Annotated in this window: 114 protein-coding genes and 1 tRNA gene (2 of these 115 cut by a window edge); 52 read left to right on the top strand and 63 right to left on the bottom strand. The window is 68.4% G+C overall.

Features of this window, described 5'->3' with window-relative positions:
• From K8P63_RS00805 to hslV, 4 genes are all read right to left on the bottom strand, one after another.
• Positions 1-414, bottom strand: partial view of a PIN domain-containing protein gene (locus K8P63_RS00805; protein WP_223798001.1) — the 5' portion only. Its footprint begins 21 nt before the window's first position; only the first 414 of its 435 coding nucleotides appear in the window; it begins with the start codon at positions 412-414; its stop codon lies beyond the left edge, outside the window.
• Positions 407-637 (bottom strand): hypothetical protein, encoded by a 231-nt coding sequence (locus K8P63_RS00800; protein WP_223798000.1) that lies wholly within the window; start codon positions 635-637, stop codon positions 407-409. Before K8P63_RS00800 ends, K8P63_RS00805 begins: the two co-directional genes overlap by 8 nt.
• Positions 638-717: 80 nt before the next feature.
• Positions 718-2,016, bottom strand: coding sequence for an ATP-dependent protease ATPase subunit HslU (gene hslU / locus K8P63_RS00795; RefSeq protein ID WP_223797999.1), 1,299 nt, complete (start codon positions 2,014-2,016; stop codon positions 718-720).
• Positions 2,017-2,063: 47 nt separating this feature from the next.
• On the bottom strand, positions 2,064-2,618 hold the full coding sequence (gene hslV / locus K8P63_RS00790; protein ID WP_223797998.1) for an ATP-dependent protease subunit HslV: 555 nt from the start codon (positions 2,616-2,618) through the stop codon (positions 2,064-2,066).
• Between the two features lie 203 nt (positions 2,619-2,821).
• Here hslV and K8P63_RS00785 point away from each other — a divergent pair, with 203 nt between their 5' ends.
• Both K8P63_RS00785 and K8P63_RS00780 read left to right on the top strand, forming a co-directional pair.
• Complete coding sequence (locus K8P63_RS00785) at positions 2,822-3,292, top strand: MucR family transcriptional regulator (protein WP_223797997.1); 471 nt, start codon at positions 2,822-2,824, stop codon at positions 3,290-3,292.
• A gap of 104 nt (positions 3,293-3,396) precedes the next feature.
• Positions 3,397-4,650, top strand: coding sequence for a multidrug effflux MFS transporter (locus K8P63_RS00780; RefSeq protein ID WP_223797996.1), 1,254 nt, complete (start codon positions 3,397-3,399; stop codon positions 4,648-4,650).
• 160 nt (positions 4,651-4,810) lie between these two features.
• On the opposite strand, the gene K8P63_RS00775 is transcribed toward K8P63_RS00780, so the two are convergent.
• Complete coding sequence (locus K8P63_RS00775) at positions 4,811-5,485, bottom strand: HAD family hydrolase (RefSeq protein WP_223797995.1); 675 nt, start codon at positions 5,483-5,485, stop codon at positions 4,811-4,813.
• A 116-nt stretch (positions 5,486-5,601) separates the two neighbouring features.
• Here K8P63_RS00775 and K8P63_RS00770 point away from each other — a divergent pair, with 116 nt between their 5' ends.
• Genes K8P63_RS00770 through K8P63_RS00755 form a run of 4 tightly spaced genes read left to right on the top strand, consistent with a single transcriptional unit; the run spans position 5,602 to position 9,131 of the window.
• Positions 5,602-6,699, top strand: coding sequence for an ABC transporter permease (locus K8P63_RS00770; protein WP_223797994.1), 1,098 nt, complete (start codon positions 5,602-5,604; stop codon positions 6,697-6,699).
• The gene (locus K8P63_RS00765; protein ID WP_223797993.1) at positions 6,696-7,574 is read left to right on the top strand and encodes an ABC transporter ATP-binding protein; all 879 of its coding nucleotides are present in this window, start codon (positions 6,696-6,698) and stop codon (positions 7,572-7,574) included. Before K8P63_RS00770 ends, K8P63_RS00765 begins: the two co-directional genes overlap by 4 nt.
• A gap of 28 nt (positions 7,575-7,602) precedes the next feature.
• Positions 7,603-8,541 (top strand): MlaD family protein, encoded by a 939-nt coding sequence (locus K8P63_RS00760; protein ID WP_223797992.1) that lies wholly within the window; start codon positions 7,603-7,605, stop codon positions 8,539-8,541.
• On the top strand, positions 8,538-9,131 hold the full coding sequence (locus K8P63_RS00755) for an ABC-type transport auxiliary lipoprotein family protein (protein ID WP_223797991.1): 594 nt from the start codon (positions 8,538-8,540) through the stop codon (positions 9,129-9,131). Before K8P63_RS00760 ends, K8P63_RS00755 begins: the two co-directional genes overlap by 4 nt.
• A gap of 51 nt (positions 9,132-9,182) precedes the next feature.
• On the opposite strand, the gene K8P63_RS00750 is transcribed toward K8P63_RS00755, so the two are convergent.
• The 4 genes from K8P63_RS00750 to K8P63_RS00735 form a co-directional block, all read right to left on the bottom strand.
• Entirely contained in the window at positions 9,183-10,364 is a 1,182-nt protein-coding gene (locus K8P63_RS00750) for an MFS transporter (protein ID WP_223797990.1), read from the bottom strand.
• A 162-nt stretch (positions 10,365-10,526) separates the two neighbouring features.
• Positions 10,527-11,288 carry a cupin domain-containing protein gene (locus K8P63_RS00745; protein WP_223797989.1) on the bottom strand — a complete coding sequence of 254 codons (762 nt, stop codon included), beginning with the start codon at positions 11,286-11,288 and terminating at the stop codon, positions 10,527-10,529.
• 20 nt (positions 11,289-11,308) lie between these two features.
• Complete coding sequence (locus K8P63_RS00740) at positions 11,309-11,986, bottom strand: RlmE family RNA methyltransferase (protein WP_223797988.1); 678 nt, start codon at positions 11,984-11,986, stop codon at positions 11,309-11,311.
• Positions 11,983-13,041: a Ppx/GppA phosphatase family protein gene (locus K8P63_RS00735; protein ID WP_223797987.1), complete on the bottom strand. Its 1,059-nt coding sequence runs from the start codon at positions 13,039-13,041 to the stop codon at positions 11,983-11,985. Before K8P63_RS00735 ends, K8P63_RS00740 begins: the two co-directional genes overlap by 4 nt.
• A gap of 143 nt (positions 13,042-13,184) precedes the next feature.
• Between K8P63_RS00735 and K8P63_RS00730 the strand changes: the two genes are divergently transcribed.
• The 4 genes from K8P63_RS00730 to K8P63_RS00715 all read left to right on the top strand — a co-directional run bounded on the left by K8P63_RS00730 (position 13,185) and on the right by K8P63_RS00715 (position 17,211).
• Positions 13,185-13,258, top strand: a tRNA-Gln gene (locus tag K8P63_RS00730).
• A gap of 477 nt (positions 13,259-13,735) precedes the next feature.
• The gene (locus tag K8P63_RS00725; protein ID WP_223797986.1) at positions 13,736-14,437 is read left to right on the top strand and encodes an HAD-IA family hydrolase; all 702 of its coding nucleotides are present in this window, start codon (positions 13,736-13,738) and stop codon (positions 14,435-14,437) included.
• A 111-nt stretch (positions 14,438-14,548) separates the two neighbouring features.
• A complete protein-coding gene (locus K8P63_RS00720) occupies positions 14,549-16,081 on the top strand; it encodes a PQQ-dependent sugar dehydrogenase (protein WP_223797985.1) in 1,533 nt (510 codons plus the stop codon).
• Positions 16,078-17,211 (top strand): aldose epimerase family protein, encoded by a 1,134-nt coding sequence (locus tag K8P63_RS00715; protein WP_223797984.1) that lies wholly within the window; start codon positions 16,078-16,080, stop codon positions 17,209-17,211. Before K8P63_RS00720 ends, K8P63_RS00715 begins: the two co-directional genes overlap by 4 nt.
• Positions 17,212-17,223: 12 nt before the next feature.
• Here K8P63_RS00715 and K8P63_RS00710 read toward each other — a convergent pair whose 3' ends face one another.
• From K8P63_RS00710 to K8P63_RS00680, 7 genes are all read right to left on the bottom strand, one after another.
• Positions 17,224-18,657: a Dyp-type peroxidase gene (locus K8P63_RS00710; protein ID WP_223797983.1), complete on the bottom strand. Its 1,434-nt coding sequence runs from the start codon at positions 18,655-18,657 to the stop codon at positions 17,224-17,226.
• Between the two features lie 101 nt (positions 18,658-18,758).
• Positions 18,759-19,076, bottom strand: coding sequence for a c-type cytochrome (locus tag K8P63_RS00705; RefSeq protein WP_223797982.1), 318 nt, complete (start codon positions 19,074-19,076; stop codon positions 18,759-18,761).
• A 91-nt stretch (positions 19,077-19,167) separates the two neighbouring features.
• A complete protein-coding gene (locus K8P63_RS00700) occupies positions 19,168-21,066 on the bottom strand; it encodes an outer membrane protein assembly factor BamB family protein (protein ID WP_223797981.1) in 1,899 nt (632 codons plus the stop codon).
• 41 nt (positions 21,067-21,107) lie between these two features.
• Positions 21,108-21,596, bottom strand: coding sequence for an SRPBCC family protein (locus tag K8P63_RS00695; protein WP_223797980.1), 489 nt, complete (start codon positions 21,594-21,596; stop codon positions 21,108-21,110).
• The gene (locus tag K8P63_RS00690; protein WP_223797979.1) at positions 21,589-22,479 is read right to left on the bottom strand and encodes a ThuA domain-containing protein; all 891 of its coding nucleotides are present in this window, start codon (positions 22,477-22,479) and stop codon (positions 21,589-21,591) included. Before K8P63_RS00690 ends, K8P63_RS00695 begins: the two co-directional genes overlap by 8 nt.
• A 47-nt stretch (positions 22,480-22,526) precedes the next feature.
• Positions 22,527-23,282, bottom strand: a complete 756-nt coding sequence (locus K8P63_RS00685; RefSeq protein WP_223797978.1) for an SDR family NAD(P)-dependent oxidoreductase — start codon at positions 23,280-23,282, stop codon at positions 22,527-22,529.
• Positions 23,283-23,299: 17 nt separating this feature from the next.
• Positions 23,300-24,553: an MFS transporter gene (locus K8P63_RS00680; RefSeq protein ID WP_223797977.1), complete on the bottom strand. Its 1,254-nt coding sequence runs from the start codon at positions 24,551-24,553 to the stop codon at positions 23,300-23,302.
• 214 nt (positions 24,554-24,767) lie between these two features.
• On the opposite strand from K8P63_RS00680, the gene K8P63_RS00675 reads away from it, so the two are divergent.
• The gene (locus tag K8P63_RS00675) at positions 24,768-25,604 is read left to right on the top strand and encodes an SDR family NAD(P)-dependent oxidoreductase (RefSeq protein ID WP_223797976.1); all 837 of its coding nucleotides are present in this window, start codon (positions 24,768-24,770) and stop codon (positions 25,602-25,604) included.
• Between the two features lie 10 nt (positions 25,605-25,614).
• Positions 25,615-26,355, top strand: coding sequence for an SDR family oxidoreductase (locus tag K8P63_RS00670; RefSeq protein WP_223797975.1), 741 nt, complete (start codon positions 25,615-25,617; stop codon positions 26,353-26,355).
• 139 nt (positions 26,356-26,494) lie between these two features.
• Here K8P63_RS00670 and K8P63_RS00665 read toward each other — a convergent pair whose 3' ends face one another.
• Positions 26,495-27,340, bottom strand: coding sequence for a fumarylacetoacetate hydrolase family protein (locus K8P63_RS00665; RefSeq protein WP_223797974.1), 846 nt, complete (start codon positions 27,338-27,340; stop codon positions 26,495-26,497).
• Positions 27,341-27,404: 64 nt separating this feature from the next.
• Positions 27,405-28,103 carry a GntR family transcriptional regulator gene (locus K8P63_RS00660; RefSeq protein ID WP_223797973.1) on the bottom strand — a complete coding sequence of 233 codons (699 nt, stop codon included), beginning with the start codon at positions 28,101-28,103 and terminating at the stop codon, positions 27,405-27,407.
• Positions 28,104-28,451: 348 nt separating this feature from the next.
• Here K8P63_RS00660 and K8P63_RS00655 point away from each other — a divergent pair, with 348 nt between their 5' ends.
• A complete protein-coding gene (locus K8P63_RS00655) occupies positions 28,452-31,487 on the top strand; it encodes a TonB-dependent receptor plug domain-containing protein (protein ID WP_223797972.1) in 3,036 nt (1,011 codons plus the stop codon).
• 57 nt (positions 31,488-31,544) lie between these two features.
• On the opposite strand, the gene dld is transcribed toward K8P63_RS00655, so the two are convergent.
• Together dld and K8P63_RS00645 are read right to left on the bottom strand one after the other, a co-directional pair.
• The gene (gene dld / locus K8P63_RS00650; protein ID WP_223797971.1) at positions 31,545-33,242 is read right to left on the bottom strand and encodes a D-lactate dehydrogenase; all 1,698 of its coding nucleotides are present in this window, start codon (positions 33,240-33,242) and stop codon (positions 31,545-31,547) included.
• A gap of 61 nt (positions 33,243-33,303) precedes the next feature.
• Complete coding sequence (locus K8P63_RS00645; RefSeq protein WP_223797970.1) at positions 33,304-33,702, bottom strand: VOC family protein; 399 nt, start codon at positions 33,700-33,702, stop codon at positions 33,304-33,306.
• Positions 33,703-33,825: 123 nt separating this feature from the next.
• Here K8P63_RS00645 and K8P63_RS00640 point away from each other — a divergent pair, with 123 nt between their 5' ends.
• On the top strand, positions 33,826-35,580 hold the full coding sequence (locus tag K8P63_RS00640) for a hypothetical protein (protein ID WP_223797969.1): 1,755 nt from the start codon (positions 33,826-33,828) through the stop codon (positions 35,578-35,580).
• Between the two features lie 136 nt (positions 35,581-35,716).
• Positions 35,717-36,625 (top strand): iron-containing redox enzyme family protein, encoded by a 909-nt coding sequence (locus K8P63_RS00635; protein WP_223797968.1) that lies wholly within the window; start codon positions 35,717-35,719, stop codon positions 36,623-36,625.
• Between the two features lie 108 nt (positions 36,626-36,733).
• Here the strand turns inward: K8P63_RS00635 and K8P63_RS00630 are convergent, their stop codons facing one another.
• From K8P63_RS00630 to K8P63_RS00620, 3 genes are read right to left on the bottom strand one after another with little or no spacing between them, the layout of a single operon-like run.
• Positions 36,734-37,741 carry a glycosyltransferase family 4 protein gene (locus tag K8P63_RS00630; RefSeq protein ID WP_223797967.1) on the bottom strand — a complete coding sequence of 336 codons (1,008 nt, stop codon included), beginning with the start codon at positions 37,739-37,741 and terminating at the stop codon, positions 36,734-36,736.
• A gap of 8 nt (positions 37,742-37,749) precedes the next feature.
• Complete coding sequence (locus K8P63_RS00625; RefSeq protein WP_223797966.1) at positions 37,750-39,396, bottom strand: alpha-amylase family glycosyl hydrolase; 1,647 nt, start codon at positions 39,394-39,396, stop codon at positions 37,750-37,752.
• Positions 39,393-40,514, bottom strand: a complete 1,122-nt coding sequence (locus tag K8P63_RS00620) for a glycoside hydrolase family 130 protein (RefSeq protein WP_223797965.1) — start codon at positions 40,512-40,514, stop codon at positions 39,393-39,395. The genes K8P63_RS00625 and K8P63_RS00620 overlap by 4 nt, the downstream gene beginning before the upstream one ends.
• An 81-nt stretch (positions 40,515-40,595) precedes the next feature.
• Between K8P63_RS00620 and K8P63_RS00615 the strand changes: the two genes are divergently transcribed.
• From K8P63_RS00615 to K8P63_RS00590, 6 genes are all read left to right on the top strand, one after another.
• The gene (locus tag K8P63_RS00615) at positions 40,596-40,799 is read left to right on the top strand and encodes a hypervirulence associated TUDOR domain-containing protein (RefSeq protein ID WP_223797964.1); all 204 of its coding nucleotides are present in this window, start codon (positions 40,596-40,598) and stop codon (positions 40,797-40,799) included.
• Between the two features lie 90 nt (positions 40,800-40,889).
• Entirely contained in the window at positions 40,890-41,159 is a 270-nt protein-coding gene (locus K8P63_RS00610; protein ID WP_223797963.1) for an SWIB/MDM2 domain-containing protein, read from the top strand.
• Positions 41,160-41,406: 247 nt separating this feature from the next.
• Positions 41,407-44,586, top strand: a complete 3,180-nt coding sequence (locus tag K8P63_RS00605; RefSeq protein ID WP_223797962.1) for an efflux RND transporter permease subunit — start codon at positions 41,407-41,409, stop codon at positions 44,584-44,586.
• The gene (locus K8P63_RS00600) at positions 44,579-45,739 is read left to right on the top strand and encodes an efflux RND transporter periplasmic adaptor subunit (RefSeq protein WP_223797961.1); all 1,161 of its coding nucleotides are present in this window, start codon (positions 44,579-44,581) and stop codon (positions 45,737-45,739) included. The genes K8P63_RS00605 and K8P63_RS00600 overlap by 8 nt, the downstream gene beginning before the upstream one ends.
• Before the next feature lies 1 nt (position 45,740).
• Complete coding sequence (locus K8P63_RS00595; protein ID WP_223797960.1) at positions 45,741-47,162, top strand: efflux transporter outer membrane subunit; 1,422 nt, start codon at positions 45,741-45,743, stop codon at positions 47,160-47,162.
• 223 nt (positions 47,163-47,385) lie between these two features.
• Entirely contained in the window at positions 47,386-47,859 is a 474-nt protein-coding gene (locus tag K8P63_RS00590) for a MucR family transcriptional regulator (protein ID WP_223797959.1), read from the top strand.
• A 43-nt stretch (positions 47,860-47,902) separates the two neighbouring features.
• Here the strand turns inward: K8P63_RS00590 and K8P63_RS00585 are convergent, their stop codons facing one another.
• Entirely contained in the window at positions 47,903-49,822 is a 1,920-nt protein-coding gene (locus tag K8P63_RS00585) for a S9 family peptidase (protein WP_223797958.1), read from the bottom strand.
• A gap of 127 nt (positions 49,823-49,949) precedes the next feature.
• Here K8P63_RS00585 and K8P63_RS00580 point away from each other — a divergent pair, with 127 nt between their 5' ends.
• Together K8P63_RS00580 and K8P63_RS00575 are read left to right on the top strand one after the other, a co-directional pair.
• Positions 49,950-50,663, top strand: a complete 714-nt coding sequence (locus tag K8P63_RS00580; RefSeq protein ID WP_223797957.1) for a glutathione binding-like protein — start codon at positions 49,950-49,952, stop codon at positions 50,661-50,663.
• Positions 50,660-51,901: a TCR/Tet family MFS transporter gene (locus K8P63_RS00575; protein WP_223797956.1), complete on the top strand. Its 1,242-nt coding sequence runs from the start codon at positions 50,660-50,662 to the stop codon at positions 51,899-51,901. Before K8P63_RS00580 ends, K8P63_RS00575 begins: the two co-directional genes overlap by 4 nt.
• On the opposite strand, the gene K8P63_RS00570 is transcribed toward K8P63_RS00575, so the two are convergent.
• Complete coding sequence (locus K8P63_RS00570) at positions 51,874-52,635, bottom strand: competence/damage-inducible protein A (RefSeq protein ID WP_223797955.1); 762 nt, start codon at positions 52,633-52,635, stop codon at positions 51,874-51,876. The two genes, K8P63_RS00575 and K8P63_RS00570, sit on opposite strands and share 28 nt — an antisense overlap.
• A gap of 63 nt (positions 52,636-52,698) precedes the next feature.
• Here K8P63_RS00570 and map point away from each other — a divergent pair, with 63 nt between their 5' ends.
• A complete protein-coding gene (gene map / locus K8P63_RS00565) occupies positions 52,699-53,529 on the top strand; it encodes a type I methionyl aminopeptidase (protein WP_223797954.1) in 831 nt (276 codons plus the stop codon).
• 20 nt (positions 53,530-53,549) lie between these two features.
• Positions 53,550-53,813, top strand: a complete 264-nt coding sequence (locus K8P63_RS00560; protein WP_223797953.1) for a hypothetical protein — start codon at positions 53,550-53,552, stop codon at positions 53,811-53,813.
• Between the two features lies 1 nt (position 53,814).
• On the opposite strand, the gene K8P63_RS00555 is transcribed toward K8P63_RS00560, so the two are convergent.
• From K8P63_RS00555 to K8P63_RS00540, 4 genes are all read right to left on the bottom strand, one after another.
• Positions 53,815-54,921, bottom strand: a complete 1,107-nt coding sequence (locus K8P63_RS00555) for an FUSC family protein (protein ID WP_317629335.1) — start codon at positions 54,919-54,921, stop codon at positions 53,815-53,817.
• Between the two features lie 145 nt (positions 54,922-55,066).
• Positions 55,067-55,444 carry a 50S ribosomal protein L7/L12 gene (rplL, locus tag K8P63_RS00550; RefSeq protein WP_223797952.1) on the bottom strand — a complete coding sequence of 126 codons (378 nt, stop codon included), beginning with the start codon at positions 55,442-55,444 and terminating at the stop codon, positions 55,067-55,069.
• A 108-nt stretch (positions 55,445-55,552) separates the two neighbouring features.
• Complete coding sequence (gene rplJ / locus K8P63_RS00545; protein ID WP_223797951.1) at positions 55,553-56,068, bottom strand: 50S ribosomal protein L10; 516 nt, start codon at positions 56,066-56,068, stop codon at positions 55,553-55,555.
• 298 nt (positions 56,069-56,366) lie between these two features.
• Entirely contained in the window at positions 56,367-56,744 is a 378-nt protein-coding gene (locus K8P63_RS00540) for a hypothetical protein (RefSeq protein ID WP_223797950.1), read from the bottom strand.
• A gap of 222 nt (positions 56,745-56,966) precedes the next feature.
• Here K8P63_RS00540 and K8P63_RS00535 point away from each other — a divergent pair, with 222 nt between their 5' ends.
• Positions 56,967-57,590 (top strand): outer membrane protein, encoded by a 624-nt coding sequence (locus K8P63_RS00535; protein ID WP_223797949.1) that lies wholly within the window; start codon positions 56,967-56,969, stop codon positions 57,588-57,590.
• 60 nt (positions 57,591-57,650) lie between these two features.
• Here K8P63_RS00535 and K8P63_RS00530 read toward each other — a convergent pair whose 3' ends face one another.
• The 11 genes from K8P63_RS00530 to coxB form a co-directional block, all read right to left on the bottom strand.
• Complete coding sequence (locus K8P63_RS00530; RefSeq protein WP_223797948.1) at positions 57,651-58,532, bottom strand: class I SAM-dependent methyltransferase; 882 nt, start codon at positions 58,530-58,532, stop codon at positions 57,651-57,653.
• Positions 58,529-59,758 (bottom strand): M16 family metallopeptidase, encoded by a 1,230-nt coding sequence (locus K8P63_RS00525; protein WP_223797947.1) that lies wholly within the window; start codon positions 59,756-59,758, stop codon positions 58,529-58,531. The genes K8P63_RS00530 and K8P63_RS00525 overlap by 4 nt, the downstream gene beginning before the upstream one ends.
• The gene (gene thrC / locus K8P63_RS00520; protein ID WP_223797946.1) at positions 59,755-61,155 is read right to left on the bottom strand and encodes a threonine synthase; all 1,401 of its coding nucleotides are present in this window, start codon (positions 61,153-61,155) and stop codon (positions 59,755-59,757) included. The genes K8P63_RS00525 and thrC overlap by 4 nt, the downstream gene beginning before the upstream one ends.
• Before the next feature lie 25 nt (positions 61,156-61,180).
• Positions 61,181-61,813 carry an SURF1 family protein gene (locus K8P63_RS00515; RefSeq protein WP_223797945.1) on the bottom strand — a complete coding sequence of 211 codons (633 nt, stop codon included), beginning with the start codon at positions 61,811-61,813 and terminating at the stop codon, positions 61,181-61,183.
• The gene (locus K8P63_RS00510) at positions 61,810-62,202 is read right to left on the bottom strand and encodes a DUF983 domain-containing protein (RefSeq protein WP_223797944.1); all 393 of its coding nucleotides are present in this window, start codon (positions 62,200-62,202) and stop codon (positions 61,810-61,812) included. The genes K8P63_RS00515 and K8P63_RS00510 overlap by 4 nt, the downstream gene beginning before the upstream one ends.
• Before the next feature lie 10 nt (positions 62,203-62,212).
• Positions 62,213-63,034, bottom strand: a complete 822-nt coding sequence (locus tag K8P63_RS00505) for a cytochrome c oxidase subunit 3 (RefSeq protein WP_223797943.1) — start codon at positions 63,032-63,034, stop codon at positions 62,213-62,215.
• A gap of 69 nt (positions 63,035-63,103) precedes the next feature.
• On the bottom strand, positions 63,104-63,673 hold the full coding sequence (locus tag K8P63_RS00500) for a cytochrome c oxidase assembly protein (protein ID WP_223797942.1): 570 nt from the start codon (positions 63,671-63,673) through the stop codon (positions 63,104-63,106).
• Positions 63,673-63,795: a hypothetical protein gene (locus tag K8P63_RS20700; RefSeq protein WP_263282668.1), complete on the bottom strand. Its 123-nt coding sequence runs from the start codon at positions 63,793-63,795 to the stop codon at positions 63,673-63,675. Before K8P63_RS20700 ends, K8P63_RS00500 begins: the two co-directional genes overlap by 1 nt.
• Complete coding sequence (locus tag K8P63_RS00495; RefSeq protein WP_223797941.1) at positions 63,792-64,703, bottom strand: heme o synthase; 912 nt, start codon at positions 64,701-64,703, stop codon at positions 63,792-63,794. The genes K8P63_RS20700 and K8P63_RS00495 overlap by 4 nt, the downstream gene beginning before the upstream one ends.
• Positions 64,704-65,280: 577 nt before the next feature.
• Positions 65,281-66,960 (bottom strand): cytochrome c oxidase subunit I, encoded by a 1,680-nt coding sequence (gene ctaD, locus K8P63_RS00490; RefSeq protein WP_223797940.1) that lies wholly within the window; start codon positions 66,958-66,960, stop codon positions 65,281-65,283.
• 10 nt (positions 66,961-66,970) lie between these two features.
• Entirely contained in the window at positions 66,971-68,074 is a 1,104-nt protein-coding gene (gene coxB / locus K8P63_RS00485) for a cytochrome c oxidase subunit II (RefSeq protein ID WP_223797939.1), read from the bottom strand.
• Positions 68,075-68,222: 148 nt separating this feature from the next.
• Here coxB and pyrE point away from each other — a divergent pair, with 148 nt between their 5' ends.
• The 5 genes from pyrE to K8P63_RS00460 are packed head-to-tail and all read left to right on the top strand — an operon-like array spanning position 68,223 to position 71,886.
• Positions 68,223-68,804, top strand: a complete 582-nt coding sequence (gene pyrE / locus K8P63_RS00480; protein WP_223797938.1) for an orotate phosphoribosyltransferase — start codon at positions 68,223-68,225, stop codon at positions 68,802-68,804.
• Positions 68,801-69,526 (top strand): pyridoxine 5'-phosphate synthase, encoded by a 726-nt coding sequence (locus K8P63_RS00475; RefSeq protein WP_223797937.1) that lies wholly within the window; start codon positions 68,801-68,803, stop codon positions 69,524-69,526. Before pyrE ends, K8P63_RS00475 begins: the two co-directional genes overlap by 4 nt.
• A gap of 10 nt (positions 69,527-69,536) precedes the next feature.
• Complete coding sequence (acpS, locus tag K8P63_RS00470) at positions 69,537-69,959, top strand: holo-ACP synthase (RefSeq protein WP_223799908.1); 423 nt, start codon at positions 69,537-69,539, stop codon at positions 69,957-69,959.
• Complete coding sequence (gene lepB / locus K8P63_RS00465) at positions 69,956-70,828, top strand: signal peptidase I (RefSeq protein ID WP_398288141.1); 873 nt, start codon at positions 69,956-69,958, stop codon at positions 70,826-70,828. The genes acpS and lepB overlap by 4 nt, the downstream gene beginning before the upstream one ends.
• Complete coding sequence (locus K8P63_RS00460; RefSeq protein ID WP_223797936.1) at positions 70,825-71,886, top strand: AI-2E family transporter; 1,062 nt, start codon at positions 70,825-70,827, stop codon at positions 71,884-71,886. The genes lepB and K8P63_RS00460 overlap by 4 nt, the downstream gene beginning before the upstream one ends.
• A gap of 235 nt (positions 71,887-72,121) precedes the next feature.
• Here the strand turns inward: K8P63_RS00460 and K8P63_RS00455 are convergent, their stop codons facing one another.
• The 3 genes from K8P63_RS00455 to K8P63_RS00445 all read right to left on the bottom strand — a co-directional run bounded on the left by K8P63_RS00455 (position 72,122) and on the right by K8P63_RS00445 (position 73,893).
• A complete protein-coding gene (locus K8P63_RS00455) occupies positions 72,122-72,679 on the bottom strand; it encodes an FKBP-type peptidyl-prolyl cis-trans isomerase (protein WP_223797935.1) in 558 nt (185 codons plus the stop codon).
• Between the two features lie 85 nt (positions 72,680-72,764).
• A complete protein-coding gene (gene rpsU / locus K8P63_RS00450) occupies positions 72,765-72,971 on the bottom strand; it encodes a 30S ribosomal protein S21 (RefSeq protein WP_223797934.1) in 207 nt (68 codons plus the stop codon).
• 124 nt (positions 72,972-73,095) lie between these two features.
• Positions 73,096-73,893: a DODA-type extradiol aromatic ring-opening family dioxygenase gene (locus K8P63_RS00445; RefSeq protein ID WP_223797933.1), complete on the bottom strand. Its 798-nt coding sequence runs from the start codon at positions 73,891-73,893 to the stop codon at positions 73,096-73,098.
• 75 nt (positions 73,894-73,968) lie between these two features.
• On the opposite strand from K8P63_RS00445, the gene K8P63_RS00440 reads away from it, so the two are divergent.
• Positions 73,969-74,505: a (2Fe-2S)-binding protein gene (locus K8P63_RS00440; RefSeq protein ID WP_223797932.1), complete on the top strand. Its 537-nt coding sequence runs from the start codon at positions 73,969-73,971 to the stop codon at positions 74,503-74,505.
• 148 nt (positions 74,506-74,653) lie between these two features.
• Positions 74,654-75,592: an RcnB family protein gene (locus K8P63_RS20695; protein ID WP_263282667.1), complete on the top strand. Its 939-nt coding sequence runs from the start codon at positions 74,654-74,656 to the stop codon at positions 75,590-75,592.
• A gap of 58 nt (positions 75,593-75,650) precedes the next feature.
• Here K8P63_RS20695 and K8P63_RS00430 read toward each other — a convergent pair whose 3' ends face one another.
• Together K8P63_RS00430 and K8P63_RS00425 are read right to left on the bottom strand one after the other, a co-directional pair.
• Complete coding sequence (locus K8P63_RS00430) at positions 75,651-76,334, bottom strand: hypothetical protein (RefSeq protein ID WP_223797931.1); 684 nt, start codon at positions 76,332-76,334, stop codon at positions 75,651-75,653.
• A gap of 55 nt (positions 76,335-76,389) precedes the next feature.
• Positions 76,390-77,970: a lysine--tRNA ligase gene (locus K8P63_RS00425; RefSeq protein ID WP_223797930.1), complete on the bottom strand. Its 1,581-nt coding sequence runs from the start codon at positions 77,968-77,970 to the stop codon at positions 76,390-76,392.
• A gap of 100 nt (positions 77,971-78,070) precedes the next feature.
• Here K8P63_RS00425 and K8P63_RS00420 point away from each other — a divergent pair, with 100 nt between their 5' ends.
• The 5 genes from K8P63_RS00420 to K8P63_RS00400 all read left to right on the top strand — a co-directional run bounded on the left by K8P63_RS00420 (position 78,071) and on the right by K8P63_RS00400 (position 83,137).
• Positions 78,071-78,649, top strand: a complete 579-nt coding sequence (locus K8P63_RS00420) for a hypothetical protein (RefSeq protein WP_223797929.1) — start codon at positions 78,071-78,073, stop codon at positions 78,647-78,649.
• 189 nt (positions 78,650-78,838) lie between these two features.
• The gene (locus K8P63_RS00415; protein ID WP_223797928.1) at positions 78,839-79,432 is read left to right on the top strand and encodes an acetate uptake transporter; all 594 of its coding nucleotides are present in this window, start codon (positions 78,839-78,841) and stop codon (positions 79,430-79,432) included.
• 73 nt (positions 79,433-79,505) lie between these two features.
• Complete coding sequence (locus K8P63_RS00410; RefSeq protein ID WP_223797927.1) at positions 79,506-82,220, top strand: ATP-dependent DNA helicase; 2,715 nt, start codon at positions 79,506-79,508, stop codon at positions 82,218-82,220.
• 2 nt (positions 82,221-82,222) lie between these two features.
• Complete coding sequence (locus K8P63_RS00405) at positions 82,223-82,756, top strand: SixA phosphatase family protein (protein ID WP_223797926.1); 534 nt, start codon at positions 82,223-82,225, stop codon at positions 82,754-82,756.
• A 48-nt stretch (positions 82,757-82,804) separates the two neighbouring features.
• The gene (locus K8P63_RS00400) at positions 82,805-83,137 is read left to right on the top strand and encodes a DUF2218 domain-containing protein (protein ID WP_223797925.1); all 333 of its coding nucleotides are present in this window, start codon (positions 82,805-82,807) and stop codon (positions 83,135-83,137) included.
• 4 nt (positions 83,138-83,141) lie between these two features.
• Here K8P63_RS00400 and K8P63_RS00395 read toward each other — a convergent pair whose 3' ends face one another.
• Positions 83,142-84,254 (bottom strand): zinc-binding metallopeptidase family protein, encoded by a 1,113-nt coding sequence (locus tag K8P63_RS00395; RefSeq protein WP_223797924.1) that lies wholly within the window; start codon positions 84,252-84,254, stop codon positions 83,142-83,144.
• Positions 84,255-84,365: 111 nt separating this feature from the next.
• Between K8P63_RS00395 and K8P63_RS00390 the strand changes: the two genes are divergently transcribed.
• From K8P63_RS00390 to aroC, 5 genes are all read left to right on the top strand, one after another.
• A complete protein-coding gene (locus tag K8P63_RS00390) occupies positions 84,366-85,313 on the top strand; it encodes a DnaJ C-terminal domain-containing protein (protein WP_223797923.1) in 948 nt (315 codons plus the stop codon).
• Positions 85,314-85,345: 32 nt separating this feature from the next.
• Positions 85,346-86,281, top strand: coding sequence for a YihY/virulence factor BrkB family protein (locus tag K8P63_RS00385; protein WP_223797922.1), 936 nt, complete (start codon positions 85,346-85,348; stop codon positions 86,279-86,281).
• Complete coding sequence (fabI, locus tag K8P63_RS00380; protein ID WP_223797921.1) at positions 86,281-87,084, top strand: enoyl-ACP reductase FabI; 804 nt, start codon at positions 86,281-86,283, stop codon at positions 87,082-87,084. The genes K8P63_RS00385 and fabI overlap by 1 nt, the downstream gene beginning before the upstream one ends.
• Before the next feature lie 107 nt (positions 87,085-87,191).
• Positions 87,192-87,551, top strand: coding sequence for an endonuclease domain-containing protein (locus tag K8P63_RS00375; protein WP_263282666.1), 360 nt, complete (start codon positions 87,192-87,194; stop codon positions 87,549-87,551).
• Positions 87,548-88,621 carry a chorismate synthase gene (gene aroC / locus K8P63_RS00370; RefSeq protein WP_223797919.1) on the top strand — a complete coding sequence of 358 codons (1,074 nt, stop codon included), beginning with the start codon at positions 87,548-87,550 and terminating at the stop codon, positions 88,619-88,621. The genes K8P63_RS00375 and aroC overlap by 4 nt, the downstream gene beginning before the upstream one ends.
• 126 nt (positions 88,622-88,747) lie before the next feature.
• Here aroC and K8P63_RS00365 read toward each other — a convergent pair whose 3' ends face one another.
• Complete coding sequence (locus K8P63_RS00365) at positions 88,748-89,425, bottom strand: EF-hand domain-containing protein (protein WP_223797918.1); 678 nt, start codon at positions 89,423-89,425, stop codon at positions 88,748-88,750.
• A gap of 172 nt (positions 89,426-89,597) precedes the next feature.
• Between K8P63_RS00365 and K8P63_RS00360 the strand changes: the two genes are divergently transcribed.
• Complete coding sequence (locus tag K8P63_RS00360; RefSeq protein ID WP_223797917.1) at positions 89,598-90,815, top strand: argininosuccinate synthase; 1,218 nt, start codon at positions 89,598-89,600, stop codon at positions 90,813-90,815.
• A 56-nt stretch (positions 90,816-90,871) separates the two neighbouring features.
• On the opposite strand, the gene K8P63_RS00355 is transcribed toward K8P63_RS00360, so the two are convergent.
• From K8P63_RS00355 to K8P63_RS00335, 5 genes are all read right to left on the bottom strand, one after another.
• Entirely contained in the window at positions 90,872-92,167 is a 1,296-nt protein-coding gene (locus K8P63_RS00355; RefSeq protein ID WP_223797916.1) for a glycosyltransferase family 4 protein, read from the bottom strand.
• A gap of 105 nt (positions 92,168-92,272) precedes the next feature.
• Positions 92,273-92,545: a hypothetical protein gene (locus tag K8P63_RS00350; protein WP_223797915.1), complete on the bottom strand. Its 273-nt coding sequence runs from the start codon at positions 92,543-92,545 to the stop codon at positions 92,273-92,275.
• 194 nt (positions 92,546-92,739) lie between these two features.
• Positions 92,740-93,378 carry a sigma-70 family RNA polymerase sigma factor gene (locus K8P63_RS00345; RefSeq protein WP_223797914.1) on the bottom strand — a complete coding sequence of 213 codons (639 nt, stop codon included), beginning with the start codon at positions 93,376-93,378 and terminating at the stop codon, positions 92,740-92,742.
• Positions 93,379-93,465: 87 nt separating this feature from the next.
• The gene (locus tag K8P63_RS00340; RefSeq protein WP_223797913.1) at positions 93,466-93,603 is read right to left on the bottom strand and encodes a hypothetical protein; all 138 of its coding nucleotides are present in this window, start codon (positions 93,601-93,603) and stop codon (positions 93,466-93,468) included.
• An 85-nt stretch (positions 93,604-93,688) separates the two neighbouring features.
• On the bottom strand, positions 93,689-94,480 hold the full coding sequence (locus tag K8P63_RS00335) for a response regulator (RefSeq protein WP_223797912.1): 792 nt from the start codon (positions 94,478-94,480) through the stop codon (positions 93,689-93,691).
• An 83-nt stretch (positions 94,481-94,563) separates the two neighbouring features.
• Here K8P63_RS00335 and K8P63_RS00330 point away from each other — a divergent pair, with 83 nt between their 5' ends.
• The 3 genes from K8P63_RS00330 (at position 94,564) to K8P63_RS20910 (ending at position 96,933) form a co-directional block, all read left to right on the top strand.
• The gene (locus tag K8P63_RS00330) at positions 94,564-94,944 is read left to right on the top strand and encodes a NepR family anti-sigma factor (protein WP_223797911.1); all 381 of its coding nucleotides are present in this window, start codon (positions 94,564-94,566) and stop codon (positions 94,942-94,944) included.
• Positions 94,945-95,023: 79 nt separating this feature from the next.
• Entirely contained in the window at positions 95,024-96,547 is a 1,524-nt protein-coding gene (locus K8P63_RS00325) for a sensor histidine kinase (protein ID WP_223797910.1), read from the top strand.
• Positions 96,548-96,822: 275 nt separating this feature from the next.
• Positions 96,823-96,933, top strand: coding sequence for an entericidin A/B family lipoprotein (locus K8P63_RS20910; RefSeq protein WP_398288942.1), 111 nt, complete (start codon positions 96,823-96,825; stop codon positions 96,931-96,933).
• A 49-nt stretch (positions 96,934-96,982) separates the two neighbouring features.
• On the opposite strand, the gene tatC is transcribed toward K8P63_RS20910, so the two are convergent.
• The 5 genes from tatC to K8P63_RS00295 all read right to left on the bottom strand — a co-directional run bounded on the left by tatC (position 96,983) and on the right by K8P63_RS00295 (position 100,129).
• Complete coding sequence (tatC, locus tag K8P63_RS00315; RefSeq protein WP_223797909.1) at positions 96,983-97,780, bottom strand: twin-arginine translocase subunit TatC; 798 nt, start codon at positions 97,778-97,780, stop codon at positions 96,983-96,985.
• Positions 97,777-98,286 carry a Sec-independent protein translocase protein TatB gene (gene tatB / locus K8P63_RS00310; protein ID WP_223797908.1) on the bottom strand — a complete coding sequence of 170 codons (510 nt, stop codon included), beginning with the start codon at positions 98,284-98,286 and terminating at the stop codon, positions 97,777-97,779. Before tatB ends, tatC begins: the two co-directional genes overlap by 4 nt.
• Before the next feature lie 128 nt (positions 98,287-98,414).
• Entirely contained in the window at positions 98,415-98,666 is a 252-nt protein-coding gene (locus tag K8P63_RS00305) for a Sec-independent protein translocase subunit TatA (RefSeq protein WP_223797907.1), read from the bottom strand.
• A 126-nt stretch (positions 98,667-98,792) separates the two neighbouring features.
• Complete coding sequence (gene scpB, locus K8P63_RS00300) at positions 98,793-99,377, bottom strand: SMC-Scp complex subunit ScpB (RefSeq protein WP_223797906.1); 585 nt, start codon at positions 99,375-99,377, stop codon at positions 98,793-98,795.
• A complete protein-coding gene (locus K8P63_RS00295; RefSeq protein ID WP_223797905.1) occupies positions 99,374-100,129 on the bottom strand; it encodes a segregation and condensation protein A in 756 nt (251 codons plus the stop codon). Before K8P63_RS00295 ends, scpB begins: the two co-directional genes overlap by 4 nt.
• A 196-nt stretch (positions 100,130-100,325) precedes the next feature.
• On the opposite strand from K8P63_RS00295, the gene K8P63_RS00290 reads away from it, so the two are divergent.
• Positions 100,326-101,234: a GGDEF domain-containing protein gene (locus K8P63_RS00290; protein WP_223797904.1), complete on the top strand. Its 909-nt coding sequence runs from the start codon at positions 100,326-100,328 to the stop codon at positions 101,232-101,234.
• 8 nt (positions 101,235-101,242) lie between these two features.
• On the opposite strand, the gene K8P63_RS00285 is transcribed toward K8P63_RS00290, so the two are convergent.
• The 6 genes from K8P63_RS00285 to K8P63_RS00260 all read right to left on the bottom strand — a co-directional run bounded on the left by K8P63_RS00285 (position 101,243) and on the right by K8P63_RS00260 (position 107,449).
• Positions 101,243-101,662: a secondary thiamine-phosphate synthase enzyme YjbQ gene (locus tag K8P63_RS00285; RefSeq protein WP_223797903.1), complete on the bottom strand. Its 420-nt coding sequence runs from the start codon at positions 101,660-101,662 to the stop codon at positions 101,243-101,245.
• Position 101,663: 1 nt separating this feature from the next.
• Positions 101,664-102,701 (bottom strand): sensor histidine kinase, encoded by a 1,038-nt coding sequence (locus K8P63_RS00280; protein WP_223797902.1) that lies wholly within the window; start codon positions 102,699-102,701, stop codon positions 101,664-101,666.
• Entirely contained in the window at positions 102,701-103,144 is a 444-nt protein-coding gene (locus tag K8P63_RS00275) for a response regulator (protein ID WP_223797901.1), read from the bottom strand. Before K8P63_RS00275 ends, K8P63_RS00280 begins: the two co-directional genes overlap by 1 nt.
• Entirely contained in the window at positions 103,141-104,655 is a 1,515-nt protein-coding gene (locus tag K8P63_RS00270; protein WP_223797900.1) for a sensor histidine kinase, read from the bottom strand. Before K8P63_RS00270 ends, K8P63_RS00275 begins: the two co-directional genes overlap by 4 nt.
• Before the next feature lie 66 nt (positions 104,656-104,721).
• Positions 104,722-106,062 (bottom strand): sensor histidine kinase, encoded by a 1,341-nt coding sequence (locus K8P63_RS00265; protein WP_223797899.1) that lies wholly within the window; start codon positions 106,060-106,062, stop codon positions 104,722-104,724.
• The gene (locus K8P63_RS00260; RefSeq protein WP_223797898.1) at positions 106,052-107,449 is read right to left on the bottom strand and encodes a sigma-54-dependent transcriptional regulator; all 1,398 of its coding nucleotides are present in this window, start codon (positions 107,447-107,449) and stop codon (positions 106,052-106,054) included. The genes K8P63_RS00265 and K8P63_RS00260 overlap by 11 nt, the downstream gene beginning before the upstream one ends.
• Before the next feature lie 222 nt (positions 107,450-107,671).
• Between K8P63_RS00260 and K8P63_RS00255 the strand changes: the two genes are divergently transcribed.
• The 4 genes from K8P63_RS00255 to K8P63_RS00240 all read left to right on the top strand — a co-directional run.
• Positions 107,672-107,980 carry a UrcA family protein gene (locus K8P63_RS00255; protein WP_223797897.1) on the top strand — a complete coding sequence of 103 codons (309 nt, stop codon included), beginning with the start codon at positions 107,672-107,674 and terminating at the stop codon, positions 107,978-107,980.
• A gap of 118 nt (positions 107,981-108,098) precedes the next feature.
• Positions 108,099-109,406, top strand: coding sequence for an efflux RND transporter periplasmic adaptor subunit (locus K8P63_RS00250; protein ID WP_223797896.1), 1,308 nt, complete (start codon positions 108,099-108,101; stop codon positions 109,404-109,406).
• 15 nt (positions 109,407-109,421) lie between these two features.
• Positions 109,422-110,102 carry an ABC transporter ATP-binding protein gene (locus K8P63_RS00245; protein ID WP_223797895.1) on the top strand — a complete coding sequence of 227 codons (681 nt, stop codon included), beginning with the start codon at positions 109,422-109,424 and terminating at the stop codon, positions 110,100-110,102.
• A gap of 131 nt (positions 110,103-110,233) precedes the next feature.
• Positions 110,234-110,903 carry the start of an ABC transporter permease gene (locus tag K8P63_RS00240; RefSeq protein ID WP_223797894.1) on the top strand. Its footprint extends 1,829 nt past the window's final position, so 670 of the gene's 2,499 nt are visible here — the first part of the coding sequence; its start codon is at positions 110,234-110,236; its stop codon lies off the right edge, out of view.

Genomic DNA, 110,903 nt, shown 5'->3' with positions numbered 1-110,903 from the left:
GCGGAACGGGTTTACGATGCGCAGGCGATCGATGATCCGCCCGTCCTGCAGGTCTTCGGTGTAGAGAATGTTGCAGCCGAGCGCCTGTGCGGCCGCCACGATCAGGCTGTCCCAGATCGAATAGCCGGTCCGTGCGCTCACTGCGAGCGCCGCTTCGAACAACGCAAGCGTGGTCTCTTGAATTGGAAGATGACGAACAGCGTGGAGGACACGCCGCGCTTCCTCCAACGTCATGCCGAAGCGCCCCGTCGGGCGCGTCGCCTGGTGGACGAACTCCTGACAGACCTGCACTGAGAGCGTGCACGATGCGTCCAGGACGAGCGCTTGCGCTACCCGGCTCTTATCGACTTCAGTTGGATCACGGCTGACCGCGTAGAGCAGGATATTCGTGTCGAGAAAGCAGCGCTCAGCCACGCGCGGCGTCAGCCGCTTCGCGCTCGGCCTGGCCGCGATCGTAAAGGTCGTCGCGCGACAGGCGCGCGCCCGCCTTCACACCCACGCTGGCTTGCTTGAACTCCTCGAATAGATCCTCGAGCTCCCGCCTGCCGCGCTCATGCTCGGTTTCAGCCGAGCCGAATTCGGTCAGGAAGTCGCGGACGAGCGCCGACAGCGTCTTCCCCATCTCGGCCGCGCGCACGCGACCCCGGCGGAAGGCCTCGTCGTCCAGTGAGACTGTGACATTCTTCATGGTCTCACAGTATTGCGCCGGTGGGCGCGCTACAACACGTATTTGCTGAGATCGGTATCGCGCGCCACGTCGGCCAGTTGGGCGTCGACATAGGCGGCGTCGACCGTCACGGTCGTGCCGGTGCGATCCTCCGCATGGAAGCTCACCTCCTCCAGCAGTTTCTCCATCACCGTCTGCAGACGACGCGCGCCGATATTCTCGATGCTCTGGTTCACCTGCGCGGCGATGCGGGCGATCGCGGCGATGCCGTCTTCGGTGAAGACCACCTCGACCTGCTCGGTCGCGATCAATGCGCGATATTGTTCGGTCAGCGATGCGCGCGTCGCGGAGAGGATGCGGACGAAATCCTCCTCTGTCAGCGGCTTGAGCTCGACGCGGATCGGCAGCCGCCCCTGCAGCTCGGGCAGCAGGTCGCTCGGCTTGGCGACGTGGAAGGCGCCGCTGGCGATGAACAGGATATGGTCGGTCTTCATCGGCCCATATTTGGTGGCGACGGTGGTGCCCTCGATCAGCGGCAGCAGATCGCGCTGGACGCCCTCGCGGCTGACCGAGCCGCCGCGCACGTCGGAAACCGCAATCTTGTCGATCTCGTCGAGGAAGACGATGCCGTTCGCCTCCGCGTCGGCCAACGCGGCGCGGTTGACCTCGTCCTGGTCGAGGCGCTTGTCGGCCTCTTCCTCGACCAGCTTGGTCCAGGCGGCGCGCACGGGGAGCTTGCGCCGCTTGGTGCGGCCGCCGCCCAATTTGCCCATGATGTCGCCGAGGTTGATCATGCCGACCTGGCCGCCGAGGCCGGGAATTTCCATCGGCGCGCCGCCGCTGTCCTCGACCTCGATCTCCACCTCGGACTCGTCGAGATGGCCGTCGCTGAAGCGCTGGCGGAAAGCGCTGCGCGTCGCCTCCGACGCATCCTTGCCGACGAGCGCGTCGATCAGCCGCGCCATCGCCGCATCTTCGGCCTTGTCCTTCACCGCCACGCGGCGGCGCTCTTTCTCCAGACGGACCGCCTCCTCGACCAGATCGCGCGCGATCTGCTCGACGTCGCGGCCGACATAGCCGACCTCGGTGAACTTGGTCGCCTCGACCTTCACGAACGGCGCGTCGGCAAGCTTGGCCAGACGGCGGCTGATCTCGGTCTTGCCGCAGCCGGTCGGCCCGATCATCAGGATATTCTTGGGTGACACTTCGTCGCGCAGTTCGGGCGCCAGCTTCTGGCGGCGCCAACGGTTGCGCATCGCCACCGCGACCGCGCGCTTGGCGTCGTCCTGACCGACGATATGGCTGTCGAGCGCGGCGACAATGGCCTTGGGCGTGAGGGCGTCGTTCATGAGGATCCAGCGAAGTTGAGGAAGTTGAGGATATCGCGCGGGCGCGATCAGGCGGCGCTGTCGAGCGTCTCGGCGGTCACGTTGCCGTTGGTGAAGACGCACACCTCTGCCGCGATCGCCATCGCGCGCCGGGCGATCGTCTCGGCATCCTGCTCGTAATCGAGCAGCGCGCGCGCGGCGGCGAGCGCATAATTGCCGCCCGAGCCGATCGCGGCGATGCCGGCGTCGGGCTCCAGCACGTCGCCATTGCCCGTCAGGATCAACGTCACGTCCTTGTCGGCGACGATCATCATCGCCTCGAGGTTGCGCAGATACTTGTCGGTGCGCCAATCCTTGGCGAGTTCGACGGCGGCGCGCAGCAACTGGCCGCGATGCGCCTCCAGCTTGCGCTCGAGCCGCTCGAACAGGGTAAAGGCGTCGGCAGTCGCGCCGGCGAACCCGGCGATCACATTGCCGTCGCCCAGTCGCCGCACCTTCTTCGCATTGGGCTTGATGACAGTATTACCCAGGCTAACCTGGCCGTCGCCCGCCACCACCACTTTACCGCCGCGTCGCACCGACACGATCGTCGTGCCGTGCCAGCCAATCTTGTCTTCGCTCATTGTCCGTCCCGCTATCGGAAGCGGCATATGGGAAGGGACGGCACGCCGCGCAACGGAGGCGATACAGTGGCCGAAGCGGGACCACGCGCCGCTTTCCAAGCTGTTCGTCGTATCGAACCGTCCGGCATAGTTAAAAGGTAATATTTCGCTGGAACGGCGCAGAACTGGTTCTATATGACCCCCTTCCCCCCAGGAGTAGACACGTGGCTATCGAAAATCAGGAACTGATTACCCTCACCGCCGACATTGTCGCAGCGCATGTGAGCAACAACAGCGTGCCGACTGCCGAGGTCGCGACCCTGATCCAGAGCGTCTACAGCGCGCTGCAGTCGGTCGACAGCCCGGCCGCCGAGCCGCAGCCGGAAAAGCCGCGTGGCGCCGTGTCGCTCCGTGCCTCAATCAAGCCGGAATATCTGGTCAGCATGATCGACGGCAAGCAGTACAAGATGCTGCGCCGGCACATCTCGCAGCACGGTTATACGCCGGAGAGCTATCGCGAGACGTTCGGCCTGCCGCGCGATTATCCGATGGTCGCGTCCAACTATGCCGAGCAGCGCCGCGCGCTCGCGCACAAGATCGGCCTGGGTCGCAAGCCCCGCGCCGCAGTCGAGGATGCGGTTGTCGAGGCACCCAAGCGTCGTGGCCGCAAGCCGCGCGAGACCGTGGAGGCGTAATCCGCAAGGATCGCCATCCCGCGTTAACGGGTTGAATAGTGGCCCCGCTTGCTTCACCGCAGGCGGGGCCTTTGCTTTTTCAGGCCATTTCCGGACACATGCGAATGAATGATCCCGCGGCCCGCGCCGCCCCGGCCCCCGGATCTTCGGATTCAGGCTTCGGCTTCCGCAGCTTCGTCGCGCTGATCGCGTCGATCATGGCGTGCAACGCGCTGCAGATCGACAGCATGCTCGCCGCGCTGCCGACGATGGGTCGCGACCTCGGCGTGGCGAACGAGAATACGCGGCAATGGATCATCGCGGTCTACATGCTCGGCTTCGGCGCGGCGCAGATCGTGTTCGGGCCGCTGGCCGACCGCTTCGGGCGCCGCCCGATCCTGATCGCCGGCCTGACCCTCAATGCCCTGATGAGCCTCGCCGCGGCGCTGGCGCCGACCTTCACATTGATGCTGGTCGCGCGCGCGTTGCAGGGCATCACCGGCGCCGCCGGTCGCGTGCTTGTCGTCTCGATCGTGCGTGACTGTTACCAGGGTCGGCAGATGGCGCGGGTGATGTCGCTGTCGTTCGTCGTGTTCCTGGCGGTGCCGATCCTCGCGCCGTCGGTGGGGCAGGCGATCCTGCTGGTGGGCAGCTGGCGTTTCATCTTCTTCCTCCTCGCGGCGTTCGCCGGAACGGTGGCGACGGTCAGCGCGCTCAAGCTGAAGGAGACGCTGCATCCAAGCTTCCGTCGCCCGGCATCGCTGGCCGGCGTGGCGCGTGCGATGCGGGTGACCGTCACCGAGCGTTATGCGCTCGGCTACATGCTGGCGGGCACCGGGATCTACGGTGCGCTGATGGGCTATATCAACACGGTCCAGCAGATCTTCTCCGACATCTTCCATGCTCCGCAGCGTTTCCCGCTGATGTTCGCGCTGGCGGCCGCCGGGATGGGCGTGTCGGCGCTCGTCAATTCACGCATCGTCGGCCGGTTCGGCACGCGCCGCGTGTCGCATGGCGCATTGCTAGGGCTGATCGCGGCGGCGGCGATCCATGTCGCGATCGCCGCGAGCGGACGCGAGACGATGCTGACCTTCTCGATCCTGCAGACCTGCACGATGTTCTTCTTCGGCATGATCGGCTCCAACTTCGGCTCGATGGCGATGGAGACGATGGGGCCGGTCGCCGGCACGGCGGCGTCGGTACAGGGCTTCGTCCAGACCTGCTTCGGCGCGCTGATCGGTATCGCCATCGGCCAGAGCTTCAACGGCACGACGGTGCCGACCGTGCTGGGCTTCCTCATCGTCGGGCTGGTCGCGCTGGCGATCGTGCTGGTGACCGAGCATGGGCGCCTCTTCCGGCCGCACCACGCACCGGCCTGAGCGCGGCGAAGACATCGGCGGGTGCGACGCCGCATTTCCGTCCATCGTTGCGGCGGGCCTGATCCGGGGCCCCGCTTGCTTCCAGCAATCAAGGGAAGAAGCTGGATCCCGGATCACGTCCGGGATGACGAAGCGTGGCGCAAACCAGCCGGGCGTCGACCTAGAAGCCCCAGTCGACGATCGTCCAGCCGCGCCGTTCGGCCAGGTGCCGCAGCCGTGCGCTCGGGTTTGCGGCGATCGCCTCGTCCGCCCATTCGAGGACCGGCGCGTCGGAGACGTGATCGGAATAGAAGGTGACGCGCACCGCGCTGCGCACGATCCCGCTGGCGCGCAGCCACGCCTCGATCAGCCGCAGCTTGGCGGGGCCGTAATTGTTCTCGCCGTCGATGCGCGCGTGGATGATGTCGTCGAGCCCGGCGACGCTGCCGGTGGCGATCACGTCGTCGAAGCCCAGCCGCCTCGCGATCGGCTCGACGTAGAAGCGATAGGATGCGGTCGCCAGCACCAGCCGCCGTCCCGCCGCTTTGTCCTCGGCGATCTGGCGGAGCGCGCCGGGGTGGATGTTGGTGGCCATCACCAGATCGGCGAAGCTCTCGGTCGCAGGCGCAAGGCAGGCGCGCGGCACGCGGCCGCCGAGCAGCAGGCGCTGGCACCATTCCTTCAGCCGCCGCCGATCGATCAGCTTCAGCGCATAGGCCAGCATCGCCAGCAGCACGAACGGCGTCAGCAGCAGCCGCCACGGCGCCAGCGCACGCGCGGCGTGCAGCAGGAACGGCGTGTAGGTGCCGGTGCGCGTGATCGTGCGATCCATGTCGTAGATGGCGAGATGCTGCATCCGGCCCCCGGACACGATGGCGCCGCCAAAGGCAAGCGCGGGAACATTACGCCGCCGAAAGCGTCTCGGCTGGCAATGTCGATTGCGCTTTTTGCCCCGCACAATATGCGTAGCGCATGACCGCGGCGGCCGACTTCGACTGGGACGATCGCACGTTGCGCTTCTCCGGCACGTTGACGCTGGCGCGGCTCGGCGATCTGCCGCGTCGGCTGGAGGCGCTGGAGCGCACGCCCGACGCGATCGACCTGTCGCAGGTCGACCGGATGGACACGGTCGGCGCATGGATGGTCCACCGCATCGCGCGCGAAAAGGACGTGCGGATCGACGGCGCGGGCAAGGACGAGGCGCACCTGCTGGAGCAGGTCGCCGCCGCCGACAAGCCGCTGCGCGTGGTGCCGGAACACAGCACCGGCTTCCTGCGCGTGCTGGCAAAGGTCGGCCGCGCGGTGATCGCGGCGATCACGACGATGCTGGGGCTGGTCGGCTTCTTCGGCAGCGTCGTCATCACGACGTGGGAGCTGATCCGCCATCCCGGCCGGCTGCGCTGGAACGCGATCGTCCGCCAGTTCGAGGTGGTCGGCGTCGACGCACTCGGCATCATCGGCCTGATGAGCTTCCTGATCGGCATCGTCATCGCGCAGCAGGGCGCGATCCAGCTGCGCCAGTTCGGCGCGGAGGTGTTCACGATCAATCTGGTCGGTCGCCTCGATCTGCGCGAGCTGGGCGTGCTGATGACCGCGATCATGGTCGCCGGGCGCTCGGGCTCGGCCTTCGCGGCGCAGATCGGCTCGATGAAGCTCGCCGAGGAGGTCGATGCGATGCGCACGATCGGCGTTTCACCGATGGAGGCTTTGGTGATCCCGCGCCTCGCCGCCGGCGTGCTGATGATGCCGTTGCTCGCATTCTACGCGGCCTTGGTCGGGATGATCGGCGGCGGCCTGTTCTGCTGGCTCAGCCTCGACATCCCGCCGGTCACGTTCGTCCAGCGCGTGCGCGAAGTGGTGCCGCTGACCGATCTGCTGCAGGGCATCATCAAGGCGCCGGTATTCGGCCTGATCATCAGCGTCGCCGGCTGCTTCCAGGGAATGCAGGTGGAAGGCAGCGCCGAGGCGGTCGGGCTGCGCACCACCGCCGCGGTCGTCCAGTCGATCTTCCTCGTGATCGTGCTCGACGCCTTCTTCGCGGTCTTCTTCGCCTCGATAGGGTGGATATGAGCGACGCGCGCCGCGACGAACCGGTCATCTGCGTGCGCGGTCTCACCAACCGCTTCGGCACGCAGACCGTGCACGAGAAACTGGATCTCGACGTGCGACGCGGCGAGATATTGGGCGTGGTCGGCGGATCGGGCACCGGCAAGTCGGTGCTGATGCGCTCGATCATCGGGCTGCAGGAGCCGGCCGAGGGCACCGTCGAGGTGTTCGGCGAGCCGATGATCGGCCGCGACGAGAACGAGGCGCGCGACGTGCGCAAGCGCTGGGGCGTGCTGTTCCAGGGCGGCGCGCTCTTCTCCACGCTGACCGTCGCCGAGAATGTCGAGGTGCCGCTGCGCGAATATTATCCGGCGCTGGATTCGACCCTGCTCGACGAGATCGCCGGCTACAAGGTGGCGATGACCGGCCTGTCGGCCGAGGCCGGCCCCAAATTCCCGTCCGAACTGTCGGGCGGCATGAAGAAGCGCGCGGGCCTCGCGCGCAGCCTCGCCCTCGATCCCGAATTGCTGTTCCTCGACGAGCCCACCGCCGGGCTCGACCCGATCGGCGCGGCGGCGTTCGACGACCTGATCCGCAGCCTGAAGGAGACGCTGGGGCTCACCGTCTTCCTCATCACCCACGATCTCGACACGCTGCACGCCATCTGCGACCGCGTGGCGGTGCTGGCGGATCGCAAGGTGGTGGCGGTCGGAACGATCCCGGAATTATTGGCGTTGGACCATCCGTGGATCCAGGAATATTTCAACGGCCCGCGCGGCCGCGCGGCGGAAGTTGCCGCCGAGAAGGAATCTGCGCAGGATCGGGAAGAAAGCGTGCGGCGGCGCGATGCGGCGTTGCAGGCGGCGGGCGGCGATACGGCACCAGGGGGCGCGGCATGAACCAGCAGGCGAGGGGCGCGGCGCGCTGATGGAAAACCGATCGAACAACATGCTGGTCGGCAGCGTGGTGCTGGTGCTGCTGGCGCTGACCGTCGCCGCGATCATCTGGCTCGCCGGCTTCGGCGGCAGCCACGAGGCGAAATACGACATCCTGTTCAAGACGTCGGTCGACGGGCTCGCCAAGGGCTCGGCGATCACCTTCTCCGGCGTGCCGGTCGGCAAGGTCGACGATATCGCGATCCTGCCCGATCAGCCCGAGCTGATCCGCGTGCGCATCGCGATCAAGGACACCACCCCGATCCTGCAGGGCACCACCGCCACCATCGCCGGCGTGGGCTTCACCGGCGTCAGCCAGATCAACCTCGACGGTGCGGTCAAGGGCGCGCCGCCGATCGACCAGCCCGGGCCGTTCGGCTATCCGCTGATCCCGCCCAAGACCGGCGGCCTCGGGGCTTTGCTCAACAACGCACCGGCGCTGCTCGACCGGCTGACGGTGCTGACCGAGCGGCTGACCGACCTGCTCAACCCGCAGAACCAGAAGTCGATCGGCGACATCCTCGCGCATATCGACACGATTTCCGGTGCGCTCGCCGATCGCAGCGGCGACATCGCCGACACGCTGGCGCAGGCCAAGGTGGCGATCAAGCAGGCGGGCGACGCGGCCGAGCAGATCGGCAAGCTGGCCGACCAGACCAACCAGCATATCGGCCCGATCCTCGACAATCTGAACAGCGCCGTCGCCTCGGCCAAGCACAGCATGGCCAATGTCGACGAGGCGGTGAACGATGCCAAGCCGGGCCTGAAGGCGCTGTCGACGCAGACCGTGCCGCAGATCAACCAGTTGATCCGCGATCTGGGCGACACGGCGCAATCCTTGTCGACACTGTCGGGCCGGCTCGATCGCGGCGGTGCGACCTCCCTGCTCGGCGGCGATCGCCTGCCCGACTACAAGCCGAGGAAGAAATGATCCGATCGCGCCTCGCCTGCCTCGCCCTGATCGCCGCCCTGCCGCTCGCCGGGTGCGTCCGCTTCGGCGCGAAGCCGCCGGCGAGCCTGATGACGCTCGCGGCGACGCAGCCGCTCGCGCCGGGCAACGCGATCAGTACCGACGATGCGCATGCCGTGGCGGTGATGCCGCTCAGCGCGGTGGCGGTGCTCGGCACGCAGCGCGTGCTGGTGACCGACGGCGCGACCGAGGTGGCTTACCTCAAGGGCGGCCTGTGGGCGGCGGCGCCGGCGGTGCTGTTCCGCAGCCTGGTGGCGGAGACGATCACCACGCGCACCGGCCGCGTCGTGCCCGGCCCGCGCATGCTCCAGTCGCAGCCCGACACGCGGCTGTCGGGCCAGGTCTCGTCGTTCGGCCTCGACGGGCCGGGCCATGCGGCGGTGGTGACGTTCGACGCGGCGCTGACGCGCGAGGGCTCGCCCACGCTCCAGTCGCGCCGTTTCTCCGCACGCGTGCCGGTGACCGTCGAGGATCCCGCGCATGTAGCGACCGCGATCAATCAGGCCGCCAATCAGGTCGCCGCCGAAGTCGCCGACTGGATCGGCCGGTAGCGGATAGGCTGACGTCGCGTTCGTGGCGCATAGATAACGCGCGCCTCAACGTCAGATCTCCCGGTTGCGCCCGGCTAGCGCCGCGAAGACGATGACCAGCGCGCTCGCGACGATGAGCAACGATAATGATGCGCTCCAGCCGCCGGTCGCATCGTGCAGCACGCCGACGAGCAGCGGCCCGGCAGCCGCTCCGGCATAGCCGATGAACTGCGCCATGCCCGATAGCGCGCCCGCCTGATGGTGATCCCGCGTGCGCAGCGCAAACAGCGACAGGCTCGTCACCATCGCAATCCCGGCGCCCATGCCCCCGACGATGAGCCAGAGCAGCGACAGATCGGGCCGGACGAGCAGGCCCACCGTGGCGATCAGCAGACACATGCCGCAGCTGAAGCCGAGCAGTCGCTGGTCACGGAAGCGCCGAATCAACGACGCACTGCCCAAATTCGTCGCCACGGCGACCACCTGATAGACGAGCAGATACATTCCGGCGGCCCCCGGCGACACGCCCGCGTCGGCGACGTAGGACGCGAACCAGTCGACGATCGAATAGAATATCAGCGAGTGGAGCGCGAAGAAGAGCGACACTTGCCAGCCGACGGGATGTCGCCAAGGCGACATGGCGCTGATGGCTGATGTTGGCGACAGCTGATGCTGCGACGCCCGCATCTGCGGCAGCCAGACGAGCAGCGTCAGCAGCGAAAGCGCACCCCATGCGCCCAGCGACCATCGCCAGTCGGCGAAGGGCAGTCGCGCAATCGGCACGGCCAGTCCTGCGGATAGGCCCGCCATGCCGGCCATCGCCGCGGCGTAGAGGCCGATCATGCCGGTCGCGTTGTCGGGAAAGTCGCGTTTGACCAGACCGGGCAAGAGAACGTTCCCGAAGGCGATGCCCGCGCTGAGCAGGACTGTTCCGATCCACAGCCCGCCCGGAAGCCACAAGGAGCGCAGCATCGTGCCGGCGAGGATCGCGGCAATCGACGCACCGAGGATGCGTTCCAGGCCATGGCGACGGCCAAGGCGTGGCGCGACCAGCGACAGGATTGCGAACAGCAACAGCGGCAACGCGTTCAGCAGCCCCGCCGCGGCGCCGCTCAGGCGCAGCGACGCCCGGATATCGGGCAGCACCGGTCCAAGGCTGGTGATCGGCGCGCGCAGATTGGCGCCGATCAGGATGATACCCGCCGCCAGGGCGAAGCCCGAGCCGCGCGTGGCGGCGATGTCAGAAGAGCGCATTGGTCAACCCGGCACAGCACGATGCGCGCGAACGCGCGTCGTGATCGTGGTGCGTTGGTTGACGTTAACGCTTACGCGAGCAGCCTACGGCTCCTCGTCTGACGGCGCAGCTATGCGAACGGATCGCGAAGGTCAACGCACGGCCGATGAAGCCGCAGGCGGCTAATGGGCCCGATCCAGCGATAGCTGCCGGGCGCAGAGCCCCTCCGGATGCCACGTCTGGGTCAGCGTCGTGGGGGGCTGGCTGGCGTCGTGAAGGATCAGCGCGAAGCCTTGCCGGGGAACCGCGCCGATCGCCATCAACAGCATGGGCGGCCCCGCTTCGATCATCAGGTGATTGCCCGGCCCGCGTCCGATCCGAACGCCGTCCGGCGTCTCGAGACAGGTATCGCCCGCGACGGCGAAGAAGGCTTCCGGCCCCGAATGGACATGGAGCGGCGCCGTCATTCCGGGGTCGAAGATCGACCGGAGATATTCGGCGGCATAAGTGGAGGCCGGCGTCACCGGCAGCGGCCCGACGATCGACACATGCTCGCCGCCTTTGGCCCGCCATCCGGCCTTGGCGAGCGTGAACAACCATGTCGATCCGAACGCCTCGACCACGACGCTGCTCGCCGTGCCGGCCTGCGCGGCGGCGTCCGTCGACGGGAAGCGGTCGAGATGCCAGAAGATCTTGCCGGCGGGCAGGGATGCGAATTGTTTGCGGGCGAGCAGGCAGGCCGGGCCCGGCTCCTCGATCGCGCCGCATTGCCGTATCGTCGCCTGGGCCCAGGCCCCCGACGGAAGTGCAGCCGCCGTGATTGCCGCCAGACCGACCAGGATTGCCCGCATCATTCCGCCCCGCATCGGAAAGCCCCATGCAGAGAATGTCCGCTTCGCGCCGCCGCGACAAGTGTCTTCATCGGGGGAGCCGAAGACGGTCACTGGCCGAAGACCTTGCGACGTCACGGATCGACGCGCGGCGCCGCCTTGAAGCCTTGCGCGATCACATACCATTCGGAGGAATCCTTGCGGCTCGCCGGCGGCTTGGCGTGCTTCACGGTCGTGAACATGCGCTTGAGCGTCGCGACCAGCGCGCTGTCGGCGCCGCCCGCCAGCACCTTGGCGACGAAGGCACCCCCCGGCCGCAGCACGTCGCCGGCGAACTCCGCCGCCGCCTCGACCAGCCCCATCGTGCGCAGATGATCGGTCTGCGGATGGCCGACCGTGTTCGCGGCCATGTCGGACAGGACGAGATCGGCCTTGCCGCCCAGCGCCTCCGCCAGCCGCGCCGGCGCGTCGTCGTCCATGAAATCGAGCTGGAGGATGGTCACGTCGTCGATGGGATCGACCTCCAGCAGGTCGATGCCGACGATCCGCGCCGCGGCATTCTGCCGCCGCACCACCTGCGACCAGCCGCCCGGCGCGATGCCGAGATCGATCACGCGGGTGGCGCCGCGCAGCAGCCCGAACCGTTCGTCCAGCTCGATCAATTTGTAGGCGGCGCGGCTGCGATAGCCCTCGGCCTTGGCGCGGCGCACATAGGGGTCGTTGAGCTGGCGCTCCAGCCAGCGCGTCGACGACGCCGTCCGGTTGCGCGCGGTCTTGACGCGCTGGCGCCCGCCGGTGCCGCCGCGGCTCATGCGCGCTCTCCCGTCTCGTGCGCCATCAGCCGGCGCAATATGCCCTCGCGGATGCCGCGATCGGCCACGCTCAGCCGCTCGGCCGGCCACAGATCGAGGATCGCCTCGAGGATCGCGCAGCCCGCCACCACCAGATCGGCGCGCTCGTTGCCGATGCACGGCAGCAGCGCGCGTTCGGCGACGTTCATCCGCGCCAGCGTCTGGCCGAGCCCGCGCATCGCATCGGTCGGCACGATCAGCCCGTCGACCGCGCTGCGATCATAATTGGGCAGATCGAGGTAGAGGCTGGCGAGCGTCGTCACCGTGCCGCTGGTGCCGAGCAGCCGCCCCGGCCGCACCGCGCGCCGCGCCAGCACCGCGCGGAACGATTCGAAGGCGCGCGCGACATGATCGCGCATCCGCTCATAGGCGGCGAGCAATTCGCCCGCGTCGTCGCCGATATGCGGCTCGCTCTCGCTCAGCGACACCACGCCCCACGGCGCCGAGAACCAGTCCTCGATGCTGGGAGGGCCGCCGGCCTCGTCTCCGAGCAGGACGAGCTCGGTCGAGCCGCCGCCGATATCGAACACCAGAGCCGGGCCGGTGCCGGGTTCGAGCAACGCCTGGCAGCCGGTGACGGCGAGCCTTGCCTCCTGCTCGGCGGTGATGATCTCGAGCTGGATGCCGGTTTCCGCCCGCACGCGCGCGACGAAGTCTCGCCCGTTGGTCGCGCGGCGGCACGCCTCGGTCGCGACCGAGCGGACGAGGGTGACGTTGCGGCGCTTGAGCTTGTCGGCGCAGATGGCGAGCGCGGCGACCGCGCGATCCATCGCCGCTTCGCTCAGCCGGCCGCTGGCGGCCAGCCCCTCGCCCAGCCGCACGATACGCGAGAAGGCGTCGATGACGACGAAGCCGTCGCCCTGCGCGCGCGCGATCAGCAGGCGGCAATTGTTGGTGCCGAGATCGAGCGCGGCATACGTCCCGCGCTGCGGCTGGGCCCGGCCGGCCCGGGGCGGAGGCACCGCGTCGCGGCGGGGGCCGCGCCGGGGCGCCGCGTCGGTGGCGCGCTCTGGCATGTTGATACTCTTATCTTTTCCGGATCGGCCGGGCCGCCGGTACTTGAAGGCGACCCTATCGGCTGGCGGAGTATCGGGCAAGCCGCCGCCGTTTGTTGACTCACGCCCCGGCCTTGCCTATCTCGCCGGCCGCACGCTGCTGCTGCCCTGTCGTCTAAAGGTAAGACTACGGACTCTGACTCCGTTAATTGAGGTTCGAATCCTCACGGGGCATCCAGCACAAAGGCGGTTCGCCTCACCTCTCAGGAAATGGCTGTCTTACCGGGTGGGTGGATGACCCTGGCTCGGTCGCGCCGGATACGTGAGATGATCGTCCTGCTGCCCATGCCAGCGGAAATGGCACCCGGCATCCCCAGGTCCGGACGGCAGCGAGCCACGGCCCTGTGCGCTCCGGCGAGGGAGCGCCCGACGGGAGTAGCCGGGCGGCGGCGCGGGCTGGCCCAAGGAAAGCCTCGAATATCATATGGTTAACGCCATCGATGCACGTTCACCGATCGTCGAATTGATCTCAATTTACAGTCGCCGGGCGTCGGCGATGCTATGCGCGCTCCACCCAAGGTTCCCCTAATTGACCTTGGGCGGCGCCTCGTTGGGCATACCCCCTTCCCATGCCCCGCGAGGCGCCCATAGCTCGCCATATCGGCGATCGACGTCGCGGCGTGACGATGCCGGCAAAGGCCGCCATAAGCGCGCAATGTCCACGCTCTCCCCCGCTCCCACCGCCACAACCGCGTCGCTCCGCACCGGCCCCTATGCCGCGTTCCTGTTCGACATGGACGGTACGCTGCTCACCTCGATCGCGGCGTCGCGGCGGGTGTGGTCGGGCTGGGCGGCGAGGCATGGGCTCGACGCCGCCGATTTCCTGCCGCGCTCGCACGGCATGCGCATCCCCGACATCATCGCCAGCCTCGCCATCCCCGGCGTCGATCCGGCGCGCGAGGCGGCGATCATCGTCGAGCGCGAAATGACCGACCTCGCCGACGTGAGCCCGATCGCCGGCGCGGCCGACTTCCTCCGTGCCCTGCCGCCCGAGCGGTGGACGGTCGTCACCTCCGCACCGCGCGCGCTGGCCGAGGTGCGGCTGCAGGCGGCCGGTCTGCCCAAGCCGGCATTGCTCGTCACCGCCGAGGATATCGAGCGCGGCAAGCCCGATCCCGCCTGTTTCCTGCTCGCGGCCGAGCGGCTGGGGGTCGCCCCCGCCGATTGTCTGGTGTTCGAGGATGCGGCGGCCGGCGTGCGCGCCGGCGTCGCGGCCGGGGCCGAGGTGCTGGTCATCACCGCCGTGCACGATGCCGCGGCCGGGCTTGGCCATGCGGCCGTGCGCGATTATCGAAACCTGCGGATCGGCGCCGGAGAATATGGCCTGCAGCTGACGATCGTCGGCGACGACGGCTGAATGCCCGCCACGTGAGCGGCTAGGGCGATCAAGCGGTTGCCAGCCACGAAAGTGCATACAATAGTCGCCTGAAGAACGCAGAATCATGCTGCGTCGATGGAGAGGCGCAGAATGGCCGCGATCGGACGACGCGCGAGGAGTCGCGCGGGAGCAAGCGCGGCCGCGCTCATGCTGCTGGCGGGGGTGATCCGCGCCCAGTCGCCCGCGCCACCCCCGCAGCGGCCCGATGCCGCGATCGCCGCGACCTATGCCGAGACCTGCGCCGGCTGCCACGGCAGCGATGCGCGCGGCGGACGCGGGCCGGCCCTGCTCGATCCGCGCCTGCTCGCCCAGCTCAGCGACCGGCAGATCCACGATACGGTAATGCAGGGCGTGCCGGGCAGCGAGATGCCGGCGTTCAAGGATGTGCTCGGCGACGACCGCATCTGGCAGATGGTCGCCTATCTCCGCACGCATGCGGCGGCGCTGCAGGCGGCGCCGGCCTTCGTGCCCGATCCGGACGGGCGCGTGATCCGGACCGCGCGGCAGGCGGTGCGGATCCATGTCGTCGCCAAGGGGCTGTCGACGCCGTGGGGCCTCGCCTGGCTGCCCGACGGACGGATGCTGGTGACCGAACGGCCAGGCCGCCTGCGCATCGTCACCCGCGACGGGCGCCTGCTGCCCGATGCGGTGCGCGGCACGCCCAAAGTATGGGAACGGCAGGATTCGGGGCTGCTCGATGTCGCGGTCGATCCCGATTATGCGCGCAACGGCTGGATCTACCTCGCTTATGCCGAGGTCGTTCCCGGCCATGTCGTGACGGCCGAGGAAGCGGCCACGCCCACACCCGGCCGGCATGTCGCGAGCCCGCCGTCGATGACCGTCGTCGTGCGCGGCCGCATCAGCCGCGACGGGCGCTGGATCGACAATCAGGAGCTGTTTCGTGCGCCGCCCGCGCTCTATACCGCCAGCGGCGCGCATTATGGCTGCCGCTTCCTGTTTGACGGGCACGGCCACCTGTTCTTCTCGCTGGGCGAGCGCGGCGACATGACCGATGCGCAGCGGCTCGACAGCCCGCTCGGCAAGATCCATCGCATTAACGACGACGGCACCGTCCCGCCCGACAATCCGTTCGCCCACACGCCCGGCGCGGTGCCGACCATCTGGAGCTACGGCCACCGCAATCCCGAGGGGCTGGCATTCGATCCCGCCACCGGGCTGTTGTGGGAGAGCGAGCATGGCCCGATGGGCGGCGACGAGCTCAACATCATCGCGAAGGGCCACAATTACGGCTGGGGGGTGGTGTCGATGGGCATCCAGCCGGGCATCACCAAGCGCGACGCCCCGGGGATGGACCCGCCCATCGCCTATTGGACGCCGGCGATTGCGCCGAGCGGCATCGGCTTCTACGCGGGCACGCGCTATCCCGGCTGGACGGGAAGCCTGTTCGTCGCGGGGCTGGTAGGCCAGCAATTGCGGCGGATCGCGATCGAGGGACGCAGCGTGGTGTCGCAGGAGATCATCTTCCACGATCTGGGCCGCACGCGCGCCGTGCGGACCGGGCCCGATGGCCTGCTCTACGTCCTCGTCCAGACGCCCACGGCGGGCTTCGGCCTGTCGGATCCGACCCCGGGCATGGTCATTCGGCTGGAGCCGCTGAAATGAGGATTTCCGTTCTGCTCGCCTGCATCCTTGCGGCCGGCGCCGCCGCAGCAGACGCGGCCAGCGTCACCCGCGCCCCGTTCGGCACCGCGCCCGACGGCCAGGTCGAACTCATCACGCTCGCCAACGATCATGGCATGACCGCGAAGGTGTCGACGCGCGGCGGCGCATTCGTCGAGCTGGAGGCGCCCGATCGCAACGGGCGTCCGGCCAACGTCGTCCTCGGCCATGACGGCTTCGCCGAATGGGAGAAGGCAGGCGGGTTCAATACCGTCATCGGCCGCTTCGCCAACCGCATTGCCAACGGCGGCTTCACGCTCGACGGCCATTTCTACCCGATCGGCGGCGCGAGCCCGGCGAACAAGGTGGTGCTGCACAGCGGGCCGAGCGACTATGCCGGGCGCATCTTCGCCGCCGCGCCGTTCCAGCATGGCGGCGACGTCGGCGTGATGCTGACGCTCAAGAGCCCCGACGGCGACGGCGGCTTCCCCGGCGCGCTCGATCTGACGATGACCTACACGCTGACCGCGGCGAACGTGGTGCGGATCGACTATCGCGCGACCACCACCAAGCCGACCGTCCTCAACCTGACCAACCACACGTACTTCAACCTCGCGGGATCGGGCACCGGCACGGTCGACCCGCAGGTGCTGCAGGTGTTCGCGAGCCGCTACACGCCCGCCGACGCGCGCCAGATCCCGACCGGCGAGCTGGCATCGGTGGCGGGCACACCACTCGATTTCCGCACGCCTGCGCGCATCGGCGAGCGGGTGCGGTCGAGCACCCCGCAATTGCTGATGGCCAAGGGCATCGACCATAATTTCGTGCTGGACGGCACGCCGGGCGGCGCGCCGTTCGACGCCGTGCGCCTGACCGATCCGGCGAGCGGGCGCGTGCTGACGGTGCGCACGACCGAGCCGGGGGTGCAGATCTATACCGGCAACGGCCTGAACGGCGGCGCGGTCGGCACCGGCGGCCAGACGCTGCGTCAGGGCGACGGCATCGCGTTCGAGACGCAGCATTTCCCCGACAGCCCCAACCAGCCGACCTTTCCCACCACGGTGCTGCGCCCGGGCCAGACCTTCCGCTCGACCACCGAATGGGCCTTCTCGACCGAGGGCGGCGCGCGGTAACCGCGTCTCGCGCTACGAAGCGAGCGCCCTCAGCCCCGAGAGCGAGGGCATGAAGAAATATTCGCCACCGCTGGAGGTGACGAAGCGCGGCACGTTGTTCAGCACGCCGCCGCCATCCCACGTGGCCGAGCGCACCGGCGCCTGGCCGATGATGAGGTCGATGCCCGGGTTCGGCGGCAGCACGCCGATTCCGGTGTAAGGCGGCACGAAGGGAATAGACGTCGCGTTCGCCCACGACGTCTGGATGAAGTCGAACTTGTCCACGATCGACGACTGGTAGCAGACGAACAGCAGCCCGCGATCGCCGAATTCGACGTCCGAATTGTCGTAGGAGATGCCCGCGCGCAGGATGCGGCGCTGCTCGGCATTGCCGACGCCGGCCTGGATGTCGCTGCGCGGATAGACCCGGCGGATATGGGCGTTGAACGGGCAGCGGGTCTGCGCGACCTTCTCCACGCCGAATTCGAAATCATTATTCTCCAGCGGATGATCGCCATCGTGCGCCGGATTTGGACGCATAGGATCGCGCGCCAACGGGCTGCCATCCTTCCAGCGACCGATCAGCTTGGCCGCGAACGCTTCGGGCGACGGTGCCAACCCGGAAAATTCGGCCCGCGTGTAGTCGCGAAAGGCCTTCACGTCCTGCTGCAGCCGGCGGAATACCATGTAGGAACCGTCCTGCATCCACGGCTGCGGTGGGGTGGACGCTGTTCCCAGCTCGCTCTCATAAGGGCCCAGCAGAAAGTCGCCGAGCTCGACGAGATCCTGCCCCGGAAAACCCTGATCGTCGGCCGCGATCGGCTTGTGCAGGCCCTTCACGCCCGGCTGCGAGACGCCGTCGGCGAAGCCGAACATCTCATGGCCGGGCGCCACGCGGTTGAGCGAGCCGACCTCCTGCGCGATCACCGTCAGCGATGCCCCGAACAGGCCGAGCACCTCGCCCGCGGCGTCGAGCGCCATCGTCTCCGCCTGATCGATGTCGGCGTCCCAAGCGGCAACCAACAGCACGCCGTCGATCTGGCGATCCAGATATTCGGGCAGCCATTCGGTCGTATCGTCGCCGAGCATCTCCGACAGGTTTTCCATGCCGTCGATGAACGAAGGGTCGGCGCCGTCATACAACATGCCCAGCTCGGCGAGACCGATGGCGGAAAAGGCGATATTGGTTTTCACGACGGTATCGAGATCAGGCGGCGGCGGCACGTCGCAGCAGGCATGTTTGGCGGACGAAACCTTCGCCGCCGCCTCCTCATATTTCCGCGTGACGTCCAAGGTGGCGATGCGCGGTATCAAGGTTTCAAGCGCCGCCTTGAATCCGCTGACGTCGACGATCTCGAACATCAGAAATATCTCGGCCTTCTTCTGAAGACCGATGAGTATATCACCCTGGATATTCCGCTCGTTGATCTGCGGATCCGGCGGATCGAGAAAGATCTGTTGCCCCATAAGTCCCCCCAAGGCTCGATCGAGCGAGTCGCGACCGTATCGGGACGTCCCGCCGGGAGATATATAGTATGTTAGACCGCCGATCCTGGCCGCAGCCGCGGCTATTTTGCCGCGGGCTTGTCGGGGAAGTTCTTCGCCAGATAATCGGTGATCTGCGCCAGTTCGGCCTCGCTGGCGTCGGCGCCGCGGCTCGCCATCGTGTCGACCAGATCCTTCCAGCCGGCCGGGCTCAGCCGCTGCTGCGCCGCGATTTCGGGCGCGTGGCAGGCGGAGCAGACGCGGACCATCAAATCGTGCGCCGGGCCCGCCGGCAACGTGCCCGCCGTCGCCGGGGCTGCTGCTGCCGGGGCCTGCGCACGCACCGCGCCGACGGACAAGGTCGTCGCGAGCGCGACGATGGCGAGCGAAAGCGTGCGCATGATCCCGATTCTCCTCACGGCCGCACGATATGGGATCGCGCGGCGGTTGCCAGCCTGAACGCCAACGATGACGGTTCGATGCCTGCGCGCGTCACCGTGCGCCGTCGGGCAGCGACCAGGCGATGACCTCGTCGCCGTCCAGCCTGGTGATATTCTGGCTGCCGCCGGTCGCCACCACCGCGACGAACTCGTGGCCGCCCGCACCGCCATAGACGATCGGGGTCGAGGCGGCGGCGGCGTCGAGCTTGGTCGTCCACACCTCCTTGCCGGTGGCGGTCTCGAACGCGCGGAAGCGTTCGTCGTCGGTCGCGCCGACGAAGGCGAGGCCGGTCGTGGTCAGCGTGGTGCCGCCCAGCCCCGGCCGCCCGGTCTCGCGCAACGCTTCCGGGAAGGCATCCGTCACGCCCAACGTCGTGCGCCAGGCGATCTTGCCGGTGTCGATGTCGACCGCGACCATCTGCCCCCACGGCGTCGGCCCGCATGGCAGCCGCCGGTCGGCGTCCCAGAAACGGCGCGTGCCGGCGAGTGGGCCCTGATTGACGTAACTGCCGTCGGCCTGGCGCACCATCCGCATCGGCTGGGCGAGGTTGTTGATATTGGCGACGAACAGCCGCCTTTTGGGATCGAACGCGCCGCCATAATAATTCACGCCACCCTGCGTGCCGGGCAGCGAGACGGTGTAGCGATCGAGCTCGAGCGGGGTGAAGATCGGCCCCAGCTTCATGGCGTTGTCGTCGACCAGCTTCGCGCAATAGGCCTCGTGCGCGGCCTCGCCCTTGTAGAGGTTGGCGCGGCTGAGTTCGGTCTGCGCCAGCGGCTCGGGAAGGACGGGGAAAGGCTGGGTCGGCGAGAGCTGCTCACCGGGGATCGTGCTCGGCGGCACCGGGCGTTCCTCGACGCCGAACACCGGCTTGCCGGTGACGCGGTCGAGCACGAACATCAGGCTGTTCTTGTTGACCGAGACCAGAGCCGGGATCGTGCGGCCGTCGCGCTTCACGTCGACCAAGGTCGGCGGCGACTGCGTGTCCATGTCCCACACGTCGTGGTGCACGACCTGGAAGTGCCAGAGATATTTGCCGGTCGCGGCGTTCACCGCGACGATCGAGCTGGAGAAGAGGTTGTTGCCGGGCCGATCGATGCCGACGCGATCGTTGTTGGGCGCACCATAGGGCATGTAGAGGATGCCGCGCGCATCATCGACCGTCATCCAGCCCCACACGTTGACGCCGGAACGGTCGCGCCAGCTGTCGCCGCCCCACGTCTCGTGGCCAAGCTCGCCGGGGCGCGGCACCGAATGGAAGGTCCAGACGAGCTTGCCGGTGCGCGCGTCCCATGCGCGCGTGTCACCGGCGGGGCCCTTGCCACCGTTCGACCCGCCCGGCCCCTCGCCCGGCCCGGCGCCGGTAAAGATCAGGTTGCGCCACACGAAGGGCGGCGACGGCTGGATGTAGGCGGCGTTGGGCTGGCCGTTCATCACCTCGGGCGTCTTCAGCTCGACCACGCCGTCGGTGCCGAACCACGCGTTGAGCGCGCCGGTGCGCGCGTCATAGGACAGCATCCGGCCCGCGCGCGTGCCGACGATGATCGCCGGCGGACGCGTGCCGTCGCCGGCCCACCACGATACGCCGCGGATCGAGGCGACGTCGTTGTTGGGCAGGATCGCGGACCATTTCTCCACACCGGTCGAGGCGTCGAGCGCGACGATCCGGCCGTAGGGCGTCGGCAGGTACATGGTGTTGGCGACGACGATCGGGATCGCCTCGGAGATGAACAATCGCGCCGGCGCGGGCTTGTCCGCGGAGGCGGCGGGCTTCATGTGATAGACCCACGCCTGGCGCAACGTGGCGACGTTGGCGGGCGTGATCTGGCGCAGCGGCACGTAACGCTGCGCGCCGAAATCGCGATTGTTGCTCGCCCAGTCGCCCGGCGCTTCGGCCAGCGCCGGCATGGCGAGCGCGAGGCCGAGCAGGCCCGGCAGAGCGATACGCATCATCCTCATCCTCTCGTTCGGCGGGTTCGGCCCGCTCGTGCCTAATGCGTCTCGGCGAGCTGCTTCATCGCCGCGAGCGCGCCGGCAAAGCGCGTCTGCAGGCGCTGATGCTCCGACGCGCGCACCGCGTCCGACGGCATCGCCGCCTGATCGTAAAACAAGGTGTAGACGAGCGTGGTGCGCGTCGGCCCCGCCGGCTCGGCCGCGAGCGTGCCGTGATAGGCGAAGCCGGCCATGTTGCCGGCGGTCTGCCAGTAGGAATAGCTGTGCGCGGTGCGGCCGACCATCGCCTCCAGCGTGGTGCCGTTGAGCCGGCGCACCGAGCCAACGTCGCCGCTGCCCGACACCGTCTCGCACGTCAGCTTCAGCCAGTCGGCGATCGCGCACCAGCCGCCGATCCGCGCCCACACCGCGTCGATCGGCCGCTCGACGGTCACCTCGTTGCGGACGGCGACATAGTCGGTGGCGCAAGCGGTCATGGCGACGGCCGCGACCGTCGCGGCGGCCAACAGGGCGACCGGCTTAGCCATTGTCGGGGATCGTCGGCTTGTAATCGACCAGTTCGTCGACCGGGTGCTTCGCCGCCCACGAAATGCCCCGCAGCAGCATCGCCTGGATCTGCGGGTTCTTCATGTTGGCGTAGGTGTGGCCCTGCATCCAGACGAAGGCACGCGCCGGCTGGCCGCCGGGCAGGCTGTGCTCGTAGGTCCAGATCTGCGGCACGACCTGGCCGACGCCGCCGCCCTTCCGTGCCGCCTCGGTATCGTCGATCACCGTGGTCGCCAACACGTGCATCGCCGGGTTCTTGGCCCAGGTCATGCGGTAGAAGCTCTCCTCGGGCTCCAGCGTCAGGTTCGTCATCCCCTTCATGATCGGCGAGGCGGGATCGACGATCGTGTAGGGCACCTTGGCGTCGAGCGTGTAGTTCACTTCGCCATGTTTCTTGCCGCCGCCGACCAGCATCGCCATCTCGGCGGGATCGGGGCCGCACAAAGCATCGTGGAGGATGACGATGCCGCCGCCGCGCTTCACATAATCGAACAGAGCGGCGTGCTCGGCGGGGGTCATGAAGCCGACGTCGCCCTTGTACATCACGACGACGTCGACGCCCTTCAGCTCCTCGGCGCTCGGCGCGTGGAGCGATCCGTCGACCACCGCGCCGTGGCGCGTCAGCAGCTTGCTCCAGTCGGCGAGGAATTGCGGATAATCGTGCTGGCCGGGCAGGTGCGTCTTGAGGCCGGCGCGGATGTAGACGTGCATGCCGGCGAGGTTCTGGCCGGGGATGCGCGGCTTTTCCGATCCGGTCGAAACACCGTTGCGATCGATCCCCGGCGGCGCGGCCATCTGCGCTGTCGCCCCGGCCGCCCACATCGCGAGCAATGCCGCTGCCAAGCCTGTCGCCGTCCGCTTCACCATCGCTCTCCTCGTGTTTCTTGTTCTTCGCGTGATCGGGGCGGCGGCTATTTCACCGTCCAGCCCCCGTCGATCATATAGTCCGCACCGGTCATGAAGCCGGCGAGATCGGAGCAGAGGTAGGTGACGAGCCCGCCAATCTCCTCGACCTTGCCCCAGCGGCCGACCGGCAGCGCCGCGAGGAACGCCTCGTTCGCCTTGGGATCGTTCATCACCGCAGCGTTCATCGGCGTGCCGAACGGGCCGGGGCTGATCGCGTTGACGGTGATGCCCTCGCCCGCCAGCTCCAGCGCGAGCGCGCGGGTGAGGCCGAGCAACGACGCCTTGGCCGAGGAATAGGCCGTCCGGCCGGGCAGCGAGATGTGCGCCATGATCGAGGCGAGGTTGATGATCCGGCCATAGCCCGTCCCCATCATGCCCGGCACGAAGGCGCGGCAGGCGAGGAAGGTCGAGATCAGGCTGGAATCGACCACGCTGCGAAACTCGTCAAGCGTGAAGTCGACCAGATTCTTGCGGATGTTGGTGCCGGCGCTGTTGATGAGGATCTGCGGGTGGCCGAAGCGCGCGCCGATCTCGTCCGCCAGTCGCGCCACATCGGCCTCCACCACCACGTCGGCGGTGAACAGCTCGACCGCCACGCCCTTCGCGGCGATGGCGTCGCGCAGCCCCTCGAGCTTGGCGGCGTTGCGGCCGACGAGCGCCAGCGACGCACCGGCATCGGCCAGGGCCGCCGCCATCGCTTCGCCGAGGCCGCCGCTGGCGCCGATCAGGACGGCGGTCTTGCCGGAAAGGTCGATCTTCACATGCGTCTCGCTTCTGGTCAGGGTTGCAGGTCGGCGGGGATGTCGCGCCGGTTGGCGCGCTCGCCGGTGGGATCGATGAACAGCCACAGGAACGCGCCGATCGCGGCGAACGCCGCCATCACGTGCAGCACGCGCGCCCAGTCATTGTCGTAATGCTTGAGGATGTAGCCGCCGACGAACGGCGCCACGAAGCCCGAGAAATTGGCGAACATGTTCATCGCCGCGCCGACGGTGGCGGTGTAGCGCCGCCCGATCTCGACACAGGCGTTCCACGAGATCGGCATGGTCACGTCGCCGAAGAAGCTGATCGCCGCCATGATCGCGATCGCCGGGCCGACGCCGTGGACGGTCGGCAGCAGCAGCAGCAGCGCCAGTACCACCACATAACAGCCGGCCGCGATCCAGCGGCGCGGCAGATGCAGCGGCAACAGCCCGCTGACGATCGAGCCGAAGCCGCCGAACAGCAAGGGCAGCACCGCAAAACCGGCGGTGGCGGCGGCGCTCTGCCCCTGCGCCTCGCTCAGGTAGGTCGGCAGCCATGTGACGAAGAAATACCAGATGTAGGACCAGCAGAAATATTGGCACATCAGCAGCAGCACCTGCGGCTGCAGCAGCACGCGCAGCCAGTGGCCCTGATGCTGCGTCACCATCCGGTGCGATTCCTGCAGCAGCGCGAGCTCGGCCTCGTTCACCGCCGGGTCGTCCGCCGGATTCTCGCGGAAGCGGGCGAGGAACCACACCGCCCAGATCACGCCGAGCAGCGCGAACGCGACGAAGCTCAGCCGCCAGCCGAACAGGGTGATGCCGAGCAATGCGAGCGGCGGGGTCACCGCGCCGCCCCAGCGGGTCGAGGCCCACATCAGCGCCTGCGCGCGGATGCGCTCGCGGCGCGGCAGCCACTGGCTGAGCATGCGCGTGAGGTTGGGGAAGCAGCCCGCCTCGCCCGCGCCGAACAGGAAGCGGATCACCCACAGCGACGTCATGTTCCACGCGGCACCGGTGAGCGCGGTGAAGAAGGACCAGGCGATGACGATCTGCCCCAGCACGCGGCGGACGCCCTTCTTGTCGCCGTAGAGCCCCATCGGGATCTCGAACGCGGCATAAGCGAGGCCGAACGCGCCGAGCACGCTGCCGAGCTGCTGCTTGTCGAGCTTGAGATCGTGCGCGATCGGCCCAGCGGCCTGGCTGATCGCGACGCGCTGAATGTAGGAGAGGATGGCGAGCGTCAGCGCGAAGCCGACGACGCGATAGCGGACGCGCGTCGGCGTCATGCGCGGCAATGTCCTGCTCGTGCGGTGCCGCTCGTCATCGACTGCATCCTCCCCGGCGTTTTGCGCGATGTTTCGCGTCGTCCTGTATACTAAATGCAAAAGCATGCTTGTCAACGCGGCCAAGGCGTCGCATTCCTGTGGGTAGAGCGGAACCGCCAACAGAGCAAGCGCGCCACCCGGCGCGTGCCGCCAATTGTATTCAGGAGAGGCGCGGATGGAGCAGGATTTGTCGCAGGCGGCCATGCCGGCCGCCTCACTCGGGGGGCAGGTGGCTTTGGTCACGGGCTCGGGCCGCGGGCTCGGCCGCACGATCGCCGAGGCATTGATCGCGCGCGGCGCCGACGTCGCGATCCACGACATCAACGAAGAGGCACCGGCGCAATATGGCGAGGGCGCCAATTTGTCGGCGGTGGCCGCGACCCTGTCGGGTGCGGGCACGCGCGTGATCGGCGTCACCGGCGACATATCGGACGAAAGCGCGGTGGCGGCGATGACGGCCGCGGTCGAGGCTGGGCTCGGCCCGATCTCGATCCTCGTCAACTGCGCCGGCGGCGATATCGGCGCGGCCGGCACCAAGCCCGATCCCAATGGCGCGCTCGACGTCAGCCTCGCCGACGCGATGGCGGTGTTCCAGCGCAACTTCATCGGCACGATGCTGATGTGCCGCGCGATCGCCCCCGGCATGGCCGCGCGGCAGGCGGGCGCGATCGTCAATTTCGGCTCGCTCAACGCGCATCAGGGCGTGTCGCCGGAGGTGGTCTATGGCTGCGCCAAGGCGGCGATCGTCCATTATACGCGCTGCCTCGCGCTCGAGCTGCGACCCAGCGGCGTGCGCGTCAACGTGGTGAGCCCCGGCCCGACGATGACCGCACGCTTCCTCGCCACGCGCGCGACCGATCCGCGCATGATGGGCGAAGGCGCCTCGCTCGATCGCTATGCCCGCCCGGCCGAGATCGCGAGCGCAGTGGCGTTCCTCGCCGCGCCCGACAGCGGCTTCATTTCCGGCCAGGTGCTGCGCGTCGACGGCGGCATCGGCCTCTACGCGGCGTAAGGAGACGGACATGGGTGATCGGCTGAGCGGCAAGACCTGCCTCGTCACCGGCGCGGCGCAGGGCATCGGCCGCGCGGTGGTGGAGGCGTTCGTGCGCGAAGGCGCGCGCGTGATCGCGACCGACATGGCGCTCGACCGGCTGGAGGCGGCGTTCGCCGGCACGGCGATCGACTATGCGGCGATGGACGTGACCGACGTGGACGGCGTGGCGCGGGTCGCGGCCGCGCATGGCGACGTCGGCGTGCTGGTCAATTGCGCCGGCTGGGTGGCGAGCGGCACGATCCTCGACGGCGACCCGGCCGATCTGGAGCGCAGCTTCCGTATCAACGTCCAGTCGATGGCGACCACCATCCGCGCCTTCCTGCCGGCGATGCGCGAACGGCGCGACGGCTCGATCGTCAACATCGCCTCGGTGGTGTCGTCGGTGATGGCCGCGCCGAACCGCTTCGCCTACGCCACGTCGAAGGCGGCGGTGATCGGCCTCACCATGGCGGTGGCGCGCGACTTCATCACCGACGGCATACGCTGCAACGCGATCAGCCCCGGCACGGTCGACAGCCCGTCGCTCGCCGAACGGCTGGGCGCGACCGGCGACGCGGCGGCAGCGCGCGCCGCCTTCGTCGCGCGCCAGCCGATGGGGCGGATCGGCACGCCGGAAGAGATTGCCGGGGTAGCGCTGATGCTCGCCGCCGACGAATCGCGCTTCATCACCGGCACCAACGTGGTGGTCGATGGCGGGATGAGTTTGTAGGCGACGCTCCGCCCATTTCGTTCGTCCTGAGGAGCCACCGAGCGAAGTCGAAGGGGCATCTCGAAGGACATGCTTCGAGACGAGCCTTCGACAGGCTCAGCCGCTCCTCAGCACGAACGGGCTACTCGAAACCAGCGGCTCAGGCCCCGTAGCGACGCACCTCCTGCCGCTGCTCGCCGAGGCCGTCGATGCCCAGGGTGATCACGTCGCCTTCCTTGAGAAAGACCGGCGGCTTCATGCCGAGGCCGACGCCCGGCGGGGTGCCGGTGCTGATGATGTCGCCCGGCTGCAGGCTCATAAACTGGCTGACATAATGGACGAGGTGGGCGATGCCGAAGATCAGGCTCGACGTATTGCCGGTCTGCATCCGCGCGCCGTTGACGTCGAGCCACAGGCCGAGGCTGCCGACATCGGCGATCTCGTCCGCGGTTACCAGCCACGGGCCGAACGGGCCGAACGTGTCGCAGCCCTTGCCCTTGTCCCACGTGCCGCCGCGCTCGAGCTGATATTCGCGCTCGGACAGGTCGTTGATGACGCAATAGCCGGCGACATGATCCAGCGCGGCCTCTTGCGTGACGTAGCGCGCCTCGGTGCCGATCACGACGCCGAGCTCGACCTCCCAGTCGGACTTGGTCGAGGTGGGCGGCAGCAGCACGGTGTCGTTCGGGCCGATGATCGCCGAGATCGCCTTGGTGAAGATGATCGGCTCTTCGGGGATCGGCATCCCCGATTCGGCGGCGTGATCGCTGTAGTTCAGGCCGATGCAGATGAACTTGCCGACCTTCGCCACCGGTTCGGCCAGCCGCGTGGCGGCGGGCACCAGCGGCAGCGACGCCGGATCGAGCGCGCGCACCGCGTCGAGCCCGTTCGCCAGCAACGCGCCGTCAATGTCGGCGACGTGGCCGGACAGATCGCGCACCTGCCCGTCGGCATCGACGATTCCGGGCTTTTCCTGCCCCTTGGGGCCATGGCGAACGAGCTTCATCGGCGGATCTCCTGAGGTTTGAACGGGTGTGGCGCGCCGGAATGGGCGCGGCGGAGAGGAAGGTTCAGGCGGCGGGCGCGCCCCGGACCGCGAGGCTGGAGAAGCGCTCGGGCTCGGTATAGCCCATGCGCAGGTGGGTCAGCATCGCGAGCTGCGGATCGGCGTCGCCGCCCAGCACGTAATCGAGCAATTCGCGGTGATGGTTGAGCCGCCAGCGCCGAATCTCCTGGCTCACATGCTCCAGCGCCTTGTGCGCGAACAGGCTGGTGGTGAGCTGGGTGAGCGTGCGCTCCAGATAGGGATTGCCCGCGGCGCGCCAGATCACCGCGTGGAAGGTGCGATCCAGCGCGGCCGCCTCGATCAGCGGCCCGTCCCACGCCTCCATCTGCTCGACCAGGCGGGTGAGCTCGGCCCGCACCGGCGCGGTCATGCGCGCGCGGGCGAGGCGCATCGCCTCGGGCTCCAGCACCATGCGCAGCGAATTGATCTGCTGCACCTCGTCGGCGGCGAGCTGCACCACGAACATGCCGCGCCGCTCGTGGTTCATCACCAGCCCCTGCTCCTGCAGCTGGGACAGCGCCTCGCGCACCGGGATGCGGCTGATATTGAATTCGCGCGCGATCTGGCTTTCGTTCAGCCGCTCGCCCGGACGGAAGCGCCCGCCCATGATCTGCTGGCGCAACGTGCGCACCAGATGGGTGCGCAGCGTGCTGGGCATCGCCTCTGCGGCATGCTCCTCCACGATCGCCCCGGCCTGCTCCATTCCGATCCCGTTCCCCGTCTGTGCGGCCGCGTCACGCGACCTTACGCGCTCGCCATACACGGGGCCGCCTCGCCTACGAACCATATCGCCGCCCCCGCGGCGCAACTGACCGTCGCTCCGGTCCGTCTCGTCGTGAAGGGCACTGCAGCCGCACGATCCGTTCCTGCCGACACCGTTTCGCGTAACTGTATACCACACCGGCCCTCCTCACTGTCAATCCGGCGCTATTTTTCGCTGGAGCGTGCTGGAAAGATGAACCGCCGCTTGACGAGCGTGCAAAAGCAACTGCATACAGTATTCCAATAACAAGCGAGCGGAGTTCCGCATCGCGAACATAGGGGAGTATGCATGACACGTGCGACCATGACGCGCGCCTGCCTGATGGTGGGCGCCGCTGGCTGGGTGACCGGCATCGCGCAGGCCCAGACGGTAGCCATCCCCGCCGGGGAGCCCGCCACCACCGCCGTCACCGCACCGGCGTCCGACGCCTCCGCCGCGCAGGTCTCGCCGATCGGCGGCCAGGCGACCGCGCCGAGCGCGTCGGCTGCGGTCGACAGCGAAGCCGTCAGCGACATCGTCGTCACCGGCTCGCGCATCGTCGCCAACGGCTACAAGGCACCGACGCCGGTGACGGTGGTGTCGACCACCGAACTGCTCAAGAAGGCCCCGGAGAGCATCGCCGCCGGCCTCGCCACGCTGCCGCAATTCTTCCAGTCGTCGGGCGCGAACGTCACGTCGAGCCAGGCGCGCGAAACCCGCGCCGGCAATTATCTCAACCTGCGCGCGCTGGGCGAGATCGAGACGCTCGTGCTGCTCGACGGCCAGCGCCTGCCGCCGACCAGCTATGCCGGCACGGTCGACGCCAACATCATCCCGCAGGCGCTGATCCAGCGCGTCGACGTGGTGACCGGCGGCGCATCGGCCGCCTACGGCTCGGACGCGGTCGCGGGCGTGGTCAACTTCGTCCTCGACACCAAGTTCGAGGGCATCAAGGGATCGGTGCAATACGGCAAGTCGGCCCGCTGGGACGATCATCAGGTCAAGGCCAACATCGCCGTCGGCAAGAGCCTGCTCGACAACCGCCTGCATCTGGAAGCCAGCTTCGACTATTTCTTCCAGCCCGGCATCGCCAACAATGGCGAGCGCCCCTATGGCGGCAATTATACCGGCGGCTGGGTCGATGTCGGCGCCAATGCGGCGCGCCCATGCCCGACCGGTTCGTGCGCGGCCAACCCCTACACGCCGGTCTACAACGTGCGCCTCGCCAACGGCACCTACGGCCTGCTGATCAATTCGGGCCGCAACCTCGCCCAGGCGACGCAGACGTTCAGCGGCAGCACGCCGTTCTCGTTCAACGGCTATACCTTCGATCAGGGCGGCGGCTTCCACAAGGCCGATCTCGGGACGTTGACCGGGACGCCGAACTTCAACGTCGGCGGCGCCGACACCGCCGTGACGTTCGGCACGACGCTCACCAGCCGTCTGGCGACCAAGCAGGGCTTCGCGCGCGCCGACTATGATTTCGGCGGCGGCATCACCGGCTTCTTCCAGGGCAGCTATAGCGATTCGAAGACCCAGTTCGTCACGGTGGGTGCGGGCACGCAGTTCCAGTCGTTCCAGATCTTCTCGGACAACGCCTTCCTGCCGACCGCCATCAGCCAGGCGATGCAGCAGCAGGGCGTGGCGAGTTTCGTCGCCAGCCGCGTCGAGGCCGATCAGACGCCCAAGCGTGCCTATCAGGACAATAGCGCGCTGACCCTATTGGGCGGCCTCAAGGGCAAGCTCGCCAACTTCAACTGGTCGGTGACCGGATCCTATGGCGATTCGGACCTGAAGGCGCGCCATTCGGGCAATTTCCAGCAGTCGCGCTGGTTCGCGGCACTCGACGCCGTGCGCGATCCGACCAGCGGCGCGATCGTCTGCCGCACCGCGATCACCAATCCCGGCCTCTATCCGGGCTGCGTGCCGTGGAATCCGTTCGGCAACGGCTCGCCGTCGCAGGCCTCGTACAATTATTTCCAGGAGGATTCGAAGTTCCAGGTCAAATCGCGCCAGTCGGACTTCGCCGCCAACGTCTCCGGCGCGGTGTTCGATCTGCCCGCCGGCCCGGTCAACATCGCGCTGGGCGCCGAATATCGGCACCAATATCTCAACATGACGAGCAACAACGATCCGTCCAAGCCGATCGACCTGACCGGGCTGCGCACCTATGCCGGCACGTATAACCTCACCTACAATTCGACCAACCAGGGCCCGTCGCACGGCACGCAGAACGTCAAGGAAGGCTATGGCGAGATCGCGATACCGATCCTGCGCGACAAGCCCTTCTTCCAGGCGCTCGATCTGAACGGCGCCGCGCGCTACACCAATTACAGCGTGTCGGGCGGCATCTGGGCATGGAAGGGCGGCTTCAGCTGGACGCCCGTCCAGCAGATCCGCTTCCGCGGCACCGTGTCGCGCGACATCCGCGCACCAACGCTGAACGAATTGTTCGCCGGCGTCTCGTCGACGCGCGGCACGTTCACCGACGTCCATACCGGGCTCAACACCAACCTGATCACGCTGCAGCAGGGCAACAAGTTGCTGAAGCCCGAGCGCGGCGACACGATGAGCTTCGGCGCGGTGTGGCAGCCGGAATTCATCCCCGGCTTCAGCGCCAGCCTCGATTACTACCATATCAAGATCAAGGACCAGATCACGACGCTGTCGAACCTCGATCTCAACCAAAGGTGCGAGGATTCAGGCGGCACCGATCCGCTGTGCCAGTATATCCTGCGGCCGCTGCCTTATTCCGACCGGTCGGCGGCGAACTTCCCGACCAGCATCGCGCAGGTGCCGTTCAACCAGGCGGCGCTCACCACCTACGGCTTCGATTATGAACTCAATTATCGCATGCCGATGGGGCATATCTTCAACGGCGAGACATCGCGGCTGGACCTGCGCTTCATCGGTAACTTCACGCCGAACCTGACCAGCCGCGCGTCGGCGATCGCCGCGCCGCTGCGCCTCGACGGAACGGTCGCGGGCGGTGGATCGGGCGTGCCGCGCCACAAGTTCACCGCCTCGGCGCAGCTGACCGAGGGGCCGCTGAGCTTCGGCGCCGACGTCCGCTTCATCGGCGTGATGCACTATACCAAGCAGCCCAACGTGTTCGTCGCCAACAACCGCATCCCCGCGGTGGCGTATCTGAACGCGAACATCTCCTACGACATCAAGGTCCAGGGGCATCAGGTCACGCTGTTCGCCAACGGGACCAACCTGACCGACAAGTTCGTGTTCGCGCCGCAGCTCAACACCCAGCCGACCGAATTCTACCCGACCTATCAATCCTATTACGACGTGGTCGGCGCCTATTTCGTGGTCGGCGCGCGCTTCAAGATCTGAACCGGCGGTCCCCCGGCCGGTCGCCTGCCCGGAGCTTCGGCTCCGGGCTTCTTCGTGTCAGGCGTCGGCCCAGTCGCGTGCCTTCGTCGTCTGGCCGATGCCCGGATTGAGCTGGTTGCGCGGATCGAGCCCGCGATAGAAATCGGCCAGCGCCGGCTTCGCCTTGTAGAGATGGCCGACATTGTGCTCGGCCGGATATTCGGCGCCGCGCGCGTCGAGCAACGCCCACATCGCATGCTCGATCGCGAGCGGATCATGCCCCTTCCGCACCACATAATCCTGGTGGAAGACGTGGCAGAGGAAGTGGCCGTAATACAATTTGTGCGCGATCTTCGCGTCGAGCTCGGGCGGCAGCGTCTCCACCCAGTCGCGCGTGTTGCGCGGCAATGCGATGTCGAGCGCGACGATATCTTCGACCGTGTCGGCGTGGATCGCACGATAGCGCACCGCCGCGCCGGCGGCGGCGAAGCGGTGGAGGAACGCCTTGGTCGCCTCGTCGTCGCTGCACTCGAAATAAGCGCCCGTCTCGCTCGGGAACATGCCGTCGAGCAATGCGCGGGTCGGCTCGATCCCGCCCGCCGACACTTTCAGCATCAGATGATGCTCGAAGCGGTGGCGATAGTCGGTCATGCGCGGCGGCAGGTGGCGCGGCAGCCGCGTGCTCGCCCATTGCAGCAGCCGGTCGCTGAACCCCGGCTTCACGAAGCGGAGCGCGCGCGCGATCGCGTCGACCCGCGCCTTGGCGGCGAACAGCCGCGGCAGGCGATCGGTGCCGAGCCGCTGGATCGCGACGAACGTGTCCTTGCCGTAGACCGCGGTGATGTCGAAGCAGTCGCGGTGCATATATTCGCCCGCGATCGGCAGCGGCGCATTGCCGCCGAGCAGGCCGCGGCGCAGCGCGGTCAGCTCGGCCGGATCGTTGGTGCCGATGTAGAAGGTGCGCGTGCCGATTTCCTTGGGAAAGGTATCGAGCCGCACCGCGAACAGGATCAGCTTGCCGGCGCTGCCCGATCCTTCGAACAGGCAGCGCGGATCGGCGTTGAAGCGCGCCGCGCCGGGGCTGTCGATCGCGCGGACGTGCGCCGCATAATCATGGTCGTGCGCCCATTTCGCCGGATCATGCTCGATCGCCGCGGCGTCGAACCGTCCAGCCTCGACCGCGGCGAGCACCGTCTCGGCATCGCCGTCGATGCGGATGCCGAGATGGTTGACCAGATCGAGCCGCCCCTCCGCGGTCACCCGCGCATACAGCGCGAGCTGGCTGAAGGCGGGGCCGCGCTGCACCAATGCGCCGCCCGAATTGTTGCAGATGCCGCCCATCACCGATGCGCCGATGCACGACGATCCGATCACCGAATGCGGCTCGCGCCCCTGCGGCGCCAGCGCGCGCTCGAGATCGTAGAGCGTCGTGCCCGGCAAACAGACCACCTGCCGCGCATCGTCGATCAGGTGCAGGCCGGTGAGGCGCGTCGTGCTGACGATCACCATGCCACCGGGATAATCGTCGCCATCGGGGGTCGAGCCGCCGGTGAGCCCGGTGTTCGACGCCTGCATGATGATCGAGACGTCGGCGGCGACGCACGCCTGCATCGCGCGCCACAATTCGATCAGGCTGCCCGGCCGCACCACCGCCACCGCCGCGCCCGCGCCCGAGCGATAGCCGTGGCGGAAACGGCGCGTGGCGCCCGGTGCGGTGAGTACGTGCGTGCGCCCGACGATCGCCCGCAATCCTTCGACCAGATGCTCGTGCGACACGCCTCATCCTCCGTTTCGGGCATCTGTATACAGGCCGGCCGATCGGTCAATCGGCGCGGCGTCAGCGTTGGACGAGCGCGTGCCCGAACGTCAGTTCCAGCTTGATGCCGTTGGGATCGAGCAGGTTGATCTGGACGAGGCCGGGGACGCGCGTCGCGAACACGCGATAGGCGATCCCGGCGGCGTCCAGCCGCGCCTGCATGCCCGGCTGGTCGTCGCAGTCGAACGCGACATGGTCGAGCCGCGTCACCGCGCCGACCGGCCGCGCATCGCCCGGATCGAGGCGGTTGATGTGCAGGATCGCGCGCCCGTCCGGCCCATGCAGCCAGGCATTGCCGTCCTGATCCGCCATCGTCGCCGCCGGGCCGGGCTGCAGGTCGAACAGGGTCTGGTAGAAATGCATCGTCGCGTCGAACTCCGACGTCTTGATGTTGATGTGGCCGAGCCGCTCGAACGCCATGCCATCCCTCCGTATCGGCGCGACCCTGCGGGCGAGGCGCGGCGCGCGTCAAGCCGCGACCCTTGCGCATGGAAAGCCGTTCCCGCAGCGTGGGAGGCTCACGGGATCGGCAGGCTTCTCACGATGACGGACGGAATAACGCGACGCGACTTGGTGGCGGCCGGCGGCGCACTCGGGCTGGCCACCGCCGCACGCGGGGCGAATCGCGCCAACCCGGCCGGGCTCGATCTGTTGGTCGCGACCGACGGGCTGACCATCCCCTCCACCGGCCGCGCCGAAATGGCGTTCAGCTACGACTGGCCCGAGCCGAGCGTCGCCTTCGCCGGCTTCCGCTTCGCATTCGAGGTGATCGGTTACGACAATCGCTACGCGCTCGATCCCGCGACCGCGACGCTGACCGCGACGCCGGATCGCGTGCGGCTGACGGCGCACGGCCTGACCTGGGCAGGCGGGCAGGAGAAGATTCCCGGCACGATCGCGGCGGAGCTGGTGCGCCTGCCCGACGGCGCGGTCGAGTGGACGATGCGCGCGGCGCTCGACCGGCCGATCAAGGCGCTCAAGACGATCGTGCGCGGGCTGCCGCGCGGCCGCGTATCGCCCGCCGCGCGCGCGTGGATCGAGCCGGGCGAGGACGACCAGCGCTTCGAATATCCCGCGCTGAACGGCGGCATGGCAACGCCGCTGGTCGCGATCGAGGCGGCAGACGGGCGCGTCTGGACGATCGCGTCGCGCCAGCGCGAGGTGCGGCCCGCCCGCTTCCAGCTGCGGCCCGGGCCGGCCGGCTACAAGGCCGAGCTGGTGGCGGAAACGCCGGGCTGGACGCGCCCGACCAGCGCCGCCACCCAGCCGTGGCGGATCGCCGCCGCGCCCGATTTCGCCAGCGCGGCGCGCGACCATTTCGCGCATGTCGCCGATGCCTGGTCGCTGCCGTCGTTCCGTACCCGCCCCGACGCGCCGGACTGGATGAAGCATCTCGCGCTGGTGCTGACGCTCCACGGCCAGCATTGGAGCGGGCGCATCCTCAACGATTATGATCGCCAACGCGCAATCCTGCGCTGGGCGGCCGAGCGGATCGATCCGGCCACCGTGATGATCTTCCTCGCCGGCTGGGACGGCCGCTATTATTGGGATTATCCGGCCTTCGCGCCCGATCCGCGCATGGGCGGCGCGGCGGGCTTCGCGCGGCTGATCGCCGAGGGGCGGCGGCTCGGCTACCGCTTCGCGCTGATGTTCGGCAGCAACGTCGCCAATCCGACGTCGCCCTTGTTTCCGCCGCTCGCCGAGGCGCAGTTGCGCGACCCTTATGGCCAGAACTTCCCGGCCAATTATGTCGACTGGGACGGCGACGCGAAGGGCGACAGCGGCATGGTGTTCATGAACCTCGCCGCGCCCGCTTGGCGCACGCACCTGGCCGGACGTATCGCCGACATGCTCGGCCGCCATCCGATCGACGCTTACTTCCTCGATATTGCCGGGCTGTGGGAGAATAACGATCGCGGCGACATGTTCGAGGGCACGCGCGCCCTGGTCGCCGATCTCGCCCGCCGCCTGCCCGGCCGGCCGCCGATCGCCGAGATGCAATATGACGCGCAGATGGGCGTGATGCCGATGTCGCAGGTGGCGCGCTATCCGCTCTATCCGCAGGCCAATTTCGACCATGTCGCGTCGTTCGATCATCTGAGCCACGGCGCACCCGGGCGCGGCGCCACCGGGGTGCACGAGGCGGGCTTCAACCGCTACCGCCCGGTCACCGCCGACCAGCGCCCGATCCCGACGATCACCTTCGCCGATCGCACGTTCGACGACGATCTGGCGGCGGTGCAGCGCGACATCGCGACCGCCAAGGCGCGCTTCGCGGCGCGCGGCAACTGGACCTGACGCGCGGCGGCAATCGTCCTGATGCAGATCAGCGGCGGCCGCCCGCGCGGAAACCTTCCTGCCCGCCCGATGGTTTGACACCCCAACAGATACTTAGCCGCGCCGGCGCTGCCGCGCGGATCTAGAGGGACCAATCATGCTGCAATCGGCCATTCGGGCCCGCGCCGAGCGCGGGTCGCAATTCCTGACGGACAGTTTCCAGCGCGGGCTCGCCCACTGGAACCGCGAACGGCTCCAGCCCGGCTTCCCCAGCGAGGCGTGGCAGCGCGAACTGGACCGCGACACGCGCATGATCCGCCTGCAGGGCGCCTTCCTCGAGGACCTGCGCGCCGAGATCCGCGACGAGGCGGCGTCGGCGCCGACCGACGTCGACGGCTTCATCGCCTGGTTCGAGGCGCTGAAGGAAGGTGGGCCCGGCCAGAATGACGCGCTGTTCCCGTGGCTGGCCGAGACGGCGAGCCCGCAGCAACTCAAATGGTTCTTCGAGCAGGAAGCCGCGGGCGAAGCCGGCTTCGACGATCTCGTCGCGATGACGCAGGTCAAGCTGCCGACGCGCCCCAAACTGGAGCTGGCGCGCAATTACTGGGACGAGATGGGGCGCGGCGCGCCGGCCGGGATGCACGGGCCGATGCTCGACCGGCTGGTCGAGACGCTCGGCGTCGACCCGCGGATCGAGACGACCGCGTGGGAAAGCCTCGCGCTCGCCAATGCGATGACGGCGATGGCGAGCACGCGTCATTATGCGTGGCATTCGGTCGGCGCGCTCGGCGTGATCGAGCTGACCGCGCCCGGCCGCTCGGCGCTGGTGGCAAAGGGGCTGCGCCGCATCGGCCTGTCCGACAAGGAGCGCCGTTACTTCGATCTCCACGCCGTGCTCGACGTGAAGCATAGCGCCGACTGGAATCGCGAAGCGATCCGCCCGGCGGTGGAAGAGGATCCGCGCCGCGCGACCGCGATGGCGGAAGGCGCGCTCATCCGCCTGCGCTGCGGCGCGCGCTGCTTCGATCGTTATCGCGCGATGCTGTGGGCCAGCGCGAACGACTGATATCCTTTCCGTCATGCCGGACTTGTTCCGGCATCCACCCATCTCCTTGGCCCAGCGCTTGGCGGAGGCGTGGATCCCGGAACAAGTCCGGGATGACATGAGACGGCATCAGCCCAGGATGCGGCGGTAGAGTTCCAGATAGCGCTCGGCCATGCGCTCCACCGTGAAGTGGCGCTCGACATGCGCACGGCAAGCGGCGCGATCGATCGTGTCGATGCGGGCGACCGCCGCCACCGCCTCGTCGAAACTGTCGACGAGGAAGCCGGTGACGCCGTCGACGATCAGCTCGGGCATCGAGCCGCGATTGTAAGCGATCACCGGCGTGCCGCACGCCATCGCCTCGATCACCGACAGGCCGAACGGCTCGTCGAAGCCGATCAGGTGGAGCAAGGCGCGCGCGCCGCCCAGCGCCTGCGTCCGCTTGGTGCCGCCGAGCGGGCCGTCATAGACGATGCGGTCGCCGTCGACGTGCGGCTGCACCTCGCGCGCGAAATAGCCCTCGTCCTGCACGATGCCGGCCATCACCAGCCGGCGGCCGGTCGCCTGCGCCAGCCGCACCGCCTCGCCCGCGCCCTTGTCGGGATGCATCCGGCCGAAGAACAGCAGATCGTCGCTGCCCTGCGCGTCGAACGGGAAATGCTCGATCGGGATGCCGTGGTGGATCGTGTCGGCATAGCGCAGCGTGGGATGGCGATCGGCGTCGGAGATCGCGACATAGTTCACGCGATCCTCGTAGCGCTTGAACACCGGCACGATCCGCTCCGACGAGAAGCCGTGGATCGTGGTCACTTGCGGCGTCGCCACCAGCCGCGAGAAGGTGAGCGGCACGAAATCCGCCTGGTTGTGGATCAGGTCGAACTCGCCCGCGCGCTCGAACACGTTCGAGACGTGGAGCATCTCCATCACCTTGGCGTCGAGCGTGCCATCCTCCGAATAGCCGGTGGGCACCACCGCCTCCAGCCGGCCGGCAGTGAGGCTGTCGGCGGTGGCGAACAAGGTCACGTCGATGCCGCGCGCAACCAGAGCCTCGGTGAGCAGCGAGGTCACCAGCTCCCACGGGCCATAGTGGCGCGGCGGCGTACGCCAAGAAATGGGGGCGAGCATGGCGATGCGCATCGGCGGTGTCAGTCCTGCATGAGAAGGATCACGCCCTCGTCGGGGGCGAGAATGAGCGTCGCATCGTCATCCCGGCGCAGGCCGGGGTCTAGGCCCACACCCTCCGGAGCTGGATCCCGGCCTGCGCCGGGATGACGGGTGGAAAGGAGGGCGCGATATGGTTTGGGGAGAGCAAGCGATTGCTCCGCCGCGCCGAGGTTGAGCGCGACGACGATCCGCCCGCCGTCGTGCACGCGTTCGTAGGCGAGTACATCGCCCTCCGCCGCGATCAGCGTCATCGCGCCGATCGACAGCGCCGGGTGCCGGCGACGCAGGTCGAGCAAAGCGCGATACAGCGCCAGCATAGACGCCGGGTCATCCGCCTCCGCCGCCACGTTGCGCGTCGGCCAGTCGGGCGTGAGCGGCAGCCACGGCTCGACCGTCGAGAAACCGGCGAAGGGCGAAGCGTCCCACGGCATCGGCGTGCGCACCGGATCGCGGCCGAAGCCGAGCCCGGGCTCGCGCAGTTCGCGCGGATCCTGCACGCGATCGGGTGGGATCACGCCGTCGGCGAGGCCGAGTTCGTCGCCCTGATAGATGGTCGGCGTGCCGCGCAGCGTCAGCAGCAGCATCGCCGCGACGCGCGCTTGGGCGTAGCCGACGCGGCTGGCGATGCGCGGGCGATCGTGATTGCCGAGCACCCAGTTCGGCCAGCCGCCCCGCGGCAGCGCCGCTTCATAGTCCGCGATCAGCCGGTGCAGCCCGCGCGCATCCCATGGCGCCTCGATCAGCTGGAAATTGAACGGCAGGTGCACGCCGTCGCCATCCTTGCCGTAATAAGCCATCAGCCGCTCGACCGGCAGGTAGATCTCGCCGATCAGCACCTTGTCGCCATAACTGTCGGCCAGCGCGCGCATCTCGGCGGCGATCGCGAACACTTCGGGCTGGTCGGTCGAATGGAGCTGCAGCACCTTGTGCATGTCGGCCATGCCGGGCTGCCAGTCGGGATTAAGCGGATTGTCGGGGAAGCTCTCGGCCTTCACCATGTGCCAGAGGATATCGACGCGGAATCCGTCGACGCCGCGATCGAACCAGAAGCGCATCGCGTCGAGCATCGCGCGCCGCAGGCCGGGATTGCGCCAGTTGAGGTCGGGCTGCTCGCGCAGCATCGCGTGATAATAGAATTGGCCGGTCGCGGCATCCCATTGCCACGCCGATCCGCCGAAATCGCTGATCCAGTTATTGGGCGGCCGCGTCTCGGGCGGGCCATCGCCGGGCGCCGGATCGCGCCAGATATACCAGTCGCGCCTGGGATCGTCGCGCGACGCGCGGCTGGCGCGGAACCATGGATGCTGGTCCGACGAATGGTTCGGCACGAAATCGAGCAGCAATTTCATCCCGCGCGCATGCGCGGCCGCCAGCAGGCGGTCGAAATCGTCGAGCGTGCCGAACATCGGCGCGATGCCGGTATAATCGGCGACGTCGTAGCCGAAATCGACCATCGGCGACGGGAAGATCGGCGAGATCCAGATCGCGTCGACGCCGAGCGCGACGAAATGGTCGAGCCGCCGCGCGATCCCCGCGAGATCGCCGATGCCGTCGCCGTTCGCATCCTGGAACGAGCGCGGATAGACCTGATAGATCGTCCCCGCCGCCCACCATGGATGCGCGCTCATGCGAAGCGCGACTTCGGGATATGGGTGATGCGGCAGGCGAGATCGGCCTCGCCGCTCGCGACGATATAATGGTCGCCGCCGTCGGCGATGCCGGTGGTGAACACCACCTCGGTCGGCAAATAGAGCTGGTGCGCGATCGGCGCGGTCAGCGCCGGGTTCGCCTCCAGCAGCGGCACGTCATCCTCCAGCCGCAGCACGCGCCACGGCTCGTCGCGGTCGAGCAGGGCCCAGAAGCTACGATAGACGCCGACCTTCGCGCGCGTCTCGACGCCGTGATAGATCATCAGCCAGCCCTGCTCGGTCAGGATCGGCTGGCTGCCGCCGCCGAGCTTCATCGCGCAGATCGAGCCGCGGCGCGGGCGCAGGAACGGCTGGTCGAGCGGCTTCCAGTGCAAGGCATCGGGCGACTGGGCGAGATTGATCGACGGCCCCCCGATATGCGGATCGCCCTCGGGATAGGCGAAATAGAGCTCGCCCAGCGGCCGGGTGAGCGCCATGAACCGGCCGCCGACCTTGCCCTCGAACAGGATCATGTCCTTGTTCTGGTGGTCGAGCACGATTCCTTCGAGGCGCCAGTCGAGCGCATTGCTCGACGTGTGGAGCGTCGTGCAGTGGCGCTCGGCCGAGACCGAGCAGGTCGTCATGTACCAGATGTCGCCCACCTTGGTGATGCGCGCATCCTCGACGCCATAATGCTGATAGTCGGCGGCAGGCGCGATCGCGCGATCGTAATGGATCGCGACGATCTCAGTGCCGGCGGCGTCGAGCTCGACCGGCAGCAGCCACGACAGCGATGTGAGCGCGAGCATGCGGTGCGCGCTGCCGCCGACGTCGAACTGGCGCGGATCGGCCATGTTGACCGCGGTCAGCGGGTGCGCGTCGAGCACGTAGCCGTCGGCGGTCCAGCGGATGGCGTGGACATGTTCGCCCACCACCGGCTCGCGCAGCGCTTCTGCCACGCGCACCATCAGCAGCAGGTTGCCGTTGGCGAGCCGCGCCAGCCCGGGATTGAACGCGCCGAGGACATAGGTCGGCGCGTCGAGCCCGCGCCGCAGCGGCGAACGCGTAAGATCCACGTCGTCCGGCGTGAAGATCAGCCTGTCGAAACCGTCGCTCATCCGCTCGTCTGCCCCTTGCGATCGCTGCAACCAATCCCGCGCGCGGCGATTGGCTCCGTGGAAAAGCGTAAGGAGGATGCGATGAAGAACCCCAAGGCCGGCGACAAGGTCAGCTGGCAGAGCCACGGCGGCACCGCCCACGGCACGGTCGAGAAGAAGCAGACCAGCGCCACCCACATCAAGGGGCACAAGGTCGCGGCGACCAAGGACGACCCTCAATATATCGTCGAAACCGAGGACGGCGCGCGGGCGGCGCACAAGCCCGACGCGCTCACCAGGGAGTGAAGCCGGCCCGGCCGAGGGCTTGCCAAACGAAAGCACTCGCGAAATACCGGGCCACGCCTTAGAGAGGGGGCGCAAGAGGAGGACAGACCAATGGCAAAAGCACCCGCAGCCCCGGCCAAGACCGGCGGCATCCACAAGCCTGTGAAGCCGTCGCCCGAGCTGGCTGCGATCGTCGGCGATGGCTCGCTGCCGCGCAGCGAGATCGTCAGCAAGCTCTGGGAATATATCAAGAAGCACGATCTGCAGGACGCCAAGGACAAGCGTCAGATCAACGCGGACGACAAGCTGGAGAAGGTCTTCGGCAAGAAGAGCGTCAGCATGTTCGAGATGAACAAGCACGTTTCCGCGCACGTCAGCTGATGTTCGGCGGACGGGCGGGCGCCGATGGCGCCCGCTCGTTTCGCAAACGCCGCGAATTTGACGCTGCGATGCAGCAAAATCCGCAACGATGCCTCGGCAAAGCGTGTGTTAATCGCGGCGAGCCGAGCAAACCGGACGACAAGCAGCTTTACAACTCGGTCAGCTAGGCTGACATAATGGCCTCGGCGGCCGGTCCTCGGTCGCCCTCTTTCTTATTTCCGGGGCCACCGCGGCCGGGGAACTGGCCATGAACAAGCTCGTCAGGATCGCCCTCGAACGCCCGCTGACGTTTATCGTCATGGCGGTGCTGATCCTCATCATGGGCGTGTTGTCGGCGATCCGCACCCCGGTCGACATCTTCCCCGCAATCCGCGTGCCCGTCATCGGCGTGGCGTTCCAATATGCCGGTCTGCCGCCGGCCGAGATGGCGGGACGCATCGTCACCCAGCTCGAGCGCGCGATCCCGACGACGGTGAACGACGTCGAGCATGTCGAGAGCCAGAGCCTGCAGGGCTTCGGGATCATCAAGGTCTATTTCCAGCCCAACGTTGATATCCGCACCGCGACCGCGCAGGTCACGTCGATCGCGCAGACGCTGCTGCGCCAGATGCCGCCGGGTACCAATCCGCCGCTGATCCTGAATTACAGCGCCTCGACCGTGCCGATCATCCAGCTCGCTTTGTCCGGGCCGGGGCTGACCGAACAGCAATTGTTCGACATCGGCCAGAACCAGATCCGCCCGCAGCTCGTCACCGTGCCCGGGCTCGCGACGCCGTATCCGAGCGGCGGCCGCCAGCGGCAGATCCAGATCGACATCAATCCGGAGGCGCTGCGCGCCAAGGGCCTGTCGGCGCAGGACGTGTCGAACGCGATCGCGGCGCAGAACCAGATCAATCCCGCCGGCCAGGCCAAGATCGGCGACGTGCAATATCCGGTGCAGCTCAACAGCGCGCCGAGCACGATCGAAGGCCTCAACAACATGCCGGTCAAGGTGGTCAACGGCGCCACCATCTACATGCGCGACGTCGCCAGCGTGCGCGACGGTGCCGCGCCGCAGCAGAACGTGGTGCACGTCAACGGCAACCGCGCCGCGCTGATGACCATCCTCAAGAACGGGTCGGCCTCGACGCTGGCGGTGATCGAGGGCACCAAGGCTAAGCTGCCGCAGGTCAAGCCGCTGCTGCCCGATTCGATGACGATCCAGCCGATCGGCGACCAGTCGATGTTCGTGAAGGGCGCGGTTTCTGGCGTGGTGCGCGAGGGCGCGATCGCGGCGGCACTGACCAGCCTGATGATCCTGCTGTTCCTGGGATCGTGGCGCTCGACAATCATCATCGCGCTGTCGATCCCGCTGGCGGTGTTGTGCGCGATCGCCGCGCTGGCCGCGTTCGGCCAGACGCTCAACGTCATGACGCTGGGCGGCCTCGCGCTGGCGGTCGGCATCCTCGTCGACGACGCGACGGTGACGATCGAGAACATCAACTGGCATCTGGAACAGGGCAAGGCGGTGATCCCGTCGATCCTCGACGGCGCCGCGCAGATTGCGACCCCGGCCTTCGTCTCGATGCTCTGCATCTGTATCGTGTTCGTGCCGATGTTCGCGCTGCCGGGCGTCGCCGGCTTCCTGTTCGTGCCGATGGCGCTGTCGGTGGTGTTCGCGATGGTCGCCTCGTTCATCCTGTCGCGGACGTTCGTGCCGACGATGGCGATGTACCTGCTCAAGCCGCATGTCGGCCACGAGGAGCATGCGCCGGGCCATTCCAACAACATCTTCGTGCGCATCCAGCGCGGGTTCGAGCGCGGGTTCGAGGCGTTCCGCTCCGCTTATCTGGGGCTGCTGCAGCGCGCGCTCGGCGTGCGTGGGCCGTTCATGGTCGGTTTCATGGCGGTGGTGCTGCTCTCGTTCCTGCTGGTGCCGTTCCTCGGCCGCAACTTCTTCCCCGAAGTCGACGCCGGCCAGATGCTTATCCACGTCCGCGCGCCCAACGGCTCGCGCATCGAGGAGACGTCGGCGCAGTTCCAGCGGATCGAGCAGTTCATCGCCACGATCATCCCGGCGCGCGACCGCGGCACGGTGGTGGACAATATCGGTCTCGCCAACAGCCCGATCAACATCATCTACGCCAATAGCGGTACGGTCGGCCCGCAGGACGGCGACATCCAGATCCAGCTGAAGGAAGGCCACCGGCCAACCGCCGAATATATCGCGATCCTGCGTCGCGAACTTCCGCGCGCCTTCCCCGGCACCGTGTTCGCGTGGCTGCCGGCCGACATCAACAGCCAGATCCTGAACTTCGGCTCGCCCGCGCCGATCGACGTCCAGGTGACCGGCAAGGATTTCAAGGGCGCGACCGATTATGCGGTGAAGCTGATGCGCAAGCTGCGCACGGTGCCCGGCCTCGTCGACGTGCGGCTGCAGGAGCCGATCCGCTCACCGCAGCTGTCGGTCGATGTCGATCGCTCGCGCATCGGCACCTACGGCCTCACCGAGCGCGACGTCACCACCAGCCTCGGCACGAGCCTTGCCGGCAGCGCGCAGACGGCACCGGTTTTCTTCCTCAACCCCGATAACGGCGTGTCGTACGCGGTCGTCGCGCAGACCCCCGAATATCTGGTCGATTCGGTGTCCAGCCTGCGCTCGATGCCGATCTCGACCGGCAACGGCCAGTCGCTGGTGCTGGGCGGCCTTGCCGACGTGCACCGCAGCGCGACCCAGGCGTCGGTCGACCATTACAACATCCAGCCGGTGATCCACATTTACGGCGCACCCGGCGGGCGCGATCTCGGCGCGGTCGCTGGCGACATCCAGAAGGCGATCAAGAGCCTCGCCGCGGAAAAGCCCAAGACCACCAACGTGATTCTGCGCGGCCAGTTCTTGACGATGAACACCGCCTTCTCCGGCCTCGGTTTCGGCCTCGTCGGGGCGATCGTGTTGATCTACCTGCTGATCGTCGTCAATTTCCAGAGCTGGCTCGATCCGTTCGTCATCGTCACCGCGCTGCCCGCGGCGCTCGCCGGCATCGTCTGGATGCTGTTCATGACGCATACCACCTTGTCGGTGCCGGCACTGACGGGCGCGATCATGTGCATGGGCGTCGCCACCGCCAATTCGGTGCTGGTGGTTGCTTTCGCCCGCGAGCGGCTGGCGGAAACCGGCGACGCAATGCGCGCCGCGATCGAGGCGGGCACCGTCCGCTTCCGCCCGGTGCTGATGACCGCATCCGCCATGATCATCGGCATGCTGCCGATGGCGCTGAGCCTAGGCGAGGGCGGCGAACAGAATGCCCCGCTCGGTCGCGCCGTGATCGGCGGCCTGCTTTGCGCCACCATCGCCACGTTGCTGTTCGTGCCGGTCGTGTTCAGCGTCGTTCACGGCCGCAAGTCGGCCAGGGAAGTTCATAAGGAGCTCGAGGTCGCACATGTCTGAGGCGGAATCGAACCATCGGTTGAAGATTTACGGTATCGTCGCGGCGATCGTCGCGCTGATCGTCGTCGCCTGGGGCATTACCAGCCGCTCGCGCAACGAGCGCGAGCTCACGCAGGCGGCCAACGCCAGCACGACCGCCCCGGTCACCATCGTCCACCCGGTCAAGGCGAGCGGCGGCGAGGGGCTCGCGCTGCCCGGCAACGTCCAGGCGTTCAACAGCGCGCCGATCTTCGCGCGCACCAACGGCTATGTCCGCCGCTGGCTGGTGGATATCGGCGATCGGGTGCGCTCCGGCCAAGTCATGGCGGTGCTCGAGACGCCCGAAGTCGATCAGCAGCTCGCCCAGGCGCGCGCGCAATATGAAACCGCGCTCGCCAACCAGCGGCTCGCCAAGAGCACCGCGGTGCGCTGGCAGACGCTGCTCGCCAAGGATGCGGTGTCGCGCCAGGAAGCCGACGAGAAGAATGGCGACCTCGCCGCCAAGATCGCCGTCACCAACGCTGCAGCGGCCGACGTGAAGCGGATCCAGGCGCTCAACGGCTTCGGCCAGCTCACCGCGCCGTTCGCGGGCGACGTCACCAGCCGCGCCGCCCAGATCGGCCAGCTCGTCACCGCCGGCAGCGGCGCCTCGCCCTTGTTCACCGTGTCCGACGTCCACCGCATGCGCGTCTATGTGCGCGTGCCGCAGGCGTTCGTCGCGCAGATGCGCCCGGGGCTGGACGCGCAGCTGACCGTCCCGGAATATCCCGATCGCACGTTCAAGGTGACGATCAGCCGCACCTCGGGTGCGGTCGATCCGCAATCGGGCAGCATGCTGGTCGAGCTGCAGGCCGACAATAAAGATCGCGCGCTGAAGCCCGGCGCCTATGCGCAGGTGCACTTCCCTGCCGCAGCGGCCGCTTCCGGCTTCCGCCTGCCGGGCAGCGCGATCCTGTTCAACGATGCCGGCAACCAGGTGGCAGTCGTCGACGCCAGCGGCCATGTCTCGATGCGGAAGGTCAACGTGACCAGCGACGAGGGCAAGTCAGTCGTCATCAGCGGCGGGCTGAACGGCACCGAACGGGTCATCGACTCGCCGTCGGACGCGATCGCGCCGGGCGACAAGGTGCAGGCGGTGGAGGCTCCGCCCGCGAAGCCGGCGAGCAAGGCCTGACATGCGCCGCTTGCTCGCGGCCGCGACCGCGCTGAGCCTGTCGGCCTGCTCGCTCGCCCCGGCCTATCACGTCCCCGCCACCGTCGTCCCGGCCAGCTACAAGGAAGCCGGCCCGTGGGTCGCGGCGTCGCCGATGGATGCCGGGCCGCGGGGCGCCTGGTGGACGATGTTCGCCGACCCCGAGCTTTCCACGCTCGAGGAGCGGATCGAGCGCGACAGCCCGACGCTGGCCGCCGCACTGGCGCGCTACGATCAGGCGCGCGCGCTCGCGCGGCAGGCGCGCGCCGATCTGTTCCCGCAGGCGGGGCTCGGCGCCCAGGCCGAGCGCGCGCGCTCGCCGGCGACGCGCCCGCTCAGCAACGGCACGGCGTCGACCTACGACTTCTATTCGGTCGGCGGATCCGCATCCTACGAGGTCGATCTGTGGGGCCGCATCCGCAACAATATCGCCTCGCAGCGCGCCAACGCGCAGGCGAGCGCGGAGGATCTCGCCAATACGCGCCTGGCGCTGCAGAGCGATCTCGCCGACGCTTATTTCCGGTTGCGCGGGCTGGATGCCCAGGCCGAGCTGCTGCGCCAGACGGTTTCCGCCTATCAGCGCGCCTTCAACCTGACCGACACGCGTCATAGCGGCGGCATCGGCACCGGGCTCGACGTCAATCGCGCGCGCACGATCCTTGCCGAGGCGCAGGCGCAGGTCAACGCGGTCGCCAATGCGCGCGCGGCGGTCGAGCACAGCATCGCCGCCTTGGTCGGCGTGACGCCCGCGGCATTCTCGATCCAGCCGATCGCGACGATGGGGCAGAAGGATCCGCCGGGCGTGCCGCTGGCGACGCCGTCGGTATTGCTGCAGCGCCGGCCGGATATCGCGGCCGCCGAACGGCGCGTATTCGGCGCCAATGCACGCATCGGCGTTGCGCGCGCCGCCTTCTTCCCTTCGCTCACGCTGGGCGCCGGCGGCGGTTGGGAGACGACGGGCGCGGCGTTGCTCAGCAATCCCGCGACCTATTGGGCACTGGGACCGGCACAGGCGGCGCTGGCCATCCTCGACGGCGGGCGGCGCGCAGCGCAGGTGCGCCAGGCGCGCGCCGCGTTCGACGAGGCAGCGGCGAATTACCGCTCGACCGTCTTGGGCGCGTTCCAGGAGGTCGAGGATCAGCTTGCCGCCGGGCGCGAATTGGGTGCGCAGGAGCAGTCGCAAGACGAAGCGGCGACGGCGGCCGGACGAACGCAGGATCTCGCGCTGACCCGCTACCGCGAGGGCGCGTCGGATTATCTCGAGGTCGTCACCGCCCAGACCGAGGCGCTGACCGCGCAGCGCAGCGCGATCGCGGTGCGCACGCAGCGGCTGCAGGCCGCGGTCGCGCTCGTCCGCGCGCTTGGCGGCGGCTACGGCCCGGCTCCGGGCCCCGCCGCCAACTGACATTCGGATCGTGCGGCCGCCGATGATGCGGCCACCGCCCGACACCGTGTCGCCGCATGCGGCCGTGCGACATCTTCTGCACTGAACGGTCATTCTGCTGCAGAAACATAACATGGATCAAGTTTTACGGCTTTCTGCCGGACAGAATTCGTCGTGGATAACGGCTCGCCTGTTCTTTTATAGTCTGCTACGCTTATGTCTTGACTTGTAAGCGAGGCCAAAAATGACCGAGAAGACGGGCGCCGAACTACTCGTACTCACGACGCAAATCGTTGCGGCCCATGTTGGCCATAATAGGGTTGCAGTCGCTGAACTTTCCGAGCTGATCGGGAAAGTTTATTCGGCCTTGACCGATCTTGGTTCGGGCACGGAAGAGCCCGCCGCAAGCGAACAGAAGCCCGCAATCTCGGTTCGCTCGTCGATCAAGCCCGACTATATCGTGTGTCTTGAGGATGGAAAGCGACTGACCATGCTCAAGCGCTACTTGCAGACCAACTACGGCATGACGCCGCAGCAATATCGCACCAAGTGGAAGCTGCCGGCCGACTATCCGATGGTCGCGCCGAATTATGCCGAAAAGCGCCGCTCGCTCGCCAAGGCGATCGGCCTCGGCCGCAAGCCCGCTCCGGCCCCGGCGCCCGAGCCGACCCCCGCCCCGAAGGCGCGCCGCGGCCGCCGCAAGGCCGTCGCCGCCTGACGCCGACGGATGCGGCCGGGAAACGTTCCCGGCCGCATCCACCTTACGGGCGCTTGGCCAGCCAGCGATCGAACCAGCCGATCAGGCGGGCGTTGCGATCGGCGATGTTGGCTGGCGCGCGGATGCCATGGCCCTCGTCGGCATAGATGACGAGATCGCTCGGCACGCCCATCGCGCGCAGCCCGTGCCAGAATTCGAGGCTCTGCGCGGGCGGGCATTCGACGTCGCGCTCGCCGACATAGACGAAGGTCGGCGTCTTGGCGTTCTTGATCGCGCGGATCGGCGACAATTTGTCGTAGATCGCGGGATCGTCATAAGCAGAGGCACCGAAGAACGGGATCATCCACTGGTCGATCCCGTTCTGCCCGTAATAAGCGATCCAATCGGAAATGCCGGCGCCGGCGGCCGCGGCCTTGAACCGATTGCTGTGGGTGACCGTCCACATCGTCATGAACCCGCCATAGCTGCCGCCGGCGACGCCCAGGCGCGCGTCGTCGATCGGCGCCTCGCGCTCGACCGCGTCGATGCCGGCGAGGATGTCGCTCAGGTCGCCGCCGCCGAAATCGCGCATGTTCGCGCGCACGAATGCCTCGCCCTGGCCGTAGCTGCCGCGCGGATTGGGCTGGAAGATCCAGTAGCCGTGCTGCGCGAGCAGCTCGACATCGTTGCCCCACGGAAAATGCGGCGTGGTGGCCGATGATGGGCCGCCATGGACGATCGTCACCATCGGCTGCTTCGCGTCGCCCTGGGGCGGCGCCGCCGGCGCGAGCAGCCAGCCCTGCACGTCGAAGCCGCCATTGCGCCAATGGACGTCGCGCACCGCGACGACCGGCGCCAGCCCGTCATTGTCGTGGGTGATCGCGCGCGCACGTCCGACCGGGCCGAAGGCGATGCGCGGGCCGGCCGTGAAGCTTTCGACCAGATAGGCGGCGTTGGCGCCCTTCGCGTCGGGCGCGAGCGCGGGCTCGCCGGTCTGGCCGATCGTCTCGGGCGCGACGACGAGGTCGCTCACCTTCTGCGTCGCCGGGTCGATCGTCGCGGTGCCGGTCGAGCCGCCTTTGGTGACGCCCGCGATCAGCCGGCCCGGCCGCCAGACGAGCGAGGTGAAGGTGATCGACGCGTGCGGCGTCACGTCGGTCGGGGTGCCGCCGCCAATCGGCACGGTGTAGACGTCGCCGCCCGACACGGGAAAGTCGCTCATCAGCCCGCCGATATATGCGACCGTCCGCCCGTCCGGCGCGACGCGCGGGAAGGTCATCTGCGTCTTGGGCGCGGCGATGGTGCTCATCGTGCCATCGAGGCCGAAGGCGCGCAGGCTCGCCACCCACCATTGATTGTCGCCGTCACCCTCGGCCGCGGTCGCGACGAAGCCGGTGCCGTCGGGCATCCAGTCATATTCGTAGACGAACGTGCCCTCGGGCGAGACGAGGCGGTAGGCGCCGCCGCTCGCGGGCACCACCGCGATGCGCTTGCTGTCGGGCTGCGATCCGATCAGGCCGACCTGCCGCGCGCCCGGCTGGGTCGCGCCGGTCTCCTTGTGCGCACCGACGGTCGCGAGGAAGGCGATCGTGCGTCCGTCGTTCGACCAGCGCGGGGTTGCCGCGACACCCGAAACGCTCGCGATCACGTCGAGCGTCGGCGCGGCGCGGTCGCCGGCGCTGCGGAGAAGGTAGAGGCGCGCCTGTCCGCCGCCGCTGGCGAAGAAAGCGAGCGCGCGTCCGTCGGGCGACCAGACCGGCGCGCCATAGCTGCACGTCGGGCATGGATCGTAACGGCCGACCACCGCCCCGGCAATGGTGCGCACCACCACGCCGGCATGACCCGCCGATGGCGCGCCGCGCGCCTGCACGCTGTCGATGCTGACGATGCGCTGCCCCGCCGGATCGAGCGCGACGCCGCTATAATGGGTGAGGCCTTGCGGCGAGGGCGAGGCGGCGAGGGCTAAAGCGAGGGAAAGCAGCATGCGGGGGGCGGGCTCCGGAACCTGAAACCCCGGCTGTGGAACGCGGCCCGACGCCGCGCAACCCGTCTCGGCTTTGCCGCGCCGATCGGCTATTCAGCCTCCGTCCTACTCGGAGGCTCACGATCCCATGATCGATCTCTTCTACTGGCCCACCCCCAACGGCCACAAGATCACGCTCTTCCTCGAAGAAGCCGGTCTCGAATACCGCGTCGCGCCGGTGAATATCGGCAAGGGCGAGCAGTTCACGCCCGATTTCCTGCGCATCGCCCCCAACAACCGCATGCCCGCGATCATCGACCATGCCCCCGCCGACGGCGGCCCGCAGGTCTCCTTGTTCGAATCGGGCGCGATCCTGCTCTACCTCGCCGACAAGAGCGGCCACTTCATCCCCGCCGACCTCCGCGGCCGCGCCGAGGTGCTGCAATGGCTGTTCTGGCAGATGGGCGGGCTGGGCCCGATGGCCGGGCAAAACCACCATTTCCGCAATTATGCGCCCGAGCCGGTGCCCTATGCGATCGACCGCTACGTGCGCGAGACCAACCGGCTCTACGGCGTGCTCGATCGCCGGCTGACCGATCGCGAGTTCGTCGCCGGCGGCGGCTATTCGATCGCCGACATGGCGATCTATCCGTGGATCGTGCCGCATGCGGCGCAGGGGCAGAGCCTCGACGACTTCCCCGCGATCAAGCGCTGGTTCGAGGCGGTCGCCGCCCGCCCCGCCACCCAGCGCGCCTATGCGATCGGCCCGACGGTGAACCCGACCGGCCCGGTGATCCGCGACGAGGAGCGCAAGATCCTGTTCGGCCAGAGCGCCGCGACGACCGAAACCATCGCGCGGTGACGCGGCCGGCCGATCGCAGCTCCGCCGTCCGCTTCGTCATGCTGGCGGTGCTGGTGGACGCGATCGGCTTCGGCATCGTCATGCCGGTCCTGCCCGGCCTCGTCATGCAGCTCGGCCATGTCGGCCTGTCGCAGGCGACGCGGATCGGCGGCTGGTTCGGCATGGTCTATGCCGCCGTGCAGTTCCTGTGCGGGCCGCTAATGGGCAATCTGGGCGACCGCTTCGGCCGGCGACCGGTGCTGCTCGGCGCGCTGGGCGGCTTCGCGATCGATTATGCGCTGATGGGGTTTGCGCCGAGCCTGGGCTGGCTGTTCGTCGGCCGCGCGCTCGCGGGCCTGTTCGGCGCCTCCTACGGCCCGGCGGGGGCGGCGATGGCCGATCTCAGCACGCCCGACGATCGTGCGCGCCATTTCGGGCTGATCGGCGCGGCGTTCGGCATCGGCTTCGTCGTCGGCCCGGCGATCGGCGGCCTGCTCGGCGAGCTCGGACCCCGCGCGCCCTTCTACGCCGCGGCGGTGCTCGGTGCCGCCAACTTCGTGTTCGGGCTCGCGGTTTTTCCCGAAACGCTCGATCCGGCGCATCGCCGACCCTTCAGCCTGCGGCGCGCCAACCCGCTGGGCGCGCTGCTGTCATTGCGCCGCGTGGCCGGCGTCCTGCCGATCGCGTTCGTCAGCTTCTGGTGGGCGCTCGCGACGATGGTCTATCCGGCGGTGTGGGCGTTCTACGCCATCGCCGCCTTTGACTGGAGCCCGGGCATGGTCGGCCTCTCGCTCGCGCTGGTGGGCGGGCTGATGGCGGCGTGCCAGATGCTGATCGTCGGCCGCGTGGTCGCACGGGTGGGCGAGCGCGGCGCGGCGCTGATCGGCATGGCGGCGGCGACGATCGGCTTCGTCGTGTTCGGTTTCCTGCACATCGGCTGGCTGGTCTTCCCGATATTGTGCATCACCGCGCTCCAGAGCCTCGTCATGCCATCGATGAGCGCGATCATGTCGCGTCGGGTGCCGCCCAATGCGCAGGGCGAGCTGCAGGGCTTTTCGGGCAGCATCGCCGCGATCGCCGCGGTGATCGCTCCGATGCTCTACAACAATCTGCTCGCGGCCTTCACCGGCCCGCGCGCGCACCCGCCCTTCCCCGGCGCGCCGTTCCTGCTGGCAGCGGCCTGCGCCTTGCTGGCGATCGCGACGCTGGCGCTGCTGCGCCGTGCGCCCGTTCAGATGCCGTCGGCGACCGGCGCGTAGCCGCGCGCGACCAAAGCCGCAGCCAGATCGGCCGTGCAGGCGTCGAGCCGGGCGAGATCGGTCGAACGGATCACGAAGTTGGCGCCCGTCCGGCCCTCGCGGAAGAAAGGATAGCTGCCGATCTGGCAGCCATCATGCGCGCGCTCGGTGGCGGCGAGCAGGTCGGCCACCTCGCTTTCCGCGACCCAGCAGCCGATCGTCCGCGACGCGACCGGAAGCCCGCCCTCGAGCGTCCCGGTCAGGCTGTCGAGCATCAAAGCGGCGATGTGCGGCACGCCGGCGAGGATCATGACGTTGCCGATGCGGATGCCGGGGGCGCCCGACAGCGCATTCTCGATCAACGTCGCGCCCTCGGGCACGCGTGCCATGCGCAGCCGCGCCTCGGTCAGGCCGCCGAGCGTGGCATAATGCCCTTCCAGGATCGTGCGCGCGCGCGCATCGACGACCACCGGCAGGCCGAGCGCCGCCGCGATCGCATCGACGGTGATGTCGTCGTGCGTCGGGCCGATGCCGCCGGTGGTGAAGCAGTAATCGTGCGCGGCGCGCATCGCGTTGACTGCGTCTCCGATCGCGGCGGCATCGTCGGCGACGACGCGCACCTCGCGCAGCCTGATCCCCTGCACGTTGAGCCAGGTGGCGAGCTGGGCGACGTTGCGGTCCTGCGTCCGGCCGGACAGGATCTCGTCGCCGATCACCACCAAGGCGGCGGTCCAGGTGCGGGGGCTCGGCTCCATGCGCTCGCCATAGCCGCGCCGGCGCGGCTCGCAAAGCCGGGCGCAAGCCGCTATATCGCGCCGATGACTCAATATCAGACGATTGCCGCGAGCGACGCGGTGACGCGCACCGGCGCGATCAAGCTCTACGGGCCCGAAGGCTTCGCCGGCATGCGCCGCGCCGGCCGGCTCGCCGCCGAAATCCTCGACGCGCTGGGTGCGCACATGGTGCCCGGCGTCACCACCGAGGAGATCGACCGCATCGTCTACGACATGACGATCGCGGGCGGCGCAGTGCCGGCGACGCTCGGCTATCGCGGCTACACGCATTCGAGCTGCATCAGCGTGAACCACGTCGTCTGCCACGGTATTCCGGGCGCGAAGACGCTGAAGGACGGCGACATCGTCAATGTCGACGTGACGCCGTTGCTCGACGGCTGGCACGGCGATTCGAACCGCACCTATCTGTGCGGAACGGTGCCGCTGAAGGCGAAACGGCTGGTCGAAGTGACCTACGAATGCCTGATGCGCGGCATTGCGGTGGCGAAGCCCGGCGCGCGGCTGGGCGATATCGGCCACGCGATCCAGACGCATGCCGAGGGCCATCGTTACGGCGTGGTGCGCGATTTCTGCGGGCATGGCGTCGGCCGCCTGTTCCACGACGCGCCCGAGGTGGTGCATGTCGGCCGCCCCGGCACCGGGCCCGAACTCAAGCCGGGAATGATCTTCACCATCGAGCCGATGATCAATATCGGCCGCCCCGACGTGAAGGTGCTCGACGACGGCTGGACGGCGGTGACGCGCGACCGCTCGCTCTCGGCGCAGTTCGAGCATTCGATCGGCATCACCGACGACGGCGCCGAGATCTTCACCGGCAGCCTCAACGGCACCGAAATCCCGCATCTGCCACGGTGAGGGCACGCGCGGCGGCATTCTTGCTGCTCGTGCTGAGCCCGGTCGCGGCCAGCGCGGCACGGCTGTGCCACGACGTCCGCGGGCTCTACACGCCCTGCCCGGAGGCAGTCGGCCGCGACCGGGCGCGCAAACGCGCCGGCGCGACGCCGGCGGCACCGGCCCGCATTGCCGCCGTTGCGCCGCCCGTACGCGCGCTTCCTGATCGACCGACCAAACCGCCCTTGTTCGCGACCGGCCACCTCTGCCGCGACAACAAGGGCCTCGCCACGCCCTGCACGCGCTGAATCACTCGCTCGTTCCCGCCGGCTGATCGCCGGCGGTCGCTGCGTCCGCACGACGGCCGAGCAGATGCCACGCGAGCAGCACCGGCTCCAGCACCGCCATGCCGATCAGGATGCCGGTCAGCCGGGCGAGCGCCGGGCCGATCTCGATCGCGCCGTAATCGTCGGGCACCAGCACCACCAGAACCGCCAGCACGAACTGGGTGCCGACATAGGCGATGCGCGACGCGCCATTCTCGATGTGGCGGCCGATCACGACGCCGAGGCAGGTGCCTGCCACCAGCAGGGGCACCGATCCGTGCGCGAGCAGCAGCATCGCCGCCGCCAGCACCGCCCCGGCAATGCATCCGGCCACGCGCTGGATCAGCCGCCGGCTGACCGGCACGAAGCCGGTCGCGCCGAGCGTCGTCACCGGCACCAGCATCGCCGCCATGATCGTGACGCAGCTCTGCGACAGCTCGGGCAGGCGGAAGGCCAGCCATAACGGCGCGAGCAACGTCACTGCCACGCCCGCCTGCGCGGCATGGCGGAACGCATGCGGGTGCCAGCCGAGCCGCTTGGCGTCCGGCGCGGGGGTGGCCGGCCACCTCCGCCGCAATGACACCGCCGACGCGATGCCGACGATCAGGCATGCCGCGGTGCCCGCCAGCACCTCCAACAGCCGCGTCCGCGCGAACGCCATCTGATCGAGCCCGGGATGATCGAGCGCGTCGAACAGGATCATCTCGAAGGTGAGCCCGGCAAGCAGCCACGCATAAGCCCGCTTGCCGGTGAGCGCGCCGTAGAGCGTGGCGGTGGCGAACAGCCCCGCGGTCAGCGCGAAGGCCGGTGGCGAGGGCAGCACGAGCGGTGCCAGCAGCAATGCACACCCCGCACCCGCGATCGTGCCGACGATGCGCAGCAGCCCGCGCAGCAGGCTTTCCGTCACGCGGCCGCGCATCACGACGAAGCCGGTGAACGCCGCCCAAGAGACATTGTGCGCGCCGGTCAGGTGGGCGAACGCGATCGCGAGGGCGACCGACAGCGCACATTCCAGCTCGTCCGCCAGCCGCGGCCCCGGCCGCAGGAAGGTGCGCATGTCGGCGGCGAGGGACGGGACGGCGGCGGGCACCTTCGCTCCCTACGCGAGGCAGGCGCGATTCGCCTCCTGCCAAGTCGCCGCAAGCGCCAAACGAAAAAGGGGCGACCCGTCGCCGGGCCGCCCCTTCTGTCGTTCGAAGCCGATCCCGGCGTGCGCCGGGATATGCTCAAAAAGCTTACTTGAGTTCGACGGTCGCGCCGGCGTCCTCGAGCTGCTTCTTGATCTTCTCGGCCTCGTCCTTGCTGATGCCTTCCTTGACGGCCTTCGGCGCGCTCTCGACGAGCGTCTTGGCTTCGGTCAGGCCCAGGCCGGTGATGACGCGGACTTCCTTGATGACGTTGATCTTCTTGCCACCGTCGCCGGTCAGGATCACGTCGAACTCGGTCTTTTCCTCGACCGCGGCAGCGGCGGCGCCGCCACCGGCCGGGGCTGCAACCGCAACCGCGGCAGCGGCGGAAACGCCCCACTTCTCTTCGAGGAGCTTCGAGAGCTCGGCCGCCTCGATGACGGTGAGCGCGGACAGGTCGTCAACGAGCTTCTGCAGGTCTGCCATGATGTTATCCTTCAAGATGTGATCGCCATACCGGCGCGGGCCGGTATCCAGTCCACCCATGCGGACCTGGACCCCGGCCTGCGCCGGGGTGGCGGGTTGCTGTCAGTCTTATGCGTCTTCCTTGGCCGCATAGGCTCCGAACACGCGGGCAAGCTGCCCGGCGGGTGCCTGAAGCACCGAAGCCACCTTCGTCGCAGGCGCCTGGAGAAGACCCAGGAGCTTCGCGCGCAGCTCGTCGAGGCTGGGGAGTTCGGCCAAAGCCTTCACCCCGTTCACGTCGAGCTTGGTGTCGCCCATCGCGCCGCCGACGATTTCCAACTTGTCGTTGGTCTTCGCGAAATCGACCACCACCTTTGCGGCGGCGACCGGATCGACGGACGTGGACAGCGCCGTCGGGCCGGTCAGCATTTCGCTGATGGCCGTGTACGGCGTGCCTTCGGTAGCAATGCGGGCAAGGCGGTTCTTGGCCACTTGATAGCTGGCGCCGGCTTCGCGCATCTTCACCCGGAGCGCCGTCGACTGTGCGACGGTCATTCCCAGGTTACGCGTGACGACCACAACGGACGTCTCGCTGAAGGTGCGGTTCAGCTCTGCGACCAGCTCGGACTTCTGAGCACGATCCATTGCCTACCTCCGTTTCGCCCGGCACGATGTGCGCCGGACGCATGCTTTGCCGCGCCGGCGCAAGCCGGTGCGGCGATAGTCCGAAGGGGAATGGGACGCCGACCGACGGCCGAAACCGTTCGCATCAGGCAAACCGGCAATGCCGGCAAAATCTCTTTCCCCGTCTCGGCAGGATATCAAGCCTGGGCGAACCCATGCACCTGCTGTCTCGGACGGAACCCCGACCGAGATCGGGGAAGCGGGGCCAGTACAGGGTGCGCGCGGATTTGTCGAGTCGGTCCGCGCCACCGCGGCGTGATCAGATCCAGCGCAGCGCGGCCACGTCGGAATCGTCCGGCTGGGTGTTGAATGCGAGCTTTGCCATCGGCGCTTCCTCGTGCAGCACGTTCATCAGCCGCTCGAACTGCGCCGCCATCGGCGGCAGCGTGCGCAGACCCGCGCCGACCACGATCACGTCATAGGTTTCGCCGGCGAGCGCCGCATGCACCTGCTCCCCGACCGTCGCCGCGTCCTTCGTCAGCAGCAACGTCGCCCGATGCCCCGCCGCCTCCAGCCGCGCGACCGAGCCATTGAGGCCATCCATCACCTTCTCGGCCGACATTCCCGGCGGCGCGCCGGGGGCATCGAAGTCGATCTGATCGGGATCCTCGCCGATGATGAGGATGGATTTCGCCATGGCGTTGCTCCTGCCGGTAAGCCTCGGCGCATCAACGCAGCCGGCGCCGATCGGGCGCATCGCGACGGGCATAGCCGGTTCCCGGCGCTCGTTCATCGGGGCGACAGAGTCCGTTGTAATGCGGCAACAGTGCTGCCGCTTGTCGGTGAATGGAGGAACGGAGCCGCGACAGGTTCGATTTAACGGCCCTCTCCAAAGTGTTCACCATCAAGGACTTTTCCAATGCGCCGTGTTTCCATCGCCCTCGTCGTCGCCGCAATGGCGCCGGTCGCCGCTCATGCGCAGGACGCCGCGCCCGCAAATGTGGCCGGCTCGTTCGGCGGCTTCCGCATCGAGGGCAATATCGGCTGGGACCGCACCCAGTCGCTCGGTCGTGGCAACAACCGGCTGGGTTATGGCGGATCGGCCGGCTGGGACGGTAACCTGACCGATCGCATCGTCGTCGGCCCGGAGGTCACCTACTGGCGCCCCAACGACAATCGCAACACCAACTCGGTGCCGGGCGTGAACGGCGGAACCGTGAGCCATCAGGGCCGCGAAATGTGGTCGGGCGACATCCGCGTCGGCTATCGCGTCACCCCCGATCTGCTCGTCTTCGGCAAGGGCGGTTACGTCAATCAGGCGCAGCGCAGCTTTTTCGACGCGCCCGCCGGCCAGGTCGGCTATGCGACGCGCGGCCATGCCGACGGCTATCAGTTCGGCGGCGGCGTGCAGTTCGCGCCGCATGACCGTTTCTCGTTCGCGCCGGCCAACATGTATGTCAGCGCGCAGTACGTCTACTCGCAGTTCGACAATCACACGCGCGACCAGCACGCAATGGCGGGTGTCGGCTTCCGCTTCCGCTAAGGCTTAAGCCACGCGGAAGAAGGGGCGTCGGAGGATCGGTCCGGCGCCCCTTCTTTGTGTCTAGTCGCGGCTCCAGCGCGCGAAGATGGCGGTGGGCAGCAGCAGGCCGCGCGCTTCCTCGCGCACCGCCATCTCGCCCACCTCGACGCGGCCGCCGAGATCGCCGAGCAATTCCTGCATCAGCGTGCCGATCGCCAGCGCCGACATCCGCACCGCATAGACGGTCAGCACGAGATACTTCGAGCGCTCGTCCAGCAGAGCGCGGCAATGGCGCAGCAGGCCGGCGAGATGCTCCTCGATCCGCCACAATTCGCCCTCCGGCCCGCGCCCGAACTTGGGCGGATCGAGCAGGATGCCGTCATAGCGCCGCTCGCGCCGCACCTCGCGCGCCGCAAACTTGACCGCATCGTCCACCATCCAGCGGATCGGCCGGTCGGCCATGTCGGACAGGAAGGCGTTGGACTTGCCCGCATCGACCGACTTCTTCGAGGCATCGACATGCGTCAGCCGAGCGCCCTTGGCCGCCAGCGCGAGCGTGCCGACGCCGGTATAGCCGAACAGGTTGAGGATCTCGTCATTCTCGGCGGTGCGGTCGCGCATCCACGACCATTGCGGCGCCATGTCGGGGAAGAAAGCGAGGTGGCGGAAGGGAGTGTTCTGCGCGGTGAAGCGCACCTCCTCCCACTTCATGTGCCAGCCGCCGCGCGGCACGTCGCGCGAGAGATGCCATTTGCCGCCGCCATCCTCGTCGCTCGCCGCGACGAAATCGCCGTCCGCCTCCCAATTGGGGGAGGCGGGCGACCACATCGCCTGCGGCTCGGGCCGGATGAAGCGGAAGCGGCCATAGCGCTCCAGCTTGCGGCCATGGCCCGAATCGACCAGCCCGTAATCGGTCCACGGCTCGGCGACGAGCGTGGCGAGTTGGGGGGTGAGCAGGCTCATGCCGCCTTCGCCAGCTTGCCGCCGACCGTCGCCAGCGCCTCGCCACCCGCCAGCGCCGCAGCGCCCGCCGCGCGCGCCTGCGCCACGCTCACCGCGTCGAGCAGTGCCACCGTCTCGGCCACCGGCACGATCCGGCCATGGATCTGGATCTGGCGCGCGAGATGATCGGCGCGCTGCCCGACCGATTCGAGCCCCATCAGCAGCCCGGCCTTGGCCTGTGCACGCGCGCGATCAAGCTCGGCCGCGCTCAGCCCCTCGGCGGTCTCGGCCAGCACGCGCCGCGCGAGCGAAAGCGCCTGCGCCGCATCGCCACGCGCCGCCGCGCAATAGACACCGAACAGCCCGGTCTCGGCATAAGCATGCGTCCAGGCGTAGATCGAATAAGCCAGCCCGCGCTCCTCGCGCACCTGCTGGAACAGGCGCGACGACATGCCGCCGCCGGCTGCGCTGGCGAACAGCGACAATGCGTGCAGATCGGGATGCGCCACGCCGAGGCCGGGATGCGCGAAGGCGACGTGGAGCTGATCGAAGCGGCGGCGATCGTGATGCGTGCCGCCGGTCCAGCCGGCGGGCGGCGGCGGCGGCGGTGCGCCCGCCGCCATGTCGCCATAGAGCCGCTCGGCGAGGCGCAGCACCGCATCCTCGTCGACCTTGCCCGCCGCGGTCAGCACGAGGCTGTCGGGGCGATATTGCGTCTCGATCCAGCGGCCGAGCGCACCGGCATCGATCGCGGCGATGCTCGTCTCGTCGCCCAGCACCGCCGCGCCGAGCGGCTGGCCGCCATACGCCGCGGCCTGCAGATGATCGAAGATGATGTCGTCGGGCGTGTCGCGCGCCTCGCCCAGCTCGGCGAGCACGACGCTTTTCTCGCGCTCCAGCTCGGCCGCGTCGAGATGCGGACGGCGCACCAGATCGGCGATCACCTCGGCACCCAGCGCGAGATCGTCGGCCAGCAGGCGCGCCTGGAAGGCGGTCTGGTCGCGCGCGGTCCACGCATTGAGCGCACCGCCGCGATCCTCGATCACCTCGGCGATGGCGCGGGCATCGCGCGTGCCGGCACCCTTGAACACCATATGCTCGACCATGTGCGCGAGCCCGCCCAGCCCCTCCGGCTCGGACCGCGCGCCGACATCGATATAGAGGCCGACCGCGCAGGTCTCGACCCCGGCCATCGGCTCGACCGCGACGGTCAGCCCGTTGGCGAGGCGGTGAAGCCGCGCGCTCATGCCCGCGCCGTCGCGCGTTCGGCGATATAGGCCTCGACCGCCTTGATCTCGGCCGGCAGCGTGTCGTAGCGCTCGGCGCGGTCGAACAGGTCGCCCACGCGTGGCGGCAGCGCCGGCCGCCGGCCGGTCGCGCGCTCGACCGCGTCGGGGAATTTGGCCGGATGCGCGGTGGCCAGCGTCACGACCGGCACGTCGGCCGGCAAAGCCGCGGCGCGCGCGGCGGCGAGGCCGATCGCCGTGTGCGGATCGAGCAGCATGCCCGATTCCTCGCACGCCCAGCGCATTGCCAGCGCCATGTCCTCGGCATCGATCCGCGCGCTCGCGAACAGTCCGGCCGCCTCGGCACGCATCGCCGGGGAGAGCGCAAGCGTGCGCGTCGCCTCGAAGCCGCGCATCGCCGCCGCCAGCGCCGGCCCGTCGCGGCCGTGCAGATCGAACAGCAGTCGCTCGAAATTGGAGCTGACCTGAATGTCCATCGACGGCGCGACCGTGGGCGTGACCGTACCGACCGAATAATCGCCCGCGCTCAGCGCGCGGTGGAGGATGTCGTTGACGTTGGTCGCGACGATCAGCTTGGCGACCGGCAGCCCCATCCGTGCCGCGACATAGCCGGCGAAGACATCGCCGAAATTGCCGGTCGGCACCGCGAACGCGACCGGCCGCTCGGGCGCGCCGAGGCGCACCGCGGCGTAGAAATAATAGACCACCTGCGCCGCCAGCCGCGCCCAGTTGATCGAATTGACCGCCGACAGGCTGAAGCGGCCGGCGAAATCGGCGTCGGCGAACATCGCCTTGACCAGCGCCTGCGCATCGTCGAAGCTGCCGTCGATCGCGATATTGTGGATGTTGGGCGCGAGCACGGTGGTCATCTGCCGCCGCTGAACCTCCGACACCCGCCCCTGCGGGTGGAGCATGAACAGATCGACCTTGGCGCGCCCCGCCAGCGCGTCGATCGCCGCCGATCCGGTGTCGCCCGACGTCGCGCCGATCACGGTGAGATGGGTGTCGCGGCTGGTGAGGAACCGCTCGAACAGCAGCCCGATCAGCTGCAGCGCGACGTCCTTGAACGCCAGCGTCGGCCCGTGGAACAGTTCGAGCACCCAATGCTGCCCGTCGAGCTGGACGAGCGGCGTGACGGCGGCGTGCGCGAAGCGGCCATAAGCGGCTTGGCACAGCGCGCGCAGTTCCTCGCGCGGCAGCGTCGTGCCGACGAATGGGGCAAGCACCGCGACGGCGGTATCGACATAGGACAGGCCGGCCAGCGCCGCGATCGCCTCGCGCGACAAAGTCGGCCACGCCGCAGGCACGTACAGGCCGCCATCGGCCGCGAGGCCGGCGAGCGTCGCATTCTCGAAGTCGAGCGCGGGCGCAGCCCCACGCGTGCTGACATAGTCCATGCCGCCGATTACCGGCGGGCGGCACTCAGGGCAACCGCGCCCTGCGCGTCCGCCGCCAGAGCAACAGCGCGTAGATCACGAGCGCGACGCCCGCGAACAGGAACCATTGCACCGCATAAGCGAGATGATTGTTGGGCATCGCCGCCGGATCGGGCTGCGCGCTTGGCTGGAGGCCGGGCGCGGCGGTCTCGCCGACGATCATCGGCACCGATGCGGGCGCCGCGCCGAACAGCCGCGCGACCAACGGCGTCGCGTTCGGCGCCCAGGTCAGCCGCCCGCGCACCACGCCGCCATTCCATGCCGGCGCGGACGATTCCTGCGATACCCCCATGTCGGCGGCGAAGCCCGGCCCCTCGGCGCCGGTGCGGCACGATGCGATGTGGCGCCAGCCGGGCGTGCCCGCCGCGGTGCGCCCCGCCTCCGCCGACCAATGCACCACCGACAGGCACATCGCGCTCGTCCGCCGAAAGAGCGCGTCGTCGCTGACCGGGAACAAGGCCGCGAGCGGCAGCGGCGGCCTGGCGACGTTGGCGGCATAGCGCGTCGCCAGCGCCGCCTTCTCGTGCAGCCGCTGGAGCTGCCACACGCCCAGCCGCACCATCAGCAGGGCAGCCGCGATGACGATGATCGTCGGCACGATGGGAATCCGGCGGCTCATGCGCGATCGCTGATCCGCCCTTCGCGCGCACCGTTGCGATATTCCAGCGCGAGCAAGGCCGCTTTGCTCGCGCGCAGCGATGCGAAGATCAGCGCGAGCGTCACTATTGGCCACAGCAGGATATGGACCCACACCGGCGGCGCGAAGACCAGTTCGGTGGCGATGGCGAGCCCGGCGACGAGCGCGCCGATGCCCAAGGTGAGGAATGCCGCCGCGCCGTCGCCGACGTTGAATGCGGTGAAATCGAGCCCGCAACGCGAACACGCCCCGGCGAACCTGATCCAGCCCGCGAACAAGGTGCGTGCGCCGCAGCGCGGGCAGCAGCCGGTCAGCGCGACCTGCAGCGGCGACGGGGCGGGCGCGGCTCCGTCGGTCAGCGGTCGCGCCACGCCGGCCGGATCAGCCGGCGTGGATCGGCGCGCCCCAGCCGCCCCAGACGTAGATCGAGACGAACAGGAACAGCCACACCACGTCGACGAAATGCCAGTACCAGGCAGCCGCCTCGAAGCCGAAATGCTGCTTCGGCGTGAATTCGCCCTTGTAGGCGCGCACCAGATTGACGCTCAGGAAGATCGTGCCGACCAGCACGTGGAAGCCGTGGAAGCCGGTCGCCATGAAGAAGGCCGCGCCATAGTTCAGCCCTTTGAAGGCGAACGGCGCGTGCGCATATTCCCACGCCTGGATGAACGAGAAGGTGAGCCCGAGCAGGATCGTGCACCACAAGCCCTGGATCATCCCCTTCCGGTCGCCGTGCAGCAGCGCGTGATGCGCCCAGGTGACGGTGGTGCCCGAGCAGAGCAGGATCAGCGTGTTGAGCAAAGGGAAGGCGAACGGGTTGATGACCTCGATCCCCTTGGGCGGCCACACGCCGCCGACCGCGTCGACGGTCGAGGGGAAGAGCGAGAAATCGAACCACGCCCAGAACCAGCCGACGAAGAACATCACCTCGGATGCGATGAACAGGATCATGCCGTAGCGCAGGTGGAGCGAGACGACGGGCGTATGATCGCCGGCATGCGCCTCCTTGATGACCTGGCCCCACCATCCGGCCATCACGCCGAGGATGCACAGCACCCCGAACGCCCACATGAAACCGCCATAAGGGGCGGAGTGCATGTACATGATCGCGCCGATCGCGAACATGAAGCCGGCAATCGCCCCCAGCAGCGGCCAGGGGCTCGGCGGCAGGATGTGGTAATCGTGGCTCTTTGCTCCGGCCATGCGCGGCATCCTCAACTGTCGCTTTGCCTGTGGTGTAGGGCGGCCCGGCCCGGCCCGCAAGCGCGCCGCTCAGTCGTCCGCGCGAACGCCTGCCGGATGCGCGACCGGGTAGAAGGTGTAGGAGAGCGTGATCTCGCTCACGTCCTTCGCGTCGGCATCCTCGGCGAACTTGGGATCGACGAAGAAGATCACCGGCATCCGCACGCGTTCGTGCGGGCGCAGCGTCTGCTCGGTGAAGCAGAAGCACTGGATCTTGACGAAATAGGCGCCCGCCTGCGCGGGGGTGACGTTGAACGCGGCCGATCCGGTGATCGGCTTGTCGGTGAGATTCTCGGCGGTGAAGAACGCCATCTCGCGCGCGCCGACCGCGACGTGGCGCACGCGCTCGTCGGGCTCGAACCGCCATTTCATGCCGGGCGAAACATTGGCGTCGAAGCGCACGTCGACCAGCCGGCCGATCGCGCCGGGGGCCTTGGCGGTCAGATCCTCGCGCACCGTGCCGTTCCAGCCGGTCGCCTGGCAGAACATGCGATAGAGCGGCGGGCTCGCGAAGCCCAGGCTCAGCATGCCTGCCGCCGCCAGCGCCATCAGCCCGGCGGTGCGGTACTTGGCGCGGGCGGCGGTGGCATGGAGCGGCATCAATGCATCCGCACGATCGCGATGGCGAAGAACAGGATCACCAGCGCCACCAGCACCAAAGCGGTCACGCGCGCGCGCGCGCGCTGGCGGCGGCGATATTCGGCCTCGAATTCGGGCGTCATCCGAGGATCAGACGGTCCGCCACCAGCGCGCCGAACATGACGAACAGGTAGAGAATCGAGAAACGGAACAGGCGGCGTTCGGCGATCATCTGCGCGGGATCGCGCTCGTGGCTCAGGCCGACGCGGATGGCGAGGTACAGGAACCAGCCGGTCAGCACCACGGCCGCGCCGCCGTAGATCGCGCCGGTCTCGTGCAGCGGCCACGGCGCGATCGCCGCCACCGCCATCGGCAATGTATAGAGGAACACCTGCCGCCGCGTCGCATCCTCGCCCGCCACCACCGGCAGCATCGGCACGCCGGCGGCGGCGTAATCGGGCCGGACGAACAGCGCGAGCGACCAGAAATGCGGCGGCGTCCACAGGAAGACGAACGCGAACATCAGCACCGGCAGCGCATCGACCCGTCCGGTCGCCGCCGCCCAGCCGATCAAGGCCGGAAAGGCGCCGGCGGCACCGCCGATGACGATGTTCTGCGGGGTCCGGCGCTTCAGCCAGATTGTGTAGACGACGACATAGAACAGGATCGACAGCGCGAGGATCGCGGCGGCGAGCACGTTGACCGCCAGCCCCAGCACCAGCACCGACGCGACGCACAATGTCATGCCGAACTGCAGCGCCGCGGGCCGCTCCATCCGCCCGGCGGGCAGCGGGCGGTTGCGCGTGCGCTTCATATGGCGGTCGAGGTCGGCCTCGTACCACATGTTCAGCGCGCCGCAGCCGCCGGCACCGACGGCGATGCACAGGATGGTGACGAAACCGAGCACCGGATTGATCATCACGGGCGCGGCGAGCATGCCGCACAAGCCGGTGAAGACGACGAGCGTCATCACCCGCGGCTTGGTCAGCGCGACGAAATCGCGCCAATCGGCGGGCAAAACGGGCGAAAGGGTTGAGGCGGCGGGAGTCATCGCGCGGCAGCCCATAAGGCAGCCGGCCCTCGCGTTAAAGAGACGATCTGCGTCGGTGCGTGTGTGTGCCGTGCACCCGCTCGGCCGCGGGTGCCGGATCGGCGCTTCAGATCAGCTTCGTCGCGAACAGGATGCCCGCCCACATGGCGAGGCTGATCGATAGAGCGAAGGGCAGGGCTCCGACAAACGGAAGGCCGACGCGTGGGGGAAACGTCATCATCAAATCATCCTCTCCTTGCGATGACGTCGCTGAACGCGGCGTTCCTCACATGGAATTGTAACGTATCGCTCAACTTCGCGTTGCATGCAAGATGCGCGGGCAAGACCTTTGCGGTGCAGTCAAGGCGCGCGCCGGCGCACGCGGACCCGGCCGCAGCTCTGGCAGCGATAGACGAAGGTTCCCTGCCGTGCGGTCGCTTCGCGCTTGCGCCACAGATGCAGTCCGAACGCACAGAAGAACCGCATCCCTATCGCCCCCGCCGGCATCGCTCGCCTGCCGCGCGCGGGATCTGTCCTAGTCGCCAACCCCTACCATCCTCCCAGCAAGCTGGGTTAACGACGGCGGGACTGGCGCGGGTCAGTCGATGCGGGGCAGCTGCTCGAACTGGTGGTAGGGCGGCGGGCTCGACAGCGTCCATTCGAGCGTCGTCGCACCCTCGCCCCACGGATTGTCGGGTGCCTTGGGGCCGGCGAACAGCGAATAGAGGATGTTGACGAAGAAGATCGCCATGCTCGCGGCCATGATCATGTAGCCGTCGGTCGCGACATGGTTCCACTTCTCGAACGCATCCGGATAATCCGGATAGCGGCGCGGCATGCCCTGCATGCCGAGGAAGTGCATCGGGAAGAACAGCACGTTCACGCCGACGAAGAATATCCAGAAATGCAGCTTGCCGAGCAGCTCGTTATACATCCGCCCCGACATCTTCGGGAACCAGTAATAGAAGCCCGCGAACAGGCTGAACACCGCGCCGAGGCTGAGCACGTAGTGGAAGTGCGCCACCACGTAATAGCCATCCTGGAAGTAGTTATCGATGCCGCCATTGGCAAGCAGCACGCCGGTGACGCCGCCGACGGTGAACATGAAGATGAAGCCGATCGCCCACAGCATCGGCGTCTCGAAGCTGATCGAGCCTTCCCACATCGTGGCGATCCACGAGAAGATCTTGATGCCGGTCGGCACCGCGATCACCATCGTCGCGGCGGTGAAGTACATCTTGGTGTTCACGCTGAGGCCGGTGGTGAACATGTGGTGCGCCCACACGATGAAGCCGACCACGCCGATCGCGACCATGGCGTAGGCCATGCCGAGATAGCCGAACACCGGCTTGCGGCTGAAGGTCGACACGATGTGGCTGACCATGCCGAAGCCCGGCAGGATCATGATGTAGACCTCGGGATGGCCGAAGAACCAGAACAGGTGCTGGTAGAGGATCGGATCGCCGCCGCCCGATGCGTCGAAGAAGGTCGTGCCGAAATTGCGGTCGGTCAGCAGCATCGTGATCGCCGCGGCGAGCACCGGCAGCGCCAGCAGCAGCAGGAAGGCGGTGACCAGCACCGACCAGGCGAACAGCGGCATCTTGTGCAGCGTCATGCCCGGCGCGCGCATGTTGAGGATCGTGGTGATGAAGTTGATCGCGCCGAGGATCGACGAGGCGCCGGCAAGGTGCAGCGCGAGGATGCCCATGTCGACCGCCGGGCCGACCGACCCGCTGGTCGAGAGCGGCGCATAGACCGTCCAGCCCGTTCCGGCACCGGGGCCGGTGCCGCCCGACACGAAGGTCGAGCCGATCAGCAGAGTAAATGCCGGCACGAGCAGCCAGAAGCTGATATTGTTCATGCGCGGAAAGGCCATGTCGGGCGCGCCGATCATGATCGGCACGAACCAGTTGCCGAAGCCGCCGATCATCGCCGGCATCACCATGAAGAACACCATGATCAGGCCGTGCGCGGTGATCATCACGTTCCACAGGTGATAGGCCTGGTCGAGCGTGCCCGGCCCGTGCAGGAATTCGTACCACTTGCCGAGATACTGGATGCCGGGATGCGCCAGCTCGACGCGCATCATGCCGGAGATTGTGCCGCCTATGATCCCCGCGATGATCGCGAAGATCAGGTAGAGCGTGCCGATGTCCTTGTGGTTCGTCGACATGAACCAGCGCGCGAAGAAAGCCGGCTTGTGATCGGCATCGTGATGCGGCTCGGAATGTCCGGGATCGGCCTGGAAGGCGCTGGGATGGGCGGCGACGTCGGTCATCGGGCGGGCCTCAATTCTGGGCGGTCGCGGATTGGGCGGAAGGCTTCACCTTCGCGCCCGTGCCGGGCACGGTCGCATCGGTGGGAACGCCGGCCGTCGCGGCGGGCGGGCCGGAGACGGCGGGCGAGGCCGGGCTGGTGGCGTCGGGCGAGGCGGCCGGCTTGGCGCCGGGCATCGTGCCGCCCTTGAAGGCGATCCACTGCGCGAACTGGGCGGGTGGCACCACCTCGACCGCGATCGGCATGAAGCCGTGGCGCGCGCCGCACAATTCCGAACATTGGCCGAAATAGACGCCGGGGCGATCGATCTTGAACCAGGTCTCGTTCAGGCGGCCGGGGACGGCATCCATCTTCACCCACGCCGCGGGCAGCGCGAACGAATGGATCACGTCGTTGGAGGTGGTAATGATCTTCACCACCGCGCCGGCCGGCACCACCATCCGCTCGTCCACCGCCAGCAGGCGTGGCCCGTCGACATCGGTGCGCGAGCGCTTGCCGTGCGCATCCTTCGCCTCGGGCAGCATGTTGCTGACAATGTCGAGATTGCCGTTGTCGGGGTATTGATATTCCCAATACCATTGGTTGCCGACGACCTTCACCGTCAGATCGGCCTTAGGCGGCGCATATTGGTGCGCGATCAGCTTGATCGAGGGCACGGCGATCAGCACCAGGATCAACACCGGCGCCAGCGTCCAGATCACCTCGATCACGGTATTGTGGTGCGTCTTCGACGGCACCGGGTTAGCGGCGGCGCGATAGCGCAGCGCCACCCAGCCGAGCAGCACCAGCACCAGCACGCAGATGATCGTCATCACCGGCATCAGGATGAAATTGTGCATCCGCGCGGCTTCCTGGCCGATCGCGGTCTCCTGCGGCTGGAGCGCGACCGCGTCGGTCGGCTGGCCGATACCCGGCGTCGGCGCCACGTGGACGATGTCGCCCGGTTTGGCCGCCACCGAGACGACGGCAGGCGTGGGCGCGACCGTGCCGGGATTCGGCGTGACGATCGGCAAGGGATTGTTCGGCAGCGTATTCGGCGCCTGCGCGCCGGCCGCGCCGCCAAGCGCGCAGGCGGCGGCGATGCCAAGTGTCAGACCGCGGATCGTCTTGAACACGTTCAGATCCCCATCCCCGCTTCCTGCCGCGCGCATGATTTACGCTTCCATCCCGCCTGAAACACCGCTTTGGGGGGAAAAGCAAGCCGTTGAAGGCGGCCCGCCCCCCGTCTATCCGTGCGCGATCCAAGACTTCGGGGACATGGGCATGGACGACGAGCAGGTGCTGGCCGAATTTCGCGCGGCCGACGCGCTGCTGGAAGGGCATTTCATCCTGTCCTCCGGGCTGCGCTCGTCGCGCTACCTGCAATGCGCGCGCGTGCTGATGAACCCGGTGCGGGCGAGTCGGCTGGCCGCGGCGCTGGCGTCGCGTATCCCCGCCGAGATCCGCGAAAGCCTCGACGCAGTGGTCAGCCCGGCGATGGGCGGCGTCATCATCGGCCACGAAATGGGCCGCGCGTTGGGGATCGACGCGATGTTCGTCGAGCGGCCGACCGGCACATTCGAGCTGCGGCGCGGCTTCGCGCTGGCGCCCGGCGCGAAGGTGCTGATGGTCGAGGACGTCGTCACCACCGGCCTCTCCTCGCGCGAGGCCATCCGCGCGATCGGCGAGGCAGGCGGCGTGGTGGTCGCGGCGGCATCGCTGGTCGATCGCACGAGCGGCCCGGTCGATCTGGGCGTGCCCTATTTCGCGCTGATGAAGCTCGACGTGCCGACCTACGCCGCCGACGCGCTCCCGCCCGAACTGGCGGCGATCCCCGCGATCAAGCCGGGCAGCCGGGCGGCATGACCCGCCTGCGCCTCGGCGTGAACATCGATCATGTCGCGACCGTGCGCAACGCGCGCGGCGGCGAGCATCCCGATCCGGTGCGCGCGGCGCATATCGCCGCCGCGGCGGGGGCGGACGGCATCACCGCGCATCTGCGCGAGGACCGGCGCCACATCACCGACGCCGACATCGCCCGGCTCAAGGCGGAGATCGCGCTGCCGCTCAACCTGGAGATGGCGGCGACCGACGAGATGGTCGCGATCGCGCTCCGCCACCGCCCGCATGCCGCCTGCATCGTGCCCGAGCGGCGCGAGGAGCGCACCACCGAGGGGGGGCTCGACGCCGACGGCCATCGCGCCACGCTGGCGCCGATCGTCGCCGCGCTCGCCGATGCCGGCATCCGCGTCAGCCTGTTCATCGAGCCGGGCGAGCGCCAGGTCGCCGCCGCGATCGCGCTGGGCGTGCCGGTGGTCGAGTTCCACACCGGCCGCTACGCGCATCGCAACGGCGCGGCACAGGCTGAGGAGCTGAAGCGCGTCGCCGACATGGCCGCGCTCGCCGCCAAGAACGGGATCGAGCCGCATGCCGGCCACGGCCTCACCTACGCCAATGTCGCGCCGGTCGCGGCGATCCCGCAGCTCGCCGAGCTCAACATCGGCCATTTCCTGATCGGCGAGGCGATCTTCACCGGCCTCGACGCCGCCGTGCGCGAGATGCGCGCATGCATGGATGCGGCGCGATGACCGTGCGGCCATGATCGTCGGGCTCGGCTCGGACCTGTGCAATATCGAGCGGATCCAGGCCTCGCTCGATCGCTTCGGCGACCGCTTCGTCGAGCGCGTGTTCACGCCGATCGAGCGCGCCAAGGCCGAGCGGCGCACGCTCACCCGCGCCGCCACTTATGCCAAGCGCTTCGCCGCCAAGGAGGCGTTCTCGAAGGCGGTCGGCACAGGCTTCGCACAGGGCGTCTATCACAAGGATATCGGCGTCGCGAACCTGCCGTCGGGCGCGCCGACGCTGATTCTGTCCGGCGGGGCCAAGGCACGGCTTGACGCGTTGACCCCGGCGGGCCACGCGGTCGACATTCACCTGACGCTCACCGATGATCATCCATGGGCGCAGGCATTTGTAATCCTCTACGCCCGCCGTATCGAACCAGAACAGGACCGTCCGTGAGCGAACCCACGCCAGACCTCGCAGCCAAGACGAGCCTGCCGCCCAAGGAAAAGCCCGCCACCGACTGGTGGGCCGAGACCAAGAGCTTCGCGTGGCTGGTGCTGGCGGTGCTCGCGGTGTGGAGCTTCGTCGCCAAGCCCTTCTACATCCCGTCCGAATCGATGATGCCGACGCTCATCAAGGGCGATCGACTGGTGGTGAGCAAGTTCCCCTACGGCTGGTCCTACGTCTCGCCCTCGCCATTTCATGTGCTGCCCTTCGTCCATGGGCGGCTGTTCGGGCGGATGCCGGCGCATGGCGACGTCGTGATCCTCAAGCCACCGCAGGAGGATGCCGATTACATCAAGCGCGTCATCGCGCTGCCCGGCGACCGGATCGAGGTGCGCGAGGGTGCGGTCATCCTCAACGGCGTGCCGATCAAGCGGGTGAAGGAATCCCCCGCGATGATCCCGATCGACCCGAACGTGCCCTGCTCCAGCGAGCGCGAAGCGCCGTTCCTGACGATCAAGGACGGCAAGCAATATTGCGCGCTGCCGCGCTATCGCGAGACGCTGCCGAACGGCGTTAGCTACGACACGATCGACATGGGCTACATGCCCGGCATTCCCGACGACTTCCCCGAGACGGTGATCCCCGAGGGTCAGGTGTTCGTGATGGGCGACAATCGCGACGAATCGGCCGACAGCCGCGTCTCGGCCTATCAGAACGGCCTCGGCGGGCCGATTCCGTGGGAGAATCTCGGCGGCCGCGCCGAGTTCATCACCTTCTCCTATGACGGCACGACCAGCTACTTCAATCCGCTGACGTGGATCACCGCGCTGCGCGGCGGCCGCGCCGGCACCAGCCTGCGGCCCGAGAAGGCGCATTGAGCGACTCCCTGCGCGCGCCCGAGGAGCCCGGCCCCAGCGACTTCGCGAACCCGCTCACCAGCCGTGAAGTCCAGCGCGCCAGCGTGTGGATCGGGATGGTCGTCGCGGTTGCCCTGATCTGGATGCTGACGCAGCCGCTGCTGCTTATCATCGGCGGCATCGTCTTTGCCGCCTTGCTCGACGGCGGCGTGCGGCTCCTCGGCAAGATCCTTCCGGCCCCGCGCGGCATCCGCCTCGCGATCGTCGCGGTGCTGGTGGTGCTGTTCGTCATGGGCTTCATGTACCTCGCCGGCAGCCAGCTCGCCGGGCAGGCGCAGGCGCTGCGCGCGGTGGTCGAGAGCCAGGTCACCCGCATCATGGGCTACGGCCACCAATATGGCCTGATCCCCGCCGACCAGAATGCGGCCGACCTCGGCAAGCAATTGGTCGGCTCGGTCGGCAAGGTCACCGCTTGGGTCGGTTCGGCGCTGGGCGCCTTGTCCAGCCTCGCGATGATCGTCGTGATCGGCCTGTTCGTGGCGATCGAGCCGCGGCTCTACGAACGCGGCATCGCCTGGATGCTGCCGATGGACAAGCGCGCCGATTTCTATCGCACGTCGGACAAGATGGGGCACACGCTGCGCCGGCTGATGGCCGGCCGGCTCGTCGGCATGGGCGTCGAGGGATTGTTCGTCGGCGTCGCGCTGTCGATCATCGGCGTGCCGATGGCGCCGTTGCTGGGCGTGCTGACCGGCCTGCTCGCCTTCCTCCCCAATATCGGGTCGATCGTGTCGGGCGCGCTGATCGTCTTGGTCGGCTTCTCGGCCGGCACCAATATCGGCATCGGCGCGATCATCGTCTACGTCGCGGTGCAGACGTTCGACGGCTATGTGGTGGTGCCGATGGTGGCGCGCCGCGCGGTCGATCTCGCGCCGGCATTAGTGCTGGGCTGCCAGCTTCTGCTGGGCGCGCTGTTCGGCATCCTCGGCCTCGCGTTGGCCGACCCGATCGTGTGCATGATCAAGGTGTTGCTGGAGGAGAAATCCGAGCTGGCGGCGGAGGCCGAAGCGGAAGCTTAGGCTCTCGCCCGTCTGCCGCGTCACCCCGGACTGGTTCCGGGGTCCACGTCACGCCCAGTGGCTCGAACGCAAATCCAGGCGCCATCAGAGGGCGGGATGGCTCAATCGGGCGATCATAGCCCGCGCACCGAACCCTCATCTGTCGAAACGCGCCGATCGGTGGACCCCGGAACACGTCCGGGGTGACGATCGCTCTGGGATATCGCCATCGAGCGGCAGCGCGCCGCCCGCGGGATCACATTCCCGGCTGTTGCGGCATCCCGCCGGGCATGCCCTGCGGCATCGGCATGAATTCGTGCATCGTCACTTCGAACACGAGCACCGAATTGGCGGGGATCGGGCCGGTCTCGCGCTCGCCATAAGCGAGCTGCGGCGGCAGCCAGAAGCGGTAGCGCGAGCCCTTGGGCATCAGCGTCAGCGCCTCGGCGAAGCCCGGTACGACCTGCCCCAGCGGCATCGCGACCGGCGAACCCGGCTTGGAGGCGTCGAACTGGGCGCCGCTGATGAGCGTGCCCTTATAATCGACCAGAGCCACGTCGGCGAGCGTCGGGGTGGCGCCAGTGCCAGGCTTCAGCACCTCATATTCGAGGCCGGAGGCGGTGGTCTTGATGCCGTGATGCTTGGCGTTGGCGGCCATGAACTCGGCCGGCGGCATCGACATCATCACGACCTTGCGGCTCGCCGCCCACGCGCCGAAGCTGCCGACGCCGACCAAGGCCGCGACACCGATCCAGAGCGCCACGACCCCGCTCTTGCCGACAGGACGAAGCGGAACGGCGGTGACTTCGGACATTCTGGGCCTTCCGGCGATACGTCGAGGAGGCCCCCGCTAGAGCGGGAGCAGGCCGGACGCAACCGCGCCCGGCCGGGACCGGATCTTACCGGGCCTGATCGCGCTCGGCGCGTTTGCGCTCGAGCTTACGCGCGCGGCGGATGGCGGCGGCACGCTCGCGCGCACGCTTCTCCGACGGCTTCTCGTAATGACGGCGCAGCTTCATCTCGCGGTAGACGCCCTCGCGCTGCAGCTTCTTCTTGAGCGCGCGCAGGGCCTGGTCGACATTGTTATCGCGAACGATGATCTGCATAAATCTTCAACTTCTCCGCAAGAGGCCGACGCGTCCGCCGGCATCGCATGATTGATTGACGCCGCAGGCAGTGCCGGCGTCGGGAAGCGGGGCCCCTATCAAAGCACCGCCGATTCGACAAGCCTCATCCGAACCGGAAGGCGGAGACCGTCCAGCCGATCACATGATCGCGGAATGCGTGGGTGGCGGGGTCGTCGCCGCCCGCGCCCAGCGCCACCATCAGCGGCAGCAGATGCTCCTCGCGCGGATGGGCGTAGCGCGCCTCGGGCAGATCGGCCCACGCCGCGATCCGCTCGCGCCGGCGCGCCGGATCGGCATCGGTCGCCGCCGCGGCCAGCGCGGCGTCGAACATGTCGGCGCGCGCCTGCGCGCTGCCGTCGCGCGCGCGCATGTTGTGGAAGCTCATGCCCGATCCGACGATCAGCACGCCTTCCTCACGCAGCGGCGCCAGCGCGCGCCCGGCGGCGATGTGCGCGGCCGGATCGAGATCGTGGCGAAGCGAGAGCTGCGCGGTCGGGATGTCGGCCGCGGGATCGACCACCATCATCGGCACGAACACGCCATGATCCCAGCCGCGCGCCGCCTCGCGCCCGGTCGCGAAACCCGCATCGCCCAGCAGCGCCGCGGCGCGATCCGCCAGCGCGGGCGCGCCCGGCGCGTCCCAGCGCAGGCGATAGGTGTGCTCGGGAAAGCCATAATAATCGAACAGCAATTCGGGCCGCGCGCCGCTGTGGACGGTGAAGTCCGCTTCCTCCCAATGGCCGGACACGATCAGGATCGCCTTCGGCCGCTCGGGCAGCGAGGGCAGGATCGCGGCGAGATGATCGCGCATGCTCGCCCACATCAGCGGGCACGAGCCGTCCGGATTGAGGAAGAAGCAGGGGCCGCCCCCGTGGGGCACATAATAGGTCGGCAGGGTCATGCCGACCGAGATAGGGGGCGCACGCCGGCTGCCAATGCGCTAATCCGGAAACATGATCGGCAAGTTTCGGCAACGATGACCCGCTTCACCGTCAATGACGAGCCCGTCCACTACAAGATGGATCCCGCGACCCCTTTGCTGTGGGCGCTGCGCGACGCATCGAACCTGACCGGCACCAAATATGGCTGCGGCGTCGGCCAGTGCGGCGCCTGCACGGTGCATGTCGACGGCGTTGCCCGCCGTTCATGCCAGGTGACGATCGGCGCGATCGAAGGCAGCTTCGTCACCACGATCGAGGGGCTGACCGACGATCGCTCGCATCCGGTGCAGCAGGCGTGGGTGGCCGAGAGCGTGCCGCAATGCGGCTATTGCCAGTCGGGGATCATCATGGCGGTGGCGGCGCTGCTGGCGCACACGCCCGATCCCAGCGACGCGCAGATCGACGCGGCGATCACCAACCTGTGCCGCTGCGGCACCTATCCGCGCATCCGTCGCGCGATCCACCGGGCAGTCGCTGCGGCGCGCGAGCCGATCGCCGCCGCGCCCCCGCCCGACATCGACCCCGCCGATGCGGCAGCGGCGGTGCCGGCGCTGACCCCGCCAAAAAAATGATGGCCGATTCCTTGCGGGGAAGAAACGATCGGGCCGTCTTTGCTTTCTGAACGCTGACGGACCAATTCAGCACGCACTCACGCGTGGGCGCCGAAAAGCGGACCGTTCGCCGATGGGCTTCCTGTCCACGGTTGCGAGGAGGATGAGCATGAACAGGGTTCGGATCGCGCTGCTGGCGGCCGCCGTAATGGCAGGCGCGCCGGGAATGGCGCTGGCGCAGGATCATGGCCAGCCGGGCGATCACCCCGGCGGCGGCAATGGTGGTGGCAACGGTGGCGGCGATCATCATGATGGCGGCCCGCAGGGCGGCGGCGCACCGCAGGGACAGGGCCAGCACGGCCAGCCGCAGGGACAGCCGCAGCCACAGGGCCAGGGCCAGGGCCGTCCGGACAATCACGGCAATGGTGGCTATGGCCGTCCTGGCGGCGGCCAGCAGGGCATGCAGGATCGTCGCTTCCAGGGGCAGGGGAATGGCCAAGGCGGTTGGCAAGGCAACGGCCAGGGCAACTGGCATGGTGGCGGCCAGAATGGCGGCATGCCGCAGCCGGGCCAGCCGCCGCGCCCACCCGAGCCGCCGCGGGGCGACAATGGCCGTGGCGACAATAACCGCGGCGATAACGGGCACGGCTTCGGCGATCGCGGGCCGGGCGGTCCGAACTTCCCCGGCGGTCAGGGCGGCTATCGCCCCGCCCCCGGCACGAACGGCCAGTGGCATGGCGGCCCCGGTGGCAATGGCGGCAATTATGGCCGGCCCGGCGGCGGCCCCGGCTTCACCCCCGGCCGTCCGGAGTGGCGCAACGACCGTCGCTACGATTGGCAGGGCTATCGCAACACGCATCGCGATATCTTCCACGCCCCGCGCTACGTGCCGCCGCGCGGCTATGGCTTCGGTTATCGCAGCTTCGGCGTCGGCAACCGGCTCGCGCCCTATTTCTACGCGCAGGATTACTGGCTCGACGACCCGGCCTTCTACAGCCTGCCGCCGGTCTACGGGCCCTATCGCTGGGTGCGTTATTATAACGACGTGCTGCTGGTCGACCTGCGCAGCGGCGCGGTGGTCGACGTGATCCGCGGCTTCTTCTTCTAGAGGTTGGTAGCGTAGCGTCCGGGCTCGGGCGGGCAACCGTCCGGGCCCGTTCGCGCGCTTACTTCGCCAGCCGGCCGAACGGCAGCAATGTCTTGGCGAGTTCGGCGGCGGCGTGGCCGTCGCCGGCGCGCAGCGGCACCAATAGCTGCTCCGCCGCGCGGCGGGCGATGCGATCGAGCGGCGTCGGCGTCGCGCCCTGCAGCGCGAGCTGCGCCGCCTGGGTCGCGCCGGCGACGTTGCCGTTGTCGAGCCGGATGCGCATCAAGGCGGCGATCCCCGGAAAGAAAGCGCGCCCACGCCCGAGTGCCACGGCGCGATCCAGCGCGGCGGTGCCGGTCGCCGCCTTCGCGCCGATCGCGACCCCGGCGAGGAACGGCCCGAGATCGGCGATCGCATCGAGATGCCAGCCGGCGAGCAGGATCTGCGCCTCGGGATCGTTGGGGTTCGACGCCGCCAGCGTCTCGAACAGGTGCCGCGCCGCCTTGGCGTCCTTGGCGTTGCGGGTCAGCTTGGCGCGATAGCCGATGCCGGCGGCATATTGAATCTGCGCGTCGCGACTATGGGCATCGGCGGCGAGCAGCACGTTGGCGGCGGTGATCGCCTGATTGACCTCGGCCAGCGCCACATTCTTGTCGGTGGTCTGAAAGGCGGCCACCGTCAGCGTCTCGCGCGGCGAAGCTGCGGCGGGCACGGCGACGACGAGCATGCCCGCCGCCGCGATGCCGGCGAGGGCACCTCTCATTGTCTTTATCATCCCCTCCAAGCGCCCGGTACGTCGAAACGATCCCGCCGCGCGATCAGGCGCCGACCGCGGCAAGCGCGTCGGCGATCAGCCGGCGGCTATTGTCCAGCCCGTAGAGCGCGATGAAGCTGCCCATGCGCGGGCCCTGATCGGTGCCCAGCAAGGTCTCGTAGAGCGCCTTGAACCAGTCGCGCAGTTTCTCCTGCCCGTAGAACGTCTTGCCGACTTCATAGACCTCGTTCTGCGCGGCGGCGGCGAGATCGTCGGTCGCCCCCAGCGCGGCCAGCCGGCTGTCGAGCGCCGCCAGCGCCTCCACCTCGACACCCGTCGGCGGCCGGCGCTGCAGCGTCGGCGCGACATAATCGCGATGATAAGCGAGCGCGTGGCCGATCAGCGCGTCGAGCGCCGGGTGATCGACCCCGGGGCGATAGGCGCGCAGATACTCCCACATCACCGCTCGATCGGCCTCGCCGATCACGCCGACCAGGTTGAGCAACAGCCCGAACGTGACCGGCAGCGGCGGGTGCGGCGGCGGCCCGCCATGGATGTGATGCACCGGATTGCCGAGCCGCTGCGCCACCGTCTGGCCGGCATAATCGGCCGCCGATTTCCAGTAATCGTCGATCGCGCGCGGGATCACGCCGATGTGAAGCTGCTTGGCACGCTTGGGCTCGCGATAGGCGAAGTAAGCGAGGCTTTCGGGCGGCCCGTAGGTCAGCCACTGGTCGAGGCTCAGGCCGTTGCCCTTCGACTTGGAGATCTTCTCGCCATGCTCGTCGAGGAACATCTCGTAATTGAAGCCCTCGGGCGGCTTGGCGCCGAGGATGCGCGCGATCTTCGACGACTGGATCACCGAATCGATCAGATCCTTGCCCGCCATCTCGTAATCGACGCCCAGCGCCACCCAGCGCATCGCCCAGTCGACCTTCCATTGCAGTTTGGCGGCGCCGCCCAGCGCCGATCCGGTCATCGTCTCGCCGTCATTCGGGTCGGTCCAGCGGATCGTGCCTGCCGCCGCATCGACCACCTCGATCGGCACCTGCAGTACCACCCCGGTCTTGGGATCGACCGGCAGCACCGGCGAATAGGTCGCCTGCCGCTCCTGCCGCAACGTCGGCAGCATCACGCCCATGATCGCATCGTAATGTGTCAGCACCGCGCGCAGCGCGTCGTCGAAGCGCCCGGCGGCATAGCATTCGCTCGCCGAGAGGAATTCGTATTCGAAGCCAAAGCGATCGAGGAAGGCGCGCAGCATCGCGTTATTGTGGTGCGCGAACGATTCGTGCGTGCCGAACGGATCTGGAATGCGCGTGAGCGGCTTGCCGAGATTGGCCGCGAGCAGCGCCTGGTTGGGCACGTTGTCTGGCACCTTGCGCAGCCCGTCCATGTCGTCGCTGAACGCGATCAGCCGGGTCGGCACGTCCGACAGTTCGGCGAAGGCGCGGCGCACCATCGTCGTGCGCAGCACTTCGTTGAAGGTGCCGATATGCGGCAGGCCCGACGGGCCATAGCCGGTCTCGAACAGGACATGGCCCTTCGCCGGCGCGCCATCCGGATAGCGCGCGAGCAACTTGCGCGCCTCCTCATAGGGCCACGCCTTGGAGGCGAGCGCGGCGTCGCGAAGCTCGTTTGCCATCTGTTCCCGTATCACTTAGAAAGAACACTGGCCTTTATGGGAGCGCCGGAGGCGTGGGAAGCCTTTCCCGCGCCGTGGTGCGAGTCGGAGGGACCGCACCATGGCGTCGATCGAGATCCTGCCGCCCGAAACCGGCCTGCCGACGCGTTACGCGCGGCGGCTTGATCGGCAGGCGGAGCAGATCGGCTATGTCGCCCGCCCCGGTTTGCGCGCCTTGCCGTCGGGATCGCTGACGATGGTCGCGTTCGCCGGCCTGCAGGTCTGGACGCTCACCATCCTGTTGTGGGCGATCTGGTGGCCGGCGCCGCGCAGCCGTGGCGACTGGACCTTCTCGCTGATCTGCACGACGGTGCTGGCGGCACTGGTGATGGGCGTGATCGGGCTGCTGCTGCGCAAGTTTCCCGGCTTCCTGCTCGCCGTCCTCCGCTCGCCCTTCATCCGCCTGACCGTCACCGACCGGCGCATGCTGTGGACATTGCCGTGGGGCCGCGCGCCGCTGATGGAGATCGGGCGCGAACGCATCATGGGCGGCATCCTCGGCCCGGTCGACCGCAAGGGCGCGGGCAGCGCCGCGGTGATGCTGGTGCCCGGCGACCCGAGCGCCGACATCGACGGCAACATCCACTTCGATCGCCTGCCCGACGCCGCCGCCTTCGTCGCCGCGGTGCGGGGATGTTAGCGGCCCGCGCGCTTCTCCTCGCGCCGTCATCCCGGACCCGATCCGGGATCCAGCTTCCTTTTTCCCCCGGCAGAAAGCGGGGCCCCGGATCAATCCGGGGCGACGACGGAAATTAGGTCCGACTTGACACCATCGCCGGGGCAGGCACTCTCCGCGCCAGCCACGAAGATGGCCCAAGGAGAGTCCCCGATGCCCGATCCGGTGCCCGCCGTCCTACCCGCCAATCCCGCCGCGCTCGGCCTCGTCGGGTTCGGCCTGACGACCGTGCTGCTCAGCCTCGTCAATGCCGGCGTGCTGCCCGAGGGCGGGGAGCCGGTGGTGGTGCCGCTGGCGCTTGCTTATGGCGGGCTCATCCAGATCATCGCCGGGCTGTTCGAGTTCCGCGTCGCCAACACCTTCGGCATGACCGCCTTCCTCAGCTACGGCGCCTTCTGGTGGTGGTTCGCCTTCCTGCTGATCTTCGCCCATACCGGCGTGATCGACATCTCCAAGGCGGGGCCGACCGTGGGCGTGGCACTGCTGCTGTGGGGCGTGCTGACGCTCTATCTGTGGATCAGCACCTTCCGCATGGCGCGCATCATCTTCCTGATCTTCCTCACCTTGTGGCCGACCTTCCTGCTGCTGGCGCTCGGCGCGATCACCGGCCAGCACGGGCTGACGCAGCTCGGCGGCTGGCTGGGGCTGGTGTGCGGCGCGCTCGCGATGTTCGGCAGTTTCGCGATCGTCACCAATGCGGCATGGGGCCGCGCGGTGATCCCGATGGGCGCGCCGATCCTGCGCTGAGGCGTGACGGCGGCACGGCTCGCGTTCCCGGCCCGTTCTGGCAAAGCCCGGCGGGGAATGGCATAAGCCGGCCATGGCCGCCCCGTATTTGCCCGCGCTGCACGCGACGCATGCCGGCCTGTGGCTGGCGGATGACGACGGTGTGCGCGCGATCGGGCGCGGCGCGGCGGTGGCGCAGGTCTCCGCCACGCCGACCCTGATCCTCAACGCGCCGCTCGTCGCCGCGCGGCTCGGCCTCGCCGAGGTTTCGGGGCTCGACCTGCTCGAGCTCTACGCCTTCGTCCACCCGGCGCGCTTCGCCGTGCCGACGCCCGCCGGCCTCGCCCGCGCGCTGGCATTGGCGCCGCCTGCCGACGATGCTGCCGCCGCCGAATTCCTGCGCGAAGCCGCCGCCGCCTTGCTCGACACGCTCGGCGATCCCGCCTGGCCCGAGCGTGAGGGGGCGTGGACCGCGCTGCAGGGGCTCGGCCGGCTGCGCTGGCCGTGGGCATCGCTCGTCGCCCCGCTGATCGCCCAGCCCAAGCAGGCCGAGCGCTGGCTCTTCTCCAAGCTGCCGCAATGGGAGGATGCGCCGCCGCGCCCCGATCCGCATCCCCTCCGGCTGGACGAGGCCGCGACGCTCGATCGCCTCGCGCAGCTGGTCGGTCAGGGTGCCGAGCCGCGCGAGGGCCAGCGCGCTTACGCCGCCGCCGCCGCGCGCGCCTTCGATCCGCGCCTCGCCGCCGGGCGGCCGCATCTGCTGCTGGCCGAGGCGGGGACGGGCATCGGCAAGACGCTCGGCTATCTCGCGCCCGCATCGCTCCACGCGGCCGAGGCGCGCGGGACGGTGTGGATCTCGACCTATACCAAGGCGCTCCAGCGCCAGCTCGCCGCCGACAGCGCGCGGCTGTTCCCCGACCCCAAGGAGCGGCGCGAGAAGGTGGTCGTGCGCAAGGGGCGCGAAAACTATCTCTGCCTGCTCAATCTGGAAGATGCGCTGCAGGGCGGCTTCCAGAACCGGGCGGCGGTACTGGCGCAGCTGGTCGCGCGCTGGGCCGCCTTCACCCGCGACGGCGACATGATCGGCGGCGACCTGCCCGGCTGGCTGCCGACCCTGTTCCGCCGCGCCGGCTCGACCGCGCTCACCGACCGGCGCGGCGAGTGCGTCTATGCCGGCTGTCCGCATTACCGGAAATGCTTCATCGAGCGCGCGGCGCGCGCCTCGGAAGGAGCCGACATCGTCATCGCCAACCACGCGCTGGTGATGCTGGTCGCCGAGCGCCGCCGGCTGGAGGGCAATGCGCTCCAGCGGATCGTGTTCGACGAGGGCCATCACCTGTTCGACGCGGCCGATTCGACCTTCTCGGCCGCGCTGACCGGGCAGGAGGCGATCGAGCTGCGCCGCTGGATCCTGGGGCCGGAGGCGAAGGCGCGCGGGCGGCGGCGCGGACTGTCGGCACGATTGCTCGACGTCGCTTCCTATGACGAGGAGGGCGCGCGCGCGATCGAGGCGGCGAGTGCTGCCGCGCGCGAGCTGCCGGCCGACGGCTGGCTCGGCCGGCTGGCCGAGGCGCTGCCGCTCGGCCCGCTGGAGACGTTGCTGAGCGCGGTGCGCAGCACCGCTTATGCTCGCGCCAGCGCCGCCGATGCCGGCTATGCGATCGAGACCGCCGCCGCCGAGCTCGACGCGCCGTTGATCGAGGCGGCGCAGCCCGCCGCCGAGGTGCTGGAGGCATTGGTGCGCCCGCTGATGCGGTTGCGCGCGCGGCTGCAGGCGGTGATCGAGGATGCGCCCGACTGGCTCGACGCCGCGGCGCGGGCGCGCGTCGACGGGGCGATCTACGGCCTCGCGCATCGCACCGCGATGCTCGGCGGGTGGATCGCGCTGCTGACGCGCCTCGGCGGCCCGGCCGATCCCGATTTCGTCGACTGGCTGGCGGTCGAACGCGTCGAGGGGCGCGAATATGATATCGGGCTGCACCGCCACTGGCTCGACCCGACCCGCCCGCTCGCCGAGGTGGTGGTGAAGCCCGCGCACGGGCTGATCGTCACCTCCGCCACATTGCGCGGCGGCGGCGACTGGGATGTGGCCGAGGCGCGCAGCGGTGCGGTCCACCTCGATCATGCCGCGATGCGCTTCGCAGCACCCTCGCCGTTCGATTATGCCGCGCAGGCCGAGGTGCTGATCGTCACCGATATCAAGCGCGGCGACACCGCCGCGCTCGCCGGCGCCTATGCCCGGCTGATCGAGGCGTCGGGCGGCGGCGCGCTCGGCCTGTTCACCGCGATCGCCCGCTTGCGCGCGGTCCATGCGCGCATCGCCGATCGGCTCGCGCACGAAGGCCTGCCGCTCTACGCCCAGCATGTCGACCCGATCGACACCGGCACCCTGGTCGACATCTTCCGCGACGATCCGCGCGCCTCTTTGCTCGGCACCGATGCGCTGCGCGACGGGGTCGACGTGCCCGGCAAATCGCTGCGGCTGGTGGTGATGGAGGGCGTGCCGTGGCCGCGCCCGACCGTGCTGCACGCCGCCCGCCGCGCGGCCGGCGGCGGCACCGCTTATGACGACCGCATCGTCCGCGCGCGGCTTGCGCAGGCGTTCGGGCGGCTGATCCGCCGCGCCGACGACCGGGGCAGCTTCGTCCTGCTGTCGGCGGCGACGCCGTCGCGGCTGCTCGATGCCTTTCCGGCGGGCGCGCCGGTGGTGCGCCTCACGCTCGACGAGGCGGTGGCGCGCGTCGCATCGCGGCTTTCGCCCGCGCCCGCTTTGCGGCATCTAGGGGCCGCTGAGGAACGATCGGGATGAGGATGAAGCGGCTCACGCTCCTGCGCCATGCGAAGTCGGGCGAGGATGCCGAGGCCGCGCGCGATTTCGATCGCCGCCTGAACGCGAAGGGCAAGCGCGCCGCGCGCGCGATCGGCCGCTATCTGCGCGAACATGATCTCGCCTTCGACGCCGCGCTCGCCTCGCCCGCGCAGCGCGTGGCCGAGACGATCGAGGAGGTCGGCGCCGGCTATGGCGCCCCGCTCGACCCGCGGTGGGAGAAGCGCATCTATCTGGCGAGCGCCGACGAACTGCTCGACCTGCTGCGCGATGCACCGCCCGCGGCCGAGCGGCTGCTGCTGGTGGGGCACAATCCGGGGCTGGAGGATCTGGTGCTGCTGCTCGCGGCGGGCGGCGAGGCGCGCGATACCGTGGCCGTGAAATATCCCACCGCCAGCCTCGCCGAGATGGAGCTCGACATCGATCGCTGGGCCGATGTCGATGCGGGCAGCGGCCACCTCGTCCGCTTCGTGCGCCCGCGCGATCTCGATCCGCAGCTCGGGCCCGATTACGAATAGCTGCGCGGCGGGCTGGATTGGGCGGCCGGCACGACCTACCTGTCGGCCATGACGCTCAGCAACGCTTTCGCCGCTACTGCCACCGTGCCGACCGAGCAGGGCAGCCGCTACCTCCAGCAGGTGTGCAAGCATTGGTCGCACAACCTCGCGGTCGAGTTCACGCCCGAGCACGGCACCGTGGTGTTCCCGCACGATGCTCGCGGCGCGAATCATCCGGGCGACGCGATCGTCACCTTCGATGCCGCGCCCGACGCGCTGATGGTGCGGATCGAGGCGACATCGGAGGAACAGCGCGACGGATTGAAGGGCGCCGTCGCCCGCCATCTCGACCGCTTCGCCTTCCGCGAGGCGCCGCTGCCGTTCGACTGGGCCGACGGCTGATCGCTCAGGCGGCGACCGGCTGGGGCTGCTCGCGCGGCGCGATATCGCCCTGCCCGGCGCGTTGCAGCAGCCGGTTGATGTAATCCAGCTTGGCGACGATCTTGTCCGACAGGTGGAAGGGGTAGAGGTCGGGCTGCCCCATGCTGCGGTTGATCGAGTTTTCGGCAAAGGCGAACGGGCCCCATTCCGACACCAGCGCATGCGTATCGGCATGATACGGATCGAAGTCGACCGCCGGCTGCTCGTCCATCCCCGGCCACTTGGTCATGCGCATGCCGAAGCCGTCGATCGTCGCCAGCGCGTCGATGATGTGGAGCAGGTGGGCGAAGGTTTCGGCGAAATCCTCCCACGGATGCATCGTCGCATAGGACGAGACGAAATCGTCCGACCAGCCGCCGGTGCCGTCGCCATAATGCTGCGACTTGGCATCCTCGTAGCTGATCCGCTCGTCGCCGAAGAGCGCGCGGAACGCCTCCACCTCGGCGGTGCCCTCGATCAGCCGCGCCCAGTAATAATGGCCGACTTCGTGACGGAAATGGCCGAGGATAGTGCGATAGGGCTCGCCGAGCGAGGTGCGCATCCGCTCGCGCTGGACGTCGTCGGCCTCGATCAGGTTCAGCGTGATGAGCCCTTCCTCGTGGCCGGTCGTGATCTGGACGGTGCCGGTCGCCTCGCCCTGCGGATCGTAGAGGAAGTCGAAGGTCAGGCCGGGCGCGGTGCCGTTCGCCTCGGCCTCCGCCTCGGTCTCGATCGGCAGATTGAGGTGGAGCAACGTGTGGAACAGCCGGCGCTTGGCCGCCTCGATCTTCGCCCAGCGCTCGGGCACGGTCGGCCCGGTCAGATCGGGAATCGTGCGGTTGTGGCGACAGGCGAGGCATAGGGGCTGGTCGCCCACCGCCGGCACCAGCCAGTTGCATACGGCAAATTCGTTGTTGTTCTGGCACACGACCACGTCCTGCTCGGTGCCGTCGGCATCGCGCCACGTCGTCGCATTGTCGCCGAGGAAGAGGAATCGGTCGCTCGCCGGGTCGAAGCCCAGCGTGAAGCTGCAGTTCGGGCAGACCCGCACCTCGAAATGGTTCAGGCGCCCGCAATTCGGGCACGAATATGGTTTCATGGCGATGTCCTGAAGAATGTCGTCGGTCGATTTGCCCGTGAAACGCGGCTAGGGCCGCTTGGTGCCACTTTCCTCTTGTGGAAACGCGCGGCGCTCCGCATCTCACGCGCGATGGCAGATCCCTATTCGACCCTGGGCGTGGCACGCAGCGCCGACGAGGCCGCGATCAAGAAGGCGTATCGCAAGCTCGCCAAGGAGCTGCATCCCGATCGCAATCAGGACAACCCCAACGCCGCGGCGCGCTTCTCCGAGGTGACGGGCGCCTACGACCTGCTGACCGACAAGGACAAACGCGCGCAATATGATCGCGGCGAGATCGACGAGCAGGGCAATCCCAAGGCACCGTTCGGTTTCGGCAGTGCCGGCGGCCATGGCGGCTTTCGCGCGACGCGCGGCGCGCCCGGCGGCGGCGAGTTCGATTCGGGCAGCGCCGATTTCAGCGATATCTTCGAAGGATTGTTCGGCGGCGCGCGGCGGCAGGCCGCGGGCGCTGGCGGCGGCTTCAGCGGATTCGGTGGCCGCCAGCGTGCCCCCAAGGGTGCCGACGTCGCCTATCGCCTCCCGGTCGATTTCGACGATGCCGCCGCGCTCAAGCCGCAGCGCATCACGCTGTCGAGCGGCAAGACGATCGACCTGAAGCTCACCGCGGAGGGCGTCGCGGGCACCGCGATGCGGCTGGCGGGCCAGGGCGAGGAAGGGCTGGGCGGCCGCGGCGATGCGACCGTCACGATCGAGGTGAAGCCGCATCGTTTCTACACGCGCGACGGCGACGACGTGCGGCTCAACCTGCCCGTGCGGCTGGACGAGGCGCTGCTCGGCGCGAAGGTGAAGGTGCCGACGGTCGAGGGCGCGGTGATGCTGTCGGTGCCCGGGGGCTCCACTTCGGGCAAGGTGCTGCGGCTGAAGGGGCGCGGCTTCCACCGCCGCGACGGCACGCGCGGCGATCAGCTGATCACGCTGATGATCGATGTGCCGAACGACGATGCGGAGCTTCGGACGTTCGTCGAGGGTTGGACCGCCGAGCGCGACCGTAATCCGCGCGCCGCGTTGGGCGTCTAGCGGCCGGCGCTCCCCGGCCGATCGGAGCGCACATGCACGACGCCTCGCCCATCTCGCCCGAGGAACGCGCCGGGCATGGCAATCCGCAGGCCCTCGCCGCGCTGAGCCTGCCGCGCCGCGCGTGGGAGATCGTGCGGCGCGTGGTGGTGGGCGTCTATGCCGATGGCTTCATCCACGCCGGCAACCTCGCTTACCTCGCCCTCGTGTCGCTCTTCCCCTTCTTCATCGCGACGGCGGCGCTCGCGCACGGGCTGGGGCGCGGCGCCGACACGACGATGGCGGTCGACAGCTTCCTGCGCGAATTGCCCAAGAGCGTGCGCGAGCTGCTGCGTCAGCCGATCACCGACGTGCTGGCGCAGCGCACCGGCTCGCTGCTGTGGCTCGGCGGGTTGCTCGGGCTGTGGACCACCGGCAGCTTCATCGAGACGATCCGCGATATCCTGCGCCGCGCCTACGGCACGCAATCGACCAAATCCTTCTGGCGCTATCGCATCGGCTCGACCGTGCTCATCATGGGCGCGGTGGTGGCGACCTTGATCGCGTTCAGCCTGCAATTGCTGCTGACCGGCGTCGAGGAATTCGTCGCGCGGCTGCTGCCCGTGTCGGACGAGGTGATCGGCTGGATCGGCTGGTCGCGGCTCGCGCCGGCGGTCGCTTTGTTCGGCGCGCTCTACCTGATCTTCTTCTCGCTCACCCCCAGCCGCTATCGCGAGGTGGGCTGCCTCAAATGGCCGGGCGCGATGTTCACGGCCCTGTGGTGGGTGCTGGCGACGACCGCGCTGCCGGCGGTGCTGGCGCAGCTCGGCGGCTATGATCGCACCTATGGCAGCCTTGCCGGGGTGATCGTGGCGTTGCTGTTCTTCTGGCTGGTCGGGTTCGGGCTCGTCATCGGCGCGCATCTGAACGCGGCACTGGCGGAAACCCCATCGAGCGCGATAAGGGGGCCGCACCAGCCAGCGGAGGGATGATGGCGGGATTGATGCAAGGTAAGCGCGGGCTCATCATGGGGCTCGCGAACGACAAGTCGTTGGCATGGGGGATCGCGAAGGCCCTGCGTGCGCAGGGTGCGGAACTGGCGTTCAGCTATCAGGGCGAGGCGCTGGCCAAGCGCGTGCGCCCGCTGGCGGAGCAGCTCGATTCCGATTTCCTGATCGACTGCGACGTGTCCGACATGGCCGCGCTCGACCAGACGTTCGCGACCCTGGCGGAGCGCTGGCCGACGATCGACTTCGTCGTCCACGCGATCGGCTTTTCGGACAAGAGCCAGCTGCGCGGGCGCTTCTACGACACGACGCTCGACAATTTCCTGATGACGATGAACATCTCGGCTTACTCGCTGGTCGCGGTGGCGCAGCGCGCGCGCGCGATGATGCCCAATGGCGGCTCGATCCTGACGCTGACCTATTATGGCGCCGAGAAGGTGATCCCGCATTACAACGTGATGGGCGTCGCCAAGGCGGCGCTGGAGACGAGCGTGAAATATCTCGCGGTCGATCTCGGGCCCGACAATGTCCGTATCAACGCCATCTCGGCCGGCCCGATCCAGACGCTGGCGGCGCGCGGCATCGGCGACTTCAACTACATCCTCCGCTGGAACGAGCTGAACGCGCCGATGCGCCGCACCGTGACGATCGAGGATGTCGGCGGCTCGGCGCTCTATTTGCTGTCCGATCTTTCGTCGGGCGTGACCGGCGAGATCCACCATGTCGACGCCGGCTACAACGTGATCGGCATGAAGGCGGAAGACGCGCCGGATATCGCGCTGGCGTAACTTGGCCCCTCTCCCTGCAGGGGAGAGGAAGGGGCCCATGCGGAGCATGGGAAGGTGAGGGGATGCAGCGCCCAAGCGATCCAGCAGCGCTTGCGCGGGTGCGGGCCATGCGCCGCTTTTCGACCGATGCCGAAGCCATGTTATGGACTTCCTTGCGCAGCCGCAGGTTAGCCGGTGCCAAGTTTCGCCGGCAGGTCTGGCTTGGCCAATATATCGCTGATTTCTATTGTGCCGAGGCGCGGCTGGTCGTCGAGGCGGACGGTAGTCAGCACTTTGATCAAGCTGATTATGACGAGCGGCGACGCGCGTGGCTCGAACAGGAAGGTTTTCGGGTGATCCGTTTCTGGAACAACGAGGTGCTGACGCAGCGGGAAAAGGTGCTCGCTGCGATCGGCGACGCCCTCACCCTCCCACCGCCCTTTGGGCGGCGGGCCCCTCCCTCTCCCCTGCAGGGAGAGGGTAGATGAGCGTCAACAGTTTCGGGCGGGTTTTCCGCTTCACGACATGGGGCGAGAGCCACGGACCGGCGCTGGGGGTGGTGGTCGACGGCTGTCCGCCGGGCCTGCCGCTGGTCGAGGGCGACATCCAGCCGTGGCTCGACAAGCGCCGGCCGGGCACGTCGCGCTTCACCACGCAGCGGCAGGAGCCCGATGCGGTGCGCATCCTGTCGGGCACGTTCGAGGGCCAGACGACCGGCACGCCGATCAGCCTGATGATCGAGAATGTCGACCAGCGCTCGAAGGATTATTCGGAGGTCGCGGTCGCGTATCGCCCCGGCCACGCCGACTACGCCTATGACGCCAAATATGGCCTGCGCGACTATCGCGGCGGCGGACGATCCTCGGCACGCGAGACGGCGGCGCGCGTGGCGGCGGGCGCGGTCGCACGCGCCGTGATCCCCGAGGTGCGGATACGTGCCTATCTGGTCGAGCTCGGCGGCGACGCGATCGATCGCGCGGCGTTCGACGATGCGGCGATCGACGCCAACCCCTTCTTCTGCCCCGATCCCGCCGCCGCTACGCGCTGGGAAGCGATCGTCGATGATGCACGCAAGGCGGGCTCGTCGGTCGGCGCGGTGGTGGAATGCGTCGCCTATGGCGTGCCGGCGGGCTGGGGCGCGCCGCTCTACGCCAAGCTCGACGGCGAGCTGGCTGCAGCGCTTATGTCGATCAACGCGGTCAAGGGCGTCGAGATCGGCGACGGCTTCGCCGCGGCGCGGCTGACCGGCGAGACCAATGCCGATCCGATGCGGCCGGGCCCCGACGGACGCCCGATCTTCCTCGCCAACCATGCCGGCGGCGTCGCTGGCGGGATCGCCACCGGCCAGCCGGTCGTGGTGCGCTGCGCGCTCAAGCCGACCTCCTCGATCCTGACGCCGGTCGAAACGATCGGCCGCGACGGGCAGGCCGCCGAGATCCGCACCAAGGGCCGTCACGATCCGTGCGTCGGCATCCGCGCCGCGCCGGTGGTGGAGGCGATGGTCGCGCTGGTACTGGCGGACCAGAAATTGCTGCACCGCGCCCAGACGGGCCGCTGAGCGCGGCCCCGGAAACCGCCGTCATCCCCGCGCAGGCGGGGATCCATTTGTCGAGCGGTTGCTACAAACGGGCACCGGCCGCGCGAATGGATTCCCGTCTGCGCGGGAATGACGGATTGAACGATCCTATTCCTGCGGCGGCGGGGGCGGCGGCATGTCGCCACCGGGGCCGCCGGGACCACCAGGCCCGCCCGGCCCACGCCGATGCATCATCGCCGCCATCGCAGCACGCCGCTCGTCGGCGGTGATCGTGCCGTCATGGTTGGTGTCGAGCCGGTCGAACCACGCCGCCGCGGCGGTCTGCGCCTCGGCCAGCGTCACGCGACCATCGTTATTGGCGTCTGCCATGGCGAAGATGCGGTCGACCGGCATCATGCCCATCCGGCCTGGCCCACCCATCGGGTCACCCGGCGGAGGTGGCGCCTTGCCGTCCTTGCCGTCCATCGGCGGCGGGCCGTGCGGATGCGCGCTGTCGAACTCGCCGCGCGACAATTCGCCGTCGTGATTCGCGTCCATCGCCGCGAACTGATGATCGCGATGCTCCTTCATCCGCTGGCGCATGCGCGCGTCGCGCGCGTCGACCAACTCGCCATGCGTCACCGCGCCGTCATGGTTGAGGTCGGCCTCGGCGAAACGCTGCTGGACCTCGGCCATGAACGCGGCGCGCGTCAGCGGCGGCGGCGCGGGGCGATCGGCGCCCCATCCCGCCGCCGGCTGGCCGCCCGGCGGCGGCGCGTCCTGCGCGATCGCGGCCGTGCCCGCCATCATCGCCAGCAGGGCGACACCCCCCACGAATCGCTTCATCATCGTCTCCTCGGCGGCCGGAACGCCGCATATTGCGCCCCTGCCACGCGGATGTTGCTCCCGTTCGTCGGCGCCGCAGCGATGTTGCAGCCTCGACAAGCGGCACGATCGCTGTTGACGCTCGGCCCCCAATGCCGCCAAGGGCGCGCGCGACCCCCTTCGGAGACCGATGATGAGCGAGATCAAGCGCGTGGTGCTGGCCTATTCCGGCGGCCTCGACACCAGCGTGATCCTGAGGTGGCTGAAGGACACCTACGATTGCGAGGTCGTCACCTTCACCGCCGATCTCGGGCAGGGCGAGGAGCTGGAGCCGGCGCGCAAGAAGGCCGAGCTGATGGGCGTGCGTCCCGAGCATATCTTCATCGACGATCTGCGCGACGAGTTCGTGCGCGATTATGTGATGCCGATGATGCGCGCCAATGCGCTGTACGAGGGGCTGTACCTGCTCGGCACCTCGATCGCGCGACCGCTGATCGCCAAGCGCCAGATCGAGATTGCCCGCCAGGTCGGCGCCGATGCCGTCAGCCACGGCGCGACCGGCAAGGGCAACGATCAGGTCCGCTTCGAGCTCGGCTATTATGCGCTGGCGCCCGACATCAAGGTGATCGCGCCGTGGCGCGAATGGGATCTCACCAGCCGCACCCGCCTGATCGAATATGCCGAGGCGCACCAGATCCCGGTGCCCAAGGACAAGCGCGGCGAGAGCCCGTTCTCCACCGACGCGAACCTGCTGCACACCTCGTCCGAGGGCAAGGTGCTCGAGGATCCGTGGGAGGAGGTGCCCGACTATGTCTACTCGCGCACCAACGATCCCGAGAGCGCACCCGACGTGCCCGAGATCATCACGATCGATTTCGAGCGCGGCGATGCGGTCGCGATCAACGGCGAGGGCTATGGCCCGGCGGCGCTGCTGGCGAAGCTCAACGATCTCGGCAAGCTGCACGGCATCGGCCGGCTCGATCTGGTCGAGAACCGCTTCGTCGGCATGAAGAGTCGCGGCATGTACGAGACGCCGGGCGGCACCATCTATCATCTCGCGCATCGCGGGATCGAGCAGATCACGCTCGATCGCGGCGCGGCGCATCTGAAGGACGAGCTTGCGCCGCGATATGCCGAGCTGATCTACAACGGCTTCTGGTTCAGCCCCGAGCGCGAGATGCTGCAGGCGGCGATCGACCACAGCCAGGCGAAGGTCTCGGGCACGGTGCGGCTCAAGCTCTACAAGGGCGGCGTCCATGTCATCGGCCGCAAGTCGCCGAACACGCTCTACTCGGAGAAGGTCGTGACGTTCGAGGACGATCAGGGCGCCTACGACCAGCGCGACGCCGCCGGCTTCATCAAGCTCAACGCGCTGCGCCTGCGCCTGCTGGGCCGCCGCGACCAGCACTGAGCTCTGCCCGTCGACCGGACGTCACCCCAGCTGCGCTGGGATGACGGAGAGTGGCGTCAGTAAGGCTCGGGCTTCGACCCCTTTGGGTCGAGCGCCCAGCGGTAGATGCGCTCGATCACGCGCGCCTTGGCCGCCCAGGTGAGGTTCGCCTCCACCCAGGCATGGCCGCGCTCGGCGGCGGCCTGCGCACGCGCCGGATCGTCGGCGAGTGCGAGCAATGTGCGGCTGAGTTCGGCGACGATCGCCTCGCGGCTGCCGAGCGGCAGCGCGATGCCCCGCCCGTCCGCCACCAGCTCGCCCGGACCGCCATAATCGACCACGATCGCCAGCAGGCCGAGCGCCATCGCCTCCAGCACCGCGCCGCCGCCGAACTCGCGCACGCTCGGGAAGACGAACCAATGGCTCGCGCGCGCCATCGCCTGCACGCGATCATGCTCGACCCAGCCATGGAAGCGCACCGCGTCGCTCACGCCCTCGCGCTCGGCCAGCGCGCGCAGCTCGGCCATCATCGGCCCGTCGCCGATCATGTCGAAGGTCGCGCGGCCGGCGCGTAGCAGCGGCAACGCGGCGGCGAGCGCCATATCCGGCCCCTTGTAAGGCACCAGCCGGCCGATGAAGCACAGCCCGATCGGCTGCGCGGGATCGATCGGCTTGGACGGGGTCAGCGCGAATCGCGCGGGATCGATGCCGTTTTCGGGCACGAAGATCGTCCTGGCGCGCGTGCTCGCGGGCAGCTCGGCCGCGGTGTGGCGCGATCCGGCGAGGATCACGCGCGCCGCCGCCAGCGTGGCGCGATAGCCCGGCAGCAATTTATACGCGCCGCGCACGTAGGAGAGCCATTCGCGCTCCTTGTGCCGCTCGCTGTTGAAGCCCTTCGGCCATGGCAGCCCGCCGTTGAGCGGCCCCAGCACGAACGCCGCGCCGGCCCGCGCCACCTTGGGCGCGATCGGGCTGGGGCTGGTCGGCGAGAGCGGGGTCAGGCGATGGACGACGTCATAGCGCCCCGCGCGAATCGCATCGCCGAACTGGCGCCACACCAGCCGCTCGAAATAGAAATAGGTCAGGCTCGCGAGTGCGGAGATGGTGGTCCAGCCCTTGCCCGCGCCACCGCGCAGCAGCGTGGTCGCGCGCCATGCGAGCTTCGCGACCTTTTCCGAATCGATCGCCGTAAAATCCGTGCCCTCGACCAGCCCGGCGCGCAGGAAGGCGTCGCGGTTGCGGATCTGCGTGACGATGTGCACGTCGGCAACCGCACGCAGCGCATCCGCCTGCGACCAGCCGACCAACGGCACGCTCACCCATTCGGGATTGGCCGCCTCGGCTATGACGAGCACCCTAAGCCTCTGCGCCATCCTCATCCCCTCGGGCCGTTTCCCCGTCTGTGCCCGGAGCCTGCGCAAAACAAAAGGGGCGGAGCCTTGCGGCCCCGCCCCCTATGCGAGCACTCGGTTGAGCGATCAGTTGCTGGCGGTGCGCACCAGCGCCGACTTCGGCGCGCGGTAGGCGACGTTCTCGCCGTCATAATTGCCCGAGACGAAGCCGTTGCGGACGTGCAGCGAGAAGGTGCGGCCGCTCTGGACTTCGCGGCCCTGGATCAGCTGCTCGCCATTCTGCTGGCTGACGTCGGCGACGTAGCGGACGCCGTCACGGACGAAATCGACGGTGGTGCCGGCAAGCGCCGGGGCGGCGACGAGGGCGGCGGCAGCGAGGACGAATACATGCTTGGTCATGGCAATCTCCGGTCTGGGTTGCCCTCTCAAGAGTTTATGTTTTGGTGCGCTGCAACATATGTCGTGCTGCATCCGCGAAGGCGAATGAGAAACGGGAGCGCTAACATGCATCGGGCGCAACCATGCGGTTGCGCCCAGCGCCTTCTTCATTCCATCTAACGTAAGGCAGGCTCGGCTCGACGCCAGCGGGCTGTTCAGCGGCCTCGGCTAAGCTCGTCGACCTCGCCCATGATTGTGTTCAGCGCATCGGACTGGCTGACGGGGTCGTCGCGACGCGACGGCAGCTTGCCGCCGCTCATGAGCTGTTCGAGCGCCACGCGCCCGCGTGCCACGCGGCTCTTGATCGTGCCGACGGCGCATCCGCAGATGTCGGCAGCCTCTTCATAGGCAAAGCCGCCCGCCCCGACGAGGATCAACGCCTCGCGCTGCGGTTGCGGCAAATGGAGCAACGCGCGCTGGAGATCGCCCAGATCGACATGCCGTTCCTGGCTCGCCGGCGCGGCGAGGATGCGGCTGGCGGTCAGATCGTCCCACTCGCCCTTGAAGCGCGCGCGCCGCATCTGGCTGAGGAACAGGTTGCGCAGGATGATGAAGGTCCATGCACGCATGTTCGTGCCGGCCTGGAACCGCTTGCGCGCCGCCCACGCCTTGAGCAAAGTTTCCTGCACCAGATCGTCCGCCAGATCGCGATTGCCCGACAGCGATCGACCGAACGCGCGCAGGTGCGGGATCACCCGACCGAGTTCGATACGGAATTCGTCATCCGACAGCGAGACGTGAACGGGCGCCTCGGTCGATTCGTGGTCCGTGTCGTCGTCGGTGGTATCAGTCATCAAATTCGCGACTCCGGCCGGACGGATAAAGCCGCCTGGCTGCAAAGATGGGGTGGCCGAACGGGCTTGCAACGTCGTTCCTGTCGGTCAGCGCCAGATATAAAGGATGACCAGGAACAGGATGACGACGAGCGCCAGGCTGATCGGCAGGACGTAGCGCGTGACGTGGTTCGACGATCCGCCCCGCGCTTCGGTGCGCGTCAAATGGGGTTCCGGGTCCGCCATGGCTGCCTCTCTCGAGATCGTTACACCATGCCAACGGACGCGGCGTCGCCGGGTTCCACCCGATACGACGCCGTAACGATACCGATCAGGCGGGGACGGTCGTCGTGTCGAAGAACAATGCCTGGCTGATCGCCGCCTTCACCGTCGACCGCTGGAACGGCTTGGTGATGAGGAAGGTCGGCTCCGGCCGCTCGCCGGTCAGCAGCCGCTCGGGGAAGGCCGTGATGAAGATCACCGGCACCGAGAATTCGCGCAGGATATCCTTGACCGCGTCGATGCCCGAGCTGTCGTCGGCCAGCTGGATGTCGGCGAGGACGAGGCCCGGCCGCTGCGCCAGCGCCTGCGCCAGTGCCTCGTCGCGCGTCACGGCGACGCTGGTGACGTTGTGGCCCAGGTCGCGCACGATCGTTTCGAGGTCCATCGCGATGATCGGCTCGTCTTCGATGATGAGGACGTCCGCATGCGTCTGGCGCTCGATCTCGGCAACCGCCTCGGCGACGAGCGCCTCGACCTCGGGTGCGTCGATCAGCATCAGATAACCGGCATCCTCGGGCGTGAAGCCTTCGAGCTGCGTCAGCAGCAGCGCCTGGCGCGAGCGCGGCGTGATGCGCGCGAGCCGGGCGTCGGCGACATTGCTGTCGTCCAGCGGATCCGCATCGCTGCGCACCTCGTCGTTGGTCGACGCCCAGATGCGCTGGAAGGTCCGGTAGAGGCCCAGACGCACGTCGACGTCGCGCGGAAAATCTTGCGGGGCGGCGACGATCGCCTCGAGCGCCTGCCTGACATAGGCGTCGCCATGTTTCTGGCTGCCGGTCAGCGCGCGGGCGTAGCGGCGCAGGAAGGGAAGGTGTGGGGCAAGATCCTGGCCGAGCGACATAGCGTGCAACTGCTCCTGATGTTCAGTACGACTTGGGGAAAGAGATTCACGGAGGCAAGCCCCGGAGCGGTGCATCACCGCTTATGCCCGCGCCACCCCGCTATCCCGAATCTTTGACCCGTCGTCCGGAACAAACATTTCCTCTTTTGGTTTCACGTGCGCTCGGCACTTTAATCATGGGCATGGGTTTAGTCGCTTCGGCCCGCGAAGAGGTCGTGCGATTGGTCCTACTCTCAAGGCGGGCGATGGTGCAGCCGAAACACGATGTGCGGGGGACGAAAGGGTTGACGTCGATTAAGAAGAACGGCTCAGCCGGTCGCGAAAAGACCGGAGCGGAGGCGGGCGCAAAGCGTCCGCGCGACCCCGACCAGCATGTCGCAAACGCGCTTCGCAGCGCTTATGAGGAAGCTATTCAAGAGGATGTGCCGCCGGAATTTCTCGATCTGCTGCGCAAGCTCAACTGAAAGGGCGCTTTAGCTTATGGCGTCGCGCGTCGGCGGCGTAACGGCTCGGGGCCTTTCGGGACTGTCCACCGGCGTAAAGATGCTGCTGATCCTGACGGCCGCCTTGCTGCCGCTCGGGCTTATCGCATTGTTCGCGTCGATCCAGTCGGCGCACGTCAAGCGGCTCCAGCGCGAGGCGGACGCGCGCGTGATCGCCAGCGCCGAGGCGCGGCAGATCGACGTGCTGCTGCTGCGCGGCGCCAATCTCGTTCGTGGCACCCTGGCGCTGTCCGATAGCGAAGAGCGGGATTGCACCCCGCTGCTCGAACAGGACCAGAGCGTCTTCCAGGTGCCGGTGCGGCTGGCCTTGTTCAACGGTCGCGGCCGCCTGCGGTGCGCCTCGCCCGACTTCCGGCCGCGACGGCTGCCCGCTCCGCGCGCCGGCATCGGCATCGACGCGCTGCTGGTCGACGCGCCGGCCGGGCTGCGCTTCACCGTGCAGGGGCCGAGCGGCGGCTACGGCGTCGGCGAGCTGCCCGTCGCATTGCTGCAGCGCGTCATCCCGACCGCCGGCGATCAGGGAATCCGGCTGTCGCAGGGCAGTACCCATCTGCGCCTGTCGGCACCGACGGTGTCCTATCCGTTCGGCCAGCGGGTCGAGGTCAACGCCCCGATCGCGGGCGGCCAGGCGAGCCTCGAGCTGCTCGTGATCGTCAATCCGATCAGCGCGGTCGAGATCGTGCTGGTGTTGCTTCCGCTGCTGATGTGGGCGTCCGCGGCGATGATCGGCTGGTTCGTGATCGACCGCTTTCTCGTCCAGCCGCTGGAGCAGCTGCAGCGCGCGGTGACGTCGTTCGGGCCGGGCGATCACGACTTCGCGCTGCCGCGGCTCGGCGGCCCGTCGCAGGAGATTCGCGCGCTCGGCGCCGCCTTCGCCACCACCGCCGCCCGGCTGGCCGATCGCGAGGCTGCGCTGAAGGAAGGCCTCAACCATCAGGTGCGGCTGACGCGCGAGGTGCATCATCGCGTCAAGAATAACCTGCAGGTCGTCGCCAGCCTGATCAACCTGCACGCGCGCGGCACACAGGGCGAGGTTGCCGACGCCTATGCCTCGATCCAGCGGCGGGTCGATGCGCTCGCCGTCGTCCACCGCAATCATTATGCCGAACTCGAGGAGAATCGCGGGGTCGCATTGCGCTCGCTGATCGCCGAACTGACCGCCAACCTGCGCGCCACCGCGCCCGCGTCGGCCCAGCACATGACGATCACGCTCGACATGATCCCGGCGTTCATCACGCAGGACGTCGCCGTGCCGGTCGCCTTCCTCGTGACCGAGATCGTCGAGCTGGTGATGACATGCGATCCGACCGGCCGCGTCGCGATCGCGCTCGCCCCCGGCGCGACCGCCGATCGTGCCATCCTGACGATCGAATCGAACGGCCTGATCGCAGGCCGATGCGGTGCCGGCAGCGGCCTCGATCGGTTCGAGCGCATCGTCATCGGGCTCGCCCGCCAGCTGCGGTCGCAGCTCGACCATGACGACACGAGCGGCCGCTATTCGATCGCCATCGCGATTCTGCCACAGCCCGCCGAAAGCGATCGGGCCGCTCCAAAAGCGGAGTGATTCACCACGGAACCCCCTAAGGGGCTGCGGGTTCTTAGATTTCGGATAGCGACCTTATGCCCCCCCCCCCGCTCTCGCTATCCGAACACATGGGCCCGGATACGCCGACTCCCCCCTTCGGCCTATCCGGGCCCGACATTCATCCGGGCACGCTGCACATCGCAGTGGGGCAGGAACTATCTACCGTCAGCGGCATTGATCCCTTCGTCGCGCCCGTGCCGGCGCCAATATCGAAGGGAGTCCGCTACATGATCCGCAAGGTTATCGAAGTTTCCATGATCGCCGGCACGCTGCTGCTCGCCGCTTGCAACACGGTTGCCGGCGCCGGCAAGGATGTCTCGTCCGCTGGCAAGGCGGTCAGCAATACCGCCGAAAAGTCGAAGTAAGCACTTCGATCGAACGGTTGGGGGCGTCGCGGTGTCGCGGCGCCCTTTTCTATTGGAGGTCGGTGCCCGGAACGGTCGCGCCAGCCTCGGTGGCTTCCTCGCGCTTGCGCCGCCGCTCGGTGAACCACATCGCCACCAAGGCGAGTTCGTAGAGCAGGATCAGCGGCACGCCGAGCAGGATCATCGAACCGATGTCCGGCGGTGCCAGCAGAGCGGCGACAGCGGTGTTGGCGACCACGGCATAGCGGCGGAAGGCGACGAGCTGCGCGCGGGTGACGAGGCCCGCTTGCTCGATCAGCATCAGCATCACCGGCATCAGGAAGGCCAGTCCGAAGCCGAACATGAACTGCATGACGAAGGCGAGATAATTGGCGACCGACGGCAAAGCCTCCTGCTTCACGCCGCCGAGATTGCCCTGGAAGCCGAGCAGGAAGTGCAGCGCCATCGGAATGGCGACGAAATAGGCGAGCGCGGCGCCCATGATGAACAGCACCGGCGTCGCCCACAGGAACGGCAGCAGCGCCCGCTTCTCCTTGCCGTACAGGCCAGGGGCGACGAACTGCCAAAGCTGGTTCGCGATCACCGGAAAAGCGAGCATGATCGCCGCGAAGAAGGCGACCTTCACCTCGACGAAGAACGCCTCGAACAATTGGGTGTAGACCAGGCGACCCTGCCCCGCGCGCAGCAGCGGCTGGACGAGGATCGCGAAGATCGGCCGCGCGAAATAGAGGCAGATCAGGAAGGCGCCGCCGAGCGCCGCGAACGACCAGATCAGCCGGCGGCGCAGCTCGATCAGATGATCGATCAGCGGGGCGCGGCTGTCCTCGAGTTCGTCTCCGCCGGTCAACCGCGTTCCCCCTGCGCGTGGTGCGGTACGTCGAGCGGCAGCAGCGGCTCGGCGGGTTCGGCCGGTGGCTCGACCGCAGGCGGTACGTGGAGCGGGTGGCCGGGCGCGTAGGCCGGCTCGGGCTCCACGCTCGCGGCGAGCGCCCGCAGATGGTCGTGGTCGATGGTTGGTTCGCTCGCAACCGGCGCATCCACGACAGGCTCGCTCGCGGAAGCGGCAGGCCCGGCGAGCGCCAGCGTGGCGTCGTGCGCCTCCTCGATCGGCGGCGTCGCGCTGTGCTCGGCCATGATGCGGGCATTCTCGGCCGCCCACTTCTGCTGCATCTCGTCGAGCTCCGCCTGGCGGATGATCTCGTCGATGCCCGAGCGGAAGTGGCGCGCCATGCCGCGCGCGCGGCCAACCCACTGGCCGACGAAACGCATCGCCTTGGGCAGGTCTTTCGGCCCGATCACGACGAGCGCGACCGCGGCCAGCAGCAACAGCTCGGATGGTTCAATATTGAACATGTGGAAGCCCTAGAGCCTGATCGTCATCGGTGGAAGCGCGGCGCGCTCCCACCGACGGCGTGGACCGGGCTCACGCCAAAGGTCTGGCGAGTACGCCGATATGCGCAACGTAAGCCGCGTCCGCGCGATCAGACGCGCGGGCGATCGTCCTTCATCGGCTGCAGATCATGCTCGGTGGACGGCTCCATCGGCTGCTGCGCCTGCAGGCGTGCCGGCGGGGTCGCCGCGCGCGTGGCCTCGTCGTCGTCGGTCAGGCCTTTCTTGAAGCTGCGCAGGCCCTTGCCGGCGTCGCCCATGAATTCCGAAAGGCGTCCCTTGCCGAGGAACACCATCGCCACCACTGCCAGCAGCAGCATGTGCCAGATACTGAGGCCACCCATCGTCAATCTCCTCGGCTTCACGCCTAAATAGGAAAGCATCGCGCGCATTGCGAGCATCGCCCGCGACGCACGGCGGCGCAGCGGCCGCGTTCGCCATCCCTTTATCTAGCACAAGCTAAGGGAGGATTAACCATCCCCTTCTTCGTTAGCCAATCCAAGCGTTTGCTCCATCGCGAGATCGACCGGATCGAGCAGGCCGGCGGCGCGTAAATCGTCGATGCCGGGCAGATCGCGGCGCGCCGCGAGCCCGAAATGGTCGAGAAAGACGCGCGTCGTGGCGTAGGTCAGCGGCCGTCCCGGCACCTCCCGCCGGCCGGCGGGGCGGATCCAGCCCGCCTCGATCAGCATGTCGAGCGTGCCCTTGGAGATCTGCACCCCGCGAATCGCCTCGATCTCGGCGCGGCTGACCGGCTCGTGATAGGCGATGATCGCCAGCGTCTCGATGCCCGCCCGCGACAGCTTGCGCGGCTCGGCGCGTGTGCGCCGCAGGATATGGGCGAGGTCGGCCGCGGTCTGGAAATGCCAGCGGCCGTCGCGCTCGACCAGCTCGATGCCATGGCCGGCATACCAGCCGGCGAGCGCTGCCAGCGCCGCATCCGCCGACGCGATGCCGATGGCGGCGGCCAGCTCGGGCGCGGTCATCGGGCCCTCGGCGGCGAACAAAGCCGCCTCGATCGCGCGCACGTCGTCGGGCAGCGGCTCGCTGCTCATGCCCGGCGCACCATCAGCGGGGCGAAGGCCCCCTCCTGCGCCAGCTCGATCCGGCCCTGCCGTGCCAGCTCCAGCGCCGCGACGAAGCTGGACGCGACCGCCGAGCGACGATGATCCTCCTCCAGCCCGTCGGGCAGGAAGCTCGCCAGCGCCGCCCAGTCGAGTCGGCTGCCGACCATGCGCGCGACCAGCGCGAGCGCCTCCTCCAGCGACATCACCCGCCGTCGCGACACGATATGGATCGCCGGCACGCCGCGCGCCTTCACCGCGCCATAGGCCGCGATCAGATCGTAGAGGCTCGCCTGCCAATCGGGGGTGCGCACGACGCGCAACCCCTCCGGCCGTCCGCGCAGGAAGACGTCGCGGCCGATCCGGTCGCGCGCCATCAGCCGCGCGCCGGCCTCGCGCATCGCGTCGAGCCGCTGGAGGCGCAGCTGCAGCCGCAGCGCCAGTTCCTCGGGGCTCGGCTCCACTTCGGGGTCGCGCGGCAGCAGCAGCGCCGATTTGAGGAAAGCGAGCCACGCCGCCATCACGAGATAATCGGCGGCCACTTCCAGCTTCAGCGCACGCGCCTGCGCGATAAAGGCGAGATATTGCTCGACCAGCGCGAGGATCGACAGCTGGCGCAGATCGACCTTCTGCGTCCGCGCGAGCGTGAGCAGCAGATCGAGCGGCCCCTCCCACCCGTCGATCGCGATCGTCAGCGCATCGTCGGGGATCGGAAGCGCAAGCTGGGGTGCATCGTCGTCCACCCGGCCGATCTAGCTGTGATGCCGCGCGAGGTGAAGCGAGCGCACGGGAGGGCGGATGGCGCGTCGATGCATGGACCCGGCCCGGCGTCCCGTGCATTTACAACTATCCTAGATCAAGTTTACCCGCTCGCCGCATGGATGCACAGGAAAGATAGGCCCAAGAATGGACCTTGTTTTTGGACAGGCTCGTGAGGCCTTGGATTTTCTCGAGCGCCACCAACTCGACCCATCGCCCGCAAATTACAATTTCGCGATTTATTACGTGACCATGCCGGCGTCCGCGCTGGCGCGCGAAGTCGATGCGATGGCGTATGACGGAATTCGGCTGTCGTCGGCGGTGGTGCTCGGGCTGATCGAGCGCCATGCGCTGCCCGATACGGGCGCCTTCGCCGATCATCGCGAGCGCACGATGGAACGACAGGCAGAGGAACTCGGCACGCTGACGTCCGAGGCGCGCGATCTCACCGAAGCGCTGGGCCGCGACGTCGGCTCGATGGCGTTGCAGACCGACGCATGGCCGGGCGCGAGCGATCTCGCCGCGCGTCTGTCCGAGGCCGAACGCGAGCTCGCCGAGCTTCGCGACGAATTCCAGCGCTTGCGGGACGAGATTGCAAGCTCCGCCGAGCGGCCCGCCGGCGAGGACCACGATGCGGCGACGCAGGCGCAGGATGATGCCCTGCGCGATCTCGAACCACGGGTCGAGAATAGCCGCACCTTCGTGATGCTGATGTTCAGCATCGACGGTCTGCTCGTCATCAACCGGCGGTTCGGGCGCAGCGTGGGCGACAATGTGCTGAGCGCGTTCGAAGCGACGTTGCGCGACATCTTCCCGAAGTCGGAGCCGGTCCGCTACGCCGGCAACGAGTTCATCATCGCGACGCCCGATCTCGCCGCGACCGGCGCGCGCCTCCACGCGGAGGAGGCGCTCGCCGCGCTCGAGGCCCGCCGGCTGAAGCTTCGGGGCACCGGCGAATGGATCGGCACGGTGACCGCGTCGGCGGGCATCGCCGTGGGGCAAGGCGAGCCGCTCAAGGCTGTCTTGGGCCGCGCGCGCGCCAGCATGGCCGACGCGGCGGCGCAGGGCGGCAATCGCGTCGAGGGCTGAGCCGCGTCTTACGCGCCGATCAGGTGGAGCAGCATTTCGCGGCGATGCGGCCGGCGGCGGTGCTCGAACAGGTAGATGCCCTGCCACGTGCCGAGCCCGACCTGGCCGTCGATCACCGGGATCGACAGCGACACCTGGGTGAGCGCGGTGCGCAGGTGCGCGGGCATGTCGTCCGGCCCCTCGTCGTCATGCGCGTAAGCGGTGGGATCCTCCGGCGCGATCCGCGCGAAATAATCCTCGATGTCGCCGCGCACCTCGCGCGCCGCATTCTCCTGGATCAGCAACGAGGCGGAGGTGTGGCGGCAGAAGATCGTCAGCAGCCCATCGGCGATATCCTGCTCCGCGAGCCAGTCGGCGACGCGGTCGGTGATCTCGGCCAGCCCCTGCCGCCGGGTTTCGATCGCAAGCCGGCCGTGCGCCTGCCGCACGTCAGGCGGCTGCGCGCAACGTCGCGCGGACGCCGGCATGGACGGTGTCGTAGGCGATCGCCGCCTTCAGCGTCGCCGCCATCGCGTTGACCAGCTTGGAGCCGAGCCCGGTGCCCTTGACCGCACCGTTCGACGGCATGCCGCAGCCGTCATCCTCGACCTTCAGCAGGAACTCCTCGCCCTCGCGCCACAGCGCCACGCGCACCTCGCCCGCCGCATCGGCGGCATAGGCATATTTGCAGGCGTTGGAGACGAGCTCGTTGACGATCACGCCCACCGCCACCGCCTTGTCGGTGTGCAGGCGGATCGGCTCGGCCACCAGGGTCAGCGCGCGCCCCGCCTCAGGGGTCGACCACGTCTCCTGCAGCTCCTGCAGCAGCGAGTTGAGATATTCGGCCATGTCGACGCTATCGACCGCATCGGAGGTGTAGAGCCGGCGGTGCACCTGCGCGATCGCGGCGATCCGGCGCTGGGTATCGGCCAGCGCGGCCTTGGCACCCTCGCCGGCGCTGCGCGCCTGCATATGGACGAAGGCGGAAACCAGCTGGAGGCTGTTGGCGACGCGATGGTTGACCTCGTGCAGCAGCGTCTGCAGCCGCGCATTGCTCTCGCGCAGCTGCGCCTCGGCGGCCTCCTTCTGCGCACGCAGCGACACCTGCACCAGCGCCTGGTCGATCGTGCGCGCCAGCAGGTCGAAGAAGTCGTCGCCGACCGTCTTGACGACATAGTCGATCGCGCCCGCCTTCAGCGCGGCGACGGCGATGCGGCTCTCTTCGGAGCCGGTGACGTAGATCACCGGCGGCGGCGCCGGGAGCGCGGTCAGGGCATCCAGCGTCGCGAGCCCGTCACGGATCGGCATGTAATGGTCGACCGCGACGAGATCGTACATCTCCGCGCCCGCCATCGCGACGCCCTGGTCGCCGCTGTCGGCGAGATCGACCGAATAGCCGCGCCGCTCCAGCGCGCGCCGAACCAGCCGACGAAGACCTTCGTCGTCGTCGATGTAGAGGATGCGGGGGGGAAGTGCGCTCGACGCCATCAGGCCTCGGGAAAGTCCGGCACCTGGATCACCGACAGGAACAGCCCGAGCTGGCGGATCGCGTCGGCGAAACTTTCGTAATTGACCGGCTTGGTGATGTAGACGTTGCAGCCGAGATCATAGCAGCGCTGGATCTCGATCTTGTCGTCGGTGGTGGTCAGCACGACGACCGGCGTGCGCTTCAGCGCGCCCTCGCCCTTGATCTTGGCGAGGATGTCGGTGCCGCTCATGTCGGGCAGGTTGAGATCGAGCAGGATCAGCGCCGGGCCGTTGTGGGTCGGCCCGTCGACGCCGTTATACAGATAGTCGAGCGCCGAGGTGCCATCGGTGAAGTGCCGGATATAGTTGGAGATGCCGGCGCGACGGATGTTCTTCTCGATCAGGCGGGCGTGGCCCTCGTCGTCCTCGATCATCACGATCGTGACGGGCTGCTGGTTGTTCATGCGGGTATTCCCTGCTCCGCGGTAAAGACGAGCGGCAGATCGACCCGGAAAGTCGAGCCCGCGCCCAGAGTTGAATCGACGACGATCGTACCGCCCAGCCGATAGGCGAGCGCGCGCGTATGCGCGAGTCCGATCCCTTCGCCCGGCTGATCCTGCACGCCCGAGCGGCGGAACAGGTCGAAGATGCGCTCATGATCCTTGGGATCGACGCCGCGGCCATTGTCGATCACCTCGAACACCGCGCGATTGCCCGCGACCTGGCCGCGCATCTCGATCCGGCCGGGTACGCCCGCGCGCAGATATTTGGATGCATTCTCGATCAGGTTGGAGAAGATCTGCTCGATCGCGACCCGATCGTTCACGATTTCGGGCATGCGCTGCGCGATGGTGACGGTCGCGCCGATCTCGTCGATGCGGTGCTTGAGCGAATCGGCGATGCTCTGGCCCAGCGCCACCATGTCGAGCCGCTCGGGCATGATCGGCCGCCGCCCCTCGCGCGACAGGCGCAGGATGGCGTTGATGAGGCGGTCCATCTTCTGCGTCGAGGTCCGGATGAAGCCGATCGCCTCGGGCAGATCCTCGGTCGCCGCGACGCGCGCATCGGCGTCGATCAAGTGCGGCGCCTCGGCCTCGACATGTTCGACCAGCCGGGTGAGGCTCTTGGTCGCGGCCTCCAGCTCGGCGGTGAAGCCCATCACATTGACCAGCGGCGAGCGCAGATCGTGGCTGACGATGTAGGCGAAGCGCTGAATCTCGTCATTGGCGCGCTGCAGGTTGACGGTCCGCTCGCGCACCGCGCCCTCCAGATCGGAGTTGAGCCGGCGCAGCGCATCGCGCGATCGGGTGAGATCGTTGGTATAACGCAGCACCACCCACATCGTGCCGATCCCGACCGCGATCAGCAGCACGCCCGCCGCGATCAGGATCACGAAGAAGCGGTTCAGGCTCTCCGCCTGCGCGCGGTTGCGCTCGGTCAGCAGCCGATCCTCCTCGGCCATCATCCGCTCGGCGACGCGGCGGATGATGCGGATCAGCGGCAGGCTCTCGTCGGCGTTGAAGTCGGCGATCGCCTCGGCACGGCGGCCGGAGCCGGCCAGCACGACCGAATGGCGCAGCGAGGCGAGATGCTTGAGCGCGAGATCCTGAAGCTGGGCGATGTGCGCCTGCTGGCGCGGATTGTCGCCGGTCAGGCGCTTCATGTCGGCCAGCGCGGGGCCGACCGCCGATGCGGTGTTGGCGAAGGTGCTGGCGAGGCCGTTATCGTCGACGCGCAGCAGATAGCCGCGCCGCGCCGCCTCCAGCCGCTCGACCGTCACGCGGAAGCGCGAGATCGAACGTTCGACCTCGTAGGTGTGGCTCACCCACTGGCTGTGGCGCTGGTTGGTAAGGATCGCGACGGTGGCGGCGATGCCGGTGGCGACCAGCGCCACGAAGCCGAGAAACACGGCCGCGACCACCAATCGGGCGAACCATTTGTCCGAAACCGTGAAGCCGCGCCGCGTATAAGGCATATCGGGCCGATACGATGATCTTCGCCGGATGCAAACCTGCACGGCGCCGCTCCGTTACAGTTCGCGTCAGAGCGTGATCTCGAAGCACGCCCCCGCCTCGTCGGGAACGGCCAGCGTCAGGTCGCCGCCATGCGCGATCACGATCCGCCGCGCGAGGCTCAACCCCACGCCGGTGCCGTCCGGCTTGGTGGTGAAGAAGGGCAGGAAGATATCGTCGCGCAGCGCCGCGGCGATGCCGGCGCCGTTGTCGCGGAAGCGCAGCCGGGTGCGGCCACCCGGCAGCAGATCGACCGCCAGCGCCACCGCCGGATCGGGGCGATGCGCCGCCGCCGCCTCGGCACCGTTCTTGAGCAGGTTGATCGCGACCTGCGCGAGCAGATCGGGATCGGCGTCGATCGACAGATCGGGCGGATCGATGGTCGCGGAGAAAGGCACGTTCGCCCCGACCGCCGAGGCCGCGAGCAGCCGCGCCAGCTCCGCCGCCCACGGCGCGACCGCGAAGCGCCGCCGGTCGAGCGTCGGCGCGCGGCTGTAGGCGCGATAGGCCTCGACGAAATGCATGATGCCGCTCGCGCGCCGGGCGAGCGTGGCGATCGCCAGCTGCGCGTCGGCGATGCCGGGATCGGCGGCGGGGTCGATCCGTTCGATCAGCCCGCGCGCGCTTTCGGCGAGCGACACCACCGGCGTCATCGAATTCATGATCTCGTGCGTCAGCACGCGCACGAGGTCCGCCTGCGCGGCGAGCTCGACCGCCGACAGTTCGTGCTGGATCGGCTGCACCGCGATCATCGCGCGACGATCGCCCGGCAGCATCAACGCGGCGCGCGTGACGACCGCGCGCTGCGGCGCGCCGTCGATGCGGAGCGTCATCACCGCGCGCGCCGGGCCGGCATCGGGCATCAGCAACGCGGCGAAGTCGACGCCGAAGCCGGCGAAATCCTCCGCGCGCAGCCCCGCGACGTGGCGGAACAGCTTGCGTGCCGCCTTGTTGGCGAGCGCGACATGGCCGTCCGTGCCGAGCAGCAGCAACGCTGCCGGCGCCTCGTCGGCCAGCGCGGTCTGGACGCGCGCATCGGCGTCGGCGGCGACGCGCTGCTGACGCAGGTCGCGCACCGCGCCGTCGAGCGCCGCCGAAAGCCGGTCGAAGCCGGCGGCGCTGCCCGAGCGCGTGAAGCCCTGCGCGAAATCGCCGTGCCGCAGCGCCTCGACGAAGCGCGCGACCTCGCGATTGGTGCGGCCGACATGGTGCCACAGCCCCCACGCGGCGGTGGCGGCGAGCAGCCCGGCGACGAGCCGCGCGGCGGCCAGCCCGGGCACGACGAGGCTCCACGCGAACAGGCCCAAAGCGGCGACGAACAACGCCATGCGCCAGACGAATCCGCCGGCGAAACCGCCCTCAAAGCCCATATTTCTCCATTCGCCGATAGAGCGAGGCGCGCGTCAGCCCCAGCTCGGTGGCGGCGGCGGAGATGTTGTAGCCGTGCTTCTGCAGCGCGCGCTCGACCATCTGCTTTTCCGCCTTGCCGAGGTTGAGATCGGGCGGGGGCGGCGGGGCGGCGGCTTCGGGCAGGATGCGCGGCGACGCGGACGCGCGTGCCGGGGGAAAATCCTCGTCCGAATAGGCATCGCCGTCGGCGAGGATCACTGCGCGCTCCGCGGCGTGGCGCAGCGCGCGGATGTTGCCGGGCCAGTCGTCCTCGATCAGCCGCGCCATCAGCGCCGGCGGCACCTCGCGCGCCGGCTTGCCATATTTGCGCGCATAGAGGCCGAGGAAATGGTCGAGCAGCAGCGGCACGTCCTCGCGCCGCTCGCGCAGCGGCGGCAGCGGGATCTCGACCGTGTTGAGCCGGAACAGCAGATCGGTGCGGAAGACGTGCGGGTCGGCCAGCCGCTCGGGCGGAAGATTGGTGGCGGAGACGATGCGCACGTCGATCGGCACCGGCCGGTTCGCGCCCACCGGCGTCACCTGCCGCTGCTCCAGCGCGGTGAGCAGTTTCGGCTGGAGATGGAGCGGCAGATTGCCGACCTCGTCGAGGAACAACGTGCCGCCGTCGGCCGCCTGCATCCGCCCGACGCGATCGGCGCGCGCGTCGGTGAAGGCGCCCTTCACATGGCCGAACAATTCGCTGTCGATCAGATGCTCGGTGATCGCGCCGAGATCGACCGACAGCATCACCTTGTCGGCGCGCTGGCTGCGGCGATGCACCTCGCGCGCGACCAGTTCCTTGCCGGTGCCGTTCTCGCCGGTGATGAGGACGTTGGCCTGCGTCGGCGCGGCGCGCGCGATCAGCGACAGCACGCGCGCGATCGCCGGGCTGCGGCCGAGCAGCGGCATCTCGCCCGCGGGCGTCGCGATCGCCTGCGCCTTGGCCTTTTCCAGCCCGGTCGCGCGGCGCTGCGCGCGCAGGCTGGCGGCGGTGCGTACCGTGGCGAGCAGGCGCTCGTTGCTCCACGGCTTGGTGACGAAGTCGGTCGCGCCCTGCTTCATCGCCTCGACCGCGATCTGCACGCCGCCATGCGCGGTGATCAGCACCACCACCGCCTCGGGATCCTGCGCCAGGATGCGGCCGAGCCACAGGAAGCCCTCGCGCCCGTCGGTCGCGCCGCGCATGAAATTGGCGTCGAGCAGCACCACGTCGGGATGACGCCCGGCCATCAGCGCCAGCCCCTCGGCCGGCGACGCCGTCGTCACCACCTCACGGAACAGGTCGCGCAACAGCAGCCGTGCGGCCAGCAATATGTCCGCATCGTCGTCGATCACGAGGCACAGGTCGAAGGTGGGTTGGGCGGTCACGTTGCTCCTCCACGAGCGATCCTAGTCGCCGCTCACCAATCAACAAGCGTGCCAGACCGTCCGCCTGCGGACACTTTTCTGTCCGCCCGCGGACGCCGCGCCGGGCCGGCCGCCGTTCGGATTCAGCATTTATCTCGCTAGAACAGCATGTTGGCCCGGTTGGCACGCCCGATGCGTAGCTTGGGATGCCGGCACATGATGCCGACCCCAAGGAGAAGTGCCATGACCCGTCTGTCCCCGATCGCGCTGGCCGCCGCCTGCGCCGCCACCGCGCTCAGCGTCAGCGCCGCATCGCCCGCCGCGGCGTCGGCCCCGACCAGCATCGCCGTCAGCTATACCGACGTCGACCTCACCGCCACCGCCGGCCGCCACACGCTCGACCTGCGCCTGCAGCGCGCCGCATCGAAGGTGTGCCCGATCGTCGATCGCGACCTCAGCCTCGCCTCGGCCTGTCAGTATCACAGCTATGCCCAGGCGCAGGACGATCTCGCCCACGCGCTGCAAGGCGGCAACGTGCGGGTAGCGCGCTGATCGGCCGCATCACTGTCCGCTTTCGGACACTTCGTGTCCGGGGGCGGACAGCGACGTTGAGAAAATCCTGCTTTGCCCGCGATCCGCGACTGGCACGGCAGGTGCAAGGATCATCCGCATGAGCGTCGTCCGCATGAAGGCCGAGGAGGCCGCGATCCCGCTGACCCCCGGCATGGACCGGGCGATCGTGCGTCGCCGCCTTCCGCGCCGGTTGATGCTGGCGCTTGCCGCGGGCGCGCTGGTGGTGCTCGGCGGCCTGTTCTGGTGGGCCGCGCCGCGCGGCAGCAGCCAGACCGTCCCCGCCGACCGCCTGACGATTTCCGACGTGAAGCGCGGCACGTTCGACGATTTCCTGCCGTTGCGGGCGCGCGTCACCCCCTTGCTCACCGTCTATCTCGACGCGGTCGAAGGCGGCCGGGTCGACAAGGTGCTGGTCGAGGACGGCACGTCGGTGGTGAAAGGCCAGCTGCTCGCGGTGTTGTCCAACGCCGAGCTGCAATTGTCGACGCTGCGCGACGAGGCGGAGGTCGCCAACCAGCTCAACAATCTGCGCACGACCGAGCTCAACCTCGCACGCACGCGGCTCGACAATCAGCGCAACGTGACCGAAGCCGAGACCCAGCTCGCCAAGGCCAAGCGCCTCTACGATCTGCAGGAACCGCTTTCGTCGCGCGGCTTCGTCGCGGGCAAGGCGTTCGGCGACACGCGCGACGATTATCTCAACGCCCAGAAGAAGTTGCACGAACTGCGCCAGGCGCAGTCGACCGACGAGCGCATCCAGTCGAGCCAGTTCGCCGAGCTGCAGGCGAGCGGCCATTCGCTGCGCTCGGCGCTCGCGGTCGCGCACGACAATCTCGATCAGCTCAACCTGCGCGCGCCGGTCGCGGGCCAGCTCACCGCTTTCTCGATCCAGGTCGGCCAGTCGATGAATCGCGGCGAGCGGCTCGGCCAGATCGACAGCCCCGGCCACACCAAGCTGACCGCCGACGTCGACGAATATTATCTCGGCCGCGTCCAGAAGGGGCAGAGCGCCACGCTCGACCAGGACGGCCATACCTATCGGATGAAGGTCGCCAAGATCTATCCGCAGGTGAAGAACGGCACCTTCCAGGTCGATCTGTGGTTCGTCGGGCCCGAGCCGACCGGCATGCAGCGCGGCCAGACGCTGCAGCCGCGCCTCACGCTCGGCGACCCGAGCCCCGCCCGGCTGATCCCGAACGGCAGCTTCTACGGCGATACCGGCGGCGCATGGGTGTTCGTGGTCGCGCCCGACGGCCGCTCGGCGGTGAAGCGCGCCGTCCGCCTCGGCCGCCGCAATGCCGACTTCATCGAGGTGCTCGACGGGCTCGATCCGGGCGAGCGCGTCATCACCTCGCCCTATACCGGTCTCGCCGACAAGGATCGGCTCGACATCGCCCGCCCCTGAAAGGAGCCCCTGCCGATGCTGTCCCTGCGCAACCTCTCCCGCACCTACCGCACCGACACGGTCGAAACGACCGCGCTCCACGCGATCGATCTCGACATCCTCGACGGCGAGTTCGTCGCGATCATGGGTCCGTCGGGCTGCGGCAAATCGACCCTGCTCAACATCCTCGGCCTGCTCGATTCGCCGACCGGCGGCTCGTACCGCTTCGGCGAGCGCGAGGTGGCGGGGCTGCCCGAGGCGAAGCTCGCCGACATCCGCAAGCGCCACATCGGCTTCATCTTCCAGAGCTTCAATTTGGTCGACGAGCTGTCAGTGCGCGAGAATGTCGAGCTGGCCTTGCTCTACCACGGCATTCCGGCGGCCGAGCGCCGCGCGCGCGTGGATGCGGTGATGGACCGCGTGGGCATCGCGCATCGCGCCGACCATCGCCCGGCGCAGCTTTCGGGCGGCCAGCAGCAGCGCGTCGCGGTGGCGCGCGCCGTGGTGGGCGACCCCGATCTGATCCTGGCGGACGAGCCGACCGGCAATCTCGACACGCAGCATGGCGAGGAGGTGATGCGCATGCTCCAGACGCTCAACGCCGACGGCACGACGATCGTGATGGTCACCCACTCGCCCGCGCACGCCGATTATGCCGCGCGCGTGGTCAACATGCTCGACGGGCAGGTGCTGGCCGAACGGCGCCGCGCGGCCTGACACCGGCTTCGCCACGCCGTCGCTGGGGCGGCGCGGCGACGCGGGGCCTTTCGCAGACCGGGCCGGCTCCCTTTCTCCCGGCCAAGGTGCGGAAGGCCCCGGTTTTGTACACGTAACCAGAGGGCAGGATCATGCTGCGCAACTATCTCGTCACCGGCTTCCGCGCGCTGACCAAGAACCGCGCCTACGCCGCGATCAACATCGTCGGGCTCGCCATCGGCATGGCGGCGTGCCTGATGATCCTGCTCTACGTCCGCTACGAGACCAGCTTCGACAGCTTCATCCCCGGCGTCGAGCATGCCTATCAGTTCCAGGACAAGGCGGTCGAGGTGCAGGGCGATCTCGCCAACGATTCGCAGAATTCGCCTTATGCGGCGATGCCGGCGCTGCGGAAGGATTTTCCGGAGATCGACAAGCTCGCCTACATGACGATCGGGCGGCCGGTGATCCTGAAGGACGGGCAGCCGGTGTTCGATCTGATGGCCGCCGCCTCGCCGCAATTCTTCGAGATCTTCCGCCTGCCCTTCATCCACGGCGATCCGAAAACCGCGCTGCGCGATCCCGGCTCGATCGCGATGTCGCAGACGGCAGCGCGGAAGTATTTCGGCACCGACGATGCGGTCGGCCGCACGCTGCAAATCATCGAGCAGGGCAAGACCAGCACCCTGCGCGTGTCCGCCGTGTTCCAGGATCTGCCGCGCAATTCGCACCAGGAATTCACGATGGTGCGGATGTTCGATCCCGACACCTATTTCGGCGAAGACAAGGGCGCGATCACCAACTGGGGCTGGCATGCCGGCT

Source organism: Sphingomonas nostoxanthinifaciens (genome assembly GCF_019930585.1).
Classification (GTDB): Bacteria; Pseudomonadota; Alphaproteobacteria; order Sphingomonadales; family Sphingomonadaceae; genus Sphingomonas_I; species Sphingomonas_I nostoxanthinifaciens.
The sequence above is the reverse complement of the archived record's forward strand: the minus strand, read 5'-3'. Positions and strand labels throughout refer to the sequence as shown.

Excerpts from the sequence above, each read along its gene's own strand:
- K8P63_RS00505 (WP_223797943.1), bottom strand. The coding sequence starts at position 63,034 with ATGGCCGGAGCAAAGAGCCACGATTACCACATCCTGCCGCCGAGCCCC.
- K8P63_RS00590 (WP_223797959.1), top strand. The coding sequence starts at position 47,386 with ATGACCGAGAAGACGGGCGCCGAACTACTCGTACTCACGACGCAAATC.
- K8P63_RS00600 (WP_223797961.1), top strand. The coding sequence starts at position 44,579 with ATGTCTGAGGCGGAATCGAACCATCGGTTGAAGATTTACGGTATCGTC.
- fabI (WP_223797921.1), top strand. The coding sequence starts at position 86,281 with ATGGCGGGATTGATGCAAGGTAAGCGCGGGCTCATCATGGGGCTCGCG.
- K8P63_RS00375 (WP_263282666.1), top strand. The coding sequence starts at position 87,192 with ATGCGCCGCTTTTCGACCGATGCCGAAGCCATGTTATGGACTTCCTTG.
- K8P63_RS00390 (WP_223797923.1), top strand. The coding sequence starts at position 84,366 with ATGGCAGATCCCTATTCGACCCTGGGCGTGGCACGCAGCGCCGACGAG.
- K8P63_RS00740 (WP_223797988.1), bottom strand. The coding sequence starts at position 11,986 with ATGAGCCGCGGCGGCACCGGCGGGCGCCAGCGCGTCAAGACCGCGCGC.
- hslV (WP_223797998.1), bottom strand. The coding sequence starts at position 2,618 with ATGAGCGAAGACAAGATTGGCTGGCACGGCACGACGATCGTGTCGGTG.
- K8P63_RS00305 (WP_223797907.1), bottom strand. The coding sequence starts at position 98,666 with ATGGGTGGCCTCAGTATCTGGCACATGCTGCTGCTGGCAGTGGTGGCG.
- K8P63_RS00580 (WP_223797957.1), top strand. The coding sequence starts at position 49,950 with ATGATCGATCTCTTCTACTGGCCCACCCCCAACGGCCACAAGATCACG.
- K8P63_RS00360 (WP_223797917.1), top strand. The coding sequence starts at position 89,598 with ATGAGCGAGATCAAGCGCGTGGTGCTGGCCTATTCCGGCGGCCTCGAC.
- K8P63_RS00395 (WP_223797924.1), bottom strand. The coding sequence starts at position 84,254 with ATGAAACCATATTCGTGCCCGAATTGCGGGCGCCTGAACCATTTCGAG.
- K8P63_RS00570 (WP_223797955.1), bottom strand. The coding sequence starts at position 52,635 with ATGGAGCCGAGCCCCCGCACCTGGACCGCCGCCTTGGTGGTGATCGGC.
- K8P63_RS00705 (WP_223797982.1), bottom strand. The coding sequence starts at position 19,076 with ATGCGCACGCTTTCGCTCGCCATCGTCGCGCTCGCGACGACCTTGTCC.
- K8P63_RS00595 (WP_223797960.1), top strand. The coding sequence starts at position 45,741 with ATGCGCCGCTTGCTCGCGGCCGCGACCGCGCTGAGCCTGTCGGCCTGC.
- K8P63_RS00445 (WP_223797933.1), bottom strand. The coding sequence starts at position 73,893 with ATGACCCTGCCGACCTATTATGTGCCCCACGGGGGCGGCCCCTGCTTC.
- K8P63_RS00535 (WP_223797949.1), top strand. The coding sequence starts at position 56,967 with ATGCGCCGTGTTTCCATCGCCCTCGTCGTCGCCGCAATGGCGCCGGTC.
- map (WP_223797954.1), top strand. The coding sequence starts at position 52,699 with ATGACTCAATATCAGACGATTGCCGCGAGCGACGCGGTGACGCGCACC.
- K8P63_RS00695 (WP_223797980.1), bottom strand. The coding sequence starts at position 21,596 with ATGGCTAAGCCGGTCGCCCTGTTGGCCGCCGCGACGGTCGCGGCCGTC.
- K8P63_RS00425 (WP_223797930.1), bottom strand. The coding sequence starts at position 77,970 with ATGGCAAACGAGCTTCGCGACGCCGCGCTCGCCTCCAAGGCGTGGCCC.
- K8P63_RS00525 (WP_223797947.1), bottom strand. The coding sequence starts at position 59,758 with ATGAGCGCGCGGCTTCACCGCCTCGCCAACGGGCTGACCGTCGCGGTC.
- K8P63_RS00770 (WP_223797994.1), top strand. The coding sequence starts at position 5,602 with ATGACCGCGGCGGCCGACTTCGACTGGGACGATCGCACGTTGCGCTTC.
- K8P63_RS00275 (WP_223797901.1), bottom strand. The coding sequence starts at position 103,144 with ATGAACAACCAGCAGCCCGTCACGATCGTGATGATCGAGGACGACGAG.
- K8P63_RS00475 (WP_223797937.1), top strand. The coding sequence starts at position 68,801 with ATGACCCGCCTGCGCCTCGGCGTGAACATCGATCATGTCGCGACCGTG.
- K8P63_RS00265 (WP_223797899.1), bottom strand. The coding sequence starts at position 106,062 with ATGGGCTTTGAGGGCGGTTTCGCCGGCGGATTCGTCTGGCGCATGGCG.
- K8P63_RS00385 (WP_223797922.1), top strand. The coding sequence starts at position 85,346 with ATGCACGACGCCTCGCCCATCTCGCCCGAGGAACGCGCCGGGCATGGC.
- K8P63_RS00700 (WP_223797981.1), bottom strand. The coding sequence starts at position 21,066 with ATGCGTATCGCTCTGCCGGGCCTGCTCGGCCTCGCGCTCGCCATGCCG.
- K8P63_RS00715 (WP_223797984.1), top strand. The coding sequence starts at position 16,078 with ATGAGGATTTCCGTTCTGCTCGCCTGCATCCTTGCGGCCGGCGCCGCC.
- K8P63_RS20700 (WP_263282668.1), bottom strand. The coding sequence starts at position 63,795 with ATGACGCCCGAATTCGAGGCCGAATATCGCCGCCGCCAGCGCGCGCGC.
- scpB (WP_223797906.1), bottom strand. The coding sequence starts at position 99,377 with ATGAGCAGCGAGCCGCTGCCCGACGACGTGCGCGCGATCGAGGCGGCT.
- K8P63_RS00355 (WP_223797916.1), bottom strand. The coding sequence starts at position 92,167 with ATGGCGCAGAGGCTTAGGGTGCTCGTCATAGCCGAGGCGGCCAATCCC.
- K8P63_RS00280 (WP_223797902.1), bottom strand. The coding sequence starts at position 102,701 with ATGGCGTCGAGCGCACTTCCCCCCCGCATCCTCTACATCGACGACGAC.
- K8P63_RS00350 (WP_223797915.1), bottom strand. The coding sequence starts at position 92,545 with ATGACCAAGCATGTATTCGTCCTCGCTGCCGCCGCCCTCGTCGCCGCC.
- K8P63_RS00720 (WP_223797985.1), top strand. The coding sequence starts at position 14,549 with ATGGCCGCGATCGGACGACGCGCGAGGAGTCGCGCGGGAGCAAGCGCG.
- K8P63_RS00620 (WP_223797965.1), bottom strand. The coding sequence starts at position 40,514 with ATGAGCGACGGTTTCGACAGGCTGATCTTCACGCCGGACGACGTGGAT.
- K8P63_RS00430 (WP_223797931.1), bottom strand. The coding sequence starts at position 76,334 with ATGAGAGGTGCCCTCGCCGGCATCGCGGCGGCGGGCATGCTCGTCGTC.
- K8P63_RS20910 (WP_398288942.1), top strand. The coding sequence starts at position 96,823 with ATGATCGCCGGCACGCTGCTGCTCGCCGCTTGCAACACGGTTGCCGGC.
- K8P63_RS00660 (WP_223797973.1), bottom strand. The coding sequence starts at position 28,103 with ATGGAGCAGGCCGGGGCGATCGTGGAGGAGCATGCCGCAGAGGCGATG.
- K8P63_RS00245 (WP_223797895.1), top strand. The coding sequence starts at position 109,422 with ATGCTGTCCCTGCGCAACCTCTCCCGCACCTACCGCACCGACACGGTC.
- K8P63_RS00780 (WP_223797996.1), top strand. The coding sequence starts at position 3,397 with ATGAATGATCCCGCGGCCCGCGCCGCCCCGGCCCCCGGATCTTCGGAT.
- acpS (WP_223799908.1), top strand. The coding sequence starts at position 69,537 with ATGATCGTCGGGCTCGGCTCGGACCTGTGCAATATCGAGCGGATCCAG.
- K8P63_RS00625 (WP_223797966.1), bottom strand. The coding sequence starts at position 39,396 with ATGAGCGCGCATCCATGGTGGGCGGCGGGGACGATCTATCAGGTCTAT.
- K8P63_RS00255 (WP_223797897.1), top strand. The coding sequence starts at position 107,672 with ATGACCCGTCTGTCCCCGATCGCGCTGGCCGCCGCCTGCGCCGCCACC.
- K8P63_RS00640 (WP_223797969.1), top strand. The coding sequence starts at position 33,826 with ATGACGGACGGAATAACGCGACGCGACTTGGTGGCGGCCGGCGGCGCA.
- ctaD (WP_223797940.1), bottom strand. The coding sequence starts at position 66,960 with ATGACCGACGTCGCCGCCCATCCCAGCGCCTTCCAGGCCGATCCCGGA.
- K8P63_RS00540 (WP_223797950.1), bottom strand. The coding sequence starts at position 56,744 with ATGGCGAAATCCATCCTCATCATCGGCGAGGATCCCGATCAGATCGAC.
- K8P63_RS00765 (WP_223797993.1), top strand. The coding sequence starts at position 6,696 with ATGAGCGACGCGCGCCGCGACGAACCGGTCATCTGCGTGCGCGGTCTC.
- K8P63_RS00270 (WP_223797900.1), bottom strand. The coding sequence starts at position 104,655 with ATGCCTTATACGCGGCGCGGCTTCACGGTTTCGGACAAATGGTTCGCC.
- K8P63_RS00365 (WP_223797918.1), bottom strand. The coding sequence starts at position 89,425 with ATGAAGCGATTCGTGGGGGGTGTCGCCCTGCTGGCGATGATGGCGGGC.
- pyrE (WP_223797938.1), top strand. The coding sequence starts at position 68,223 with ATGGACGACGAGCAGGTGCTGGCCGAATTTCGCGCGGCCGACGCGCTG.
- K8P63_RS00675 (WP_223797976.1), top strand. The coding sequence starts at position 24,768 with ATGGAGCAGGATTTGTCGCAGGCGGCCATGCCGGCCGCCTCACTCGGG.
- K8P63_RS00410 (WP_223797927.1), top strand. The coding sequence starts at position 79,506 with ATGGCCGCCCCGTATTTGCCCGCGCTGCACGCGACGCATGCCGGCCTG.
- hslU (WP_223797999.1), bottom strand. The coding sequence starts at position 2,016 with ATGAACGACGCCCTCACGCCCAAGGCCATTGTCGCCGCGCTCGACAGC.
- K8P63_RS00340 (WP_223797913.1), bottom strand. The coding sequence starts at position 93,603 with ATGGCGGACCCGGAACCCCATTTGACGCGCACCGAAGCGCGGGGCGGA.
- K8P63_RS00530 (WP_223797948.1), bottom strand. The coding sequence starts at position 58,532 with ATGAGCCTGCTCACCCCCCAACTCGCCACGCTCGTCGCCGAGCCGTGG.
- K8P63_RS00760 (WP_223797992.1), top strand. The coding sequence starts at position 7,603 with ATGGAAAACCGATCGAACAACATGCTGGTCGGCAGCGTGGTGCTGGTG.
- K8P63_RS00655 (WP_223797972.1), top strand. The coding sequence starts at position 28,452 with ATGACACGTGCGACCATGACGCGCGCCTGCCTGATGGTGGGCGCCGCT.
- K8P63_RS00335 (WP_223797912.1), bottom strand. The coding sequence starts at position 94,480 with ATGTCGCTCGGCCAGGATCTTGCCCCACACCTTCCCTTCCTGCGCCGC.
- rplL (WP_223797952.1), bottom strand. The coding sequence starts at position 55,444 with ATGGCAGACCTGCAGAAGCTCGTTGACGACCTGTCCGCGCTCACCGTC.
- K8P63_RS00755 (WP_223797991.1), top strand. The coding sequence starts at position 8,538 with ATGATCCGATCGCGCCTCGCCTGCCTCGCCCTGATCGCCGCCCTGCCG.
- K8P63_RS00585 (WP_223797958.1), bottom strand. The coding sequence starts at position 49,822 with ATGCTGCTTTCCCTCGCTTTAGCCCTCGCCGCCTCGCCCTCGCCGCAA.
- K8P63_RS00250 (WP_223797896.1), top strand. The coding sequence starts at position 108,099 with ATGAGCGTCGTCCGCATGAAGGCCGAGGAGGCCGCGATCCCGCTGACC.
- K8P63_RS00665 (WP_223797974.1), bottom strand. The coding sequence starts at position 27,340 with ATGAAGCTCGTTCGCCATGGCCCCAAGGGGCAGGAAAAGCCCGGAATC.
- K8P63_RS00415 (WP_223797928.1), top strand. The coding sequence starts at position 78,839 with ATGCCCGATCCGGTGCCCGCCGTCCTACCCGCCAATCCCGCCGCGCTC.
- K8P63_RS00455 (WP_223797935.1), bottom strand. The coding sequence starts at position 72,679 with ATGTCCGAAGTCACCGCCGTTCCGCTTCGTCCTGTCGGCAAGAGCGGG.
- tatB (WP_223797908.1), bottom strand. The coding sequence starts at position 98,286 with ATGTTCAATATTGAACCATCCGAGCTGTTGCTGCTGGCCGCGGTCGCG.
- aroC (WP_223797919.1), top strand. The coding sequence starts at position 87,548 with ATGAGCGTCAACAGTTTCGGGCGGGTTTTCCGCTTCACGACATGGGGC.
- K8P63_RS20695 (WP_263282667.1), top strand. The coding sequence starts at position 74,654 with ATGAACAGGGTTCGGATCGCGCTGCTGGCGGCCGCCGTAATGGCAGGC.
- K8P63_RS00345 (WP_223797914.1), bottom strand. The coding sequence starts at position 93,378 with ATGACTGATACCACCGACGACGACACGGACCACGAATCGACCGAGGCG.
- K8P63_RS00645 (WP_223797970.1), bottom strand. The coding sequence starts at position 33,702 with ATGGCGTTCGAGCGGCTCGGCCACATCAACATCAAGACGTCGGAGTTC.
- K8P63_RS00750 (WP_223797990.1), bottom strand. The coding sequence starts at position 10,364 with ATGCGCTCTTCTGACATCGCCGCCACGCGCGGCTCGGGCTTCGCCCTG.
- rpsU (WP_223797934.1), bottom strand. The coding sequence starts at position 72,971 with ATGCAGATCATCGTTCGCGATAACAATGTCGACCAGGCCCTGCGCGCG.
- K8P63_RS00615 (WP_223797964.1), top strand. The coding sequence starts at position 40,596 with ATGAAGAACCCCAAGGCCGGCGACAAGGTCAGCTGGCAGAGCCACGGC.
- K8P63_RS00330 (WP_223797911.1), top strand. The coding sequence starts at position 94,564 with ATGCCCGCGCCACCCCGCTATCCCGAATCTTTGACCCGTCGTCCGGAA.
- K8P63_RS00400 (WP_223797925.1), top strand. The coding sequence starts at position 82,805 with ATGACGCTCAGCAACGCTTTCGCCGCTACTGCCACCGTGCCGACCGAG.
- rplJ (WP_223797951.1), bottom strand. The coding sequence starts at position 56,068 with ATGGATCGTGCTCAGAAGTCCGAGCTGGTCGCAGAGCTGAACCGCACC.
- K8P63_RS00710 (WP_223797983.1), bottom strand. The coding sequence starts at position 18,657 with ATGGGGCAACAGATCTTTCTCGATCCGCCGGATCCGCAGATCAACGAG.
- K8P63_RS00735 (WP_223797987.1), bottom strand. The coding sequence starts at position 13,041 with ATGCCAGAGCGCGCCACCGACGCGGCGCCCCGGCGCGGCCCCCGCCGC.
- K8P63_RS00495 (WP_223797941.1), bottom strand. The coding sequence starts at position 64,703 with ATGACTCCCGCCGCCTCAACCCTTTCGCCCGTTTTGCCCGCCGATTGG.
- K8P63_RS00420 (WP_223797929.1), top strand. The coding sequence starts at position 78,071 with ATGGCGTCGATCGAGATCCTGCCGCCCGAAACCGGCCTGCCGACGCGT.
- K8P63_RS00610 (WP_223797963.1), top strand. The coding sequence starts at position 40,890 with ATGGCAAAAGCACCCGCAGCCCCGGCCAAGACCGGCGGCATCCACAAG.
- K8P63_RS00725 (WP_223797986.1), top strand. The coding sequence starts at position 13,736 with ATGTCCACGCTCTCCCCCGCTCCCACCGCCACAACCGCGTCGCTCCGC.
- K8P63_RS00405 (WP_223797926.1), top strand. The coding sequence starts at position 82,223 with ATGAAGCGGCTCACGCTCCTGCGCCATGCGAAGTCGGGCGAGGATGCC.
- K8P63_RS00500 (WP_223797942.1), bottom strand. The coding sequence starts at position 63,673 with ATGCCGCTCCATGCCACCGCCGCCCGCGCCAAGTACCGCACCGCCGGG.
- K8P63_RS00325 (WP_223797910.1), top strand. The coding sequence starts at position 95,024 with ATGCTGCTGATCCTGACGGCCGCCTTGCTGCCGCTCGGGCTTATCGCA.
- K8P63_RS00630 (WP_223797967.1), bottom strand. The coding sequence starts at position 37,741 with ATGCGCATCGCCATGCTCGCCCCCATTTCTTGGCGTACGCCGCCGCGC.
- K8P63_RS00605 (WP_223797962.1), top strand. The coding sequence starts at position 41,407 with ATGAACAAGCTCGTCAGGATCGCCCTCGAACGCCCGCTGACGTTTATC.
- K8P63_RS00440 (WP_223797932.1), top strand. The coding sequence starts at position 73,969 with ATGACCCGCTTCACCGTCAATGACGAGCCCGTCCACTACAAGATGGAT.
- K8P63_RS00515 (WP_223797945.1), bottom strand. The coding sequence starts at position 61,813 with ATGAGCCGCCGGATTCCCATCGTGCCGACGATCATCGTCATCGCGGCT.
- K8P63_RS00680 (WP_223797977.1), bottom strand. The coding sequence starts at position 24,553 with ATGACGCCGACGCGCGTCCGCTATCGCGTCGTCGGCTTCGCGCTGACG.
- K8P63_RS00635 (WP_223797968.1), top strand. The coding sequence starts at position 35,717 with ATGCTGCAATCGGCCATTCGGGCCCGCGCCGAGCGCGGGTCGCAATTC.
- K8P63_RS00670 (WP_223797975.1), top strand. The coding sequence starts at position 25,615 with ATGGGTGATCGGCTGAGCGGCAAGACCTGCCTCGTCACCGGCGCGGCG.
- K8P63_RS00775 (WP_223797995.1), bottom strand. The coding sequence starts at position 5,485 with ATGCAGCATCTCGCCATCTACGACATGGATCGCACGATCACGCGCACC.
- thrC (WP_223797946.1), bottom strand. The coding sequence starts at position 61,155 with ATGGACTATGTCAGCACGCGTGGGGCTGCGCCCGCGCTCGACTTCGAG.